The following is a 95718-nucleotide window of genomic DNA, read 5'->3' as shown; positions in this document are numbered from 1 at the left end:
CTTCGCGGCGGCGGTCGGCCCCATGCCGTCCTCCGTCGCCAGGAGGAAGAGCTCGACCTTCTCCCTGCTGTACATGCGAACCTCCAGTCCGGACCGCCCCGCGGTCCAACTTTCTGTCCGCACCCCCAGACGGCCAAACAGGAACTATTCCACCGCAACTTCCCCTTTTTGGCGCAAACTAACCTGACCCCTTTGCATCAATAATGGCAGCGCCGCAGGTTGAGCATAAGTCAGCGAGCGACGTCCAGGACGTACAAGTTGGCATAAAAAAGGCAAGGCATAGACCTTTTGGTCATGCCTTGCCTTTTGAATGACAAATTGTCGTCCTGGGCGGCGCGCAGCGTCGACTGGTTGCGCGGTTCGTAGAACCGCGCAACATGAGAGCGCCCCCTCCCGCGCACGGAACGGGAGGGGGCTAAAGGTAGGAGTCTACCGGTGGGTTTACCCCACCGGACAGACGATGACCAGGTGATCCTTTACAGGATCGTCAAGGTTTCCGTGGGGTACCCGTTGGGTACTTAGAGCAGCACGCAGGCGACGGTCAGGATGACGGCGCAGACGACGGAGAGTGCGACGATGAGCTTAAGGGCAAACTTGAGCCAGGTCGTCCACTCGATCTTGGCCAGGGCGAGACCGCCCATGATGGCGCCGGAGGTCGGGGTGAACAGGTTCACGACACCGATGGCGGCGGAGAAGATCATGACCATGACCTCGGGCGAGAAGCCGAGCTTAACAGCCAGCGGTCCCATGATGGGCATGGAGACGGTGGCCATACCGGAGGTCGAAGGAATCAGGAAGGACAGGCCGAAGTAGACCAGGAAGCTCATGGGAGCGAAGATCACGCCGGACAGGCCAGCCAGGGCATTGGCGGCAGCGTCGAGGACGAAGACGTCGAGGCCGGTGCTAGCCATGAGGACGGAGATGCCACGGGCGAGGGCGATGACGAGAACAACGGACATCATGTCGGCAGCGCCGGTGATGAAGGTGTTGACGATCTGCTTCTCGGACAGGCCACCGATGATACCAATCAGGATAGCCATGAGGAAGAACCAGGTGGAAGCCTCGTCGAAGTACCACTGGCCAATGGGCAGGCCGGTGATCAGGGCAGACCAGCCCTGGACGACGGCATTACCGTCGGCGTCGTAGACAGCGCCAGCGTCAAAGAAGTTGGCGACGCCCTCGTTGAGGTCGGCCAGCGGGATGAAGCCGACGATCATGACGACGAAGGTGAAGGCGAAGGCGATCAGAACACCCTTCTGACGACCGGTGAGCTTGACCTCCTTGTGGACCTCGGAAGCAGCCTTGCCATGTGCCTCTTCGGCGTCCTTGAGCTCCTGCATCGAGAGGATGGTGGAACCCTTGTCAGCCTTGACCTTCTTGGCATAGTTCATCACGAAGACGATGGACATGACGGTGGTAACAAGCCACAGGACGGCACCGAGGCCGATGATGATGGATTGGTTCACGGCAATGTCAACGCCGGTCAGGGCGTCGACGGCAGCGCCGACGGCGAACGGGTTAACCGTGGAGCCGAGGCAGCCGCAGCCAGCGCCGAGCAGGACGGTAGCGGCGCCGACCATCGGGTCGAAGCCGGCAGCCATCATGGTAGCGGCGAGCAGGGCGTAGAAGGGAACGGTCTCCTCGCACATACCATAGGTGGTACCACCGAGGGAGAAGATGAGCATCAGCACGGGAATGAGCATGATCTCGTTGCCCTTAAGCTTCTGCACCAGGACGGCGATACCGTTGTCCAGAGCGCCGGTCTCGGTCATCATACCGAGGAAGCCGCCCAGGATCATAACGAAGAGGCAGACGGGCAGAGCGTCAGCGAAGCCCTTAATCGGGGCGGTGCAGAAATCGCTCAGACGGGCGGCAGTAACCGCGCCGCCGGACGTGCCGGAGACGATAACGGTAACAACTGCAACAATTGCCAGCAGAGCTAGAAGAATGGTGAACGATGAAGGCATACCGCGCTTTTTCTTAGCGGTCTCAGTCATGGTTCTCATCCCCCCTTCATAAATCATTTAACTTTCTCGCGCGAAGCGGATTTTCCGTGCCGTGCCCACCGCCCGACGCAAGATATTTACCAGACAAAACCGCTCGGGGTGAGCAGCAATACACCCCGAGCGAGATGCTAGATGCTCTTACTTGAGCGTGGCGTACATGACAGCCTTGATGGTGTGCATGCGGTTCTCGGCCTCGTCGAAGACCTTGGAAGCGGGGCTCTCGAAGACCTCGTCGGTGACCTCCTGCTCGGTGATGCCGAACTGCTCGCACTTCTCGGCGCCAATCGTAGTGTTGGTGTCGTGGAAGCTGGGCAGGCAGTGCAGGAAGATGGCACCCGGGTTGGCCATAGCCATGACCTCGGAAGTAACACGATACGGGGTGAGCTGAGCGATGCGCTCGGCCCAGACCTCGTCGGGCTCGCCCATGGAGACCCACACGTCGGTGTAGATAACGTCGGCACCGGTGACGCCGTCCTTGACGTCGGTGGTCAGCTTGATGGTGCAGCCGTTGGCCTCGGCGATGGGCTTGCAGGCCTCGATGACGTCGTCGGCGGGCATGCACTCCTCGGGGCCGCAGGCCACGAAATTCATGCCGAGCTTGGAGCAGACGACCATGAGGGAGCGAGCAACGTTGTTCTTGCAGTCGCCCATGAAAACGAGAGTCTTGCCCTTGATGTCGTAGTTGAAGTTCTCCTGGACGGTCAGGATGTCGGCGAGCATCTGGGTGGGATGCCACTCAGTGGTCAGGCCGTTCCACACGGGCACGCCGGACTTAGCAGCGAGCTCCTCGACATCGTCCTGGGCAAAGCCACGGAACTCGATGCCGTCATACATGCGGCCGAGAACGCGGGCGGTGTCCTCGATGGACTCCTTCTTGCCCATCTGCGACGAACCCGGATCGAGGTAGGTGACGCCCATGCCCAGATCCATGCCGCCGACCTCAAAGGCGCAGCGGGTACGAGTGGAGGTCTTCTGGAAGAGCAGAACGATGTTCTTGCCCTCGAGATAGCGGTGCGGAACGCCAGCGCGCTTCATGTCCTTGAAGTTCTTGGAGAGCTTGAGCAGGTACTCGATCTCCTCGGTGGTGAGGTCGAGAAGCTTGAGGAAGCTACGGCCGGAGAGGTTAACACCCATGGTTCGATTCCTTTCGAAGAAATGAATTACGTAAGTATTAGTGTTGCCCGTTTAACGGGCGAAGCCGGTGCGGTTGTAGGGGGACCGCACCGGAAACGGAAAGACTTAGAGGTCCTCGCGCCAGAAGGGCATGCTCATGCAGCGCGGGCCGCCGCGGCCGCGGGAGAGCTCGGCGGAGGGCACGACGAGAAGGTCCAGGCCCTCCTTGTACAGCACGTCGTTGGTGACGGTGTTGCGGGCGTAGACGCAGATCTTGCCGGGCTCGACGCACAGGGTGTTGGAGCCGTCGTTCCACTGCTCGCGGGAGGCCGCGATCGGGTCGCCGCCGCCGCAGGGGATCAGCTTGACCTGGTCGACGCCGGTGGCGTCCTCCAGGACGTGCTCGAGGGTGTCCTCGATCAGGCGGATGTTCACGTCGCCCGGGTTCTTGCCGGCGGTCAGCTCGTAGACGCGCAGGGTGCCCATGATGGCGGGGTGGATCGTGAACTTATCGACGTCGATCTGGGTGAAGACCGTGTCGAGGTGCATGAAGGCGCGCGAGACCGGGATGTCGAAGGCCAGGATGCGCTCGACCTTGGAGTCGGAGTTCCAGAAGATGTTCTGGGCCATGACGTCGATCGCGGCGGCCTGGGTGCGCTGGGAGATGCCGACGGCGAGGGTCTTCTCGTTGATGTTCAGCACGTCGCCGCCCTCGGTGTGGAACTGGCAGTCGCGGCGGAAGTACAGCGAGACGTCCTTGTAGTCGGGGTGGTACTTGAAGATGTACTTGCCGTACAGGGTCTCGCGGTTGCGGGTGACCGAGTACATGCGGTTGAGGTTGACGCCCTCGCCGACGACCGCGAACGGGTCGCGGGTGAAGTAGAGGTTGGGCATCGGGTCGATGATCAGGTCGGACTCGGACTCGGAGTTGACCAGGGAGTCGAGGGTCGTGGACGCCGTGAGGGGCATGTCTATCTCGGACTTGGTCATGCCGGCCATGGTCTTCTTGACGAACTCGAGGTTGTCCTCGATGGAGTCCAGCTTCTCGCGGACGATCTGCGGCATGTGCTGGCCGCGGATGCCGGCCTCGGCGATGTACTGGTCGGTGAACTCGGCGCGGGCGCCGGGGACCTGGTCGAACACCTCGGCGACGAGGTTCTCGAGATAGAGGACCTCCACGCCCTGGTCCCTCAGGATCTGGGCGAAGGTGTCGTGCTCCTGCTGCGCGACCTCCAGGAACGGGACGTCGTCGAACAGGAGTCGCTCGAGCTCGTCGGGCGGCAGGTTGAGGAGCTCGTCGCCGGGACGGTGCAGGCAGACCTTCCTGAGCTTGCCGATCTCGGAAGGCACGTGCAGACCTTTCGTCATGGCCTCCTACCTTTCTTTCGGGCCTTTCGGCCGAATCTCTCAGCGCCCTTCCGTAACGGGCACTGCTTGCTGACAGCTCTAGTTATATCCAAATTCCACCCGCAATTCCACCTCGCCCCCGAACGGTCAACAAAGTGCGATGAACGGTATATCGCATGTGATTCCCCCATGATGTACTTCGGCGTTCTAAAGTAACTTTTCTAAGGTAAACGCTCTTTTTTCTTAAAAACCATTTGCGATTGCGTCTCTAAACTTTTGATTCAGAATTGCATAGCTAAATCGGTTTTATGTATATAAATGATGTTTGTTTACGTTTCCGCCTGCATTCAATGATATTCAGCTATCCATCATTCTTATTCACACTTACGTACCAGTTGAGTGAGGATATAGACCGCTTGCAGACGAGCAGGGCGTCAGTCCTATGACTCGTCAGCGTAAGAAGTAGGTAAAGATACCGTTCACGCGATACGTTCGTGCCAGCGGTCGACTAAATTGAGACAATAGTGAATAAGAGTTAGGCTACCGTCCCCTACGGGGACTGAACGGACAGATGCATATGCCGAGCAAAATCGAAAAGAAGCAAGCCGCTGCAAAGCTGCGCAAGCCGCCGCGCGACTTCTCGTACACGCAAAACCGAGAGCTTAGCTGGCTGCGCTTTAACAACCGCGTGCTCGACGAAGCCTTCGATGAGACCGTTCCGCTGTTCGAGCGTCTAAAGTTCGTGTCGATTTTCGAGTCTAACCTCGACGAGTTTCTCATGGTGCGCGTGGGCGGCCTGTCCGATCTGGCAGAGCTCAAAAAACAGCCTGTCGACAACAAGAGCAATATGACCGCCTCCGAACAGGTCGATGCTGTCATGGCCGAAATGCCCGGGCTCCTTACTCGTTGGGAATCCATCTTTAAGAGCATCGAAGGCAAGCTCGACACCTTGGGCGTTCACCGCGCCCGCATCGATTCGCTTACGCCCGAGGAGCGCACCTTCGTAACCCGCTACTTCCAGGCCTACGTGTCGCCGGTCATCTCGCCGCTGGTCATCGATCCGCGCCACCCCTTCCCCAACCTGCGCAACGGCGCGCTCTATCTGGCCTGTGGTCTGGACGGCGCCACCGACGAGGAGAGCCTGCTGGGCCTTATCGAGATTCCCGCCTCGATGAACCGCGTGGTCGAGATTCCCTCGCCCACCGGCACCTACTCCTACATCTTGCTCGAGGACGTCATTCTCGCCTGCCTGGACAGCTGCTTTGGCTCCTATAAGCCGCTGGATCGTGCGCTGATCCGCGTCACCCGCAACGCCGACATCGATCCGGACGGCGAGGGCGTCGAAGAGGAAGAGGACTACCGCCAGCACATGAAGCGCATCCTCAAGAAGCGCCTGCGCCTGCAGCCGGTAGTGCTCGCCGTCTCGGGGTCGCTCGAGAAGGCGACGCTCAAGACTATCCGCAAGGCGCTCGAGCTCTCGCGTCGCTCGGTCTTTACCTGCGATATCCCGCTCGACCTGGGCTACGTCTTTGGCATTGAGGGCAAGATTCCCGAGCACCTGCGCAACGAGCTGCTCTTTACGCCGTTTAAGCCGCAGCCCAACCCCAACATCGACATGACCCGCTCCATCCGCGAACAGGTGCTGCAGGGCGACAAGCTGCTCTTTTATCCCTACGAGGCCATGAACCCCTTCCTGGATCTGGTGCACGAGGCCGCCTACGACCCCGAGTGCATCTCGCTGCGCATCACGCTCTACCGCGTGGCCAAGCAGAGCCGCCTGTGCGAATCGCTGATCGATGCTGCCGAGAACGGCAAAGAGGTCACGGTGCTCATGGAACTTCGTGCCCGCTTTGACGAGCAGAACAACATCGAGTGGGCCGAGCGTCTGGAAGAGGCGGGCTGCACCGTCATCTATGGTTCCGAGGGCTTTAAATGCCACTCAAAGATCTGCCAGCTCACCTATCGCGAGGGCATGGCGCTCACCCGTCTCACGCTTTTGGGCACCGGCAACTTTAACGAGAAGACGGCCAAACTCTACAGCGACTTTATGCTCATGACCGCCCATCCCGGCATCGGTGAAGACGCCAACCTGTTCTTCCGCAATCTGTCGCTGGGCAACCTGCGCGGCGACTACCGCTTCCTGGGTGTGGCGCCCGTAGGCCTCAAGCCGCTCATCATGCGCGGCCTGGATCGCGAGATCCAGCGCGCCCTTGCCGGCGAGCCCGCCCGCGTGTTCTTTAAGCTCAACTCGCTGACCGACCGCGAGGTCATCGACAAAATCGCCGAGGCATCGTGCGCAGGAGTCCGCGTGGACATGATCATCCGCGGTATCTCGTGCCTCAAGCCCGGTGTTCCGGGCAAGACCGAGAACGTGCATGTCCGTTCTATCGTCGGACGCTTTTTGGAGCATGCGCGCGTTTACGCCTTTGGCGTGGACTCGGACATGATCTATCTGAGCTCGGCCGACATGATGACGCGCAACACCGAGCACCGCGTGGAGATCGCCTTCCCCGTGCTCGACCCCACCTGCCGCGCCCTAGTACACGAGTACATGGGCATGCAGCTGCGCGACAACGTGAAGGCCCGCAGCCTCACGAGCGACGGCACCTGGGTCCCCGTAGAGCGTGCAGAGGGTGAGAAACCCTTCAACTCGCAGGAAGCTCTACTGGAGCGTGCCTATCGCAACGCCGAGGCCGCGCCCGAGCCCGTCATTGAGGCGGAACCTGCCCCCGAGGCCGAGCCGCAGCCAGTAGCACCCAAGGTCCAAGAGGTCCAGGCGACCGTCATTGAGCCCGAGCCTGCACCTGCACCTCGGCCCGAGACGCAGGTCACCAAGCCCGCACCCGAGACGAGCGCCCGTCGCGATAAGCCCGCTGGCAAGACCAAGGCCATCGAGCGCCATCGCCCCGGTCGCGTGCGCATGGGCCTGGGCCTGATCGGCCTGGGTCTTAAGACGCTCATTACCGGCAAGACGAAATAGTCGTTTGTAGAAGCAGTTTGTAGAAGCGCCCCGCATTTGAGGAAAGCCTCAGATGCGGGGCGCTTTTCCCTGCTACCATGGTGCGGACAACAACGCGAATGACAGGCAGGGATATGAAGCTCACCATAGAATCGATGACGTATGGCGCCGACGGGCTGGCGCATGCCGACAACGGCAAGGCCGTATTTGTGCAGGGCGCCGTGGCGGGCGACACCGTCGAGGCCGAGATCGTGCAGGACGGTAAGTCGTTCATGCGCGCCCGCACCACCGAGGTTCTAGAGCCAAGCCCCGATCGCATTCAGCCTCCTTGCCCCTTCGTTGGCATTTGCGGCGGCTGCTCGTGGGGCAACCTCTCGCGCACGGCACAGCTTGCCGCCAAGGAACAAAACCTGCGCTCCACGCTCGAGCGCATCGGCAAGTTCGCTCCTGAGCAGGTCGATGAGTTGGTGCAGCCCATCTGCCACACCAAGGACGACTGGGGCTACCGCAATAAAATCGAGCTCGAACCGACCGTCGTCAACGGTCGCATGCGCCTTGGCATGCACGGTGTCGACCCCAGTAAAATCGTGACCGTCGATACGTGCCCGCTGTTCGATAAGCGCTTCCCGAAGGCGCTCAAATCGGTCGTCGGCGCACTCAACTATCTAAGCGGCAGCCATGACTTGGGGCTCGAACGCGTGGGCATTCGCGCATCGCGCCGCACCAAGGCACTCGAGGTCGCGCTCTGGACGCCCACAGGCTCTTTTCCGCGCTCGCAGGTCTCCCGCGTGCTGGCGGACGCCGCTCACCCCACGAGCATCGTGCGCGTGATGAGCAAGGGCGAAAAGAAGGCCCGCCGTGTCTCCAAGGTCGAAATGCTCGCCGGAGAGGGCTCATGGACCGAGAATATCGCCGAGGGTCAGATGCGCTTGTCTGCCCCGTCTTTTTTCCAGGTCAACACCAAGGGTGCCGAGATTTTGATCGATCTTGTCATGGAAGCGCTCGACCCGCAGGAAGACGAGCTTGCCGTGGACCTGTACTGCGGTGCCGGCACCTTTACCCTGCCGCTCGCCCGCCGCTGCGACTTTGTTGCCGCCGTCGAGGCCTACGGTCCGGCCGTGCGCGACCTGCGCCGTAACCTCGAGATCAACAAACTCGACAACGTCGACGTCATCGGTGGCGATGCCGTGCGCGAGTTCCCCGACCAGGATGCCGACGTCTTGGTGGTCGACCCGCCGCGCGCAGGCCTCGCCCCCGAGGCGATCGACCTTATCGCCAGCACGAGTGCTCGCGATGTCGCCTACGTGAGCTGCGACCCGGCCACCCTGGCGCGCGATCTCAAACGCTTTGTCGAAGAAGACACCTTCTCCCCCGTAAAGATCACGCCAGTCGACCTATTCCCGCAAACCTTCCACTGCGAGACCGTCGTCCACCTTAGGCGCAACTAGCCACTTAATCATTGCTCAGAAAAATCATTAGGAAATCGAGCGTGGCAAGCGGAGGTCTTCGGGGTATAAGACGGCTAATTGTATGCCGCCTTACGAAAGGAACTCTCATGCCCAGCGTTGCCGTTCTCGCCGCCGATGGCTTTGAAACGATTGAATGCCTGACCATGGTCGACGTCATGCGTCGCGGCGGCGTGCGCGCCACGCTCGTCTCGATCATGCCCACGCGTGAGGTCGTAAGCTCGCTGCAGATTCCCGTGACCTGCGATGCGCTCTTTGACGAGATCGACTTTGACGAGTACGACTGCGTCGTGCTGCCCGGCGGCCTGCCCGGTGCCACCAACCTGCGCGCCGACCAGCGCGTCTGCGACGTAGTCTGCGATTTCGCCGCGACCAAGCACGTTGCCGCCATCTGCGCCGCCCCGTTTATCCTGGGCGAGCTTGGTCTACTCGAGGGACGCCGCGCCACGTGCTTCCCCGGCTTTGAGAAGAGCTTCCCCGAGGGCACCTATACCGGCGAGAAAGTCACGCAAGACGGCAATATCATCACTGCCAGTGGCATGGCACAGTCACTCCCCTTTGCTTTGGAGCTGTTGCGCACGCTCGCCGGCGAAAAGGCCGTCGAGAAGGTCGCCGAGGGCATCCAACTATGATCTTGGCTTCGCAATCGCCGCGCCGCATAGAGCTGATGCGCGAGGCGGGCTATAACATTCGCGTAATTCCCGCAGACATCGATGAAACGCCTTTTGATGGCGAAGCTCCGCTTACGCTCGTCGAGCGCTTGGCGCGTGCTAAAGCTGCTGCCGTCGCCGCCGAGCATGCCGAGCCCAATGAGCTGACCGTCGCGGCCGATACCATCGTCACCTTCGATGGCAAGATTTTGGGTAAGCCGGCAAACGGGGACGAGGCGCGCGCCATGCTCCACGAGCTTTCGGGCCGCACGCACCAGGTGGCAACTGGCGTCTGCATCGTTAAAGCCGGCGACGCTGCAGCTCCGCATGCCGCCGAGAGTCTGTCGTTTGTCGATGTGACCGACGTGACGTTCTATGAGCTTACCGAAGAGCAGATCGAGCACTATGTCGCCTCCGGCGAACCCATGGACAAGGCCGGGGCCTACGGCATCCAGGGCACAGGCGGCCGCATGCTCGTGCACGATATTTCCGGTGACTTCTACAACGTGGTGGGCTTGCCCATCGCCCGCGTCGCACGCGCGATTCAAAAACTCTCGTAATCGCATCTGGCGCCGGGTATCCCCCAGCGCCTACAATTTTGCCGTACCGTACGGATCCCGACCGGGCATAAGGCCCGGCGGAAAACCGATAGGAGAAAATATGGACACACCGCTCGAAGCCATCGATGTTTGCAATGTCGATGGCTTTTGCTTTGGCAACTATACGGACGAGGAGGCTGGCACCGGCTGCACCGTAATCGTGGCGCCCGAGGGTGCCACCGGCGGTGTTGACGTACGCGGCGGCGCTCCCGCTTCGCGCGAGACCGACCTGCTGCGTCCCGAAAACACTGTCGATAAGGTCCACGCTGTCTGCCTTTCGGGCGGATCGGCCTTTGGCCTCGAAGCCGCAAGCGGCGTGGCCCGCGAACTCGAGAGCCGCGGCATCGGCCTTCCCGTCGGCCCCACACAGGTGCCCATCGTGTGCTCGAGCTGCATCTTCGACCTTGCCTTTGGCGACCCCACCGTGCGTCCCGACATTGAGGCCGGTATCGCTGCCGTGCGCGAGGCGCTCGACCACACCCCTGCCACGCTCGAGCAGGGCAACGTGGGCGCCGGCACCGGCGCCACTGTAGGCAAGCTCATGGGACCTGCTACCTGCATGAAGGCCGGCCTTGGAGCTGCCGCCGTGGCACTCGGCCCCGTCAAGGTGGGCGCCGTGGTCTCCGTCAACGCCTGCGGCAACGTCGTCGACCCGGCCACTGGCGAGTGGGTGGCCGGCATGCGCGCCGCAGCCGATAGCGACCAGATCGTCGACATGGAGCTCGCCGCCCTTGCCGCCGCCGGCTCCATGCAGATGCCGCTCGACCGCACCAACACCACCATCAGCTGCATCGTCACCAACGTGGAGCTCACTAAGGCCCAGGCCACCAAGGTCTCTCAGATGGCCGCGGACGCCTACGCGCACGCCATCCGCCCCACACACACCACCAACGACGGCGACACCATCTACACCCTCGCCAGCGCCAAACTGGGCGCCCAGGCAAGCGCCGCCGTTCCCCTAGACCAGCTGGGCATGCTCGCCATAAGAGCCCTGGAAACCGCCATCGTAAACGGAGCCAAAACCGCCAAAACCTCCCACGGAATCCCAGGTGCTGCGAAGTAATCTCACTCGACCGTCGGTCGGAGGCGGGCGGGCATTACGTTTGCTGCTCTACAGTCCTATGCAAGACGAAGGCCACATTAAGTGGCCTTCTTTGCATGCGGAACTCGCGACAAACGTAATGCCCGCCCGCCTCCGACCGACTACCAACTAATATTTTTTCAGCCCAGGCCCCTGTGTACCGCGCGTCGAAGATCTTCAAATTCAAATAACCTGACAATCGATTCTTATAGCAGAGGCCCCTTGGCCTTTAGTTTGATACAAGTTCCGCACGAGCCGGAAAGCACTTAATGTGCTTTCCGTGCGAGCAGGACTGTTCGCAGTAGCAAACTAAAGGCCAAGGGGCCCAGTCAACCTATCAGCAGCGATTACTCGGCAGCTAGTTGAATTTGAAGATCTTTGAGGCAAGACGGTATAGGCCGAGTGTGGTTTTGTCTCCGGCACGACCGCGCAGGTTGGTGAAGAAGCCGACCACACCGTAGCGTGCACGACGATACATACGCTCGTCATAGGCTTTCAGATCACTCCACAACGTCTTCAGGCGCTCGTCGGCACAATCCTCGTCGGAAAGCTTAGTAAGCACCGAGCAAATTGCCATCATCATGGTGAAATAGCCCATCATGTACGAGCGCAGACGCGATGACTCGACATCGCCGTACAGATGGAACGACTCCATCATGATGCGCGTCACGCGGAACTGCTGGTCCAGACGCTTGACCATCGTGGCCTCGTTGACGCTTTGACCCTCACGGCCGATAAAGTAGCGATAGAGGTCGATATCGGCGTAGTACATGGTCTTACAACGCGGCAGCGGCACGTAGGCGTAGATGTTGTCTACATAGAACGTGTGCGGCGGCATAGGCAGATTGGACGCGCGCAGCACATCCGTGCGATAGCACAGGCTGTGCATAAGCAGATTCTGGTCCAGACGGAAATGACCAATCTGGTCCCAGGTAAAGATCTTTTTTCGCGGCAGGGCAAACTTGTAGCCAATAGCGGTGTGCGTACCCTCGTAAACCTTCTCGTACACATAGTTCGAGATAAAGAGGTCGACGCGCTGGTCGCGCTCCTCAAAACCGCGCAGGATCGAAAGCATAGTCGACAGGGCTGCGCCATCGAGCCAGTCGTCCGAGTCGACGACCTTGTAGTAGGTACCCTGCGCCTCGCGCAAGCCCGAGAGGACGGCAATGCCGTGGCCGCCGTTCTCCTGATGCACCGCGCGGATGATGCCGGGATAACGTGTCTCCCACTCGTCGGCCTTGGCTGCCGTCTCGTCCTTGGAACCGTCATCGACGATGATGATCTCGATATCGGTGGCGTAATTGCTCCCCTCCAGAATGGAGGTGATGCAATGGTCCATGTCCTTGGCGGCGTTATACGAGGGAATACCGAATGATATGACTTTATGCATGGCAGGCGATAATCTCATCCGAAAGATCGAGGGCAGAGTTGGTCACGGCATCCATATCGTAGTAACGATACTCGGCCAGACGACCCACCGGGTGGAAGTTCGTCAGGTTCTGGACGCGCTCAAGATAGCGCTCATAGAGCTCGCGGTTCTCGGGCTCCAGAATGGCGTAATAGGGCGTCTCGCCCGAGCCGGGCGTATAGGCCTTGGAATACTCCTTCATGATGGTGGTCTTGCCGGGCAGGACCTGACCAGTCATGTTCTTGAACTCGGTGATGCGCGTGTAATCCTCGCTCGTGGTGTAGTTGACGGTGCCCACGGGCTGGAACTGGTCCATATCGAGCGTCTCGAACTTCATGTCGAGCGTACGGTACGGCAGAGCGCCCAGGTCGAGGTTGAACAGCTCGTCAAGCGGACCGGTGTAGACGATCTCGCCGCCATAGACCTTACCGTCGATCTTGACGGTGGTCTCGTCGATCTCGAAGAGGTCGCGGGCGTCCACGTCGCAGAACACATCAATCAGATCGTGGTCGAGCATGCGCTCGAACAGCGCGGTATAGCCGTCCTGCGGCATGCCCTGGAAGGGAGCCTGCGGGAAGTAGCGGTCATCGTCGCCCACAAAGACGGGAACGCGGCCGGTGATCGAGGGATCGATCTGGTCGGGCGTCTGACCCCACTGCTTCATGGTGTAATGCAAAAAGACGTTCTCGTAGACGTAATCGGCGACCTCGGCAAGATCCGGGTCGTTCTTCTTGCGCAGCTCCATGATGGGCACCTTGACGTCCTTGCCAAAGGTCTCCACGAGCTTCTGATACAGCTCCTCGCCGCGCTCGTCACCAAAGGCGAGCTTGAGGCTCGCGTGGTTAAAGGGCACAGGCATAAGGGTGCCGTTGATGTTGGCGAGCACCTTGTGCTGGTAGTCCGTCCACTTGGTAAAGCGCGACAGGAAATTGTGGACGCGCTCATTAAAGGTATGGTAGATGTGCGGACCATACTCGTGGACCAGGATTCCGGCCTCATCAGCGCAGTCGTAGGCGTTACCCGCAATGTGGCTACGGCGTTCCAGAACGGCAACGCGATAGCCGATAGTCTCGGCGAGACGACGGGCGCAAACGGCACCGGCATATCCAGCACCGACGACAATCATGTCGTATACGCCGGCGTTAAAGCCTTCAGGCAGGCCTGAGGTAATCTGCATCGATACTCCTTGTCAAAAGCCACGGGCTCGTTAGCTGGGCTTTTCTCGAACATTCTTCGAGACATATTTATCAGAGCGATTATAGCGCTAATGCGTCCTATAATGAGCTTGCCACACAAGGAAAGCTCAAGCACCGCGGCGTACATAATTGAAAGGTAAACCCGCTAGCAGCGGGTTTATTCGTGAACAGCCGGGCGCCTGGAGCTTAGCGAAACGCTTGTAAGGAGTAACATGAGCGATTTCCTAAACCGTATGAAGTCTGCCGCCAAGGCCGACCTTAAGACAATCGTCCTGCCCGAGGGCGAGGATCCGCGCACCATCGTCGCGGCCACCAAGATCATCGAGGAGGGCCTGGCAAAGATCGTCATCCTGGGCAACCCCGACGAGATCAACGTTCCCGGCGCTACCGTCATCGACCCGCGTAATGCCGAGAAGCACGAGGAGTACGCGCAGAAGTTTGCCGAGCTCCGCGCCAAGAAGGGCGTTACCATCGAGCAGGCTCGCGCCCAGGTGATGGATGCCACCTACTTTGGCACCATGATGGTCAAGATGGGCGACGCCGACGGCCTGGTCTCCGGCGCCTGCCACTCCACCGCCGACACCCTGCGCCCTGCGCTTCAGATCCTCAAGACCGCCCCGGGCACCAAGCTGGTCTCGGCCTTCTTCGTGATGTGCACCGACACCCCGCAGTTCGGCACCGACGGCACGCTGATCTTCGCCGACTGCGGCCTCAACATCAACCCGTCCTCCGACGAGCTCTCTGAGATCGCCATCGCCTCCGCTCACTCCTGGTCCACCTTCATGGGCAACGTTGAGCCGCACGTGGCCATGCTCTCCTACTCCACCATGGGCTCCGCCGGCGGCGAGGTCGCCAAGAAGGTCCAAGAGGCCGTGAAGTTCTGCAAGGAGAAGGCTCCCGAGCTCGCCATCGATGGCGACCTGCAGCTCGACGCCGCCATCGTTCCCACCGTCGCCCAGCTCAAGGCTCCTGGTTCCTCCGTTGCCGGTAAGGCCAACGTGCTCGTGTTCCCCGACCTCGAGGCCGGCAACATCGGCTACAAGCTGGTCCAGCGCTTCGCCGGCGCCGACGCCTACGGCCCCATCCTGCAGGGCATCGCCAAGCCGGTTAACGACCTTTCGCGCGGCTGCTCTGCCGACGACATCGTGGGTGTCGTGGCCATCACCGCCGTCCAGGCCCAGATGGCTGAGTAGCGGACATATCCCCTCGGGACCCTACAGGGTAAAGCTCTGAAAACGTCCTCGGACATGCATGAAACCCCCGCTGCGCACTTCGTGCGGCGGGGGTTTCATGCGTCCTGCGGAATATTTTCAGAGCTTTACCCTGTAGGGTCCCTGCCGCCACGTAGCAATCAGAGAATCCGGGGTGGACGGCGGCTTGGCTACGAGCTGGGTCTGAAAATCTGAACGGATGGGTGTCGTTGCTGAAAGTGCAGACGTTGCTGGTGGCGATCACTTTGGGACTCGGATTTCCACTTGCTAGCAAAAAGGCCTCCGGAGCTGTTGCTCTGGAGGCCTTTTTTCAATTACAAACGAATGCGTTAGTTGTTCTTGGTCAGGCGCTCGACGTCGTGGGCGATCATGTATTCCTCGTCGGTGGGGATGACCATGACCGTGACGGAAGAGCCGGCGGCGCTGATGACCTGCGGGCCGTTACCAACGGCCTCGCGGTTCTTGTTGTTGTCGATGCGTACGCCCAGCCACTCAAAGCAGTCGCAGAAGGCCTTGCGGATCGACCAGTCGTTCTCGCCGATGCCGGCGGTAAAGGTGATGGTGTCCACGCCCGCCATGGAAGCGATCATGGAGCCAGCCTGCTGCATGGCCTTGTAGGCGAACATATCGAAGGCAAGCAGGCAGCGCTCGTCGCCCTCAGAGGCGCGCGTGCGGATGTCGCGGGCGTCGTTGGAGATACCCGAAATGGCAAGCAGGCCGGACTGCTTGTTCATCATGTCATCGACTTCCTGATAGCTGTAGCCGCCCTCGCGCTGGAGGTAGCACACGGTGGCCGGATCAATGGAACCGCAACGAGTGCCCATCATCAGGCCGTCGAGCGGCGTGAGGCCCATCGTGGTGTCGCGGCACACGCCGTCCTCGATAGCAGCGAGCGAAGCACCGTTACCCAAGTGGCACGAAAGCAGACGGTGGCAGCGCGAACCCAGGATCTCCTTGGCCATCATCCACTCATAGCGGTGGCTCGTGCCGTGGGCGCCGTACTTGCGCACGTGGTACTTGTCGCACACGTCCTTGGGCAGCGCGTAGGTATAGGCGACCTCGGGCATGGTCATATGGAACGAGGTATCGAAGACCGCCACGTTGGGCAGCTCCGGATACTTCTCACGGCAGTACTCAATCGCCGCGGCCTCGCCGTAGTTGTGCAGCGGGGCAAGTGGTGCCACCTCAAGAATCTTGGCCATAACCTCGTCGTCGACAACTGCGGAATCATCGAAGTGCCAGCCGCCCTGAACGATACGATGACCAATGCCATCAATCGTAAAGTCGGTCTTCTCGAGCTCCTCGAGCACACGAGCGATAGCAGAGCGATGATCGGGGAAAGGGACCTCCTCGGTCTGCTTGGCGCCACCGTTCTCGGAGTGGCCAAAGATGCCCATGTCCGAACCGATACGTTCGCAGTTGCCCTTGGCGAAAACCTCGCGGGTAACGGTATCCAAAAGCTGATATTTAAGGCTTGAGCTGCCGGCATTGACAACAAGTACGTTCATGAGACTCCTTTGCAGTGCAATACGGTCGACGCAGACCCCTTAAGGCGGCCGCATTTTAATAAGAAGTTATCACAACTTGATAAATAGCTATCAAGCATATCGCCCAACGAGCACAAAAGAGGGGCCGAACGGCGCTCGGTCGTCCAGCCCCTCCCCTCTTGCAATTACTTGCCGTTGACGATGCGCTCGACGTCGGAAGCGATCATGAACTCCTCGTCCGTGGGAATGACGAAGATCTTGACCTTGGAATCCTTGGCAGACAGGCACCAAGCGCCGTCGCCACGCAGGGCGTTACGGGCATGGTCCATCTTGACGCCCATAAAGGCCAGACGGTCGGCAACGCCGGCGCGAACGGCCGGAGCGTGCTCACCGATGCCGGCGGTGAAGACCAGCGTGTCCATGCCGCACATGGAAGTGGCCATCTCGGCAGCCTTGGCGGCAATCTTGTAGACGAACATATCGAAGGCGAGCTGAGCCTCAGGGTCACCAGCAGCGGCGAGCTCCTCGACATTGCGGCAGTCGTTGGTCTTGCCGCCGGTCACAGCCAAAAGGCCGGACTTCTTGTTCATCATCTCGTCGACCTCGTCGAAGGTGTAGCCGCCCTCGCGCTGCAGGTAGCACACGGTAGCCGGGTCGATGGAGCCGCAGCGGGTGCCCATCATGACGCCGTCGAGCGGGGTGAGGCCCATGGTGGTGTCCATGCACTTGCCGTCCTCGATGGCGCACAGGGAGGCACCGGAGCCGATGTGGCACACGACGACCTTGCGGGCCTCGCCGTTGGTCATCTCGGCGACCTTCTTGGAGATGTAGCGGTAGCTGGTGCCGTGGGCGCCGTACTTACGGATGTGCAGCTTGTCGCAAACATCCTTGGGAAGGGCGTAAGTCTTGGCGACCTCGGGCATGTTGAAGTGGAAAGCGGTGTCGTAGACCGTAACGTTGGGCAGGTCGGGATACTGCTCCAGGCAGTACTCGATAACGTTGGCCTCGGGGTTGTTGTGCAGCGGCGCTAGCGGGGCGACCTCGCGAATCTTGGCGAGAACGTCCTCGTCGACGAGGGAGGAATCGCCAAAGTACCAACCGCCCTGAACGATGCGGTGACCGATGCCCTCGATCTTGACGCCGTTGGCCTCGAGGTCCTTCAGGACAGCCTCGATGGCGACCTTGTGGTCGGGGAACTCGATGTTCTCGGTCACCTTCTTGGAGCCGTTGGCAGCATGGGTGAAGGTACCGCCGGTAAAGCAGACGCGCTCGCAGGAGCCCTTTGCGGACACCTTGTGGGACTTGGTATCGATGACCTGATACTTAAGGGTCGAAGATCCTGCGTTGACGACCAGAACGTTCATGTGTCTCCCTACTAACAGGCGGTGTGGCGCCGCCAGGTTACATACGCTTCAATAATAAACCCAAACGCCCTCGCGCTCGGGTTTATTGCGTTGATATATAAGTTATCGGTGCCTAAATACTCATGGCCTTTGACTTGTAAGACGAAATAGCGCGGGGATATACACCAGGGAAGAAATCCCGAGCGCAACAAGCAATACGACTCGAATGCCCGCAACGCTACTCAGCACAGAGTTGAGCAGATAGAAAAGAACGGCACCCACCGCCACCATCTGGCTTTGAACCGAAATCAGTGAACAGCGCATCGATGAGTCGGCAGCATTTTGGAAAACTGAGTATTTGATTGGGGCAAACAACGAGTACGCAACTGTCTGCAGCACATAGAACACGGGCAGCAAATTAGCCGGAGTAAGGGGGATCAAAAACAAAGCTGTCAATACTAAGCGAATGATGCCGCAAATACGCGCAAAACGGCCCTTGTCGACATGAGCAATCACACTGGGCACAATAAGCCCCATGGAGGCCGAGGCAAGGAGCTGGACCGCAATGGTCACACCCGAAGCGACGGAATTCATTCCGCGGCCCGCAAGCAGCAGTGAGAAAAAGTCTTCCAGGGCGACAAAAGCAAATGCCTGAGAACAGTCCATGATGAACGCTGAACGAAGAATGCCATTACACGCAATAGCGGCACCGATCATCTTCGGGCTAATTCCACGCTCAGGTGCCCCCGCAGTGCCCCCTCTTCGCATCTCAGGAATGCAGACAACGACAACCAACGTCAACACCATTGCGATGATATCTGCCGAAAGACCAATGAGATATGCACCGACAGACGAAATGAAACCGCCCACGCAAGCGGAGATGGCATAAGAGGCATAGAAAACAAATCGCTCAACGACATTAAGTCTTACGAGCTGGTCCTGAGAGACGCTGTCAATGTAAATCGCTTCTATGGATCCGCTCAGACATGCAACGGCAAAACCTTTGAGAGCGAACGCACCGATTAAAAGCAGAGGGGAACGGACGAGAAGCAGGGCGGCGTAGTATCCAAGCATCCCCACGACGCCAACGAGACCGCTTGCCTTTCGTCCAAACCTATCAGCAATATAGCCAGTGGGAACTTCGAGGATGAACTTGCTCACTTGATATGCAATCATCATGCTAGAAATCGCCACTATCGAGAATCCGACGAATTCAAGGTAAACCGTCAGAAAATACAAAATAGTGCTGAAGTTCGACAGAAAAACGAACGTCATATAAAGCAAAACCGTACGGTTTTTCATGCTCCGCCCTCCAAGAGTCAGCAATCTAAATCGAAATCTTGGAAAAGCATGAGGGCAAAGCTGTCAGCTATGTGTTGCAGGGCGTCAACATTCACTTGACGACACGAGGCCAAATGGCCTCACGAAGCGAGATGACGCAATAGGTGAAGAAATACCGTCTGGTGTCGATCGGTCCAGGCATTTTGTCGATAGCAAAAGTAGATGGGCAAGGCTACGTCATGTGAGGCTTCAATGGAGCACTCGCTCACTTCCGATCCATCCGATGCGAGAGAAGAGCCAGAAAAACTCAATATCAATCCCCCGGCTTGAAGAAACTCAGCCTGCGCCCTGTTTCCGTATTCGACATCGCGAAAGCGGAAATTAACCAGCTGAGCTTCGGGACATTGATTGATTGCATTGAGACAGGGTGACAAATTAATGGGAACAGCGAGCCTGCCGCCCAGTAACTCACGAACGGTCATAGCACCCACAGATTGATGACCAGCTGGGCATGAAAGAACCCTGAGCTCCTTTTCACCCATATATTTTGAAGAAAGGACGCTGTCCCGTGGTTCCTCAAACGAGATAGCCGCGTCCGAAATGCCAAGTATAAGTGATTCAAAGCATGTAGCCGTTGGCTGATGCCACACATCGAGGTGAATCTGAGGGTGCGAGCTTTCAAACGAGTCATACCAGTTTTCGGCAAAAAGGCGCCCCCGCCCATGAAGGCAGGGGGCGTAAAGACGAAAGTGGCCGTCGGGCGAGACGCCGTCGTCCCTCGATTGAGCGTACTTTTTGAGATCGTCGACTTGTGCCAGGATCACGCGTGCACGACGCGCAAATTCTCTGCCCGCCGGAGACAAAACAGCCTCCCCCGCCGATCGGTTGAGCAAAACGATCTGATACTCAGATTCCAACTTTTTGATTGCCGACGAAACGGCCTGCGGACTCACATGAACGGCGCGAGCTGCTTTGCGCACGCCGCCATAGTTCGCTACCGCTTGAAGGTATTCGAGTTGAGAAAGCTGCATAGATTACTCCAAAGGCAGCCAAGTCGACGGCCTACGCGCCCTCAGATGAGGTTCTCACCCAAGTTCTTGCCGCCGAGGACGTGCATATGGAAATGCATGACGGTCTGACCGGCGTTGACGCCCTTGTTGGAGATGACGCGGAAACCGTCCTCCAAGCCCTTGGCCTTAGCGACCTCCTGGATGGCGTGAGCCATGGCGCCCATGGTCTCGGCAGGCACATTATCGGCGATATCGCTGTAGTGCTTCTTGGGAATCACGAGAGTGTGGACCGGCGCCTGGGGGTTGAGGTCGTCGAAGGCGATGACTTGATCGTCCTCGTAAACGACGGTCGAGGGGATCTCGTGGTTGGCAATTTTGCAGAAGATGCAATCACACATGGTTGGTTCCTTTCTCGCAGACCAAGGTAATTATATTTGGTCGGGGTGGTTAGAACGAGAGGTTGTCGTCCGTGTTGGCGGCCTCGCCGTCGGCGAGCACGTCGTTGCCGTCGACGTCCTTAAGGAGCACCGAGACCTTCTGCTCGGCATCGGACAAGCGAGTACGCAGGCTCTTGAGGAGCTCTACGCCGCGGGTATAGCTCTCGAGCGACTCCTCGAGCTCCATATCGCCCGACTCCAGGCTGCGGATGATGAGCTCCAACTCCTGCGAAGCCTGCTTGTACGTAAGCTGCTCGACCGGGGTTTTCTCTGCCATATCTGTTTCCTTTCCTAAAGGTTTATCGCTATGAAACGCAGCCTACTCGACCGTATCGACCGTTGCTGCCACGTTGCCGTCTGCCATGCGTACGCGAATGGCGTCGCCCGGCTTAAAGGTCTTGGCGCTCATAGCCACGCCGTCAACGCTGTACGCGATGGAATAGCCGCGGGCAAGCACCTTGAGCGGCGACAGGGCATCGAGCGAGGCTGCCGTACGGCCCAGGTCGGACGCTGGCTTGTTGAGCATCGTGCGCCCCTGATGCTCCAGGCGAGAGCTCGCGAGCGTGAGCGCATGGCGCTTGCCATCGAGCCCCGAGGTGCTTGCAACCAGACGCTCGGGCAAGCGCTCAAAGTTGGAGCGAAATGTCCCGACCGAGCGTACTATGGCGCCCGACAGGCGATCGGCGGTCAGCGCAAGCTCCGATTCGCGACGCTCGACCATAAATGTGGGGTCGTTGAGGCACGGGCGGCACGCAGCCGCATCGAGCGCATCGCCCAGGCGAGCCGTATAGGTATCCCAGGCACGGCGACCGCGCTGATCGAGCATCTCCAGGTCGACCTGGGCCGACCCAATCATCGATGCCATCGCGGCACCCAGACGCTGATGGCGCGCCTCGAGCACATCGGCCAACTCCGTCATAGCCGGCGCCACCGATTCTGCCGCCGCCGTGGGCGTGGAGGCGCGGCGGTCGCTCACCATGTCGCAAATCGAGGTATCGGGCTCATGGCCGATACCGGTCACCACGGGCACGGGACAGGCAGCCACTGCACGGGCAAGCTCCTCGTCGTTGAAGGTCATGAGGTCCTCGAAGGAGCCGCCGCCGCGCACCAGCAAGATGCAGTCGGGCGCCGGCGTGATGGCGGCGGCACGGCGCAGGCCCTCGATAAGCTCGGCCGGCGCACCCTCGCCTTGAACCTTGGCGCCCACGCAGACAAGCTCGACGAGCGGATTGCGCCGACGCAATGTACGCTTGACGTCGTCGATTACCGCACCGGAAAGCGAGGTGACGACCGCCACGCGGGAGCAGAACACCGGGATGCGGCGCTTGCGCGCTTCGTCCATCAGGCCCTCGCGGCGTAGCTTTTCGGCCAGTTGCGCCACTTGTTGACGCAGCAGACCCTCCCCCGCCAGCGAAAACGAGCGAGCGACAAAGCTCATGCGGCCTGTGGCCTTATAGAGGTTGAAGCTGCCCTTAAAGCTCACCTGCATGCCGTCACGCAGATCGAAGGTACGCTTGAGATAGGCGCCCTTCCAGATGATGCAGTCGACGGCGGCCGAGTCGTCTTTAATCTGGAAGTAGCAGTGGCCGCTTCGGGCATTGGGACCACGAAAACCCGTGACCTCACCCAAAACGCTCAGCTGCGGAATGGCGTCGAGCGCGCCGGCGGCGATCTCCACCGCTTGGCTCACGCTGAGCTCCTTGCGCTCCTGATCGTCCGAACCGTCGAACTCGGCGGAAACGGTATTGCCGGTCAGATTCCAGCCTGCCACGCAGCCTCCTTTCGTCATCGTGCACAAGGGCTTCGGCCCTGCGCAAATTCAAGTCCAACACATAGTACAGCGCCGCGGGGACACGAATCCCCGCGGCGCCCAGCGACCCAATTTGTTATCGGTTGGAGTTTCTGTTGTAGCGAGCCATAAGATAGAGCAGCTGAATAATCGAGGTGAGCGCCGCAGCCACATAGGTAAGCGCGGCGGCCGTCAGCACCTTCTTGGCACCGTTGACCTGCTTGGAGCTCATACCCGACTGCTCAATATACGCCACGGCGCGCCGACTAGCATCAATCTCGACCGGCAGCGTAACCAGTTGGAACAGCACGCTAAACGAGAAGAAGATCAGCGCGAGGGCCGTGAGCCCGGCAATGTTCATAAATAGGCCCAAGAGCAACACGATGGTCCAGGTGTTCTGGGTAAAGTTGACGACCGGCACGAGGGCGGTGCGAACCTTCATCATGGCATAACCGCTTTGACGCTGGGCGGCATGGCCCGCCTCGTGGCAGGCAACGGCAACGCTTGCGACCGACCCGCCCGAACGGTTGGCATCCGAGAGATACAGGTTGTTGTCCTGCGGGTTGTAATGATCGGTGAGCTCACCAGCGACGCCCTTGATACCCACGGCGTTGCAGCCGTTGGCGTCGAGCATGCGGCGAGCGACCGTGGCGCCCGTGTCGCCGTCCGAGCGAACCTTGGACCAGGTTTTGTACGTCGAGTTGATATAGTTCTGTGCGGCAAGACCGATCACCGTGCAGACAAGAACAACCAGCAGGTACAGCGGGTCGATGCCAAAGCCGTATCCATAGTAATAAGGCATGCGAATTCCTCCGAATCGAGTTACACGTTGGAGGCATTTTACCCACTCGCCCAGCCAACGAGACACCATCGATGTTTTGGCATTGCAGCTCTAAAACGTTTGCAGCGCTTGGCAAACCGCGTAACTACAAAAGCTCGATTTTGCCGTCCTTCACAGTGAGTCCCATGTTGCCCGAGAGCAGATCGTCCAGGCGCGAGCCCACAAGCTCAAAGCGCCAGCCTTCGCGCAAGGGGCTCTGCTCGGGATGCTCAATATAGTCGGCCAGGTCATCGCGCGAGGCAATGACCGAGGTCGCCACTCCCGAGCGTTCGGCAACCAGGCGGATAAGCGCGTACATGAGATCCGTCACGCTCTCCAGCTCCGGAGAGATCTGGCGATGCCCGCGCACCATGAGCGGCAGGCGATCGTGCGGGCAGCTTGCGCCGCGCTTGATGGCCATGAGCGCACCGTCCACGTCGCGCTCCCCCAACTGATCGGTACCGCGAATGCTACGGAACTCCTCAACGCGCACGGGATTGCGCTTGACGAGCGCAAGCAGCGTGTCGTCGGACATGACCCACTTGCGCGGGATGTTACGGCGCTCGGCGCGGTCCTCGCGCCAGGCGGCGAGCTCGCGCGCGATGCCCAGCTGGTGGCGGCTGCACGAGTTGATGCGCTTGACCTTGCGGAATGCCTCGTGACGGTCGGCGCGATAGTGCGACTCGTCAGCCAGCGGGCGTAGCTCGTCGAGCACCCAGTCCACACGGCCCAGCTCGCGCAGGCGACTCATCATCTCGGTATAGGCGACGATCAGGTACTTGACGTCATCAATCGCGTACTCAATCTGCTTATCGGTCAGCGGGCGACGCGACCAGTCGGTCAGCGACTCGGTCTTGGGCAGCGAGACGCCGCAAAACGTCTGAACAAGCGCGCCATACGAAATCTGCTGGCGCTCGCCCAAAAAGGCAGCGGCGACCTGCGTATCGAAAATCGGTCGTGGCAGCACGCCCACGGTATGGAGCATAACCTCCATATCCTGCGAGCAGGCGTGGAAGACCTTAGTCACGCTCTCGTCTGCCATAAGCTCGGCCAGCGGCGATAGGTCGTCGATCACCAGGGGATCGACCGCGACGCTCTCGGCAGGGGTGGCAATCTGAACCAAGCACAGGCGCGGATGGAACGTGCGCTCGCGCAAAAACTCGGTATCGACGGCAATCGCGTCGAACTCACGGGCGCGCTGGCAAAAGTCGAGTAGAGCCTGATGTGTGGAAATGTACATATCAACCCATCGAATAAGGTTAGGCCCGAAAAACACGGGTAGGATATCGGCATTGCCTTACAACTATACTCGGTTAGTCACAGAACGGGAACGTAAGTATGCGCTGCCTTATCATCCACAACCCGGCATCGGGCCCCAGCTCAGATGAAATCTTCGCATTCACGCACGCCCTTGCACAGGGCGGCGACGAGGTCGTGATGCGCTTTATCGGCGATGGCATGGAACCCGAGGACGCCGTGGCAGACGTGCGCGAGTTTGATCGCGTGGTCGTTTCGGGCGGTGATGGCACTGTCTCCAACGTGCTCGACCAGATGCGCGGATGCGGTGTCCCCACGCTCGTCTTCCCCTCCGGTACGGCCTGCCTGTTCTTCAACAACATCGGCAATGCCCCCGAGGCGGCGGCGCTTGCCAAGGCTTGCCGCGCCGGTCGCACGGTCAAAGTAGACATGGGCGAGCTCTTTTGGCTCGACGAAGACGGCAACGAGAAGCGCCACGGCTTTATCATCATCGCCGGCTCGGGCTTCGACGCCGAGATCATGATGAAGGCCGCCCCCACCAAAAACGACATCGGCGAGATCGCCTACTTCCTCTCTGCGCTCGCCACGCCCAACCCTACGGTAGCGCACTTTACGATTGAGCATGACGGCATTGTCGAGGAGCTCGATGGCATCTGCTGCATGGCCGGCAACACCTCGGTCATTCAAAACGACATCAACCTGTTCCCCGATTGCCGCATGAACGACGGCATGGTCGACATCGCGGTCATCGAGCCCGTAAAAACCGTCCAGCTGCTCCCGACCGTGATCACCGCCGCGCTCGACCCCGCCGGCAAGTTGCTCGGCCGTCCGCAGTTCAAGATCATCCAGACCAAGGAAGCCAAGATCACCTGCACGCCGTCGCTGGGCATGCAGTTCGATGGCGAGATCATCTCCAGCAACTCGGGCGTCTTTGGTGCCCGCGCGCTTCCGCAATGCCTCGACCTCATCGTCGACGAATTCTCACCGCTCGGAAAATAGGAGGACCCCATGAACGACAATCCCCTGATCGGCTTTATTGTCATCGTCTTGGCCATGCTCGTCGGTTACGCCATCAACGTGATTCACCGCCGAAAGAAGTAAATCTACATTGGTATGATATTCATCCAATTATCGTCTCCCCTGCCGTTTATGCATTTGCCAAACAGCAGGGGATTTTCATTTCGGGCATTCCCAGCTACTTTATTCGACTACAGTAATTACAGGGCGTCTTTATTAAAGTAAAGCTATAAACTGAGTACAATTAACCGCTCATCGCATATTTCATTACGCTTATCGAGTAAGTTTCTTTCATAGATGAATATTGTTTCCAGTTCGTTACGCTAATGGGGTGTCTTTATTGGCTGAAGCCCTCTGGCAACGGAGGGCTTTCGCACGCTGGGAGGGAAAATGAGGAAAACTCACCCCGTCAACGCGCTCAAAAAGCTTGGCATAGGCCTCGCCTTTGGAGCTGCAACCATCATGTCCATGCCGACATCTGCGCTCGCCTGCACGCAGATGTACATGGGCAAGAACCTTACGGCCGACGGTAACACGTACTATGGCCGCACCGAGGACATTGGCACTCGTTACCTCAAACACTATGGCATCGAGCCCTCTTATGGCCCTGGTCATACCTACAGCTCGAACGAGTCCGGATTCTCCTACACCTCGACCAAGACTACGTATCGTTACAGCTACGTGCGCGACCATCCTGCTGAGTGGGACGGACGCTGGGATGCCTACTCCGAGGCCGGCATCAATGAGAAGGGCGTCTCCTGCTCCGCAACACTGAGCACCTCCTACAACGACGATGCCAAGGCAGCGGATCCCACGACCGAGCATGCCCACAAAGCAAATCCCGAGGTCAAAAATACCGGCATCGGCGAGTACAGCTACGCGGGCGTCATCTTGGGCGAGAGCGCAACGGCCCGCGAGGGCGTCGAGCTTATCGGCAGTCTAATTGACGAGCAGGGCGTCTGCTCCAACGACCAGATTGTCATCGCCGACAACACCGAAACTTGGCTGTTCGCCGCGCTTTCCGGCCACCAGTGGATCGCTATGAAGCTGACCGACGACGTCGCTTCGGTCAACCCCAACATTAGTAACCTCAATTTCCAGGTCAATCTTGACGATCCTGAGAACTGCCTCCACTCTGAGGGGATCAAGACTATGCCCGAAGAGAAGGGCTTCGCCAAGTACTTTGAAGACGGACAGTTCGATGTTGCCCAGACCTACGGTGTATCTATCAACAATACGGGCATGGGCTCTTGGGCGCGTTATATCCAGGGCCGTGACTACTTTATGGCTCCGCTGACCGAGGGCACCGACTACGAGATCGTCAAGGACAAGGACAAGAATGACGTCACGCTCGGTGCCATGGTTCATGAGATGCAGCCGCTGTTCTTCCAGCCCAGCAAGTCCGACTGGAACACGTTTGAGCTGATTCGCGCCTTCGGCAACCGCGGTGAAAAAGTCCCCGGCCTTAATGCCAATACTGACGGTGTCAGCAGCATCGGTTCCGACCGCAACGCCGAGGCCAACCTCTTCCAGATTCGAAAGGGCTATGACCCCGAGGTTGCAACCATCCAGTGGGAGATGCTCTCCTGCGCCGAGTTCTCCGTCGCTATCCCGCTATACTCCGCTCTGATGACCGAAGTCAGCCCCTACTTCAGCGACCAGACCGTTGATTATGGTCACTGCAGCGAGACGGACATCGTGAACAACGAGGAGCCCGAGAACTCCATTAACTACGTCCTGATGGACATCAACTCGCTTTGCTTCGCGAACCGCGCACAATTCGCCACCAGCGTCCGCACCTACCTCGATGCGCTCCAGAACGAGCTCATCGAGCAGAACAAGGAAGTCGACACCGCCATGCTGGCCGAGACGACCACCGAGGGCCGCACTGCCCTGGCCAACAAGGCCGGCAAGGCTGCTACCGAGAACACCTACAAGAAGTGCAAGGCACTGCTCCAGGAGATGCGCGCCTATCAGAAGGCCGAAAACTTCGACCAGCCCTTCACCCCAAGCGACCTGAACACCGAGACCAACGGCCTCAAGGTGTCCATCACCTACGCCAAGGATGCTCTTGCCACCGATCCGGTCACCCCGGATCAGCCCGGCACTCCCGAGCAGCCTGGTACTCCTGAGCAGCCCGGTACCCCCGAGCAGCCCGCTAAGCCCGAGCAGCCCGCTAAGCCCGAGCAGCCAGCCGCCAAGCCTGAGAAGCCTAGCAAGTCCGACACCACGACCACGGTAACCACTAACAAGACGAACACCAAGGGCGGCCTGCCCACCACTGGCGATCGTTTTGATGGCCGCATGGTGGCCGCATTCGCCATCGCTGGCGTTGCCGTCATCTCCGCGGGCGGTTACTTCCTCTACCGTCGCAATAAGGAGTAACGTCTTAGCTGGGCGGGCAAGGCAGCAATGGCAGCCTCGCCCGCCCAGCCCGCTCTTTTGACCGGCGGGAAACCCGCCTGAAATCTTTTCAAAAAAGATTTCCCCGCACGCACTTCGCTGTGCTATAGTGCAGCGCAACAGCAACTAGGTGCGACCGTGCCACGGTATCACGAAAGGAGCCACCAACATGAAGAACACGATGAAGTCTCTCAACAACTGGTGGTGGCGTGATGCGAATACGATCGGTCGACAGTGAGTCCCTCACGCCTGTTTTTGCGCTCTAGGTGATTGGAAGGCCTCCGGTTTCGACCGGGGGCCTTTTTCTATCTCGAGCCCGATCGCATTCGCATCACGCGCCTCCGCTTTTCCCCTGCGCTTCCCTTCAGAAAGGATTTTCACCATGTCTCAGAACACCACCGCCACCCAGCCCCGCACCGTCCAGACCGCCGACCGCGGCAAACTCGACGTCCGCGCTCTCGTCCTGCTCGCCATCCTGCTCGCCGCCGGCTTCATCCTCAACTTCACCGTCGGCAAGGCCATCTCAGGCATCTCGGGCGGCATGATCAGCCCCGAGTTCATCATCTCGGCCTTCTGCCTCACCATCCTGGTCGTTCGCCCCAACATCGGCCAGGCGCTCGTCATTGGCCTCATCTCGGCAGCCGTGATCCAGATCACCACCACTTCGCCGTTCGTCGATTTTGCCGCCGAGGGCATCGCCGCCATGCTCATGGCCGGCATCGTCAACGCCGCCGGCAAGGACGGTCAGGTCAAGCCCGCCATCGCCATTGCCGCAACCTTCCTGACCACCTTTGTCTCCGGCGTCATCTTCATGGTCATCAAGATGGCCATGCTCGGCGTGGTCGGCGAGCTCGCCGCCGCCATGCTGCCCGTCGTCGCCATGACCGCCGTCTTCAACGCCATTCTGGTCGGCGCCCTCTACCTGCCCATCCAGAAGGCCCTTAGGCTCAACTAACCCGCTCGGCTTTACGAGCCACCCCATCTTGGCGTTCATTCGTCGCTCGCGTACCCAAGTACGCTTCGCTCCTCTTTCGCGCCAACCTGGGGCCCCTCGTAAAGCCGTCTCCGTGCTTCACCACCAAAGACCGTCCCAAACAACGAGCTTTTTTGGGACGGTCTTAAACAACTGGTCATGTAAGAACGTCCCCAATGACTATGAAAGGTATCCATGGAAACGATCATCAACGTCGACGATGTCTCGTTCTCCTATGGCACGCAGACCGAGCAGGCGCTCAGCCACATCTCGCTCAGCGTGAACAAGGGAGATTTCATCGGCATCATCGGGCCCTCGGGCGCCGGCAAGTCCACGCTTGCCGCCTGCCTGTCAGGTGCCGTGCCCCACCACTACACCGGCACGTTCTTTGGGTCCGTCATGGTTGACGGCCACGACACCTGCGAAGTCTCGCTCACCGACGTGTCGCAAATCGTCGGCAGCGTGCTGCAGGATATCGACACGCAGATGGTCGCCTCGATCGTCGAGGACGAGATGCTCTTTGGCCTCGAGAACTTTGGCGTTCCCCACGACCAGATCGAGCAGCGTGTGAGCGAAACGCTCGAGACCGTCGGCATCAGCGACCTGCGCGACCGCGAGATCGCCACCCTCTCGGGCGGACAGAAGCAAAAGGTAGCCATCGCCGCCATCCTCGCCATGCGTCCGCGCGTCTTGGTTCTCGACGAGCCCACCGCGGCACTCGACCCCGCCAGCTCCACATTGGTCTTCGAGACGCTGCGTGAGGCAAACCGCGCACTTGAAATCACCATCGTCGTCGTTGAGCAAAAGGTCGCCCTGCTCTCGGAGTACTGCAACCGCGTGCTCGTGCTCAACCATGGCGAAATCGCGCTGCAGGGCGAGCCACACGAGGTCTTCGCACGCACCGACGAGCTTCGCACCATCGGCGTCGATTGTCCGCGCGTCACGCGCATCTTCAACAGCCTCGAGACCGATGGCTTGGTAAGCGGCACGCCCTGTCTGGATGTCGACGAGGCAGAACGCCTAATCACGGAAATCGTCGACCCCGACCGTGCGACAAGCGACACCCGGGCGCCCGCAGGCTCCCCGCACGCGCCATCGCTGCGCCCGCATGCGAAAGACGCCGAGCCGGTGCTCACCTTTGACCATGTCGAATTTTCCTACCCCCATGGAGGCGCCGCCGTACACGACCTTAGCCTGACGCTCTATCCTGGCGAGCTCGTGGGCATCGTCGGCCAAAACGGTGCCGGCAAGACCACGCTCACCAAGCTGCTCACGGGCCTGCTCAAGCCCGCCTCGGGCAGCGTGCGCGTCACGGGACTGGATACCGCAGCCGTTCCCACGAGCCGCATTGCCCGCGAGGTCGCGACCCTCTTCCAAAACCCCGACCGTCAGATCTGCAAGGACACCGTGCTCGACGAGGTCGCCTTTGGCTTGGAACTGGGCGGCATGGACCGCGCCGAGGCCCTGCGTCGCGCCCAGCTGGTCATCGATCGCTTTGGCTTGCCGGCCGACGAGGCGCCCTTCTCGCTTTCGCGCGGCCAGCGACAAATGGTGGCGCTTGCCTCCGTCGTAGTGGTTGAGCCCAAGATCGTCGTGCTCGACGAGCCCACGAGCGGCCTTGACTACCGCGAGTGCATGACCGTCATGGAAACCGTGCGCACCATGGCCGAGCGCGGCTGCGCCGTTATCATGGTCTGCCACGACATGGAAGTTGTCTCCGACTTTGCCGAGCGCATCGTGGTAATGGCCGACGGCCGCATCCTCGACCGCGGCCGCACGCACGAGCTATTCTCGAACATCGATCTCATGCAGCGTGCCTACGTTGAGCCGCCCCAGGTCATCGAACTCTCGCGCCGTCTGGCATCTTCCGTCTCGCCCGCTTTTGCGCAGGTGAGCGAGGTCACCGATGTCGTTCGAATTACCAAGGAGATGGTCCACCGTGGTTAACGTCATCGACTACATGCCGGGCGATACGCTGCTGCATCGCCTGAACCCCGTCATCAAACTGGGCCTCGCCGCCGCCATCATCGTCGGCATCTTTTTGTCCGACACCTACGTGGCGCTGCTGGGCTTTTTGGCACTCACCCTTGCGCTGGGTGCCTACGCCGGCGTCGTCGACCGTCTGTTCTCGCTGCTCAAGTTGCTGATTCCGCTCGCGCTTATCATGCTGGTGCTCCAGCTGGCCTTTATGCGCGATGGCAACGTGGTGTGGGGTTTCATCACCGACACGGGCCTCATCACAGGATCGAAGGCCTGCCTGCGCCTGCTGGGTGTGGCGTTACCACTCATCCTCATGCTCATGGTGACCAAACTCAACGACCTTGCCAACGCCTGCGTCGAGGTGCTGCACGTGCCGTATCGCTATGCCTTCACCTTTACCACGGCGCTGCGCTTTGTGCCGGTGTTTGGTCAGGAGATGAACGCCATCATGGAGGCGCAGACCGCACGCGGCGTCGAGTATGACACCAAGAACCCCATCAAGAAGCTTAAGCTCATGCTGCCACTGTGTGTGCCACTGCTCATCTCGAGCGTGGGCAAGACCGATGCCACAGCCTTGGCGGCAGAACAGCGCGGCTTCTATCTGCGTACGCGCGCCAGCTCGTACAAGCGCTACCCCATCAAGGGCCTGGACATCGCCGTGCTCATCGTCAGCATCGCCCTCATCGCCATCGGCTTCCTGTTATAGTTCACCACCGACAGCAACAGCCCAACGCAAAAGGCCTCGGCTCGCACCAAACGAGCCGAGGCCTTTACTGTTTCACCAGATAAAACCTACCAAAATTAACCTGTCCCTTTTTGACAGGTCGGAAGCTAGAGGCGGTAGGGGGCGCCGCTGCGGATGATGGATTCGCGCACTAGGACATCCATGGCGTCGAGGGTGATCTCGGGCATCTCTCGGTACTTTTGCAGCACCGAGAGCTCGGTGCAGGCCAGAATGACGCGGTCGCAGCCGCTACGGGCGAACTCCCACATCACGCGGTCGAACTTATCCATATCGGGCTCACGTCCGGCCTTCACATCATCGTAGATAAGCGACATCACATCGTTCTGACGTTTCTCGCTGGGATAGACGACCTCAACACCCGCAGCCTTACATTCGCGGCCGTAGACACCCGCGCCCACGGTTCCGTCGGTGCCCATAATGCCAATCTTGTGCACCGGCTCGGCCGGCATACTCAGGTTGGGGTCGAACTCGCACTCCCCCATCACCGCACCGGCCAGAGCATAGCGCACCGACTCACGCGGCATGTGGATAATCGGCACCTTCGTAAACGACTGGATCTGGTCGTAGAAGTAGTGCGACGTGTTGCAGGGAATGGCAATGTGCGCACAGCCCAGCGACTCGAGTGCCTGGGCACACTCTTTCATGGTCGCCAGCAGCTTGGCATGCTCGCCGGTCTTAATGGCCAACGTGCGGTCGGGCATGGTCGACTTGGAGAGCACCACCATGTCGATATGTTCCTGATCGCAGGCAGCAGCCGTATGACGCACCACCTGGTCGTAGTAATACGACGTGGCCTCGGCGCCCATGCCGCCGATAACTCCCAGCTTTTCCATCGCCGCCTCCTTGGTGACGCTTGCGCAATTGCGCGTATCATACCCGCGCCCGCCCGATGCAAACCGGACGGGCGCCGCGCTCATCTACTTGTAATACGTCTTGAACAGCTTAAAGTGGCGCAGCTTGGTGTGCCACATGCGCAGCCAGCGGTTAAAGACAAAGTCGCCCTTCATAAACGAAGGGTCGGCGCCCTTGCCTTCCTTGTCCAGGCGATGCACCTTAGCGCGCAGCTCGGGATCCTTGACGTACTTGTCGACGACGCCCATGGGGACGACCATCCACAGGGCCTCGTCCTGAGCCGTCACAAACTCCGGCTCAAACGGACGGTTGAACACATACTCGTCCACCACATACTTGGCAACGTTAAAGCCGCTGTTGGTAACGTAGTAGTTGCTGCGACCCTGGCGCGTGTTGAAATCGAAGAACTTAAACGAGCCGTCGCGCTCGTCGTACTTAACGTCAAAGTTGGAATAGCCCACAAAGTGAAGGTCCTCGAGCAGCTTGCGCACGCCGCCCATGAGTTCGTCGTTAGGCTCGGTAATGATACAGGCATGGTTGCCGACACCGTGGGGCTGATGCTCCTCGAGCAGCACATGGCCCAGGCACATCATGCGGACCTTACCGTTGCGGTCGGAATAGCTGGTGAGCACGCGCATGTACTCGTCGTTGCCGGGCACGCGATCCTGCAAGATCAGATCGTCGGTGTAGCCGCTGGCATACGAATCGCGAATGACCTGTTCCAGCTCGGCGCGGTCGGCAATCTCATAGGCCTTCTTCTGGCCCTCGAACTCATGCTGCCACCACATGATGCCGTCAGAAGGCTTCAGAATCATCGGGTAAGGAAAATCGATCTGGTCGAGCACTTCGGCAGGCGCCTCACCCTGAGCATTGAGCATCGCCTTGGTAAAGGTAAACGTGTGTGGATAGGGCACGCCATGCTTCTCGCACAGCTCGTAGAAGATCTCCTTCTTCTGGCACTGCTCGAGCATGCTGTAGGGCGCGTAGGGAGCGACGATGTTATCCGCCAGCTCATGAGCATCCTTGGCTTGAGCCACGAGAGCGACATAGTTGTCGCCGCAGCCCACAAGGACAATAGTCTTGTCGGCATGCGCTTGGGCAATGCCGTTGACGGTTTTGAGCATCACGGGCATGGTGTCGATATCCACGTTGGGCGTGTAGTCGATAATCTGGCTGCGGTACGCGGGACCCGTCTGATACTTGCCAAAGACCAGACTCTTGACCTGGTACTCCTCGTAGAAGGCGCGCGCCACCGAATAGGCGTTGATGTCGCCACCAAGCAGCACGGGAATGAACTCGCGCTCTGTAAATTGCAATGCCATGGAAACTTCCTATCATGAACTGCCCACACAACGGGCGGTCTTTGCGCAACTGATTTATTCTAGCGTGCCAAGCCGCCGGCGCCCAAAGCTCCACCGTATCTATGGCAATCGACGTAATCGTCCAGCACGAAGGCCAGCACGAAGACGGCGCTCACCGTTGTATGACAACGGGCAATGAACCTACCATTGTTGTAGGATTCAGTGTATTGACATCCTCGAGCGAAAGGCGCGCACGTGCCCCAAGACCATCCGACCGATAATCCCATCCTCAATGCCGCGAGGCGCGAGCTGGCGAAACGTGCGAAAGCGACCGCTCCCCTGTGCACGGCAAACGACGCCTACAACGGACCCGCCCACATCGTCTCGATCAACACGTCGGTACACAAGGGCACTCGCAAGTCGCCCGTCGCCGATGGACGCGACACCGTTATAGAGCAATTTGGCCTCGCCACCGATGCTCACGCCGAACATTGGCACCGTCAGGTTTCCTTTTTAGCCGCGGAGTCCATCCAGACGGCGCAGGCACGCGGGCTCGACGTACACGAGGGTGACTTTGGGGAGAACTTCACAACCCGGGGCATCAACCTGCTCTCGCTCCCTTTGGGCACACAGCTCAAGCTTGGAAGCGACGTGCTCGTCGAAATCAGCCAAATCGGCAAGGTCTGCCACACCCGTTGCGCCATCTACTATCTCGCCGGCGACTGCATCTTTCCCCACGAGGGCGTTTTCGGCGTGGTACTAAAGGGCGGAGAGGTCAACGCTGGTGACGAAATCCAGGTAGTCAAGCTCGGCGACGGCACCTGTTCGTTCACCCCCGCCGAGGCCCTCGAAGAGATTGAGCAGGCTCGCCAGAAGGGCACGCTGTAGTTATAAAACCCCACGTTGAGATGGCTTTTACAGCCCAAAACTCCTCTCAAACAGAGCTCTGTAACGTTAAAGTTGAACTCTATGGTTTCTCAACAATTCATCATAACTGCAGGTCAAAGCCAAAGCCTCAAGTTCAACTTGACCCTTTGGAACCTTTAAGGTTCAAGTTGAGGTCGAAAGCAGTAGTAGAATACCGTTCGAACCATAACCTACGATTGATTGCAGAGGGACTGGATGCAGCATTCGAATCATCGCACCGCAGCGTTCATTGCGTCGAAGCCGGCTCGTATCATCACGAGCGCCGTGCTCGCCGTTGCGCTGACGGCCACGCCGATGCTCTCCCCCGTTGCGGCGTATGCCGCCTCGCAGGCAACGCAGGACCAGCTTTCCGCAGCCCAGCAGAAGATCGAAGCCGCCACGAGCGCCTACAACGACGCCCGCACCAAACTCGATGACCTGCAAAAGCAGATTGACTCCAATGAGGCAAGCATCGAGGAAATCGAGGCCAAGCTTCCCGAGCAGCAGGCCAAGGCAAGCTCCGCCATGCGCGATCTGTACAAGTATCAGAAGGGCACCAATCCCATCGTGAGCTTCCTGGTCAACGCACAGAGCCTGGGTGAGTTCATCACGACCTGCAAATACACCAACCAGATCACGAGCTCGAGCGTCGACGAGATCGAACAGCTCAATAACATGCAAACCGAACTCGAGCAGAACAAGGCTGAGCTCCAGCAGGCCAAGTCTCAGCTTGAGGCAGAGCAGAAAAACGCCGAGGATGCGCTGGCACAGGCCCAGCAGCTCCGCAGCGAGGCACAGGCAAAAGCCGAGCAGGAAAATGCCGCCGAGCTTGCCAAGCTTGAGGCCGATAAGGCCGCTGCCGCCGAGAAGCTCTCGGGCGAGGGCGTAAGCGGCAGCAATTCCAGCAGCCAGGCCACCAACACCAACACCACCATCGACACCACGGTGAACAGCTCCAATACTGGTAGCTCCGATTACGATTCGTTCATTAATGAGTGGACAGGCCGCATCGACAATTATCTCGCCGGCTCCCCCATGGCAGGCCAGGGCTATAACTTTGCCGTCGCCGCTTGGAATACCGGTGTCGACCCCCGTTGGTCCCCCGCCATCGCCTGCATCGAGAGCACCAAGGGTGCTTATTGCGCCAATTCTTACAACGCCTGGGGCTGGAGTGCACGTGGCGGCGGTTGGCGCAGCTTTGGCAGCTGGAGCGAGGGCATCTCCGCTCACGTTGCCTATCTGGGCGCCAACTACGGCTCCACCCTTACCCCGGCAGCGGCCAAAAAGTACTGCCCGCCCACGTGGCAGGACTGGTACAACAAAGTCGCCGCTCAGATGAACCGCATCTAAGTGCAACTGCAAAGGGCCCCAATGGGGTCCTTTTCTTTTAGGTAGCGGAGGTATCGACGACGCCGGTCGCATTGGCAACCGCGACTATGACAATCATGCATAGGAGCAGCACACCCAATGCCTTGAGCCAGAGTTTCGCGAGTTTCTTGCCGCGATAGCTGTCGAGCAGTGCGAATCGCCGACGAAGACGGCGCTTATCGAGCAGTGCGAAATGCATAAGCACCATAAGGCCATCGACAAAGAAAAAATACTCGATTATGAGAAGCCACGTCGGGTAGCCTTGATTTGCTCCCGTGGGGTGAAAGACGGCAAAGTGACTTCCGGCAAAGAACACAAGCAGCGAGAAGCAGACGAGCGTATTCCAAATACGCCCCAGAGACTCCGGAACGCGAGAGAGCAGACCGCATGCAGCGGAGGCGGCAGGCCTAGGAAGCCCTGTGGGGTTCTGGAGCCCTTGGGGCGTCAACACCGTCTCCGAGGCCGGAGTACGGACAGGCGCAGGCGCAGGAGGCCGCACGGGGCGACTCAGATCGTATGCCGCGCGCGTCGCCCGTCCCAACGCTTCCGCACTCGCAAAACGCTTGGCCGGGTCGAGCGCCATCGACATGCAGACGGCATCGGCAAGTGGAGTGGGAATGCCGCGCGCCTCGCATTGCTCGCGCATGTCGAGCCCTGGCTTAGGGTCGACTCCCGTCAAGCAGAAGAACAACAGGGCGCCAAGTGCGTAGACGTCGCTTCGCACGCTCGTCTGCCCAAACCCATACTGCTCGGGCGGCGCATAGGGTCGCGTGCCAAACTTGACGGTGTCGGCATCGGCGCCATCGTGCCATACGCGCGCGATCCCCAGGTCGATAATCACCAGCGATGAAAACGTCAGGCCGTCATCAGGCGTATAGTTGGCACCTGTCACGATGATATTCGACGGCTTGAGGTCACGATGGATCACCGGCGCCGACGTCTCCCCCGCCATTGCAAAACCGGCATGGAGCTCGCCCACGGCGTCGCAAAGGACAGGATACAATTCACGCGCATAATCGGGGGTGGCTCCCAGACGGTCCACCAGCGCCCCGAGCGTCTCCCCTTCGATGTATTCCATAACCACGTTGAGCTCGTCGCCCACACGACGACAATCGACGATTCTGGGCAGGTGCTCAAAACGCCTGCCTGCCCGCTGAACGGCAAACAGACGCTCGTATGCCCCGCCGATTTGAGCCGAAGCATCGATGCGTTTACGGACAAAGGGGCCGAGCGAGCCACCGCCGGTTCCTTCAAAGTACACGAGCTCGGTTGTTTCAACGGTCGAGCGCTTAAGTACACGCTCCACGCGATAGCTGTCGTCGCAATCGAGCGACGCCAGGTGCTCGGCAAGCGCTGCGGTCAGCTCGTCATCGGAATATGTTGGGGTCTGAGTATCCATAGCCTCCATCATAGCGCAGGGCGCAGACACCCCATGGCATCCGCGCCCCGTTCGTTTGCATCGTTGTTCGGCAGCTCCGCCGGCTCAGATATCAGCCGCTAACTCACCGTCTCCTCGCCAAAGCGATACAGCTCCTCGTTGACCTTTTGGAGGCTGCACCCACGATCGATGCAAAAGATGATAATCGCATCGCGGCGGTCCTTGCAGTTAAGGACGCTTACCCCGGCAGCCGTCAGCGCACGGTTAGTCTCTTTGAGCGTCAGCGCCATCGCAAAGGCAATCTGCAGCACCTTATTGCGGCTCGGATGCCGCGCACCGGTAAAAATCTGATAGCCAAAGGTCTCATTGAGATCGGCCATACGAACTACGCGCGAGCGCTCCAAGCCCTTTTCCTGCAGTAGCTGCTTCAGGTAGTTCGAAAGCGACGGGGCGGCAAAGTCGTGTTCTTTGATATAGCCATCGATGTTTGGCGCGTCGAGAAGCTCATTGAGTAACTCGTCAGTCAGCTTTTTATCGGGCATACGACTTCACCTCCCCCAGTGCATACAACATGCTAGAAACCGCTTACGTCCGAACGCTCCCAACTGGCGACCTGATCGGGAGACACCGTGCCCAGCGCCTCGAACTTCCAGGAGCCGCCCGCCTTCAGATGATTGGTGTTTGCAAGAGCCGTTCCAACCTGGTTGCCATCAGCATCATACAGAACATACTCAATCTGAATGTAGCTCTTTTCCTTGTCCGTGTTATTGGTCAGCGTCCCCGTGATCTTATAGGCAAACTGATTGGAAGTGTCTTCAGCCTCGTCAGCAATGGTATACGGTTCTTGCGGTTCTTTTTGCTCCTCAGCCTGCTGTGTCGTCTCGGCAGGTTTTGCCGAATCGCTCGCAGGCGAATCGGTTGAGTTGCCGCCCATAGAGCCCACGGCACCGACAATAACCAGCACCACGATGACGCCTAGGACAATCTTACCGATCGGCTTCTTTCCCTCTTTTGCCATTATTCATCCTTCCTACGATCCGGCTACCGTGCCGGCACACAGCACATCGTAGGAAGGATTAAACTTGAATTCATTAGCTGAGAGCTAAGGTTGCGGTAAACGGCCAATGCAGTTATCCAAACGCCGAGCAAACGCACTTTGCGCAACCGTCTGCTGGCAGTGCATCAACCCACCGTGACGGATTCCCCGGTAAAGGCACTGACCATCAACAGGACAAAGAACACCAGGTAGCTGACACTCAGCGGGTACGCAATGACCAGGAATACAACCCAGCCGACATTGGTTTTACCGCCGGCACGGCGTCGCTCGCGATTGCGGCAGAGCCAAATCGTCACGCCGATGGCAGTGATAAACAGTACGAGTGCCGCCGCAGCCAGCCCAGCAAGCGCAAACATCACGCCAATGCTCACAGCAATAACCGGAAGCAACAACAAGCCACATCCACACCCACCGGGACTATAAACGGCAGTCTGTCGGCGTCGTTCCATCGTCACTCCAAGCCAAGCAATCGTTTGTAGACATCGAGGCCTTTGAGTAGGATTTCCTCGTCGAAGAGCATGCTATCGGTATGCAGAGCGCTCATCGCATAGGCTGGGCAGTCATCAGCGTCGATCGGGTTTTCTTGTCCTTCTGGCACGCCCGTGCCCAGCAAGAAGAACACGCCCGGCAGATGGCGTTGATAGAACGCGAAATCCTCGGCGATCAGCAGCGGCTCGTCCACAAGTTGCAGCTCGGACAAGGCAAGCGCAATGCAGGCAAACAGCTCGGGGTCGTTATCGACTGGCGGATAGCCCTCGGCAAAGTCGAGATCGTACGTACAGCCTGTTGCGGCACAGGCATCGTCCAGCACGCGGCGCACGCCTTCGCGCGCCCGGTCGAACATGTCGTCCGTAAACACACGCAGGCTGCCGGCAACATGGGCCTCCCCCGCCACCGCATTGCAGACGGTACCGGCCTGCAGCAGACCAAACTTGCCGATACAGGGCTCGTCGGTGCCCAGCTCGTCCATCAGTTCGCGCTCGGCAACCAAGAACTTGGCAGCCGCCAGCGCCGCATCGTGCGACTCCTCGACCGGAACGCCATAGGTCTTAGCGATATGGATGCTCGTCCCGTGAATATGAATGTGTGTCTCACTCGAACGCGCCAGCAGCGGGCCGGAACAGCTCGCCAACGTGCCGGCGGGCAGATCGGGCCACACATGGAAGCCAAAAATGCGGTCGACCCCGTAGCATTCGAACACACCGCTCTCACATACCGTCTTAGCACCACCGGTCGTTTCCTCGGCCGGCTGGAACACAAAGAGAACGTTGCGCCTAATGACGCCCGGCTGCTCGCGAATCGTACGGTCGACATACGTCGCGGCGGCAAGTGCCATGGCCATGTGTCCATCATGTCCGCAAGCGTGCATCTTGCCGGGATGGGTCGAGGCAAAGGCCGCTCCCGTCGCCTCCGCGATGGGCAGCGCATCCATATCGGCGCGAATCGCTGTGGCATGCGCGGCACCAACGCCGGCGTCGAAGAAAGCGCAGACGCAGCTGGGGCACGGATGGGTCACCTCGCAAGCGAGCGGCGCCAACACGCCCTCGATATAGGCAATAGTCTGCGGAAGATCGAAATCGAGCTCCGGAATGCGATGGAGATCGCGGCGATAGCGACGGAGTTCTTGGAGCTCGGTCATAGAGAATCCCTTCGTGAGGCACATCTGTTGCAACTTATTGTGATACAGGATTGTGGCACACATGTTTCCAGCATATTGCTGCATTTTTTAAACGTTATATACGAATACTCTTGTTTGGTAAAGTGCAACGTGATAGGGTCTTTACCACTTGATAGAGGCGCGGGCACGAAGAGCCACGGGCGAGTCGGCAGACTTTGACCCCGTGGGGAGGCGAAACCCGCCGAACTGGGTTTTTCGGGCACGAACAACCTGGTGGGCCTGTGGGAAACACCCACAGGACTGTCTGCAGCAATGCGGGAGCGCTATCCGGACATTGGGTCCACGCTATGCGGATTCGATGCGCAGATGGCGCCGTCTGGATAGCGAGGTTTACGGGACATGGCATTGACCCCCAACGAGGCATATGCGGCCAAGCAGCCGTTTGTGGACAAGGAGACACTCGAGCATATCGTCGAGCAGTTCCCCACGCCGTTTCATCTATACGACGAGGCGGGCATCCGCCGCAACATGCAAGAAGTACGCGACGCCTTTGCATGGAACCCGGGCTTTAAGGAATACTTTGCCGTCAAGGCCAATCCCAACCCGGCGCTCATCTCCATTCTCAACGAATACGGCTGCGGCTGCGATTGCTCGAGCTATACCGAGCTCATGATCGCCCGCTCACTGGGTATCACGGGACACGACATCATGTTCTCGTCCAACGACACACCGGCTGCCGACTTTGAGCTCGCCGACAAGCTGGGTGCCATCGTCAATTTTGACGACATCAGCCACATCGAGTTCTTTGAGCGCGTTGCGGGGCCCATCCCCAAGACGGTCAGCTGCCGCTTTAATCCAGGCGGTCTGTTCCAGCTCTCCAACGGCATCATGGACAACCCGGGCGACTCCAAATATGGCATGACCACCGAGCAGCTCTTTGAGGCCTTCCGCATGCTCAAGGCCAAGGGCGCCGAGAATTTTGGCATCCATGCCTTCCTTGCCAGTAACACCGTCACTAACGACTACTATCCCAAGCTCGCACGCATCCTCTTTAAACTTGCCGTGCGCCTGGAGCGCGAGACCGGCGCACATGTCGCCTTTATCAATCTGTCCGGCGGTGTGGGTATCCCCTACCTGCCCGAGCAGCAGGCTAACGACATTCACGCCATCGGTGAGGGCGTACACGCAGCCTACGACGAGATTCTGGTCCCCGCCGGCATGGACGATGTGGCGATCTGCACCGAGATGGGTCGCTTTATGATGGGCCCCTACGGATGCCTGGTCACCAAGGCCATCCACGAGAAGCAGATCTACAAGGACTATATCGGCGTGGACGCCAGTGCCGTCGATCTGATTCGTCCTGCCATGTATGGCGCTTACCACCACATTACGGTGATGGGCCAGCCGGGTGGCGACGACAAGACCACAGCGCCCGTCACGGACACCTACGACATCACGGGCAATCTGTGCGAGAACAACGACAAGTTCGCCATCGATCGCGAGCTGCCGCATATCGACATGGGCGACCTGCTTGTGATCCACGATACCGGCGCGCATGGCTACTCCATGGGCTACAACTACAATGGACGCCTGCGCTCCGCTGAGGTCCTGTTGCGCCCCGATGGCTCGGCCGACCTCATCCGCCGCGCCGAGCGCCCGGGCGATTACTTTGCCACGCTCGACGTGCTGCCGAGCGGCCGAGAGCTGCTGGCCAAGTCGCGCGCCGAAAGTGCCCGCCGTCGCGCCCAAGACGAGCGCCTGGCAGTCGCCGCCCAATGGAACAAACGCATCCAGATCGCGGACGCGAAGGAGAAGAACATGGACATCCGCAATCTCGAGGGCTCAATCGTCGCCCTCGTCACGCCGTTTAAAAAGGATGGCAGTGTCGACTTTGACGCACTCGAGCGCCTTATCGATTTCCACCTGCAAAACGGCACCGACGCCATCCTCACCCTGGGCACCACCGGCGAGAGCGCCACGATGACCGACGACGAGGACAACTCCGTCGTCGCCGCCGTGGTCAAGCATGTTGCAGGACGCGTCCCCGTCATTGCCGGCTCGGGCTCCAACTCCACGCAGACCATGCTCACCAAGTCGCTTACTTACCAGGGCCTGGGCGCCGACGGTCTGCTGCTCATCACCCCCTACTACAACAAGTCCAATGAAGAGGGTATCTATCAGCACTTTAAGACCGTCGCCGATGCCGTGGACATCCCCTGCATCCTGTACAACATCCCCGGCCGCTGCGGCTGCGGTATCAGCGAGCGCAACGTAGAGCGCCTGGCCGCGCACCCCAACATCATGGGTATTAAGGAGGCCTCGGGCAACGTCGCCTACGCGGCCAAGATCGCCCACCTGCTGTCAGACGACTTCCGCATGTACTCGGGCGAGGACGCGCTTACCGTACCGCTCATGAGCCTGGGTGCTTCGGGCACCATCAGCGTGTGGGCCGATGTGCAGCCGCAGCTCGTACATGACATGTGCCGCGCTTATCTGGACGGCGACGTAGCGCGCGCCCGCGATATACAGATTGCCGGCCAGCCGCTCATCAATGCCCTCTTTAGTGAGGTCAACCCCATCCCCGTCAAAGAGGCGCTCGCCCAGATGGGTATGATCGAGGCAAACTACCGCATGCCGCTGTGCCCCATGGCAGACGACACGCGCTCTGCACTTACCGATGCTCTGAAGGGGGCTGGTCTGCTTGATTAAGACCGTCATTATGGGAACGGGCCGCATGGGCTCGCTCATCCGCACCACCGCCGAGGGCGTTGTCGACGCCGCCGGTCAACCCGTTTTTGATATCGTGGCCCAGATTGGCTTCGATTTGAGCAAGCTCGAGAACGCACCGGCTGCCGATGTGATTATCGACTTCTCGAACGTCGTGACCTTCGATGCCGTCGTCGCCTATGTCGAGCGCACGGGCGCGGCATTGGTCTCAGGCACCACAGGCTACACCCCCGAGCAGATGGACCGTCTGCGTGAGCTGGGCCAGAACACCCGCGTTATGCATTCGGGCAATTACTCCATCGGCATCGCAGCCCTGCGTCATCTAGTGGCCCAGGCCACGCGCGAGTTGCCCGGCTTTGACTGCGAAATCGTCGAGACGCACCATAACCAAAAGGTCGACGCCCCCAGCGGTACCGCCAAGCTGCTGCTCGACGCCGTAGTCGAGGCCGAGCCCGAGACAGGCTACCACCCCGTCTACGGACGCGAGGGCATGTGCGGCGCACGCGATCCCAAGGAGATCGGCATGCACTCGCTGCGCGGTGGCACTGTCGCCGGCGTCCACGAAGTGAGTTTCTTTGGCCAGGACGAGGAGGTCACGCTCACCCACCGCGCCACGAGCCGTCAGATCTTCGTCAACGGCGCCCTGGCCGCCGCCCAGAAGCTCGTCACCCGCGAACCCGGCTTCTATACGTTCGACCAGGTCATGTTTGCCTAACCAGGTATCAACCGAATCCGCCCAAAGGAGAGATAGCAAATGAGTAACGCAGCCGAGATGGATGCACAGGAGATTATCAACTACATCGCCACCGCGCCCAAAAAGACGCCCGTCAAGTTGTACGTGCGCGAGAAGCCGGGCATGAAGGTTGCTTGGGGCGACGCACATGTCTACGGCGGTCGTCGCGGCAAGACCGTCTTTGGCGACTGGGATGAGCTTAAGGCCATCCTGGACGCCAACGCCGATTCCATCGATTACTACGACGTGGAGAACGATTGCCGCAACTCCGCCGTGCCCATGCTCGACCTTAAGGGCATCAACGCCCGCATCGAGCCGGGCGCGATCATCCGTGACCGCGTCGAGATCGGCGATCGCGCCGTCATCATGATGGGCGCCATCATCAACATCGGCTCCGTCATTGGCGAAGGCTCCATGATTGATATGGGCGCCGTGCTGGGCGGCCGCGCCACCGTGGGCAAGAACTGCCACATCGGCGCCGGCACCGTGCTGGCAGGCGTTGTGGAGCCCGCCAGCGCCACGCCCGTCATCATCGAGGACGATGTCATGATCGGCGCCAACGCCGTGGTCCTGGAGGGCGTGCACGTAGGCAAGGGCGCTGTCGTTGCCGCCGGCGCCGTGTGCGTCGAGGACGTCCCCGCCGGCGCCGTCGTGGCCGGTGTCCCCGCCCGCGTCATCAAGATGCGCGACGAGAAGACCAACAGCAAGACCGGCCTGGAAGAGGGCTTACGTCAACTTTAATAGTTACGCGGTTTTGACAAACCGCGTTTTCGCTGACGTATGCCCAACCTGCGGGGCAATTCATCCCCAAACAAGAAGGCCGAAGCCCCAAAGAGCTTCGGCCTTTGCTTTCTCGCTGTAGACGTAACGCAACTTATCGATTCTCGATGCTGCCGATATTCTTGAGTTCGATGGAGATGAGGCCGTTGGGCTCATTGACGAACTCAATGTACTCGGAATTCGAACCCATCTCGGCCGGGAAGCTGATCTCGATGCCCGTATCGGTACGAATCTTGTGATTGCGCACGGCCGCGCGCTCGACCTGCTTGCGCTCCACAGGAACGCGCTCAGGAACCTTCTCCTCGGTCAGTGCCGCGCGCACGCTCTCTTTGATGACCGGCTCGTCCTCAAAGACCTCATCGACGATATCCCAAGGCGGCAGCTCCTCGTCATCCTCGACCTTCTCGGCAACGGCAGCCTTAACCTTAGCGAGCGCTACGGCCGTATTGGCACCGTGTTCCTCGGCGACTTCCTCGACCACACGCGTCACGGTGTCGATGACCTCCTTACCCGATACGCCCGTGTCGCACTGCAGCAGGCCATCGGGGATAAGCATACGATCCTCGCCGGCAATCTTGCGCTTCTTGTCCACGTAGCCGATCTCCATGGTGCTCGCGCGCACGATGGCATAGCTTGGCACCTTTTGCGAGGGATTCGGCAGAATAGCGTAGTGGCGCGCGATGTCGTTGCGTACCTCCCCTTCCTCGCGGCCCACCTCGTGCATAAAAGCCTGCTTGGAGCCCAGCAGCATCACGGCAAACCAGCGGGCATCCTCATCGTCGTCAAAATCAGCCACGAGCACATCGGTAGACTCGGCTTTCTCGGCTTTGGTGAGCTCGGAGGAGATAAACTCCGCAATCTGCTGCGACAGGTCCACGAATTCGCGCTCGCCAAAGAAATAGCCCTTGAGCTCGCCGCCGAACGCAGAGTTCTCGGCAAACGTGGCGCGTTTATTGTCGGCCGAGGTGCGTGCGCGGCGCAGATGCGTGGTTACGAAATTGCGCACGGTACGACTTTCGATATCGAGCTCGCGCTGGCTCATGACGTTGACGGCAGAGTCAAAGTCCAGGATATGCAGAATCGCGTGATTGATTTTCATATACGGCATTCCGTTCTAGATCGATTTCGGCACGAACCAGTATAGCGGTCGATCCCGCCCCAGGCGCATCGAAGATTGGTGCATCGGGGACAGGTTGCTTTGCACCAATGGTTAGCGCAGGAGCTCGGACTGCCAAGCCTCGAGCTGTTCTGCCAAGCTCTTGCCGGCAGCGGGCATGTCGATCTGGGGACGTTTGGGCAGAAGCGCACACTTAAGAATCGCAACGATAGTCTGCGAGACAAAGCGTCGTGTATCCTTGTCAAAGCCTTGCGCAGCCTGGAGCATCACGGGCAGGCTCTCGCGCAGATTCCCAGCGATATCCGCAAACCGCTCAGCACCCGTAGCCTCAAGCACGGAGAACAACGCATCTACAAAACGCTCGCGCTCGCTAGGCGACACCGCAAGCAGCATCTCGCGAATGGAGCCATCAACGTATCGAGCACCGGCGGACAGGCGCTCACAGTACACGAAGTCGCGACCATCAACCACCCAGCTAAAGGGATTATGCTGAAGCAGGCTGAACTCGGTGCTCTCAACGATGGCATAGTCCTCCTGTGTCTCGAAAATCATGCCAAAGATCGACGACCGAGGTAGCGTCTTGTCGATTCGACCGGATAGGTCGGCGAAGGCGTTGCCGCTCAGAAACTCCTCGACGAAGCCCGGACCATCATGGGAATACGCCCGTTCGATTCGCTCACGGGCGACATCGGGGCACATCGCCGCACCGTACACCGCAAGGTTTCCACCCTTGGAATGACCTCCGCACAAAAGCGGCCCGTCAATCGCATCCGCCGCCTCGTCCACATAACGCGTCGCGGATTCCTGGGCCGGCACAGGACACCGGAACGCCATGTTAAAGTCCTCTTTCCAGCCCACAATCGTGCTGTCGGTCCCCCGGAAGGAAAGATAGCTAAACCCCGCCGGAAACCGGAACGCCATGGCTGCAAACTGCTCTGTCGCCACCACATCGCTCACGGCACGATAGCCGCAAACGTGCACGCCACGGTAGCGAGGGCTTGCTGCCACGGCCTCCAACAAGGCCCTGCTCCCCTCTGGGTCCCACAAGTCGTCAATCATGTCCCGGTAGCACTCGGCACGCAGCAGCTCGCGTACGTCTAGGCCCTGCCAGTCCGTCAGCTCCGCCATATCACCCGGCAAACGCAAATAGGACAGCCACGCAAAGACCAGGCTATCCACCGCGCAGAACGGCCGCTCCTCAAACGGATCAAACGCCGTCTGGGCATAGGTCAAAAAATTAGGCGAATCCGACATGGCCCTCCCATCAACTATGGTGCATTGGGGTCAGGTTACTTTGCACCAAAAAGGCGCCCGGACCGTGTGGGCCCGGACGCCTTCATTGTAGCTTTTCGCTCTAGCGAGCTTGATTTAGCAGGAGAAATCGACGCTGTCGATGATGTCCTTGAGGGCCTTGGCGGAGACGGTGAGCTCATGCTGCTCGTCATCGTTCAGCGGCACGGGGACGCGGCAGACAACGCCGTCGCGGCCAACGACGGTCGGCATGGAGATGGCAAGATCGGACAGGCCATACTCGCCCACCATGAGCGAGGAGACAGGCAGAACGGTCTGCTCATCGCGCATAACGGCGGTGCAGATGCGCTTGACGGCCATGGCGACGCCATAGTAGGTGGCGTGCTTCTTCTCGATGATGGTGTAGGCGGAGTTCTTGACGTCCTCGGCGATACGCTTCTCGGCAGCCTCATGCTCCAAGTGGCCGTGAAGCTCACAGAAGGTGTTCAGCGGAACGCCGGCAACCTGAGCGCTGGACCAAGCGACAAACTCGGAGTCGCCGTGCTCGCCCATGACATAGGCCTGGACATCGCGCGGGTCAACCTCAACGTGGGCACCAAGCATCTGCTGCAGGCGGCCGGTGTCGAGCACGGTACCGGAACCGATGACGTGGCCCTCGGGCAGGCCGGACATCTTGATGGCGGCGTAGGTCAGGACATCGACCGGGTTGGAGACGATTAGTAGAATGCCGTCGAAGCCGGACTTCTTAATCTCGGGGATAATGGACTTAAAGATGCTGACGTTCTTGTTGACCAGGTCCAGGCGGGTCTCACCGGGCTTCTGGGCAGCGCCAGCAGTGACGACGATCATGGCGGCGTCGGCGACATCGGAATAATCGCCGGCGTAGATCTTCATCGGCTCGGCAAACGTCATGCCGTGCGCGATATCCAGGGCCTCACCCTCGGCACGGTTCTTGTCCACGTCGATGAGGACCATCTCGGAGAACAGACCACTCTGCATCAGTGCGAACGCCGAAGACGAACCGACGAAACCGCAGCCGACAATAGCGACCTTCTTCTCGTTAACCATTAGAAACTCCCATCTCTCTCCACAAACAAGCCGCCCGGGAACGACCCGAGCGGCTTGTCGTAATCCCAATACATCCAATCGGGACTTTGATTATGCTCCTATTCGCAGCCAAAAATCGACCGTTTACCGAAATTGTTTGCAGTATTCGTAAAATAACTGCACGAAATCGGTTTCGAGCTATTGACGAGTCGAAATAGGTTTCTAATACAAGCCCGCCTCGCGAATGGCCTCGACAGCCAAAGCGATCTGATCGGGCGGCAGGACCAGTGCCATACGCACGTGCCCCTCGCCCGAAGGGCCAAAGCTCGCGCCCGGCGTCACCACAACGCCGGCCTTCTCCATAAGCTCCTCGCAAAACGCCATAGAATCGGTGCGACCACCGGGAAGCTTGGCCCACACAAACATAGAGCCATGCGCGTTGGGTCGCTCCCAGCCCAGGCCCTCAAGACCGTCGCACAGGGCATCGCGGCGCTCCTGGTACTTCAGACGCTGCGCCTCGACCTCATCGCGCGGGCCATTAAGGCACGCGATGGCGGCCTTCTGGATCGGGAAGAACATGCCAAAGTCAATCTGGCTGCGCAGCTTGGCGAAGGCCGAGACCACATCCTCGCGACCGACCAAAAAGCCGATACGCGCACCGGTGACGTTAAACGACTTGGAGAGCGAGAAGAACTCCACGCCCACCTCAAGCGCACCGGGATACTGCAAGAAGCTGCCGCCCGGCTCGCCGTCGAACACGATGTCGGAGTATGCGTTGTCGTGAACGATCAACAGATCATGTTCGCGGGCAAAGGCGATAATCTCCTCGTAGACCTCGGGCGTGCCCACCGAGCCGACCGGGTTCGCAGGCAGCGACACGATCATATACTTGGCACGATCGGCGACCTCGGGGTCGATGCCCGCCACATAGGGCAGGTAATTGTGCTCGGCGACCAGTGGATAGTACTCGAGCTTGGCGTCGGCGATCTTGGCGCCCGCCTCAAAGACCGGATAGCACGGATCGGGAACCAGAATGGTGTCACCCGGATCGAGCAGGGCCAGGCCCAAATGGCCCACGCCCTCCTGCGTGCCGTTGCACGACTGCACCATAGACGGCGTAATGCCCGAAACGCCAAAGCGGCGCTCGTAGTAATCGCACACGGCCTGCTTAAGCTCGGGCAGATCGCGCAGGGCATACTTCCACATCTCGGAATCTTGGGCCGCCTGCGTGAGCGCCTCGACCACGTGGTCGTACGGCTTAAAGTCGGGCGTGCCCACGCTCATGTTGTAAATGGTCTTGCCCTGAGCCTTCAGCGCGAGAAGCTTGTTGTTGAGCGAGGCGAAGACCTCCGCGCCAAAGCGGTCGAGACGCTGCGATGCCTGCATGGTGCCACCTTTCGATATAAAAAACGCGGCGCTCCGACAAGAGCGCCGCGCGATACGGGCCATCAGATTGCAAAAGTGTAACGCTTACAACCCCCGTATTGGTTCAATTTAGCCAACCTTAGTCAACTGGATTGAGCGCGTCGATCTGCGCAAGCCACAGACGCGAGCTAGCGTCACTCGGCATACGCCAATCGCCGCGCGGGCTGAGCGTCACCGAGCCCACCTTGGGACCATCGGGCAGGCAGCTGCGCTTAAACTGCTGGGCAAAGAAGCGACGGTAGAACGTACGTAGCCACGTGTGGACGGTCTTGGCGTCGTAGACGCCCTCGAAGCTCTTGAGCGCCATGCGGTAGATCTTGCCCGGCTCAAAGCCAAAACGCAGCAGGTAGTAGAGGAAGTAGTCGTGCAGCTCGTACGGGCCCACCAAATCCTCGGTCTTCTGCGCAATCTCGCCGTCGCCCGTGGGCGGCAGAAGCTCGGGGGACACCGGCGTATCGAGGATATCGAGCAAGACCTCGGCAATGCGCCCGCCAAAGACATCGGCGGCATAGCGTACCAGATGGCGCACAAGCGTCTTGGGCACGCTCGCGTTGACGGCGTACATGCTCATGTGGTCGCCGTTATAGGTAGCCCAGCCGAGCGCCAGCTCCGACAGGTCGCCCGTGCCAATGACAAAACCGCCAGCCTGGTTGGCCAGATCCATCAGAATCTGCGTACGCTCGCGCGCCTGGCTGTTCTCGTAGGTCACGTCCTGCACGGCCGGATCATGCTCAATGTCCTTGAAGTGCTGCTCCACAGCCGCGTGGATCGAAACCTCGCGGAAGCTCACACCCAGGTCGCGAGCGAGCGACTCGGCATTCGACTTGGTGCGATGCGTCGTGCCGAAGCCGGGCATGGACACGGCTGTGATACCAGTGCGCGGCAGCCCCAGCGCATCGAAGGCACGCACGGTCACAAGCAGCGCCAGCGTGGAATCGAGACCGCCCGAAAGGCCGATAACGGCCGCCTTGGTGCCCGTATGGGCAAGGCGGGTCTTGAGGCCCGCGGTCTGCAGGTCGAGGATGGTCTCGCAGCGCTCAGCCAGGTCACCATGGTCGGCAGGCACGAAGGGCGCGCGGGGGAAGACACGGTCTATGCCGAGCGCATCGCGCAGAACAGGCTCTTCGGCGAGCGAGCCCTCAAACGAGAACTCGACGGTCACGGCCTCCGGCGCATCGTCCGCGCGCGTCCATGTCGTCGAGCGACGGCGCTCAGCAACCAGACGGTCAAGGTCAACGTCGGCGATGGCCATATCGCAGGTAAGCAGTTTGGTCGCGGCGAGCTTGGAGCCGTTTTCGTAGACGAGGTTCTCGCCCGCAAAGACCATGTCGGTCGTGGACTCGCCCTCGCTCGCGTCCGCGTAGGCATAGGCGCAATACAGGCGCGCGCTCTGGTTGGAAATGAGGCTGCGGCGGTAATCCGCCTTACCGATAATCTCGTCCGAAGCCGACGGATTGAGGATCACCGTCGCACCGGCAAGCGCCATCTCGGTCGAAGGCGGCGCCGGCACCCACAGGTCCTCGCAAACCTCAACGCCCAGCACCATATCCTCGGCACCCTCATCACAGCAGCGGTAGACAAGCCCCGAACCCAGCGGAACCGGACCCTGACCGGCAAACTCAACCCACACAGGATCTGCGGGCGCCGGAGCAAACCAGCGGCGCTCATAAAACTCACCGTAATTGGGCAGATACTTCTTGGCCGTGAGGCCCAAAAGCTCGCCCGCGCAGCACACGGCGGCGCAGTTGTAGATATTCTCGGCAACTGCAACGGGAAGACCGATGGTAAAGACAATCGGCAGCCCGCGGGTTTCATCGAGAATATGTGCCAGTGCGGTCTCGCAGGCATGCAGTAAGGTGCGGTTATGGAACAGATCGGCCGCGGTATAGCCAGTCAGATTAAGCTCGGGCAGTACCAGCGCGCGAACGCCACGCCCGGCAGCATCGCGAACAGCCGCCAGCGCAACCTCGGCATTGCCCTCGACATCGGCCACGCGAATCTGCGGCGACGCCGCCGCCACACGCAAAAAGCCATCAGACTGAGAAAGGTGAAGATTCATAAGAATGCTCCCGTGCGTAAACGCTATTCAACACAATTAGCAAGCCCTATTGTAGTTCAACCGCCGGGTGGAACCGCATCCCACCAACTTGGTGAGCAATTGATGAGTTGATGGTATCTGTTAAATGTCACGTACGATTCACATCTGGTGGGTACCCTGATGGCTACACGAAACGAAGCAGATTTACACCGGGAGGACCCCGTATGACAACCAAGTACACCGACGCGCCGCGCACGCGCGTCATGACGCCGGCATCGCTCAACAACGGCGTGCACGAGAACCATTCCATTGGACAGACCATGGCCATCGCGCCCAAAAAGGGCCTGTTCGACGACATTTCCATTCCCCAGATCATCGCCGGCGCCGCAGCTGCCGCCACGAGCGTGGCGCTTGCTTCAAAGATCGGCATTGCCGGCTCGGTGATTGGTGCCGCTGTGAGCTCAGTCATCACTGTTGTGTCCTCGCAGGTCTATCGCCACTTTATCTCCGCCAGCGCCGAAGCAATCAAGGGCACGCACGCCGACGTCGACTACCCCGCCGGCGCCTATGAGCCCGTTGAGCCCAATGTCGAGGAGCACCTAGGTGGCGCCGCGACCACGCAGGAGATGCGCCAGGTTGCGGGACGCGCGACCACGGCGCGCGTCGCCCCCAACAGCCTGCGCGCCAAGGCGGCGGCAGAGCGCAGCCAGACACAAAAGAAGGTCATCGTCTTCTCGATCGCCATCGCCATCGTCGCGGTCATCGCCTGCGCCGGCGCCATCCTTATCACCACTGCCGGTGAGGGTCTGGGCGAGCGTCCCGAGCCAATCCTGTCGTCGCGCACGACCGAGAGCGATGCAAATGGCGACACCCAGTCGCAAGATCAGCAGGCACAGGCGGACGACACGCAAGACAGTTCCACCTCTGCCAATTCGTCCTCGAACACCCAAAACCAATCGCAGGGCACCGATTCCTCTACGGCCAACAGTGGCACGCCGTCCGGCACGACCGACTCAAGCCAAACGACTGACGGTTCACAGCCGAACACGGGAGGCCAGACGAGCGACACCACGTCGGGAACGGGCACGGCAGACAGTAACAACACCAACAGCTCGAGCGGAACCGCTTCCGGCACGGCATCTGACAACTCGAGCCAAGGCACGGCATCGGGCAACTAAGTACGTTTGCCTCTCATAGATAACCGACCTGTACAACGGGCGCGAATCGAAAGCGGTTCGCGCCCGTTTGCCTTGGGCGCCGCCATGGCGAACGCCATGCGATGGTAAGATGCTTTACATGTGTAAAGAGGAGATTTGCCATGAGCAAGACAATAGTTAGGCCCACGCTTTCGCTGGGCAACCACATCTATCTGTATCGCCTGCTGCGCGATGCGATTGGATGCGGCAAGCAAACGTTTATGACGCAGGTCGAGGAGGCACTCGCCGCTGGTGATATGGCCGCTTATGACCTGGGCTTTGAGTCCACGCGCGAGCTGCTCGAGGAACTCGACGACTGCATTAAGCTGACCGTCTTTAAGGGCGGTCGCCTGTATGCCACCGTCATCGCCAATGAGGCCTGGGATACCGCCCTTGCCAAGGGCGAAGACAAGCCCAAGGCTGCCAAGGGCGCCAAGCAGTCCTACAAAAAGAAGAAACGCGGTGAGAAGGACCTCAAGGCCGTGCGCCCCAAGCACGTTAAGCGTCCCGAGCCCGAAGCCATGGTTGAAGCCGCGCCGGAACCCGAGCCCGAGACAGAGATCGAAGTCGCTATTGAGGTAACGGCAGAAGCCGAAACCGAAATCGCCGCCACGACCGATTCCGAAGTCATATCCGAGCAGGAAGCAACTGTGGAGCTCAACGAAGCGCCCAAGTCGACAACCGAAGAAGCCGCTGACCAACCCGAGCCGTCTGCGTTCCAAAACAGCGATGTCTTTGGCGACGAGGCCGAGGACGATCAGTCCGACGAGCCCGCAGATCAAGACGCTACCGAGTCGGCGCCGGAGCCCGAGACGCCGCAGCCCGCCATCTCGCTCACGGTCGTCTATGACCCCGAGAATGCCAATGCCGGCATCACCACCATGGCATCCACGCCCATCGAGGCAAAGTCGAGCGTCGAGAATGAGAGCGCGACGCAGGTTGAGGTTGAAACTGAAGCTGCAGACGCGCCCGTCACCGTGAAGCCCGCAGATTCCACAATCAAGCCGAAGACGACGCTGGAGTTCGCACCCGTCATCGAATCCGTGCCCGCCTCTGCTTGCGACCAAATTCCCGCACCGGCACCGGCTTCGGTACTCGCAGAGGCCCCAACCCCCGCACCCGTAGCGCCCGCCATCCCCGAGGACTTCCCCGTCGATTTCGCAACCGAGGTCTTCTGCCCCGGCCCGCTTCTGCACCAGTTGTCGACCTATCTCCCCTACGGCGCCGACACGCTCGGCATCATCGGCGAGTACTACTGGATCGCCCGCGAGCTCGGTACCATCGAGGCCGCGCGAAACCGTGCAAGCTTCCCCCTGCACTATACGCAGGCCGGCGAGCGCCACGAAGTCACCGTGCGCATTCGCCGCAACACCACCGGTGGCCTCGGATCCACCTGGGCCATCGATAAAGTCGAAGAACCCGAGCAGTAACGACAAACGGCTCAAATCCAAATCAGGATTTGAGCCGTTTTTATTTGTTGATGTTGCGTAACCAACAGCGAGCGGGCCGCAAGTGCCCCAGGTTGCCGTGAAAGAGGAGCGACGCGTACTTCGGTACGCGAGCGACGGCTTGAACGGCAAGATGGGGTGCTTGCGACCCGCGCAGCGTCGAGCAGTTACGCGGTTTGGAAAACCGCGTAACGATCTAGTCGCGCGTCAGCTTACGGTAGATACGATGCGGCTGGGCCGCGTCCTCGCCCAGGCGCTCGATGCGGTTGGCCTGATAGGCCTCGAAGTTGCCCTCGAACCAATACCAGTTGCCCGGGTTCTCGTCGGTGCCTTCCCACGCCAGAATGTGCGTGGCGACGCGGTCCAGGAACATACGGTCATGGCTAATGACCACCGAGCAGCCCGGGAACTCGAGCAGCGCCGCTTCGAGCGAGGACAGCGTCTCGACGTCGAGGTCGTTCGTAGGCTCGTCGAGGAGCAGCAGGTTGCCGCCCTGCTTGAGCGTGAGCGCCAGGTTCAGACGGTTGCGCTCGCCACCGGAAAGTACGCCAGCGCGCTTCTGCTGGTCCTGGCCCTTAAAGCCAAAGCTCGCCACATAAGCGCGGCTCGGAACCTCGGTCTCGCCGACCATCATGTGGTCCAGGCCGTCCGAGACGACCTCCCATAGGTTCTTATCGGGGTCGATGCCGGAGCGGTTCTGGTCGACATAGGAGATCTTGACGGTCTCGCCCACCTCAAGCTCGCCCGAAGTCAGCGGCTCCAGACCCACAATCGTCTTGAACAGCGTGGTCTTACCGACACCGTTGGGGCCGATGACGCCCACGATGCCGTTGCGCGGCAGGGTGAACGAAAGGTCATCGATGAGCACGCGGCCATCGAACTCCTTGTGCAGATGATGGGCCTCGAGCACCTTGTTGCCCAAACGCGGGCCCACAGGGATGCGGATGTCGGTCCAGTCGAGCTTCTGGCTTGCGCGGGCCTCGGCCTCCATCTCCTCGTAGCGAGCCAGACGGGCCTTGTTCTTGGCCTGACGGGCCTTGGGCGAGCTGCGCACCCACTCGAGCTCGGCCTCCATGCGCTTGGCGAGCTTGGCGTCGCGGTTGCCCTGTGCCTCGATACGGGCGGCCTTGGTCTCCAGATACGTGGAGTAGTTGCCCTTGTAGGGATAAAGGTGACCGCGGTCGACCTCGCAGATCCACTCGGCAACGTTATCCAGGAAGTAGCGATCGTGTGTGACGGCAAGCACCGCGCCCTGGTAGTTGTGCAGGAAGTGCTCGAGCCACAGGATCGACTCGGCGTCCAGGTGGTTCGTGGGCTCGTCGAGCAGCAGCAGGTCGGGAGCCTCGAGCAGCAGCTTGCACAGGGCCACGCGGCGGCGCTCGCCGCCGGAAAGCACGTTGACCGGCATGTCGGAATCGGGCAGCTGCAGGGCGTCCATGGCCTGGCCGAGCTTGGAATCGATATCCCAGCCGTCGGCGGCGTCGATCTCGTCCTGGAGCTTTCCCATCTCAGCCATGAGGGCGTCCATGTCGCAGTCCGGGTCGCACATCTCCTCGCCGATCTTATTGAAGCGATCGACCTTGGCGATCATATCGCCAAACGCCATGCGCACGTTCTCGATAACGGTCTTGTCGTCGTCGAGCGGCGGCTCCTGCTGCAGGATGCCCACGGTGTAGCCGGGGGTGAGCCTGGCATCGCCGTTGGAGACCTCCTCGATGCCGGCCATAATCTTGAGCAGGGTCGACTTGCCCATGCCGTTGGGGCCCACGACGCCGATCTTGGCACCGGGGTAGAAGCTCAGGGTCACGTCGTCAAGGATTACCTTGTCGCCATGGGCCTTACGAGCCTGATACATCTGGTAGATAAACTCCGCCATTTGCCTGTTTTATCCTTTCTACCTGCTGTTTCCCTATTCTTGTTTCGCCTAAGTGGAAACGAAATGGAAAAACCAGCTCTGAAACGTAACGAAAAAGGGGCATGGTTGCCCATATCCCCTAATACTACCTGGGAAAAGTTCCCCCGGAACATACTATGAACTGCGTACGCTAGTTTTCCGCAACCTTAGCGAGCGGCTCGCTGCGATTTGCGCCACAGCAGATACGAGTAGACGTAGACGGCTCCAACCGAACCAAACGCCAGAACCGCAATCACCGCGGCGACGACTTCACTCGAAAGCACGCTGCCTGCCACGCCCATCACAATCAGGCCAAAGCCCAGCACCATAAAGCAGGCACCGCCAAAGCGCTGCGTACGGCGCCAGTTCTCGGGATTGGCAAGCGCCCAAGGCGTCTTGATACCGAGCGTATAGTTCTGCTTCACACGCGGCAAGTAGTTGCCTACGCCGATGAACAGCAAACCGACAACACCGGAAATCAGCACGTTGACCGAACCGACCGCCGGCACCACGCCCCAGACCGTAAGCTCTCCCAGCCAGCTTATGGCGCACATGAACAATGTGAAGGCGATTACGAAGCCCTGATAGAACTTGCCCGAGGTTCGATATGCCTCACCTTTGGGATCGATGCGCGGCACCACGCAGAACATTGCGAGAAGCACCAGAGGCAGCACGCCGAGCGCGGAGGCCATCCAGCTGGGACCCCAACCGTCGACGGCGCCGTTCGCGCCCCAGTGCGTGGGAATCTGCCCAGGCAAGCTCGGCATCACCATGAGATGCGCTGCGACATTGGCGACGCACAGAGCGACCAGCGCAATCCACACGCGCGACGATACCCCCGTGGGGTGAATGCCCTTGTTTTCGTTATTCATCCTTATCACCTTCCGTGTTTGTAAAGCCCATAAACCAACCGATCAAGTCCTGCATGACGGTAGTGTTTAAGCTGTATACGATGTTTTGACCATGACGTTCGTCGGTTACCAACCCGGCGTTTTTGAGCGTCGCCAAGTGATGGCTCAGCGACGGCTTACTGATATCGAAATGCTCGGCAAGCTCCCCCGCCGTGCAATTGCCCTCGCGCAGCAACTCCAAAATGCGCCGTCGCGTTGGATCGGCAAGCGCCTTAAAACCCTCTCCCGGCATAAGACCCCCTTTCATCATCTCTCATGACGCGCACACTATACTCGATATTTAGATGTTTGTCTAATTATCTAATACAGGAACATCTATAGAACATTCGTTCGTATTTAGCTACAATGGAAGTTGAAGCAGATGGGCCAGCTCCCTCTACCCGAGAAGGAGATGGACTATGAGTATTGACGATGTCCTGACGTTGTTATTGCTTGTAATCGCGGCTGTGGAGCTCGGCATCCACATTGGAGGTCGAATGAAATAGCCGCCCCCGCGTAATGCGAAGACGGCCACTTCTCACGCTACAAACGTGTTTGGGAGTTGGCCAACCCGCGGCAACGGGTGCCATCTGCTTCATCTTATGCGAATCACTGCCTCATTTCAACAAGCCCCTAGGGCTCAAATGGAATCGCGATAATACCTATAATGACGATAGCTAAAACACGATTCGCTTCCCCATCGGAGGATGTCTATGACCGAAACCACAGCCGCAACCCCCAACGAGACACGCGACACCAAGCTCGAGATCATCATGGGCCGCGAGGCACTCGACAAACTCGCCGCCGCCACGGTGCTGGTGCTCGGCTGCGGAGGTGTGGGCTCCAATTGCTGCGAGGCACTTGTCCGCGGCGGCATTGGTCATTTCGTCATTCTGGATAAGGACATCATCGCGCCCAGCAATATCAATCGCCAGGCCATCGCCTTTCAAAGCACCATCGGCAAGCGCAAGGTCGATGTTATGGAAGCCATGATCCACGACATCAATCCAGCCGCTACCGTCATCAAGCGCACCGAATACCTGTTGAGCGACAATATCGACGAATTTTTCGCGCGCGTTTTGGAGCAGACGGACGGCAAGCTCGACTACGTCGTCGACGCCATCGACACCATCTCGGCCAAGCTCACCATTGCCAAATATGCTCAGGACCACGACATTCGTTTGGTTAGCTCCATGGGCGGGGCCAACAAGCTCCATCCCGAGTGCCTCCGCTTTGCCGACATTTTCGATACGGTACGTGACCCCATGAGCCGCATCATGCGCAAAGAATGCAAGAAGCGCGGAATCAAGAGTCTTCATGTACTGTTTAGCTGCGAGGAATCGGTTAAGACACAGCCCCGCGACCCTTCCAATATCCACGAGCGCACCGAGCTCGGAACCGCCAGCTTTATGCCGCCCATCATGGGCCAGATGATTGCCGGCGAGGTTATCCGCCAGATCAGTGGCCGCGGCACCGAGCGCGTGCGCGCCGATGGCCAGCGCTTGGACTAGCGGAGCGCGCCGAGATGGAGCCCCGGTTATTTGATGCACACTGCCATCTTGATTTAATGGCTCACCCGGACGCCGTTGCCGATGAGGCAACGGCGCTGGGCTTGGGTCTATTTGATTGCGGCGTCGATCCACGCGACTTTTCGGCCGCAAACGAGCGCGCTCGTCGCCACCCGGGCATCATCGCCGGCGTTGGGCTTCACCCCTGGTGGCTCGCCGATGGCCACTGCGGTTTTGCCGAAGTCAATCTGCTTTGCGAAGTTGCTGCCCAAGAACGCTACATCGGCGAAGTCGGACTCGACTTTTCCGCGCGCTTTGCTGGAAGTGAGCCGCTACAAATACAGGCACTTAACCGGCTCTGCGATGCGCTCGTGCAGCATCCTCTTACCGGGCGCGTGATATCAATTCACGCCGTTCGTTCGGCAGGAGCCGTACTGGACGTCCTCGAATCGCATGGACTACTCATCCCAAACCCCGACTCCCCCGCTATCATCTTCCACTGGTTTAGCGGCACTTCGGACGAACTCACCCGCGCGCGTAATGCGGGCTGCTATTTTTCCGTCAACGAACGCATGCTCGCGACCAAGCGCTGTCGCGAATACGCACGACAGATTCCACTCGACCGCCTACTGCTCGAGACCGATGCGCCGGCCGAGCCAAACACAGAAACAAGCACGCAGTCGCTCATCAGGTCGCTCACAAGGACCTCAGAACGCATCACCTCGCTCAAAAACTGCGACGCAAAGCGCATCGAGTCGATAGTTTTAACAAATGCGCGCTCTGTTTTTGACCTTCGCTAACCCCTGGTGTGCAAAAAATGCCAAATATGAGTACTGCTACCGGAATGGATACATTTCTTTTAACTTTCCAACCGCCAGAATAATCCTCGATTGTCCGCTAATTAAAGCTTTTACAGTCATTCATCCTGCGTTTTCACAAATCTTAAACCCCTCCAGACGCTCAAATCACGTCTGAAGGGGTTGATTTTGCTGCGACTAAATTAGTCACAGTACTCATATTTGGCATTTTTTGCACACCGGGTCCCGAGGAGGCGCCTGCACCTCCCCGGGACCGCTCGGCTATTCGACGATTGGTGCTCCGTGGCCCCAAGAACCTTCCATGCCGCACACGGTCGAGGCAAACCCGGCAGCAAAGTCGAGCGCGCGCTCGATGGCCTCGGCGCCATCTTCACCACGCTTGGCGGAATCGAGATAGCACATCAAAAACGAGGTAAGGAACGAGTCGCCCGCCCCCATGGTGTCCTTCATGTCCGTTACCGGTTTAGCCAGCTGGCGGTAATAACGATCGCCGTCGTAAGCAATGCAGCCCTCGGCGCCCGCCGTAGCCGACACAAAACGCGGACCCAGGCCCTTCACCCATGCCAGACGCTCGCGAACCTCATCCTCACTCGCAGCATCCGCCGCACTAAAGAAAGCGAAATCGACGTAGGGCGCAATCTGCTCGTAGTACTCGTCGGTAGAGTCGTCCGAAAAGTCAAAAGAGACCGTGACGCCCGCAGCCTTCAACTTGGGCAGCTCGCGCTCGGTAAAGCAATAGTTGCCCGAATGAACCACATCGAACTGCTTCATGTACGAAAGGTCAAAGCGATCGAGGACATAGCGCGCATCGCCACGGATACCGCCCTCGTTGGAGCCAAGGAAGACACGGTCACCGTCAACGACGGTCACGCGAGCCGCTCCGTTCTCGCCAATCATCTGCTCGCACTTGTCAAGCTCGATACCCTCATCCTCGAGGCTTGCAATGACATGCTCGGCAGCGGCATCATTGCCAAAAATGCCCATGTATGCGGAGCGTGCGGCACCGCATTTCTTGGCATAAACGGCGAAGTTCACCGCATTGCCGCCGGGATACATGGTGTGGATATGCTCGTAGCGATCGACGACGTTGTCGCCAAATCCGAGCGCGTTAACGTTAAATGCCATGGCCTTTGCTCCTTCTAGTACTCGACAACACCCATATAGCGACGGAAATCGGGATCGTGATCAAACACCTTGCCGCGTGCAGCACGCAGCTCGCAGTTCATGGCGTAGAACAGCACCGGGTCCAGATAGGCACGGACGCTCGCCGGCACGGCTTCCATACCGTACTCCTTGGCATCGAGCACCATCAGCGTATCGGTATGCGTCTTAAGGAACGCCAGGGCGCGCTCGTCCATAGCACGGCACTCGCTGGAGCCCATCTGCAGGAAGTAAAAAACGCCATCCTGAGTAGCCTCGAAGGGGCCATGGAAGTACTCGGCAGAGTGGATGTAGCTGCAGTGCTGCCACTGCATCTCCATAAGAGAGCAGATAGCGAAACCGTAGGTCTGGCTAAAGTTGGGACCGCTGCCCAGAATATAGAAGAACTCGTGCTCCTGGCAAAGCTTGGCAAAACGATCGCCCAGCTCGGCATTTACCTTCTCACGTGCCGGGGGAAGAATCTTATCCATCTCGGCGATACCGGCATACATATCGGCAAGATCGGCGTAGCCCTCCTGCTGATCGAGCAGCTCGGCCGCAAGCGACAGCGAAATGCCAGCGGGGACCTCGGCCTGCGGCACACCCTCGCCCCATGGGTAGACCCACGTGGTCCACTTGCCGGAGTCGATCTTGGATCCAGCGTTGTCGGTCTGGGCGATCACCGTAGCGCCGGCGGCAAGGGCAATCTCGCAGCCCTCGACGACCTCCGGGGTATTGCCACTGTGGCTGCAAGCGATGACCAGGGACTTCTCGCCCAGACGACGCGGACGCATAATGTCGAATTCACGCGCGGTATAGATATACGAAGTGAAGGTGGTTGCCTCGCGCTGCAGAAGCTCATGAGCCGGGATCAAATCGATCATGGAGCCACCGCAAGCAATCCAGTAGACGCTGTCGAACTTGCCCTTCTCGGCAATTGCCTCTTTGATCAGATCGCGTGCGTTCATATCCAGTTCCTTTCTTGTTTGGGCCGCAATCAATGACGTTGGTTGCGTGGCCGATAGTTGTTTTAGTCAATCAGATATTTCTCGAATGCGGCCATGTTCTTGGCATCAGCCGCCGCCGGGTCATCGTAGTAACGGCCGTCCGTAATTTCCTGGCCCAGCATGCCGTCGAAACCATGGACGTTGAGTGTGGCAACGAAGGCGTCCATATCGTGCTTGCCATCGCCCCACACCAGATGGCCATACGGGTCACCGTCGATAAAGTGCATCTCGTGAATTGCCCCATCACCAAAGGTGGCAAACCAGTCCTCGAGCGTCTCGCCAGCAACGCCCATCGCGGTTGTATCAACCATGGGCTGTAAATACGGGCTCGCGACCTCGTCAATCATGCGCTTCGCATCGGAAACCGTCGTCACAAGGTTGCTCTCCTCGGGACGCAGGCTTTCCATCGTAAGCACCAGACCGTGCTCGCCGGCATACTCCGCCAGAATGGACAAGTGCTCGCGGCTGCGCTTCCAGGCTTCCTCGCGGTCCTCGTCCCAGTCGCCCCAGCCCGAGTTGACGGACATACGGTCGCACCCAAGTACCTCGGCAAGCTCAATGCCGTGCTTAAAGTACGCCAGGCTGCGCTGTTCATGCAGCGGCTTGCGTGCGCAGTACTGCCAAGGATAGACAACATTCTCGGGGCACAGAGTACGATACCTAAGCCCACGGTCTGCAGCCTTTTTCGCCAGGACCTCAGCCTCAAAGTAGCCCGTATGGTCGAGCGTCACATGCGGCTCTGCGCACCACAGCTCAATGGACTCAAAGCCCAAACGCTGCTGCACATCAAGGAAGTAATCGAGCGACCACATGATGTAGTGGATATTCATGCCCGCAATCTGTTCGCGGCGCAGCGTCGGCTTGGATTCAGACATCTTATGCCTCCTTATTTCGATCGAACACGATTTGTCCGTCCGACATCGTCATATCAACCGCAAGATCGCGTGCGTCGCGATAATCGAGGTCAAACACATCCCGATCGAGCACGCAGATATCGGCAAGCTTGCCGACCTCGAGCGTACCCAGCTCATCTTCGCGCATCAGATCGTACGCGCCCCCGGCAGTCCAAGCGCGCAAGAGCTCGACAAGCGTCAGCGTGTTGACCTCATTCACGGGCAGTCCGTCGGCGAAGAATCCGCCGCACGCGCTGTAGATTGACTCGCCCAGGCTCGGAATCAACAGCGGCAAATCCGTTCCACAGCACACCGTGCATCCGGAATCTTCCATGCCGCGGCGATTCCAGCTGTGCAAAAGTCGCGTCTCGCCAATTTGTCGACGCATCATCGACAGGCAATCCTCGCGCCGGTCCAGCGTCAGAATCTGCGGATAGACCTCGCAAATTCCACCTAACTTGCCAAACTCGACAAGATCGGTCGGGTCAGAGTTCTCGAGATCGGTAATCGCATGGCGGCGAAGCATCCGTCCATGCTCGTCTCGAGGCAGCGAGGCATAGAGCGCCACGGTGCGACGAACGGCGCCATCACCCTGGCAATGCAAGGAATATCGGAAGCCGTCAGCATCAATTGCACGCAGCTCGCTTTCAATCAGATCCCACTCTGGCTCCTCGACGACCGTCTTGCCGGCAGCGCCCGCATCGGCCGTATCCTCATAGGGGTCAATCATCTCGGCAAGCCCCGCCCATACGCCGCGATCGGTCATACGGTTGAAGCCAGAAAAACGAACGAACGGTCCCCGGAAGCGCTCTCGTGCCTCGCGAGCATATGCCAGATTTGCACCAGCGCCCACCGGCTGCGACATCATAGAGACGCGAACCGTCAGCTCGCCAGATTCCTCACGGCGAGCCATTTCGTCGGCAAAGCCGTAGTAGTCATCAAACGCCATCTCCTTGATGGCGGTAACGCCGCGCTCGTTAAGCATGCTCATGTAGTCCGAATACCCCGCGCGCACCTCGGGCAACGCGAGGAAATCGCTCATCATGCGCCAGATCTTCTCGGCATAGCACGCCTGCGGTGTAAAACCGTATCGCGCACTGGCGGCAGCATTGAGAACGCAGGTCTCCGCGCCCGGTGTAAAGCAGACGACAGGGATATCACCAAAAAACTCGTCAAACACAGCTGCCGTATTTGCGTTCTCGGCATCCGATGCCAACGTTTCGGATAGGTTGTGGCCAAAAGCCGCCGCGCAATCCGGATGATCTTCTTTCCATGCACGCAAGAGCGACACGGCCTCTTTGGCATCATCGATGCCGGACAGATCAGACCCCAACGTCCGCAGCGCCCAGCCTGTATAGAAGGTATGTACATCGATCAGACCAGGCATGACGGTGCGGTCGCCCAGATCAACTACCTCGTCCGCCTGGGTCAAATACGAAGCCACCTCACACTTGGTGCCAACCGCCTCAATTCGATTGCCACGGACCGCTACGAAACCTTCAAACGGCAGGTCCCCCGTACCGGTAAAGACGCTCTTAGACGTCAGGACCGTTAAACGATCAGACATCACAACCACCTACACCGGAAGCATGCCAGAGATTGCCGTTACGATCAGGCCAAAGACGACCATAAAAATGAAGAACTTCCAAATGGTCTTCCACCATTGACCAAACGAGATCTTTGCCACGGCAAGACCGGCAACCGTCATGCCCGCCACGGGACTGATGGTGTTGATGGTCTGATTAGCAAACTGGAGCGCGGTAACGGCGGCTTCGGGATTGAGGCCCATAAGCTCGGTCAGCGGACCCATGACGGGCATGGTGAGCGCCGCAAGTCCAGAGCTCGAGGGAACCAGCAAAGAGAGCAGGCCAAGGACGATATACATAAACGTGGTGTAGACGGCGGCAGGTGCACCGGCCAGTGCAGTAGCGAGCGCCTGGAGGATGGTGTCGATGATCATGCCACCCTCTGCAATGACCAAGATGCCGCGAGCGATGCCGATGACGATGGCGGCGTACGCAAAGTCGGCAATGCCTTTAACGAACTCCTCGGCGATCGTCTGCTGGTCAAGGCCGCCCAGGATACCGGCAAGCAAGCCCATACCAAGGAACACGGCGGAAATCTCATTCATGTACCAGCCCTGGGTAACAAGACCCCAGACGATAATGCCCATACCGCAGGCAAAATCGATAAGCACGAGCTTCTGACGGGTAGTGAACTCTTCCTCGATGGAGGCATCGGTCACGGAAAACTCAACACGCTTGAGCTTGTCGTCCTCGTACGTAATGGACGACTCGGGGTTTTTCTTGACACGCATGGCATAGCGCATGGCCCACGCGATACCGACGGCAGTGAAGATGACCCAAGAAACGGCGCGCAGCCACAGCTGAGGATTGCCCTCGATACCAATGATGCCTTGGGCGATCAAAACATTAAACGGGTCGATGGTCGAAGCACAATATCCCAGGTTAGGACCAAGGAAGCAGATGATAAACGCCGTCATCGAGTCATACCCGATACCCATCATGATGGGAATGAAGATGGCATAGAACGGCAGGGCTTCCTCAGACATACCAAACGTAGTGCCGCAAATGGACAGCAACGTCATCGTGATGGGAATGATGAGGATGTCCTTGTTCTTGAGCTTTTTAATCACACGGCTCATGCCGGCATTCAAAGCGTTGGTCTTGGTGATGACTGCGAACGATCCGCCAATCAATAAGACGAACGCAACGACGTCGGCAGCCTCCTGGATGCCCTTAGTAGGCGCTTGCAGGACCGCAAAGATATCCTGGCCCAGATTGATGGTCTCGCCGGTCTCGGAATCGGTGTAGTTCTTATCGACCTGTTCATAGGTTCCAGCAACGGCGACTTCACGCTCGCCCGCCGCTGTCGAAATCGTCTTGCGCTGATACTGACCAGAGGGAACGATCCAAGTCAGGACCGCAAAGACAACGATCAGCAAGAACATGATCGTATAGACATGCGGTAATTTGAACTTAAAACGTCTGTTTGTCTTCTTCGCCTTCGTATCTGACATAGATACCTCCAAAGAACTCGAGACTGCATCACATCTCGCTTCAACGCCTGCGCAAGGCAAACGTTCTATGACGTTCCATAGATTACCAGCAGCTTTTCCCATCATCAAGATAATTTCAAACTGATTGCCGCGACGCGGTTGAACGGTTGCGTTCGCGCCGTGAACGGTATGGAAACGCCCGGTGAGATAATCCACCGGGCGTTTCCATTCGCAATGTCCTAGATGTCAAAAACGTAGCGAGACCCAATGATCCGCTGACGACCGATGATAAACGGCCGCCGCTGCTCATCGAAAAAGAAGGCTTCCATATAAAACAAGGGTTCGCCAACGGGAACTGCCAACAGTCGAGCGACCTCGGGCGACGCGCACGCGATCTCGAGCGTGCACGGGTCGGTAAACGCGGGCGTGCGGCCCGTCCGGTTGCGCACGAACTCAAAAATGGATTGGTTAGATAGAGGTGCCGTTGATAGATAGGCGTTGTCCTCGTAAACGTATATGTTGTTCTCGAGCATGACAGGGACGCCATCGGCAGTACGCACACGCTCAACGCAAATCAAATCAGTTCCAACGGGAACACCAAAGAACTGCGCTTCGGTAGAATCTGCCGGCAGTATCTTTCTCGAAATGACGCACGCCCCCGGCTCCATTCCGTTAACGCGGCATGCGTCCGAAAAACTCTGGACGTCATCCTTCTGGCGAATCTTGCGCTTGAGCTTGGGGGCATTGACAAACGTGCCTTTCCCCTGCCGCTTCGTTAGATAGCCCTGCTGGACGAGCTCCTCAATAGCGCGTCGCACGGTAACGCGGCCAACTTTATAGTTCTCAGCCAATTCGAATTCGTTGGGTATCCGCGCGCCCGCCTTGTAGGCACCGGAATTGATTTCGTTTTTAATGATATCGATAACCTGTTGGTACAGCGGTATCGCTGCTTTACCGTCAGTTAGTCCTTCAGTCGGTGGCATATACCCTCTCCCAGCCCAATTAAGTCAAAAGCGGGCTTAAGGGCATTCAACAAGCCCTTAAGCCCGCATTAGCATAAAGTATGCTTGCTGTCGCACCAAAATGTCGGGTATTTACTCATCTGACCCGAAAAACGCGCAACTACCGCGCTCCTAAGAAAGCGTGAGCAGCTCCGGCAGCTGGTCGATAATCTTGTCCGCGGCATCCTGGCTAAAGCCAAAGCGCTCCTCGCGCTTGGCAATAACTGTCAGGCCGGCTCGCTTGCCGGCAGTGATGCCAGGCACCGAATCCTCAACGCAGCAGCAGCGATTCGCGGGCAGCCCCAGCAGGTCCAGCGCATGCAGGTAGATGTCGGGCTCGGGCTTGCTCTCCTTAAACTGCTCGCCGCTCACCACATACTCAAAGGCATCCGACAGCCCGCACGCATTGAGCACTTCCTCGATGCTATCCATGGGAGACGAGCTGGCAAGCGCCACGCGAACGCCACGGCGCGGCAGCTCTCGAATCGTATCCACGGCGCCTGGGTTAATCAAAGCCTGATAGTCGCGCGGACGCTTATGCGCCCACTCGTCCCAACGGATCAACGCTTCCTCGCCAGTTAAATGCCCCTTCCCGGCGCGCTCAAACCAATCGACCAGCATACGCAGGAAGAACTGATGCGAGGTACCAACCTGCCCGTTCAACTCCTCTTGAGTCAGGTTAAGTCCAAGCTCCTTGGCAAACGCGGCAGTCTCGCCCAGGTAGTAATACTCGGTATCGACAATGACGCCGTCCATGTCAAAGATAACGGCGTCGAACGGAAATGCGGACACGGCACCCTCCCTAACAAAAGGGCGCCCGCAAGCGGACGCCCGAGCCATGCACTATCGGCGATTCTAGCCCAGCAGCTTATTCAGCGCCACCGCAATACCGTCTTCGTTGTTATTGGCGGTCACCATCTGGGCCACAGCCTTAACCTCATCGACGGCGTTGCCCATGGCAACACCGGTGCCGGCCCACTCAATCATAGACTTGTCGTTCTGGCCGTCGCCAAACGATACGACCTCGCTGGCATCGATGCCGAGCTTGGGCAGGGCACCCTCGAGCGCGCGGGCCTTGTCAATACCGGGCGCCGTGTACTCAAAGTACCAGTCGGCCGTAAACATACCCGAAAGCGTCTGGGTAAAGGGCGCGTACATCTCCTCGTAATGCGCTTGCAGATAGGCCGGGTCGCCCGCCGTCAGCAGCTTGTCCACGGGATAAGCATCAGCGACCTCATGCAGGCTCTCCACCTCGCGAATCTTAAGATCGCACGCGTCGCGCTCATACTTGACGATGTTTTTCTGCGAGCCATCCGGCAGCGTAATCATGCAATGGTACGAGTCCTCGACGTGCAAATCGCGACCGAGCGAAATCATAGGGATCACGTCAAAATTACGCAGGTGATCAATCAGGCGATGCAATTCGTCGGCAGGCATAGCCTGATCGAACAGCACCTCGTCGGTCTGGGCATCGACGACGTGTGCGCCGTTAAAGGCCACCAGCAGACCGTCATGGTTTTGAAGGTCGAGCTCCTGCGCCAAGGCGTGCAGCCCCCATGCGGGACGGCCCGACGCCAAGATGAGCTTAATGCCCGACTCCTGCGCAGCGAGCAGCTTCTCGCGCGTACGCGGGCTAATCACTTTCTGGTCGTTGGTGAGCGTACCGTCAATATCCATCGCGATGGCTTTGATTGCCATATATGCCTCCCTGTCATTGAATAACCTTGTCTGAGTCATCATACAGAACAGCCACCGCGACTCCGTTTGCAACGGGAAAAATGTCATATTGTCCCGAACATGAACGGCGTGTGGTCGTGAAGCTTTATCGCTCAGGTCAAATACGTCTGCTAGCGACGCTCATCCGTCGGTGCGCCCTCGACGATCGCGATGCCCGCCGATGCACCTAACGCGCTGGCGCCGGCCTCGATGAATGCGCAAGCCTCTTCGTAATTATGGATACCGCCCGCCGCCTTGATTGCCACGGCATCGCCGAGCACCTCGTGCATCAGCCGCACGTCCTCGAGCTTAGCACCGCCAAAGCTTCTGCCGGTCGATGTCTTAAGGAATCCCGGCTTGGCCTCCAGCGCGATCTCGCATACACGGCGCTTGGCGGCGTCGTCGCCGTCCAGCTTGCACATCTCGACGATTACCTTGTCAGTGATGCCATGCGCGCGACAAAAATCAGCAATGGTAGTCATCTCGCGCTCGATGGCATCAAAATCGCGGTTCTCGATCGACCCCTGATTCAAAACGTAGTCAATCTCGGTAAAGCCACACGCAGCGTATTCCTCAAACCTCGCAAGCTTCTCCTCAAGCGTCATAGTGCCCTGGGGAAAGTCGATGGCGCCGGCAAGGATGATGTCAGAGCCCTCGAGCATGGCGCGGCCCGTCTCGTACTCCTGAAGGTTCGCAAATACGCAGCGAAAGTTGTACTTTAACGCCTTCTCGACATACTGCTCAAACGTGTCCTCGGGGGCATCGATATAGTCGATGTATTTATTGATGGGTTTGGCAAGCGTCATGCTGGGCCTCCTTGTTCAGGACTGACAACCGATTCGTGGTTTCACGCGAAAAACCACGTTCAATGTACGCCCGACATGCAAGGACAGCGTCCGCATTCCGACAAGTGGTATGAAATTAGCTGTAAACGTATATTTACAGACAGCGAATGGCACCGCACGCGGATGCCGACAGCAAGACATCCCCCCCCTCAATACGCCCTCATGCCCATTTAAATAGCAAGGGACCCGTATCTGTTGGGATACGGGCCCCTTTCGGCCATGACCTATCTCAGCAACAAAGACTACTTGCGGTGAGCGCGGTAGAACTCGATCGCACCATCTTATCCGAGCCGGGGCACGTTCGCATAGCGTGGCGCGTGACGGTTGCAAAACCACCCCATTTGAAACAAACGCAAAAAAGTACTTGCAAAGACGCGTTCCGACATATAAGTTGATAAAAGACCGCCGTTGCGGTTTTAAGTAGATCGAGCATATGAAATTTCAGTTTTTAGCGTGTAAGAGAAAGAAGATCGGCAAAGTACAACCCCAAACGCAATGACAACTTAATGAGGTAACTGCCACATGTGAGGCACCCAGGGCATTGCTGTCTCGATTTTGAGCACGATGCCTTCCGCCTTGCATGGGCCGTTCCATCCCGCCCCTGCAGCAACTGCCTCACGGGCTCATTGAAAACCGCATAGCACCCCAACGTCAGCACATCACCCACGGCAAGCACATCACTCACGACAACCAACACATCAACAAACAGCACGAACATCAACCGATTGGAGAAGCTATGACAAACCACCACGCTGAAGACGGCGATAAGAAAAGCATTCTGGATGCCCGCATTGAGCGAGCATATGCAAACGAATATGACGCCGCCTTTGCCGCCGCGACCATCAAGAACTACGCGTCGCTACCGCTCGCGACGATCTTGGCCGACCACCCTCAACTGCTGAAGCGCTGCACAAAGATCATGGGCGACCCCGACATTCGCAAGCTGACAGACCCCTATGCCCCAAAACGCGACAACGATTCGTACGTTCTTACCGTAGGCTGCCTAGCCCATATGCTTACGGCGCTCGACACGAAACTCAAGCTCGAATGGGAACCCGACGAGCGTCATGAACTCGAAAGCAAGCGGAACACCCTGCGCACCGCACTGTTCCTTCCGTTGGACGGCCTCAAGCGCTGCAACGTCGAGCTCAATACACAGGCGCGGCAAAAGCCCGGGACCACAGGGCAGAAAACTCCAAGACCCCATGCGGCCATCGTCGACCGCAACCGATATAACCGTATGACCGCGCATTTTTCTGCCGAGGGAGCAGCCATAAGGACGCTGATCGACCTGCTGTGCCTCCTGAGCATCAACGAGCTATTTGAGGGCTATCTCGCCCTTGTTCCCGCGACGGCACCCAAGTCGGTAGCAAAGATCATCGAGACCTGCAGACGCCAGTTTGAGCGCCATCGCAATGGCAGCGAGATGAACGCCAGCATCGCGCAGTACTACGCGGCTCATTACAAAAATGACGGATGTGCCCCTGTCGAGCATCAGCTGCGGCTCGCCTACACCACGCCCGCCGCAACGCTCTATCGCTTTGGAGCCCTTGGCGCTTGCGAGCCGCACGAACAGGCAGCCTGCCCCACAACCGAGCTCGATCTCAGGCTCGGACGAACCCTGTAGCCCGCCAGCCCCTCCGCGGGCAACAATCCTATTCCACAACACAACCAACAGAAAGGAGTCCTCATGGACACCAATCATTCCCCCATCATCAGCCCCCTCACCATGCGTGAATCCGCCCGAGGCATCACGCTCACCAGCATTTACGATGAGATGCTCGCCCGTCGCGAGCTCTCCGTCATGGGAAACATCGAAACCCCGATGGCCCACGACCTATGCCAGCAAATCCGCCTGCTCGATGCCACCGACCCCAGCCGCCCCATCACCATATTTGTCGCCAGCGCCGGCGGAAGCGTGCGATCGGGCCTTGCGATCTATGACGCCATGCGCCTCGCATCGTGCCCCATCCGCACCGTCTGCCTGGAATTCGCCGCGTCCATGGGCGCCGTGATCTTTATGGGCGGCGACGATCGCCGTATGGCGCCCCATGCAGAGCTCATGATTCACGACCCGCTGATCCCCCAGGGGGCAGGCGGCTCGGCACTTGCGCTGCAGGAAACCAGCCGGCGTCTCATGCAGACCCGCAAGACCCTCACGCAAATCCTCTCGGACCGCAGCGGCCTCACGCCCAAGCGCATCCAGTCCCTCACCGCAAAAGACACCTACCTTTCGGCCGAGCGCGCCGTCGAGCTCGGCTTTGCCCACGAAATCCTCTCGACCACCAAGAAGGTCGCCCATGTCTAACCTCGCCAGCCGCCTCGCCGCATCTAAGTCCGCATCGTCCACCATCCTCGCCAAGGATCGAACGCTTTCCTGCGACACCCGCCAAACGGGACTCAACAACAACGCGCTTGTGATCGGCCCCTCGGGAGCCGGCAAGACCCGAAACGTCCTCAAGCCCAACCTGCTGCAAATGAACGCAAGCTACATCGTGCTCGGCACCAAAGGCACGCTCTGTCGCGAAGTGGGACCCGTGCTGGCAGCCCACGGTTACCGCGTGCAATGTCTCAACTTCGCCGACCTCAACACCGTCCCGGCCCTTGCGCCCGGCATCGAGCGCTGCGGCTACAACCCCCTGAGGCACATTCGCCGCAAGGCGGACGGCAGGCCCAACCAGCAGGACATCCTCTCGGTGGCAAAGGCCATCTGCCCCATCGAGGACAACAACCAGCCTTTTTGGGATCATGCGGCGGCAAACCTGCTGTCGTGTCTTATCGCCTACGTCACCGAACAGCTGCCCGCCGACGAGCAGACGATCAGCTCGGTCATCAAGCTGATCGAGCACCTGCAGGACGGTGCCACGGGTCGATTGTTTGACGACCTGATCACGACCGACCCCCAAAGCTATGCCCTCTCGCTATGGCGGCGCTACGCCATTACGCAAAATGCCGAGCGCATGCACGCGAGCATCGTCGGCATCCTTGCCGAAAAGGTCATGTGTCTGGGATTCGACGGTGCGGCACAGCTCTATCGTGAGTGCCATCAGGTGGACTTCGCTTCCATGGGACACACCCCCTGCGCCCTGTTTGTAACCGTGAGCGATATTGACCGCAATCTCGATCCGCTGACCGGCCTCTTTATTTCGCAGGCGTTTATGGGCCTCATTCGTGAGGCCGATAGGCAGCCCGACGGCAGCCTGCCCGTGCCCGTGCGCTTTATGCTCGATGACTTCGCAAATCTGCAGATCCCCCAGATCGACAACGTGCTCTCGATTATCCGAAGCCGCAACATCTGGGCAACGCTGCTGCTGCAGTCGACCAACCAGCTCGATGCGCTCTATGGCGAGGCACGCGCACGCTCCATCATGGGCAACTGCGACACGCATCTGGTGCTGGCGTTCCAGGATCCCGAGAGTGCCCGGGTGTTTTCCGACCGCGCCGACGCGCTGCCCAGCACGCTCATGGCGACGCCGATCGATCGCTCGTGGCTCTTTGTGCGCGGTCGCACTCCCGAACAGGTCGAGCGCTTTAGGCTCGAAGACCATCCACTCTACGGGGAGCTGCCCGAGGCGCAGCGAGGCCATGCGGAGGCCGAGATCTAGGCGCAGGGTTCTCGCGGCGCGCGGCGCCCCGGCGATGTTCCACAAAGGCCGTGCGCCCCGGGACCACGGCAAAGCAAAGGGGCCCGCATCCCAACGGATACGGGCCCCTTTCAGCCATAAGCCAACTCGGCCGTAAAAACTACTTGCGATGCGCGCGATAGAACTCGATAAGCGCTTGAGTCGAAGCGTCCTGCTCGGCCTTGGCGGCGTCGTCGTGGAAGGCAGGGGTAATCTGCTTGGCAAGCTGCTTGCCCAGCTCGACGCCCCACTGGTCGTAGGAGTCGATGCCCCAGACCGTGCCCTCGACAAATACGATGTGCTCGTACAGGGCGATGAGCTCGCCGAGCGCAAACGGGGTCAGCGTGTCGCCGAAGATCGAGGTCGTCGGACGGTTGCCCTCAAAGCAGCGGGCCGGGACGATCTGCTCGGGCGTACCCTCGGCGCGCACCTCATCGGCCGTCTTACCAAAGGCAAGCGCCTTGGTCTGGGCCAGGAAGTTGCCCAGGAACAGCTCGTGCACGTCCTGACCGCTGTCGGTCGCAGGGTTGGCGGTATTGGCGAAAGCGATAAAGTCGGCCGGGACCACCACGGTGCCCTGGTGCAGCAGCTGGTAGAAGGCGTGCTGACCGTTGGTGCCGGGCTCGCCCCAGAAGATCTCACCGGTATCGGAGGTCACAGCGCTGCCGTCCCAGCGGACATGCTTGCCGTTGGACTCCATGGTGAGCTGCTGCAGGTAGGCCGGGAAACGGTGCAGATACTGGCAGTACGGAAGCACGGCGTGGCTCTTGGAACCGAAGAAGTTGACGTACCAGACGTTGAGCAGGCCCATCAGCGCGACGGCATTGTTCTCGAGCGGCGTGTTGCAGAAGTACTCGTCGATGGCGTGGAAGCCCTCGAGGAACTGCTGGAAGCGCTCGGGACCGAGCACGACGATCAGCGACAGGCCCACGGCAGAGTCGACGGAGTAGCGGCCGCCGACCCAATTCCAGAAACCAAAAGCGTTAGCGGGGTCGATGCCGAAGGCCTCGACCTTCTCGAGTGCGGTGGAAACAGCGACGAAGTGCTTGGCCACGGCCTCGGCGTTCTGCTCATCGGAGCCGTCGATGGCGCCCTGAGCCTTGAGCTGCTCGAGCATCCAGGTCTTGGCCTCGCGAGCGTTAGTGAGGGTCTCGAGCGTGGTGAAAGTCTTGGAGACGATAATCACGAGCGTGGTCTCGGGATCCAGGCCCTTGAGCTTCTCGGCCTGGTCGTTGGGGTCGATGTTGGAGATGTAGCGGCAGTCGATACCGGCGTCGGCGTAGGGACGCAGAGCCTCGTAGGCCATGACCGGGCCCAGATCGGAGCCGCCGATGCCGATGGACACCAGGTGCTCGATCTTCTTGCCGGTAACGCCCTTCCACTCACCGGAGCGCACGCGCTCGGCGAAGGCATACATGCGATCGAGGACCTCGTGCACGTCGGCGACGACGTCCTGGCCGTCGACGATGAGCTGGCCTTTCTCGCTTGCCGGACGGCGCAGCGCGGTGTGCAGGACGGCGCGGTCCTCGGTGGTGTTGATGTGCTCGCCGGAGAACATGGCGTCGCGGCGCTCCTCGAGTTTCACCTCGCGGGCAAGATCGCACAGCAGCTTGACGGTCTCGTCGGTCACCAGGTTCTTGGATAGGTCGAAGTGCAGGTCACCGGCGTCAAAGCTCAGCTTGTTCACGCGCTCGGCATCGGCGGCGAACCAGGCCTTGAGGTCGATACCATCGGCCTCAAGCTTCTCCTGATGAGCCTCGAGTGCCTTCCAAGCGGCAGTCGACGTAGCATCGATAGGTGCGGCAACAGTTGCCATAGAGTCCTCCTCAGCATACGGGCGCACGCCTCCATGCGCCCGGACATTCAGATGCCACTATTCTAGCGCAGGTCAAGACTACAATCAGCGAGCGTTGCCAATCGGCCCCCAAACGGCAACCGATTAAAAAGGGACAGGCTTATTTTTGCAGGTCAAACGCTTTACCAACCAAAAATAACCCGTCCTTTTATGGCAAATATTAGGCCGCGGCGCAGACGCTACCGAGCAACTCACGCAAAGGAGACCCGATGCCCTCCAGCAGTTCGGGCGCGATAATGGCAAAAACGGGAACCTCGCCGGCTCCCGTGACGGCAGGCACCTTGCCCTCCGAGACAATACATCCATAAGGGACAAAACCGTCTTCGCCGGCATCGAGCGCCGCCATGCGACGCGCGAGTTCGCGCGCAAAGCCGGCAGTATCGGCATCGCCGATCGCCAGGACAAAGTCCACGCCTTCGTCGGTCGCCAGGGCCACGGCTTCGTCGATCAGCTTGTCTCCCCCGTCACCCTCAACCGAGCCGCAGCGAAAAAGCACGCGCTCGAGCAGAGCTCGATCAAGCGAGCTGAGTGCCGCCGAGACGAGCTCATCACGCGTATGTTTGTCACCGCCTAGCACCACCAGCGCCTTGGTGCCGCCGTAGTGAGCGACCAGTCGTCCACACCAGCGAGCCACGTCTCCATCCGCAACAAGGCGTGTCGGCATACCAAACCCATAATTGACCATCGTTTCCACAACCCTTCCGTGCATGTAGGTGGCACCAATCGCTAGGCTCATGCTACGAAGCGAGGTTTTCCGAGCTGTTTCACACTCTTTAGGGCTGCGTTAAATACCCGATGCAACCGCACGACCATACCTACCAAAACAAACCAGTCCCTTTTTGACAGGTTTTGACGATGTCCGGACGAGCGGGTATTATCGAACAGATATTCGATAAGAACATGTGTTTGATGAAAGGACACGGATGGCGCACGAGCAGCACACCTATATCTGCATCGACCTCAAGACGTTTTATGCCAGCGTCGAGTGCGTCGACCGTGGGCTCGATCCGCTCACCACCAACCTGGTCGTTGCCGACGAATCGCGCGGGCGCACGACCATCTGCCTCGCCATCACACAGGCTATGAAGGACTTAGGGATTCACAACCGCTGCCGCCTATTTGAGATTCCCGATGGCATCGACTACATCACGGCCGTACCGCGCATGCAGCATTACATGGAGGTGTCGGCGAAAATCTACGGTATCTATCTGGAATACGTCAGCCCCCAGGACGTGCACGTCTACTCCATCGATGAGTGCTTTATCGACGTGACGCCCTATCTGGACCTCTATCACACAGATGCGGAAGGGCTCGCCTGCACGCTGCGCGACGAGGTCTTGGCGCGCACCGGCATCACGGCGACGGTCGGCATCGGCCCCAACCTATTCCAGGCCAAGGTGGCGCTCGACGTCACCGCCAAGCACGTACCCAGTCGCATCGGCAAACTCGACGACGAGACCTTTCGCAAGGAGATCTGGCCCCATCGCCCCATCACCGACATCTGGGGCATCGGCCCCGGCGTGGCGGCCCGTCTCGAGAAATACGGCGTCTACGATCTGATGGGCGTCGCGGCACTCGACGAAAACCTGCTTTACGACGAGCTCGGCGTCAACGCCGAATATCTCATCGACCACGCCTTCGGGCGCGAGCCAACGACCATCGCCGATATCCAAGCCTATCGCCCGCAGGCAACCTCAACCACCACAGGACAGGTGCTCTCGAAGGGCTATGCCTACGAGCAAGCCTACACCGTCTTACGCGAGATGGTCGACAACGCCGTGTTGGACTTAGTCGATAAGCACGTGGTCTGCGACAGCATCTCGCTCTTTGTGGGTTATGCGAGCGAGCGTGCCGACATACGCCGCCTCGACGCCAGCGGCACAGCGCAATATGTGGACGGATGTGGGCACCTGCGCTCGAGCACGTTGAGCATCGAACCCACCGCAACCGCCGGCCCCGGGCTCGCGCCCCGTGCTCCCAAGCCCGTCCAGCGCGATGACGAAAGGCGTCGCCTGGTGCGCGAAGCGCAGGCAATCGATGGCATCTTTGTGGGAGAGCATGGCGGCAAACCGCGCGGTGGCTATGCCGCACTCTTTGCGCACTCCAACGCCTCGCGAAAGCTACCCGAGCGCACCAATTCGTTTAAGAAGATCATGGGCTATTTCGATGATCTCTGGGCGCAAACCGTCGACCCTAAACGACCGGTCAAGCGCATCAACCTGGGCTTTGGCAATCTTGTGCCCGAGGAATTTGCCACTATCGATCTGTTTAGCGATGTCGAGGCCGATGAGCGCGAGCGCGACCTGGCACGCGCCGTCCTGGCCGTGAAAGGCAAGTACGGCAAGAACGCGCTCGTCAAGGGATTAAGCTTTACCGCCGGCGCCACCGCGCGCGAACGCAACGACCAAGTTGGAGGACACCGTGCCTAAACCCAAACAACAGCCCGTGCGCCCGCCGACCGCCTTCGAGCGCCTGGCGGACCCCGAGGGCAGACGCCGCGCCGCCGACCCCAACCTCACAGCCAACGGTGCCGTGCGCGCCAACCGCGCCGCACAGTTTATGCCCTTTGCCGCCCTCACGGGATACTACGAACTCGTGCGCAAGCAGGAAATCACCGTCGAGCCAAAACGTGAGCTCACGGAAGAAAAAGCCCTCGTACTTTCTAAAAAGCTCGAGGGTCTCAAACGTGGCGACTTGGTTCGTGTCACCTATTACGATACGTACGGCCATCGCTCCCGCACCGGCATCCTCGACGAGGCGCTCCCCGCCTTCAAGCTCCTCAAGCTCAAAGACATCGCCATCGACTTCGACGACATCCAAGACATCGAACTGCGCGGACGAGCCTAGCCAAGGAAGCGCATCCAGGGCGGCGCTTACAGCGTCATGACGTAGTAGCCCGCGTCTTTCACGGCCGTCTCGAGAACACCACGATCAACCGGCTGTTTAGAGCGCACACGTGCCGTGTGATCCGCATACGTCACCGTTGCCCTCACGCCGTCCAGCGCATTGAGGGCATTGGCCACGTTCTGAGCGCAGCCGTCACAGCTCATGCCGCCGATGAGCAGCTCATCGCTATAGGGATAGTGCGATGCATCGGTATCCACCACAACAACCTTTTTGGCCTTCTTGCCGCTCGCACCATCGCTGCAGCAACTCTTCCCGTGTGTCGAAGCGGCAATGCGACGCAGTCCAAAAAACATGCCGACGGCAATGACGGCCAGCACGATGAGATTCGCAGGGTTGAGCAAGTCGCTCATGCGTTCCCCTTTCAAGTAGCACTATCTAGATACCCCCATGGGGTGTCCCCATCTTAACCCAAAATCATGTCCGTTCGGTCAATTAGTTTCCCTCTTCAAACTTTTTTGTTGACCAAGGCTTACTTTCGTGTATAAGTTTTCCTAGGCTAACAGTTAGATCCGTAAGGAGCGCCGTGACTCGAACCATAGACATCCCAACGTTTCAGGCGGCAGTCGTGCGCAACTGCTCTCCCACGCTCGCGGGCATCAAGCCGGCATCGCTCTTTACCTATCCAGGCACCTACGCCCACGGGGACGGCTCGGTCGCAACCGAAACCATCGCAGAGCGCCGAGCACGCCTGCTCAACGTTATCGCCCAGTGCAATCGCGAGCTTGACCCGTTCGGTATCCACCTGAGTGTTTTGGTCTGGCGGCCCTGCGGAGCGCTCGTGTATATGTACCGAGCCAAAAGCCTCACCACCTATTTCGCAGACCCTCGCGCCCAAACGGCGCTCGCCTCGGAAGGCTACGACACGAGAGACCTTTCGACATGCCTTGTGCATTTGGCATCACGCATCACGCTCGCGAGCAATAACGTCGCGGAATGCGCCTGTAGCCAGACTCGATGCGCACTACCCCAGCAAGCTAGCTGCAGCAACGACTGCACCTGCGAGTTTCCGCACGAAATAGGCTACTTCCTCGGATATCCCTACGACGATGTGCGCGAGTTTATCGTCCAGCGCGGCGAGAACTACAAGGTCTTTGGAGCTTGGAAGGTCTACACGAATGTCGAGCAAGCGCTTGCGATGTTTGACGCCTACCGCGCTTGCACTCAATACCTCACCTTTGTCTATCAGCAGGGCAGCAGCTTGGCGCAACTTGCCCAGGCAACCCGATAGAACATAGAAGCCGCGGCAACCTGCCGCACAACTGAAAGGACTCAACATGAGCAAGATCGCCGTCGTCTATTGGAGCGGCACGGGCAATACCGAGGCCATGGCAAATCTCGTCGCCGAAGGCGCCACGTCCGCGGGTGCCGAGGCAGAGGTCATCTCCTGCGCCGACTTCTCCGCAGACAAGGCCGAAGGCTATGACGCCATCGCCTTCGGCTGCCCCGCCATGGGCTCCGAGGAACTCGAGTACGATGAGTTCCAGCCGATGTGGGACGAGGTCAAGGAGACTCTCGGCGACAAGAGGGTCGTCCTCTTTGGCTCCTATTCGTGGGCCGAGGGCGAGTGGATGGACAACTGGAAGGCCGACGCCGACGAGGCCGGCGTCAACGTCGTGGACTCCACCATCTGCTACGACGCGCCCGACGACGAGGGCGAGACCGCTTGCAAGGCCCTCGGAGCCGAGCTCGCGTAACGAACCCAGGGCCTCCAAGAGAGCCTGCATCAAAGCGCATCCCCATCCCTACAAAAGAGCGGGGCTGGATTCAAGTCCAGCCCCGCTCTTTTGTAACGGCAGTTACATCAACCGGCTACGAGATATTGCCCAAGAACGCCTTGGTGCGCTCGCTCTTAGGATGGTCGAAGACCTCGCTCGGCGTACCCTCTTCCACAATGACGCCTCCGTCCATAAAGACGACGCGGTCGGCGACATCGCGGGCAAAGCCCATCTCGTGCGTCACGACGATCATGGTCATACCGTCGTGCGCCAGGTCACGCATGACGCCCAGGACGTCGCGCACGAGCTCAGGGTCGAGCGCCGAGGTGGCCTCGTCAAAGAGCATGACGTGCGGGTTCATCGACAGGGCGCGGGCGATGGCAACGCGCTGCTGCTGGCCGCCCGAAAGCTGACTCGGCATAAAATCGATGCGCTCGGCAAGACCGACCTTGGTCAGCTCCTCGACGGCGATCTTTTCGGCCTCTTCCTTGCTGCGCTTGAGCACCTTTTGTTGCGCAAGCATGACGTTCTTTTTGACCGACAGGTGCGGGAACAAATTGAACTGCTGGAACACCATACCCAGATGCGTACGCACCTTGTTGAGGTCGACACCCTTGGCGCACACATCCACGCCCTCAACGATAATCGAGCCACTCGTGGGATGCTCCAGACGATTGATGCAGCGAAGCATCGTCGACTTGCCCGAGCCCGAGGGGCCCAAGACCACAACGACCTCACCCTTGTGAACATCCAGATCGATATCGCGCAGGACCACGTTGTCGCCAAAGGCCTTCTGGAGGTTCTTGATACTGACGACGACCTCGTTCGAGTTATTGGTTTCGCTCATGATAGGACCTCCTTACAGACCGGCGATGTGATCGGCAGGCGTCGCGACAACCTGTCCGGCGCTCTTGGCGGGACGCTTCTTCTTGGTCTCGGCCGTGCGCAAAAGCCTCGCCTCAAGACCGCTCACCAAGCGAGCGAGCGGCAGGGTGATGACCAGATAGAACAGGGCGGCAACCACATACGGCGTGATGGAGCCCGTCGTGGCCACGATGGTACGGGCGTTCATGACGATCTCGACCACACCCACGGCCGCAAGCAGCGACGTATCCTTGTAAAGCAAGATAAACTCGCTGGTCAGCGTAGGCAAAACATTGCGGAACGTCTGCGGAATCATAACGTAGAGCAGTGTCTGGAAGGCATTCATGCCCAGAGAGCGAGCAGCCTCGTTTTGACCCTTGGGGATCGATTGAATACCGGCACGGAAGATCTCACACAGATAGGCAGACGAATTCATGGCCATGACGATGACGCCGAGCACATAGTCATCAACCTTGACGCCGGCCAACGGCAGACCGAAGAACGCGATATAGATCTGCAGGAACGCCGGCGTACCGCGAATGATATTCACGTAGATACCGGCAAGGCAGCGCAGGATGCGCGACTTGGAAATGCGCATGAGCGATAGGGCGAAACCGAAGGGAATTGCCAGCGGAAACGCCACAAGCACGATCGAGAGCGACATGAGGAAGCCCTTGAAGACGATCGGCAGGCTCTGGACCAAAATGACCGGGTTCAAGAACAGGCGCAGGAACATATTGGAGTTCCAGGCCTCGACCCACGGCTGCTCCTTAAGATCGGCCAGGAAGTTATCGAAGGCCGTCACGCCCTTGATCTCCACCGACGGAATCTTGGAGATCTTCTTGGTCGACCCGTCAGCGAGCGTATAGGTGCCGCTAAAGACCTCATCGCCGCCCTCGACGGGAAACGTCACACCATAAACCTCGACACGGAAAAAGCCGCCGGCAGACGCCGTCTCGCCAAAGTCGATCTTGAGCGTCTGACCATCAGCCGTGCACGTGGGTTTCATGGGCGTACGATCCATGAGGTCCTCGCCCGAGAGCATCGTCAATCGCGTGTCATCGGTACCAAATGTCGTGCCGTCGACAAACGTCAAAGAAAGACCGCTCAGCTCCTCGTCGGCATCGGCCTGAACTTCCCAGGTAATGCGCGTCTCGGTGCCGCCGACCACATCGCTGCCCGAACCGGTGTTGGGTCGGGCGGTAATCTTTGCGGTCTCAAGCGCCTGGGCGGTCGTGGGCGCATATGCCCCCGCGCACACCAGCGCGAGCGCCACGGCCATGACGCAGACTAGCTTTTGGAGCAAGGCGGGCAGTGGAAAACGCTGCTCCGCGGCCCCTTTGTTCAGTCGAGACAAGGTGGCTCCTATCGTAGAAGTTGCCGGCAAAACGAGACGGAAACGCTCTCCGTCAAGAGAAGCGCAAAGGCCCTCTCCGCAAAACGGAAAGGGCCCGCGCGCAATCAAGTAGTTATTTTACTTGATGTTGTACTTAGCCATGAGGGCGTCGACGGTACCGTCGTCGGTCAGGTCCTTGATGGCCTGGTTGATGTCATCCTTGAGCTTGGTGTTGCCCTGGTTGATGGCAATGGCGTACTCCTCGCCGGTGCTAATCTGCTTGATGGTCTGGCAGGTGTTGAACTGCTCGGCGGTCAGCTGGCTGGCAACGGAGCGGTTGGTGACTACAGCGTCGCCCTTATCGGACTGCAGAGCGCTAAAGCACTCGGTAGCGTCCTTGTAGGGGACAATCTTGGCCTTGGGGAAGTTCTCCTGGGCAAAGGCCTCGGCGGTCGAGCCAGACTGGACGATGATGGTAGCGTCAGCGTTGTTGAGCTTCTCGCTGTAGTTGTCGGCCGTGATGTCGGTGTTATCGACCTTGGTCACAATAGCCTGATCGTCCATGTAGTAGGAATCAGAGAAAGTGACTTCCTTCTCACGCTCGGGCGTGTCGGTGATAGCCGCAATGGAAACGTCATACTTGGCGCCCGAAGCGACACCCGGAACCAGCGTGTCAAAGTCATTGTTGACATACTCGACATCCAGGCCCAGCTTGTCGCCGATGGCCTTGATGAGCTCAAGGTCAAAGCCCTGATAATCGCCGTTGTCATCCTTGTACTCAAACGGAGCGTACTCGGCAGAGGTGCCGACGGTCAGCGTACCATCCTTGACGAGCGCGTACTCCTTGGAGCCGTCGACCTTCTCGACCTTAGCGTCGTCAGAGCTGCTGGAACCGGCATCAGAACCAGAGGTGGCGTTGGACGAGCCGCAGCCCGTCAGTGCGAGGGCGAGCGCCATGGCACCCGTGGCGGCAAATGCGCCAAGCTTCTTGAGCTTCATAATCAGTCTCCTTCCGGTGACCTCGTTTGATTCAGAGGCCTGCAAAAACTGTTGGCTATTATGCACCTGGAATTACGAATCTGCAATGAGAAAACTGATTGAAACAAACCCATAACGTGAATGGAATACTCTACTTTGTGACAGTCATTACTGCTGCAATGACCTTAATAATCTAATTTCAGCTGCATAACCTGCAAGTTCGTTCGGAGTCTCCAAAATAAACGGCAGCGAACACAAACGGCCATTCGATACAATATTCTGCATAACCTGCATACCGCCACCAAATTCCTCGCTGCCAAGGTATCCCTTGCCGATGCACTCGTGACGATCTTTATGGGCGCCACAAGGGTTCTTCGAATCGTTGATGTGTACGGCATGCAAGCGATCGATACCCACCACGCGGTCAAACTCGTCGAGTACGCCGTCCAGATCATGGATGATGTCGTAGCCGGCATCGCTCACATGGCAGGTGTCCAAACAAACGCCCAGCTTATCGGACAGCTCTGGGCACTTGGCGGCAACGCCCTCGATAATGCACGCCAGTTCTTCAAAGCTACGGCCCACCTCGGTGCCCTTGCCTGCCATGGTCTCAAGCAATACCGTCGTCTGCTGTCCCTCAAACATCACCTGGCACAGCGTGTCGACAATCATCTGAATGCCGACGTCTGCCCCCTGTCCCACATGCGCACCGGGATGAAAATTGTAGTAGTTGCCGGGCAGCGCTTCCATGCGCTGCAGATCCTCGGCCATGGCCTCCAGGGCAAACTCGCGCGCCCGCTCCTTAGCGGAGCAGGGGTTATAGGTATACGGGGCATGAGCCACGAGCGGGCCAAAGTCGTTTTGCTCCATAAGCTCGCGCAGGGCCGCCACGTCATCCATGTCAAGGTCTTTTGCCTTGCCACCGCGCGGGTTGCGCGTAAAGAACGCAAAGGTATTGGCGCCAATGGACAACGCCGTCTCCCCCATCGCCCGATAGCCCTTCGTCGTCGAAAGATGGCACCCGATCGTCAGCATCTCCAACTCCCCCTCATCAGTTGCGGTGAAATACGGTCTATTGGTGCCTTATTTTGGCGCAAACAGACCGTATTCCACCGCAAGTTATAAAAGGGGCATCAGAGATGTGGGCCGCCAGGCACCACGGGCGCCGGCGTCATGATCCCCTACGCGTCAGCGCCAAGTCCTAGAGGGCTAGACGGATTGCATCGATGATGTGCGCACAGCGCTGCGTGGCGGCAAGGGGCATGACGGGACTCTCGAGTTTCCCCGCCCAGATGAGCTGGGTCGCATGCTGGATTTCGCCGTAGAAATCATCGATCTCAAACGGGGCATTTATTTCTAGCGTTCGACCGTCGGAATACTTCACATGGGCGAGCTCGGGGCGATGGAGACGCTCGATTTCCAACGAGCCCCGCTCACAGGCAATCGTTAAGCGGCTTTCATATGTTGCTTTGCCGTCGCACGCCATATGAATGGGTATACCGCCGACGCTCATATGGATCTCGTCGGCCCAATCGACGCGGCCGCCCGATACGTCACGCCAGCGAACTTCACGGGACGAAACCTCGCACGCGCCCGCGAGCAAATCCTCAAACCAACCGACCGCATAACAGCCCATGTCATATAGACAGCCGCCCTGCAACGGATCAAGCAGATAGCCCGAAGGAGGCTCGCCGTAATCGAGCTTTTGCACGCTTTCAATCGAGACAATACGGCCAAGCTCACCCGACGCAAGCAAGTCCTTCACGCGAGTGCGCATCGGGCAAAACCGATTCTTCATCGCCTCCATAAACAGCACGCCGCGCTCACGAGAGGTGGAGGCAATCGAGAGAGCCTCTTCCTCACTCAAAACGGCCGGCTTTTCGCACAGCACGGCCTTTCCGGCGCGCAGCGCGCGACAGGCCCAACGCGTATGCATGCCATGCGGAAGAGCCAAGTAGATTGCGTCGACATCGGGGTCGGCAATCAGCGCGTCATAAGCCGCATTGCCGTTATCGTCGACCGAGACATGGCCATGCGCAGCATCGATCGAAAACACTCGGCAAAATTCCTCGACATGTGCAGGAGTGCGGCCGGCCGCAGCCACCAGCCGTGCCCCGTCGACCTTCTTGAGCGACGATGCAAATCGATGAGAAATGTGCCCGGCGCCCAAAATGCCCCAACGAACCTCACGCGAATCATTACGTAAACCTCGGTCACCCACGATAGTCTCCCATTAGTTGCGGCGAAATAGTTCCTGCTGTTGCCCTATTCTGCCGTAAACAGGAACTATTCCATCACAAGATATAAAAGGATCATGAGGAGCGCGTTGTGCGGAAGGCTTTAAGCACAGCCGTTACGGGGCCAGGCTGGAAACGTCGGCGCACGTCATCGAGACGCTCGGGAATATCGATGTGCTGCGGGCAGTGACGTGCGCATTTACCGCACTTGACGCAATTGCTCACCAGCTTGGGCTCGCTCGTGCGCACCGCGCTCGCCGTAAAGTATTGAGACAGCCCCGTAAACCAGCTGTGCGCGTAGCTCGCGTTGTAAGCGGCAAAGCAGCCGGGAATGTTAATACCCTTGGGACATGGCATGCAGTAGCCGCATCCCGTGCAGGGCACACGGTTCGATTTCTCAAACTCCATCAACACGCGCGCAATCGTGTCGAGCTGGTTGGCCGTCATCGAATTCGGCAACGCGAGGTCTGCCAGTGACGAATTCTCGTCCACTTGCGCGGTATCGGTCATACCAGAAAGCAACATGGTCACCTGGGGATGATTCCACACCCACGAGAGCCCCCAAGCGGCAGGCGTATGCAAATGCCGATCGCATGCACCATCGAGAACAGCGCGCGCCCGCGGAGGCAATTTGCCTGCCAAGCGTCCGCCCAAAAGCGGCTCCATCACAAACACCGCGAGACCTCGCTCGGCGGCGGCCATGAGCCCCGCCGTTCCCGCCTGATATCGCTCTCCAGCGTAGTTGTACTGGATCTGGCAAAAGTCCCACACATACGCATCGAGCATCGTGAGGAAGTCCGCCGCACTGCCGTGGTACGAAAAACCGATCTGGCGAATGCGCCCCGAAGCCTTTTGGCGCGCAATCCAGTCCTCGATGCCCAACGCCACCACACGTTCCCACTGGGCGGGCGAGGTAATGTTGTGCATGAGGTAATAGTCGATATGGTCGGTCCGCAGGCGGCGCAATTGCTCATCGAAGAACCGGTCGAAATCCTCCGCACACTTGCACGAAGCATGCGGCAACTTGGTCGCCAGCAACACCCGGTCACGCAGCCCCAATCGTTCAAGCGAAGCGCCCATGCGCGCCTCGTTGCCGGGATAGAGATAGGCCGTGTCCAGGTAGTTAATCCCCTGCTCCACCGCACGGGAGATGATAGCGTCGGCGGTCTTCGCATCGGGGTGTCCCGGCGCACCGGGAAACCTCATGCAGCCCAGACCCAGAGCGGATATTCGGTTACCACTTTTGGGGTCAACACGGTATTGCACGGCCCCTCCCTTCGCCATCAGCGCCCCGGCAAGGCGAAACACAATGGTCACGCAGCCGAAACATCGTGGAATCGCAATCGAGAACGTATCGTAACGCAGCAGAAATCGAGCCGTCACGGCACCGCTTTAACATCAGCAAAAAGCCCGATGAAAGGAGCCGGGCATGACCACGCGCATGTCTTTGCGGTCTGCCCTGCAGCGTAGCGTCCAGGCAAACGTTTCTTTTTTATAACAGCCGCCCCGCGCACCCACCAATCACCCTGGCAGCATACAATCCATCAGGCGCCCCTTACGCGGGCGCCTTTTACATGGGGAGATGATTCACATGCAGATCAACAAGGTCGCTTTTATCGGCAAGGGCGGCGTCGGCCTGCTCTACGGCAGCATGATTGCCAGGGCCCTCGGCAATGACGCCGTCGAATACGTTATGGATGACACCCGTTTTGAGCGTCACGCGGGCGATGCGCTCACTGTCAACGGCAAGCCCTGCGATCTCACGTCCGTCCGCGCCAGCGAGGCGACGCCCGCCGATCTGGTCATCCTGACAGTCAAGACCACCGGTCTCGACCAAGCACTCAAGACTATGGAGCGCGTCGTGGGACCCAACACGCTCATCGCCTCGCTATGCAACGGCATTACGAGCGAGCAAAAGATTGCCGAACGCTTTGGCTGGGAGCATACCGTTCTTGGTATCTGCCAGGGCATGGACGCCGTGTTCCTCAACGGCGCGCTCACCTTTACCAATGCGGGCGAGATCCGCTTTGGCGCGGCGGCCGGCACGGACCCCGCGACCGTCGCCGCTATCGACGAGCTCTATACGCGCTGCGGCATCGCCCATACCGTCGAGAGCGACATTGCGCACCGCATGTGGGCCAAACCCATGCTCAACGACGGCATCAACCAGACCTGCATGGCCTACGGCGGGACCTACGGAAGCGCCACGGAGCCGGGCTCCGAGCAGCGCCGCTGTTTTGTCTCCGCCATGCGCGAGACGCTTGCGGTTGCCAACGCCGAGGACGTTGAGCTGACCGAGGCAGATCTGACGCAAATGGTGCACCTCATCGAGGGAATCGACCCCGCCGGTATGCCCTCGATGGCTCAAGACCGCATCGCAAGGCGCAAAACCGAGGTTGATGAGTTCGCGGGCACCATCTGCCGCCTCGCAGCCAAACACGATATCCAGGCACCGCAAAACGAGTGGCTCTATCGGCGCATCCGCGATATCGAGAAAAGCTGGTAGCGCCGACGCGCCGCATTCAACAGCCTTAACAGCAAAACCGCCGCAAGGGAACCTTTCCCCTGCGGCGGCCTTCATCTTCGTCTATGACCGGCGGCCGATCTCACAACAGTTAGCGTTGCGACCCCGGCACCTCGTCCTCATCGTCGCGGCAAAGAACCACGCCTGCGCTTCCCAGCAGCGTGGCCGCGATCAGCGCGCCGACCACAATAGAGGCAGCCCCACAAGACCCCTGCACACCTGCGACGAGCGCGGCCGTAGGACCAAGGCAACCAAGCGTCAATGCAATGGCGGCAACGGCGATATCTCGAGCGTTCACAAGACCACTTCCTCCACGAGAAAGACCTTATTTCTCATGAACTAGTGTGCCCCGCATCCATACGCCCAGCGTACCGCCACGGTAAGGGCTCTGTTAACTCGAACGCACATAAAGAACGGGCGGCTTTACGTTGCCTAAAAGCTCAGTAAAGACGCCCGCCCATCATGTGCCTATTTTGCTTATGGCAGATTACCAACCGGTGTAGTAGTCGGTGGTTCCGGCAGCGCAGCCGGAGTCATAGACCTTGCAATCACCCTTGGAGCCCGTAAAGGTCGAGCCCTGGGCCATATCGCCCGCGGCAACAACGTAATAGCCGTCGGAATCGCGCCAGAAGCCCTCAGAATCCTGAGTCCATTCGCCCGTGCGATAGTGATGAAGCACATTGCTGCTGTAATAGGTCTCGCGGCGCCCGTTGTAGTTATTGACACCCGCAGAGCGCGTCAGGCCCGATCCGTTCGCGTAGGACGCGGCAGACGCGTAAGGCGGAGTATAACCGGCGTTGTAGTACGAAGCCTGGGCGGCCTCGGCAGCCTCCGCCTCGGCGGCAGCCTCGAGCGCTTCGCACTTGGCATCCTCAAGCGCAGCGCGCAGCTCATCGAGCTCGGTCGACTTGGCGTCGACCTCCCCCATCGTCAACAGGCTACCCGCACCGTCGATGCAACCCTGCAGCACAGCGCGCTCGTCATCGGTGGCATAGTCGCCATACATATTCATGATGATCTGAGCGCGCATCTCCAGGGAATCGCGCTTGGCCTCCATCGAGGCGTTCCACTCCTGCATGGAACCATAACCATCGCCACGATAGTCAACGGGCTGCACCAGCGTCGTCTCGGACGGAGTAGATCCAACCGTATCGGACAGTGTTGCGGCGTGGGCATCAGTTGCACCGGCGCCCGCCAAAAGTGCCACGGTCAGAGCGGCGGAAAGGGCGGTGGTTTTCGGTTTTCGTGAATCAATCCTCATGTAGCTGGAAACCTCCGTAGTGCGTTTTTGCTGCGTTTGAGCTGCGTGTGATTCGATCGCGCTGCATAGTACCCCGAGCAAATCGCGACCTGCGGTTTTACTTAAAAGGCGCACGTCAATTGCGTAAAACTCACATCCTCTCAACAGGAGTTTTCCACAACTCGAATGCATAAAGCGTGTCAAAAACCCTGTTTTTGCACCCTCTCTATGCAAATAAGGCGCCTGTGCAACCATTGTTCGCACAGGCGCCTTGAGCGGGCATTTTATGCAGTTATACCTATCGAGTCGCAAGGGGTCCTTGCACAAGTCGCCTTACTCGTCCAGCGCGGCGAAGGCCTGCTTCAGATCCCAAATGATATCCTCGGCGTTCTCGGTACCGATGGAAAGACGGATCGTGGAGGGCGTGATGTTCTGCTCGGCGAGCTCCTCGGCAGAGAGCTGGGAGTGCGTGGTGGTAGCCGGGTGCACGACGAGCGACTTGACGTCGGCCACGTTGGCGAGCAGCGAGAACACCTGCAGATGATCGATGAACTTCCAAGCTGCCTCCTGGCCACCCTTAATCTCAAAGGTAAAGATCGAGGCACCGCCACGGGGGAAGTACTTCTGATAGAGCTCGTGATCGGGGTGCTCAGGCAGGCTCGGGTGGTTCACCTTGGCGACGTGGCTGTCACCAGCCAGGAACTCAACGACCTTCTTGGTGTTCTCGACATGACGGTCAACGCGCAGCGACAGAGTCTCGGTGCCCTGGAGCAGGACCCAGGCGTTGAACGGACTGATGCAAGCGCCCTCGTCACGCAGCAGGATAGCGCGGACATAGGTTGCAAAGGCGGCGGGACCGGCAGCCTCGGCAAACGAGACACCGTGGTAGGAGGGGTTGGGCTCAGCAATCTGGGCGTACTTTCCGCTCGCCTTCCAATCGAAGTTACCGCCGTCGACGATCACACCGCCCAGCGAGGTGCCGTGGCCGCCGATGAACTTGGTTGCGGAGTGGACGACGATATTGGCACCATGCTCCAGCGGACGGAGCAGATACGGGGTGCCGAAGGTGTTGTCGACGACAACCGGCAGACCGTGCTTCTTGGCGATCTCGGAGATGGCGTCGATGTTGGGGATGTCGGAGTTGGGGTTGCCGAGCGTCTCGAGATAGATGACCGTGGTGTTGTCCTTGATGGCACCCTCGACCTCTTCAAGGTTATGGGCATCGACAAACGTGGTCTCGACGCCAAACTGGGAGAGCGTATGCTCCAGCAGGTTGTAGGAGCCACCGTAGATGGTCTTCTGAGCCACCACGTGGTCACCGGCCTGGGCAAGAGCCTGCAGGGTATAGGTGATGGCAGCAGCACCGGAGGCGACGGCAAGACCTGCCACGCCACCCTCGAGGGCGGCGATACGGTCCTCGAAGACGCCCTGGGTGGAGTTGGTCAGACGGCCGTAGATGTTACCGGCGTCGGCAAGACCAAAGCGGTCGGCGGCGTGCTGGGAGTTGCGGAACACATAGCTCGTGGTCTGGTAGATAGGCACGGCGCGGGAGTCGGATGCAGGATCGGCGCTCTCCTGGCCAACGTGCAGCTGCAGGGTATCGAAACCAAAGGTGTGCTCGGGGTTGTTGATAAACTGGCTCATGATGATCTCCTTGATCGAACAAAAGTAATAAGAGTAAGAGAAGTGAGTCGCTGTCTCCTGATCACGCCGACGGGCGCAAACAGGAGCCCGGCATTCGTCTTGGTAAGCAATTCATATGCGGGCCTCCTTTCGCATCCCGGTTCCGTAGTTGGCTTAATTACCTACCGTCTTTGTGTGTTTTGAATAGTACGAGCATTGTTTTCCTCGGTCAATCACTTTAAAGCGCTAACCTGTTATCGGTTTTATAGATAACACTCGAAAGGACGGGCGCCGATGACCCTCCAACAGCTTCGCTTTTTGATCGCCGTGGCAGAGTCCGGTTCGATCAACGCCGCAGCCCAGCGCCTCTATACGGCACAGTCCAATATCTCCAATGCCGTCAAAAGCCTGGAGCAGGAACTTCATATCGAAATCTTTACGCGCTCCAGCCGCGGTGTTGCACTCACCAACGACGGCACCGAGCTTTTGGGTTATGCACGCCAGGTCGTAGAGCAGGCCGACATGCTCGAGGCCCGCTACGAGGACGGCGGTACCCCGCAAGCCCGCCTCGCCATTTCCGCCCAACACTACGCCTTTTCGGTCGAGGCCTTTGTCAACGTAGTCGAGCGCTGCCGCGACAGCAAGTTCGAGTTCATCATGCGCGAGACCACCACAGCGCAGATTATCGACGACGTGCGCGCGTTTCGCAGCGATATCGGCATCCTCTATCTGGATGACTTTAATACCCGTGTCTTGCAGAAGGCCTTTACCGATGCCCGAGCGAGCTTTCATCCCCTCTTTGATGCAAAAGTCCACGTGTTCGTCAGCGAACGCCACCCGCTCGCACGCCGTTCGCAGCTGTCCCTTGCCGACCTCACGCCCTATACGCGCTACAGCTTTGAGCAAGGCACCTCGAACTCCTTCTATTACGCCGAGGAACCGTTTAGCTATATTCCCTGCAACCGCAATATCCGCGTATCCGACCGCGGGACGCTCACCAACCTGCTTATCACCTCGAACGGCTATGCGCTGTCGACCGGCGTACTCTCCAGCGAAATGCAGTGGGGCATGGCCTCGATCCCCCTGGCAGACGCCCCGACGATGCATGTGGGCTACATCATGCATGACGACCGCAAGCCCTCTCCCCTCTTGCAGCAATACCTCGACGAGCTCAACCGCATCATCCATGCCAACCAACTGTCGGAAGACGGGGTAGAAATCGTAGATTGCTAGCCCCCGGCGGGCATGGCGCTACAATGGTCACTCACGCGAAACGTACCCAACGAAAGGAACCATGTGAAGGTCATCATCTATACCGACGGCTCGGCCCGATCAAATCCGGGACGCGGCGGCTACGGCGCCGTGCTCAAATACACCAACCCCGCCGGCAAGACCTTCACCTCTGAGCTTTCGCGCGGCTACGCCAAGACCACCAACAACCGCATGGAGCTCATGGCCGTTATCGTGGCACTCGAGGCGCTCAACCGCCCCTGCGACGTCGAAGTCCATTCCGATTCGCAGTACGTCGTTAACGCCTTCAACAAGCACTGGATTGACGGATGGAAAAAACGCGGCTGGAAGACCGCCAACAAGCAGCCCGTCAAGAACCGCGATCTGTGGGAGCGCCTACTCACCGCAAAGAGCAAGCACAAGGTTGAGTTCATCTGGGTTAAGGGTCACGCCGGCCATGAGCTCAACGAGCGCTGCGACGAGCTCGCCACCACGGCGGCCGACGGCAGCAACCTCGATATCGACACCGGCTTTAACGAGAGCGACCTGTAACGGCGTTTTCGTACGCTATTTCCTGCCCCTTCGCGCTACACTCATCCTGTAAACCGAACGGCACGAGGGGGATACATGCTGCGTATAGCGACCATCGGCACATCCATGATTACCGACGACTTTATCCAGGTCGTCAACGCCAACGACCAAGCCGCGTTTGTGGGCACGCTCTCGCGCGATGCCAATCGCGGTGCTGCCTTTACCGCCGAGCGCGGTGGCGAGCGAAACTTTACTTCACTCGATGAGCTCGCGGCAGCCGCCGACGTCGACGCCGTCTATATCGGCAGCCCCAACGCACTTCACTACGAGCAGGCCCTTGCCTGCATCGCCGGTGGCAAGCACGTCATCGTCGAGAAGCCCTTCTGCGCCACCGAGGCGCAAGCGCTGGAAGTCTTCCGCGCTGCCGAGGCAGCAGGTGTCGTGGCCCTCGAGGCCATGCGTCCCCTCCACGATCCCGCCTTCCACGCCATCGAGGACGCCCTGGGTGAGATCGCCCCCATCCGCCGCGCCTCATTGCGCTTTGGAAAATATTCCTCGCGCTACAACGAGATTCTCGCGGGACGCGCCACCAATATCTTCGACTGCAATATGGCCTCGGGTTCCCTCATGGATATTGGCGTCTACACCGTCGAGCCCATGGTCGAGATTTTCGGCATGCCCTCCGGCCTTACGAGCATGACCACCCTGCTCGATCCCACCACGCGACAGCTCACGCACGGCCCCATCGACGGCTGCGGTTCCATCCTCGCCAGCTACGGCGGTGGCCGTATCTCCGTCGAGCTCGCGCACTCCAAAATTACGAATGACCTGCTGCCCTCGCAGATCGAAGGCGAGCGTGGCACTATCCAGATTGACCATCTGTCAACGCCCCGCAACGTCCGCATCGACTATCGCGGCGACGTCGTACGCGGCTCGGCGACCGAGGCGCCGCGCGAACAGGGCGACAACGGCCGCGTGCTCGACCTGCCCAAATCGAGCAACACTATGGAATACGAACTCACAGACTTCATCACCGCCATCGGCGGCATCGATAACGTCAAGGAAGAGATTTGGGAGACCCCGGCGGGACGCCACGAGCTTGGCCACTACCGCGATGTCACACTCGTCTCACTACGCATCATGGATGCCGTGCGCCAGCAGGCCGGCATTACCTTCCCGGCCGACGCAGGCAAGCAGGCATAGCGATGGGCCTCTTCGATACGTTCTTCTCCAGCGTCACCGGCGGCAGTCGAGAGCCTCAAAAACCATCAAACGTCGAGCTCGAGCTGCGCCGCAGGCTTACTGTGCTCGCAAGCGACGAGGCCACTCAAGACACTCCCCTGCGCTATTTCCTGCGCTGGGAGGGGCAAGTCCAAGGCGTTGGTTTTCGCTTTACCAACACCAACCTCGCGCAGGCACGCGCACTCACCGGCTGGGTGCGTAACATGGAAGACGGCTCAGTCGAGATGGAGATACAGGGAGCTCCGGCAAATATCCTATCTCATCTCGAGGCGCTTCATGCCTCCTACGAGCGCATGGGAACGCGTTTTCGCCTCATAGACGCTCAGGCCCGAGCCCCACTTGCCAATGAAGACGGTTTCAGTCCTCATTATTAGTATTGTGTGCTAAATACGGTATCATTTACCTACGACCGTTGATAGAAAAGAGGCGAGGCGCATGGCGGTGCAAAGAAGGAATACCAGGCAGCGAAAGCTGGTTCTTGACGCCGTGCGCCAAAGCTATAACCATCCCACCGCCGACGAAATCTACAACGCCGTGCGCGCGCAGGATGACAAAATCAGCCGCGGTACGGTCTACCGCAATCTCAATCTCTTGGCCGACGCCGGCGAGATCCTCTCCATCAAGACGCCGGGCGGCAGCCGCTTCGATCGCACGATCGAGCCGCATGCGCATATCATCTGCACCTCGTGCAGCCGCGTCATCGACGTACCGCTCCCCTTCGATGCCCAGCTCGACGCCAAAGCGTCCGAGCAAATCGGCTGGCACGTCACGTCGCACTACACCATCTTCGAGGGTCTCTGCCCCGACTGCCGGTAGATGTTCGGGACATGCCTTAAAATCCACCTTTCCGCGCTTTGCAGCAAACAGTACATTTCTAGGCATGTCCCGAAAACCTACTCGGCGAGCAGGCGGTGCAGTTCTTCTTCGACCGTGTGCACGTAACGGACGCGATCGTTGATACCGCGCATGGTGGGGTTGCAGCTCTCCATCAGATAGGGATGGCCCACGACGTTGAGCATGTCGCGATCGTTCTCATTGTCGCCAAATGCCATCATCTCATCGGGCGAAATCCCCAGGACACGACCGTAATCGACAAGCGCGGAGCCCTTGCCCGAACCGAAACCGATAAGGTCCGTCCATGCGGTTCCTGACGTCATCACATCGACACGGTCGCCAAAGAGGCGCTCGAAATACTCCCGGGCCGCCGGATAATCCACCTCGGGCGTCTGGAAGCCAATCTTAATGACATCCTCGTCGATGTCCTCGGGACGGTCGACCACCGCCACATCGCAGTGGACCACATAGCGCAAATGGTCGACGAACGCATCGTTGCCGCTCATGGTGTAGATGTGCCCCTCACACGAAAGGGTCATGTCGGTATGGGGATACGCAACCACGGTATTCGCGATAACCATAGCAAGGCTACGCTCCATGGAACGCTTGACGACGGCACGCCCCTCGCTCATCACCAGGGTTCCGTTTTCGCATACATAGGCGAGCTCATCGGCCACCGGGGCAAACAGGTAGCGCAAGCTCGCATATTGACGGCCACTCGCCGGCATAAACACGATACCACGACGATGCAGCTCATCGATAAGCTCAAAGGCCTCGGAACGCAGCTCGCGCTCCCCCGGATGCAGCAACGTGCCGTCCAAATCGCATGCAATCAGTTTGATTCCCTCAAGACCCATATGCTTCCCCCAAAGCCTCATATCAACAGCAAGACGGACCTTGATCGGTCGCCCCTCAAAGCCCGTCTTGCGCATACGCGCGCTTAGCCGCGCGCCTTTTTTACGATGGTAAAGTCGGGAGCCATGCTCACGACGACCTCCGCCGCACTCGACGCAAAGCGCCGGTCCGCATCGAGTTCACGGGTAACCAGCGAGAGCCGAACACCCTCGACACCCCGGAGCATGCGGCCCAAAACAGGCTGCACCGGCGTATACATGCGCACAGTATGCTCGTCCGAGTCGCCCCGGAAGAGCGGCGCATGCATGTTGCCGATCTCCCAGCACGAATGCGCGAGCGCAATCGGGTCCATGCGGTCAACTTCGACCAAATAAACCTCGGCGCTGCGCAAGCGCACGACAACCGCCACGGGCACCATGCCCGAACGGTCAATGGCGAGCACGTCGCCGTCGGCAAGACGACCGCCGTCGGCAGTATCCAGCCGAACATCGACCGTGCGCCCCAGCTCCGTCACGCCCACAAACGCGTATACATCAGCCTGGTCCCAATCGAGCAGCAGATCGTCAACTTCAAAGACGCCGCCCAACTTCCGGCGAAGCAGGAGTTCATAGGACGGATCGTTGAGATTTCCCAAGCATGTCGTCGAAACCAAGCGTTCAGGCATACTCTAACCCTCGACCTCGACGAGCTCGATATCAAAGTTGAGGTCCTTACCGGCCAGCTCGTGGTTGGCGTCGAGCGTCACGGCCTCGGGCGTTACATCGATGACCACGGCGGGGACGGGCATACCGCTCGGCGTGGACAAGAAGAGCTTCATGCCCTTCTCAATCTGCTCGATGTTGGGAACCTGTTCGGCCGGGAAGGTCAGAACCATCTCGGGATTGTGCTCGCCGTAGGCATCGGCAGCAGGAATGTGCACGGTCTTCTTCTCACCCACCTGCATGTCGACAACAGCGGCGTCGAAGCCCTTGATCATCTGGCCGGCGCCGCAGGTGAACTCCAGCGGCTCACCGCGATCGTAGGAGCTATCGAACTGCGTGCCGTCGTCGAGCGTGCCGCGATAATGAGTCTTGACCTTCTTGCCCTGGTTGGACATGGAAACCTCCGTGATAAGGGCGGCGCACAACACGGGCCGCCATGAACATATGGCGCTAACTATACCCTAGTCATACAATTTGAAGACAGTTTGCAAAGAAACGCTGCAACCGGAGGAACCATGGCATATCCCGTATTTGACCTACACTGCGACACCGCCGACCGAATCGGCTGGGCCACGCTCGATCTCGACCTGCGCTTTACCGCCGGCACCGACGGTTATTTCCCCGGCGACGAAACGCATCCGCAAGATTTCGACCTCATCGAGAGTAACGCCTGTGCCATCTCGCTCGCAAAGATCGGCAACACGCCGTGGGCACAGTGCTTCGCCACGTTTGTCCCCGACGAGATTCCCACCGCCCACGCCGCGCGCTTCCAGGCGCAGATCATGGCGCATATGAGCGGCCAGGCAATGCTCAACCACGACCGTATGGTCAACGTGCGCAGCGCCGCAGACATTCGCCCCGCGCTCAAGGAC

87 protein-coding genes and 1 riboswitch (1 of these 88 cut by a window edge) are annotated in these 95718 nt (G+C 59.2%); of the genes, 34 read left to right on the top strand and 53 right to left on the bottom strand.

Going from position 1 to position 95718, the window contains the following annotated elements:
• Positions 1-518: 518 nt before the first annotated feature.
• The 3 genes from AAAX32_RS06670 to arcA all read right to left on the bottom strand — a co-directional run bounded on the left by AAAX32_RS06670 (position 519) and on the right by arcA (position 4487).
• Positions 519-1997, bottom strand: coding sequence for a YfcC family protein (locus tag AAAX32_RS06670; RefSeq protein WP_349076831.1), 1479 nt, complete (start codon positions 1995-1997; stop codon positions 519-521).
• Between the two features lie 147 nt (positions 1998-2144).
• Positions 2145-3140: an ornithine carbamoyltransferase gene (gene argF / locus AAAX32_RS06665; protein ID WP_006234279.1), complete on the bottom strand. Its 996-nt coding sequence runs from the start codon at positions 3138-3140 to the stop codon at positions 2145-2147.
• Between the two features lie 105 nt (positions 3141-3245).
• Positions 3246-4487 (bottom strand): arginine deiminase, encoded by a 1242-nt coding sequence (gene arcA, locus AAAX32_RS06660; RefSeq protein ID WP_117848985.1) that lies wholly within the window; start codon positions 4485-4487, stop codon positions 3246-3248.
• Between the two features lie 556 nt (positions 4488-5043).
• On the opposite strand from arcA, the gene ppk1 reads away from it, so the two are divergent.
• The 5 genes from ppk1 to AAAX32_RS06635 all read left to right on the top strand — a co-directional run bounded on the left by ppk1 (position 5044) and on the right by AAAX32_RS06635 (position 11203).
• Entirely contained in the window at positions 5044-7446 is a 2403-nt protein-coding gene (gene ppk1, locus AAAX32_RS06655; RefSeq protein WP_229066897.1) for a polyphosphate kinase 1, read from the top strand.
• A gap of 98 nt (positions 7447-7544) precedes the next feature.
• On the top strand, positions 7545-8873 hold the full coding sequence (gene rlmD / locus AAAX32_RS06650) for a 23S rRNA (uracil(1939)-C(5))-methyltransferase RlmD (RefSeq protein WP_217107753.1): 1329 nt from the start codon (positions 7545-7547) through the stop codon (positions 8871-8873).
• Positions 8874-8980: 107 nt separating this feature from the next.
• Positions 8981-9523 carry a DJ-1 family glyoxalase III gene (locus AAAX32_RS06645; RefSeq protein WP_217107752.1) on the top strand — a complete coding sequence of 181 codons (543 nt, stop codon included), beginning with the start codon at positions 8981-8983 and terminating at the stop codon, positions 9521-9523.
• On the top strand, positions 9520-10101 hold the full coding sequence (locus AAAX32_RS06640; RefSeq protein WP_217107751.1) for a Maf family protein: 582 nt from the start codon (positions 9520-9522) through the stop codon (positions 10099-10101). Before AAAX32_RS06645 ends, AAAX32_RS06640 begins: the two co-directional genes overlap by 4 nt.
• A 100-nt stretch (positions 10102-10201) precedes the next feature.
• A complete protein-coding gene (locus tag AAAX32_RS06635; RefSeq protein WP_217107750.1) occupies positions 10202-11203 on the top strand; it encodes a P1 family peptidase in 1002 nt (333 codons plus the stop codon).
• A gap of 376 nt (positions 11204-11579) precedes the next feature.
• Here AAAX32_RS06635 and AAAX32_RS06630 read toward each other — a convergent pair whose 3' ends face one another.
• Positions 11580-12611 carry a glycosyltransferase family 2 protein gene (locus AAAX32_RS06630; RefSeq protein WP_217107749.1) on the bottom strand — a complete coding sequence of 344 codons (1032 nt, stop codon included), beginning with the start codon at positions 12609-12611 and terminating at the stop codon, positions 11580-11582.
• On the bottom strand, positions 12604-13806 hold the full coding sequence (gene glf / locus AAAX32_RS06625) for a UDP-galactopyranose mutase (protein WP_217107748.1): 1203 nt from the start codon (positions 13804-13806) through the stop codon (positions 12604-12606). The genes AAAX32_RS06630 and glf overlap by 8 nt, the downstream gene beginning before the upstream one ends.
• Before the next feature lie 231 nt (positions 13807-14037).
• Here glf and pta point away from each other — a divergent pair, with 231 nt between their 5' ends.
• Positions 14038-15018, top strand: a complete 981-nt coding sequence (gene pta / locus AAAX32_RS06620) for a phosphate acetyltransferase (protein WP_006234296.1) — start codon at positions 14038-14040, stop codon at positions 15016-15018.
• Positions 15019-15365: 347 nt separating this feature from the next.
• On the opposite strand, the gene AAAX32_RS06615 is transcribed toward pta, so the two are convergent.
• The 9 genes from AAAX32_RS06615 to rnd form a co-directional block, all read right to left on the bottom strand.
• The gene (locus AAAX32_RS06615) at positions 15366-16544 is read right to left on the bottom strand and encodes an acetate kinase (protein ID WP_152067771.1); all 1179 of its coding nucleotides are present in this window, start codon (positions 16542-16544) and stop codon (positions 15366-15368) included.
• A gap of 164 nt (positions 16545-16708) precedes the next feature.
• Positions 16709-17887 (bottom strand): acetate kinase, encoded by a 1179-nt coding sequence (locus AAAX32_RS06610; protein ID WP_117770119.1) that lies wholly within the window; start codon positions 17885-17887, stop codon positions 16709-16711.
• Positions 17888-18007: 120 nt separating this feature from the next.
• On the bottom strand, positions 18008-19168 hold the full coding sequence (locus AAAX32_RS06605) for an MFS transporter (protein ID WP_117770120.1): 1161 nt from the start codon (positions 19166-19168) through the stop codon (positions 18008-18010).
• A gap of 119 nt (positions 19169-19287) precedes the next feature.
• On the bottom strand, positions 19288-20178 hold the full coding sequence (locus AAAX32_RS06600) for a LysR family transcriptional regulator (RefSeq protein ID WP_117759020.1): 891 nt from the start codon (positions 20176-20178) through the stop codon (positions 19288-19290).
• A 41-nt stretch (positions 20179-20219) separates the two neighbouring features.
• Positions 20220-20555: a histidine triad nucleotide-binding protein gene (locus AAAX32_RS06595; RefSeq protein WP_035137921.1), complete on the bottom strand. Its 336-nt coding sequence runs from the start codon at positions 20553-20555 to the stop codon at positions 20220-20222.
• A 49-nt stretch (positions 20556-20604) separates the two neighbouring features.
• Positions 20605-20871, bottom strand: coding sequence for an exodeoxyribonuclease VII small subunit (gene xseB / locus AAAX32_RS06590; protein ID WP_006234311.1), 267 nt, complete (start codon positions 20869-20871; stop codon positions 20605-20607).
• Positions 20872-20913: 42 nt separating this feature from the next.
• Positions 20914-22350: an exodeoxyribonuclease VII large subunit gene (gene xseA / locus AAAX32_RS06585; RefSeq protein WP_117770174.1), complete on the bottom strand. Its 1437-nt coding sequence runs from the start codon at positions 22348-22350 to the stop codon at positions 20914-20916.
• A gap of 130 nt (positions 22351-22480) precedes the next feature.
• Positions 22481-23185 carry a zinc metallopeptidase gene (locus AAAX32_RS06580; RefSeq protein WP_117759022.1) on the bottom strand — a complete coding sequence of 235 codons (705 nt, stop codon included), beginning with the start codon at positions 23183-23185 and terminating at the stop codon, positions 22481-22483.
• 124 nt (positions 23186-23309) lie between these two features.
• Entirely contained in the window at positions 23310-24443 is a 1134-nt protein-coding gene (rnd, locus tag AAAX32_RS06575) for a ribonuclease D (RefSeq protein ID WP_006234315.1), read from the bottom strand.
• 98 nt (positions 24444-24541) lie between these two features.
• On the opposite strand from rnd, the gene AAAX32_RS06570 reads away from it, so the two are divergent.
• From AAAX32_RS06570 to AAAX32_RS06550, 5 genes are all read left to right on the top strand, one after another.
• Positions 24542-25459 carry a diacylglycerol kinase family protein gene (locus tag AAAX32_RS06570; RefSeq protein ID WP_117759024.1) on the top strand — a complete coding sequence of 306 codons (918 nt, stop codon included), beginning with the start codon at positions 24542-24544 and terminating at the stop codon, positions 25457-25459.
• A gap of 408 nt (positions 25460-25867) precedes the next feature.
• Positions 25868-27862 carry a C69 family dipeptidase gene (locus tag AAAX32_RS06565; RefSeq protein ID WP_117759026.1) on the top strand — a complete coding sequence of 665 codons (1995 nt, stop codon included), beginning with the start codon at positions 25868-25870 and terminating at the stop codon, positions 27860-27862.
• A gap of 400 nt (positions 27863-28262) precedes the next feature.
• The gene (locus AAAX32_RS06560) at positions 28263-28835 is read left to right on the top strand and encodes a hypothetical protein (RefSeq protein WP_349100324.1); all 573 of its coding nucleotides are present in this window, start codon (positions 28263-28265) and stop codon (positions 28833-28835) included.
• A gap of 213 nt (positions 28836-29048) precedes the next feature.
• Entirely contained in the window at positions 29049-30800 is a 1752-nt protein-coding gene (locus AAAX32_RS06555) for an energy-coupling factor transporter ATPase (protein ID WP_349100323.1), read from the top strand.
• Positions 30793-31539: an energy-coupling factor transporter transmembrane component T gene (locus tag AAAX32_RS06550; RefSeq protein ID WP_349100322.1), complete on the top strand. Its 747-nt coding sequence runs from the start codon at positions 30793-30795 to the stop codon at positions 31537-31539. Before AAAX32_RS06555 ends, AAAX32_RS06550 begins: the two co-directional genes overlap by 8 nt.
• Before the next feature lie 125 nt (positions 31540-31664).
• Here AAAX32_RS06550 and AAAX32_RS06545 read toward each other — a convergent pair whose 3' ends face one another.
• Together AAAX32_RS06545 and AAAX32_RS06540 are read right to left on the bottom strand one after the other, a co-directional pair.
• On the bottom strand, positions 31665-32411 hold the full coding sequence (locus AAAX32_RS06545) for an aspartate/glutamate racemase family protein (RefSeq protein ID WP_040358337.1): 747 nt from the start codon (positions 32409-32411) through the stop codon (positions 31665-31667).
• An 84-nt stretch (positions 32412-32495) separates the two neighbouring features.
• On the bottom strand, positions 32496-33752 hold the full coding sequence (locus tag AAAX32_RS06540) for an ATP-grasp enzyme (protein ID WP_035137907.1): 1257 nt from the start codon (positions 33750-33752) through the stop codon (positions 32496-32498).
• Positions 33753-33986: 234 nt separating this feature from the next.
• Here AAAX32_RS06540 and AAAX32_RS06535 point away from each other — a divergent pair, with 234 nt between their 5' ends.
• Entirely contained in the window at positions 33987-34619 is a 633-nt protein-coding gene (locus AAAX32_RS06535; protein ID WP_349100321.1) for an MOSC domain-containing protein, read from the top strand.
• Between the two features lie 234 nt (positions 34620-34853).
• Positions 34854-35987, top strand: a complete 1134-nt coding sequence (locus AAAX32_RS06530) for a glucosaminidase domain-containing protein (protein WP_055287231.1) — start codon at positions 34854-34856, stop codon at positions 35985-35987.
• Positions 35988-36024: 37 nt separating this feature from the next.
• On the opposite strand, the gene AAAX32_RS06525 is transcribed toward AAAX32_RS06530, so the two are convergent.
• The 5 genes from AAAX32_RS06525 to AAAX32_RS06505 all read right to left on the bottom strand — a co-directional run bounded on the left by AAAX32_RS06525 (position 36025) and on the right by AAAX32_RS06505 (position 40079).
• A complete protein-coding gene (locus AAAX32_RS06525) occupies positions 36025-37404 on the bottom strand; it encodes a protein kinase (RefSeq protein WP_349100320.1) in 1380 nt (459 codons plus the stop codon).
• 98 nt (positions 37405-37502) lie between these two features.
• On the bottom strand, positions 37503-37925 hold the full coding sequence (locus tag AAAX32_RS06520; RefSeq protein WP_022094127.1) for a hypothetical protein: 423 nt from the start codon (positions 37923-37925) through the stop codon (positions 37503-37505).
• A 32-nt stretch (positions 37926-37957) separates the two neighbouring features.
• On the bottom strand, positions 37958-38401 hold the full coding sequence (locus tag AAAX32_RS06515) for an FxLYD domain-containing protein (RefSeq protein ID WP_347478277.1): 444 nt from the start codon (positions 38399-38401) through the stop codon (positions 37958-37960).
• Positions 38402-38565: 164 nt separating this feature from the next.
• A complete protein-coding gene (locus AAAX32_RS06510; protein WP_195361209.1) occupies positions 38566-38835 on the bottom strand; it encodes a hypothetical protein in 270 nt (89 codons plus the stop codon).
• Between the two features lie 56 nt (positions 38836-38891).
• Positions 38892-40079, bottom strand: coding sequence for an N-acetyldiaminopimelate deacetylase (locus tag AAAX32_RS06505; RefSeq protein WP_249934359.1), 1188 nt, complete (start codon positions 40077-40079; stop codon positions 38892-38894).
• Positions 40080-40223: 144 nt separating this feature from the next.
• A riboswitch (Lysine riboswitch) is annotated at positions 40224-40392 on the top strand.
• A 65-nt stretch (positions 40393-40457) separates the two neighbouring features.
• On the opposite strand from AAAX32_RS06505, the gene dapA reads away from it, so the two are divergent.
• From dapA to dapD, 3 genes are read left to right on the top strand one after another with little or no spacing between them, the layout of a single operon-like run.
• Complete coding sequence (dapA, locus tag AAAX32_RS06500; RefSeq protein WP_349100319.1) at positions 40458-42767, top strand: 4-hydroxy-tetrahydrodipicolinate synthase; 2310 nt, start codon at positions 40458-40460, stop codon at positions 42765-42767.
• The gene (gene dapB, locus AAAX32_RS06495) at positions 42760-43500 is read left to right on the top strand and encodes a 4-hydroxy-tetrahydrodipicolinate reductase (RefSeq protein ID WP_196025600.1); all 741 of its coding nucleotides are present in this window, start codon (positions 42760-42762) and stop codon (positions 43498-43500) included. Before dapA ends, dapB begins: the two co-directional genes overlap by 8 nt.
• A 39-nt stretch (positions 43501-43539) precedes the next feature.
• Positions 43540-44259: a 2,3,4,5-tetrahydropyridine-2,6-dicarboxylate N-acetyltransferase gene (dapD, locus tag AAAX32_RS06490; RefSeq protein WP_230317452.1), complete on the top strand. Its 720-nt coding sequence runs from the start codon at positions 43540-43542 to the stop codon at positions 44257-44259.
• A gap of 133 nt (positions 44260-44392) precedes the next feature.
• Here dapD and AAAX32_RS06485 read toward each other — a convergent pair whose 3' ends face one another.
• From AAAX32_RS06485 to AAAX32_RS06465, 5 genes are all read right to left on the bottom strand, one after another.
• Positions 44393-45397: a nucleoid-associated protein gene (locus AAAX32_RS06485; protein ID WP_022094136.1), complete on the bottom strand. Its 1005-nt coding sequence runs from the start codon at positions 45395-45397 to the stop codon at positions 44393-44395.
• Between the two features lie 111 nt (positions 45398-45508).
• Positions 45509-46669 carry an Mbeg1-like protein gene (locus AAAX32_RS06480; RefSeq protein WP_117840191.1) on the bottom strand — a complete coding sequence of 387 codons (1161 nt, stop codon included), beginning with the start codon at positions 46667-46669 and terminating at the stop codon, positions 45509-45511.
• Between the two features lie 114 nt (positions 46670-46783).
• Positions 46784-47734 carry an L-lactate dehydrogenase gene (locus tag AAAX32_RS06475; RefSeq protein WP_022094138.1) on the bottom strand — a complete coding sequence of 317 codons (951 nt, stop codon included), beginning with the start codon at positions 47732-47734 and terminating at the stop codon, positions 46784-46786.
• A 201-nt stretch (positions 47735-47935) separates the two neighbouring features.
• The gene (locus tag AAAX32_RS06470; protein ID WP_349100317.1) at positions 47936-49099 is read right to left on the bottom strand and encodes an aminotransferase class I/II-fold pyridoxal phosphate-dependent enzyme; all 1164 of its coding nucleotides are present in this window, start codon (positions 49097-49099) and stop codon (positions 47936-47938) included.
• 118 nt (positions 49100-49217) lie between these two features.
• The gene (locus AAAX32_RS06465; RefSeq protein WP_349100315.1) at positions 49218-51197 is read right to left on the bottom strand and encodes an NAD(+) synthase; all 1980 of its coding nucleotides are present in this window, start codon (positions 51195-51197) and stop codon (positions 49218-49220) included.
• Between the two features lie 203 nt (positions 51198-51400).
• Between AAAX32_RS06465 and AAAX32_RS06460 the strand changes: the two genes are divergently transcribed.
• Positions 51401-52354 (top strand): hypothetical protein, encoded by a 954-nt coding sequence (locus tag AAAX32_RS06460; RefSeq protein ID WP_349100314.1) that lies wholly within the window; start codon positions 51401-51403, stop codon positions 52352-52354.
• A gap of 140 nt (positions 52355-52494) precedes the next feature.
• Positions 52495-53802: a hypothetical protein gene (locus AAAX32_RS06455; protein WP_161155399.1), complete on the top strand. Its 1308-nt coding sequence runs from the start codon at positions 52495-52497 to the stop codon at positions 53800-53802.
• 214 nt (positions 53803-54016) lie between these two features.
• On the opposite strand, the gene ettA is transcribed toward AAAX32_RS06455, so the two are convergent.
• The 3 genes from ettA to AAAX32_RS06440 all read right to left on the bottom strand — a co-directional run bounded on the left by ettA (position 54017) and on the right by AAAX32_RS06440 (position 56857).
• Entirely contained in the window at positions 54017-55696 is a 1680-nt protein-coding gene (ettA, locus tag AAAX32_RS06450; protein ID WP_349100313.1) for an energy-dependent translational throttle protein EttA, read from the bottom strand.
• A 185-nt stretch (positions 55697-55881) separates the two neighbouring features.
• Entirely contained in the window at positions 55882-56586 is a 705-nt protein-coding gene (locus AAAX32_RS06445; protein WP_161155401.1) for an SdpI family protein, read from the bottom strand.
• Positions 56579-56857 carry an autorepressor SdpR family transcription factor gene (locus AAAX32_RS06440; protein ID WP_022094448.1) on the bottom strand — a complete coding sequence of 93 codons (279 nt, stop codon included), beginning with the start codon at positions 56855-56857 and terminating at the stop codon, positions 56579-56581. The genes AAAX32_RS06445 and AAAX32_RS06440 overlap by 8 nt, the downstream gene beginning before the upstream one ends.
• 460 nt (positions 56858-57317) lie before the next feature.
• Between AAAX32_RS06440 and AAAX32_RS06435 the strand changes: the two genes are divergently transcribed.
• Positions 57318-58115, top strand: a complete 798-nt coding sequence (locus tag AAAX32_RS06435; protein WP_055309765.1) for a tRNA threonylcarbamoyladenosine dehydratase — start codon at positions 57318-57320, stop codon at positions 58113-58115.
• Positions 58116-58129: 14 nt separating this feature from the next.
• A complete protein-coding gene (locus AAAX32_RS06430) occupies positions 58130-58912 on the top strand; it encodes a TatD family hydrolase (protein WP_161155403.1) in 783 nt (260 codons plus the stop codon).
• 279 nt (positions 58913-59191) lie between these two features.
• Here AAAX32_RS06430 and AAAX32_RS06425 read toward each other — a convergent pair whose 3' ends face one another.
• The 9 genes from AAAX32_RS06425 to deoC all read right to left on the bottom strand — a co-directional run bounded on the left by AAAX32_RS06425 (position 59192) and on the right by deoC (position 68512).
• Positions 59192-60055: a PfkB family carbohydrate kinase gene (locus AAAX32_RS06425; protein WP_161155405.1), complete on the bottom strand. Its 864-nt coding sequence runs from the start codon at positions 60053-60055 to the stop codon at positions 59192-59194.
• A gap of 14 nt (positions 60056-60069) precedes the next feature.
• Positions 60070-61038: an SIS domain-containing protein gene (locus AAAX32_RS06420; RefSeq protein WP_118066053.1), complete on the bottom strand. Its 969-nt coding sequence runs from the start codon at positions 61036-61038 to the stop codon at positions 60070-60072.
• A gap of 62 nt (positions 61039-61100) precedes the next feature.
• Positions 61101-61952, bottom strand: coding sequence for a sugar phosphate isomerase/epimerase family protein (locus AAAX32_RS06415; RefSeq protein ID WP_148332759.1), 852 nt, complete (start codon positions 61950-61952; stop codon positions 61101-61103).
• 1 nt (position 61953) lies between these two features.
• Positions 61954-63537: an amidohydrolase family protein gene (locus AAAX32_RS06410; RefSeq protein WP_161155406.1), complete on the bottom strand. Its 1584-nt coding sequence runs from the start codon at positions 63535-63537 to the stop codon at positions 61954-61956.
• Positions 63538-63546: 9 nt separating this feature from the next.
• Complete coding sequence (locus AAAX32_RS06405) at positions 63547-65010, bottom strand: TRAP transporter large permease subunit (RefSeq protein WP_161155408.1); 1464 nt, start codon at positions 65008-65010, stop codon at positions 63547-63549.
• Positions 65011-65228: 218 nt separating this feature from the next.
• Positions 65229-65972 carry a GntR family transcriptional regulator gene (locus AAAX32_RS06400; protein WP_161192125.1) on the bottom strand — a complete coding sequence of 248 codons (744 nt, stop codon included), beginning with the start codon at positions 65970-65972 and terminating at the stop codon, positions 65229-65231.
• Between the two features lie 150 nt (positions 65973-66122).
• Positions 66123-66782 (bottom strand): HAD family phosphatase, encoded by a 660-nt coding sequence (locus AAAX32_RS06395; RefSeq protein WP_040358370.1) that lies wholly within the window; start codon positions 66780-66782, stop codon positions 66123-66125.
• A 63-nt stretch (positions 66783-66845) separates the two neighbouring features.
• Positions 66846-67688 carry a Cof-type HAD-IIB family hydrolase gene (locus tag AAAX32_RS06390; protein ID WP_192934619.1) on the bottom strand — a complete coding sequence of 281 codons (843 nt, stop codon included), beginning with the start codon at positions 67686-67688 and terminating at the stop codon, positions 66846-66848.
• Positions 67689-67837: 149 nt separating this feature from the next.
• A complete protein-coding gene (gene deoC / locus AAAX32_RS06385; protein WP_022094433.1) occupies positions 67838-68512 on the bottom strand; it encodes a deoxyribose-phosphate aldolase in 675 nt (224 codons plus the stop codon).
• A 775-nt stretch (positions 68513-69287) separates the two neighbouring features.
• Here deoC and AAAX32_RS06380 point away from each other — a divergent pair.
• The 3 genes from AAAX32_RS06380 (at position 69288) to AAAX32_RS06370 (ending at position 72156) form a co-directional block, all read left to right on the top strand.
• Positions 69288-70178, top strand: a complete 891-nt coding sequence (locus AAAX32_RS06380) for a hypothetical protein (RefSeq protein WP_148332753.1) — start codon at positions 69288-69290, stop codon at positions 70176-70178.
• 63 nt (positions 70179-70241) lie between these two features.
• Positions 70242-70859 carry an ATP-dependent Clp protease proteolytic subunit gene (locus AAAX32_RS06375; RefSeq protein WP_148332752.1) on the top strand — a complete coding sequence of 206 codons (618 nt, stop codon included), beginning with the start codon at positions 70242-70244 and terminating at the stop codon, positions 70857-70859.
• Entirely contained in the window at positions 70852-72156 is a 1305-nt protein-coding gene (locus AAAX32_RS06370; protein WP_349100312.1) for a type IV secretory system conjugative DNA transfer family protein, read from the top strand. Before AAAX32_RS06375 ends, AAAX32_RS06370 begins: the two co-directional genes overlap by 8 nt.
• Before the next feature lie 139 nt (positions 72157-72295).
• Here AAAX32_RS06370 and pgi read toward each other — a convergent pair whose 3' ends face one another.
• Positions 72296-73990 carry a glucose-6-phosphate isomerase gene (pgi, locus tag AAAX32_RS06365; protein WP_148332750.1) on the bottom strand — a complete coding sequence of 565 codons (1695 nt, stop codon included), beginning with the start codon at positions 73988-73990 and terminating at the stop codon, positions 72296-72298.
• Between the two features lie 199 nt (positions 73991-74189).
• Complete coding sequence (locus AAAX32_RS06360; protein ID WP_349100311.1) at positions 74190-74693, bottom strand: iron-containing alcohol dehydrogenase; 504 nt, start codon at positions 74691-74693, stop codon at positions 74190-74192.
• Between the two features lie 259 nt (positions 74694-74952).
• On the opposite strand from AAAX32_RS06360, the gene AAAX32_RS06355 reads away from it, so the two are divergent.
• Positions 74953-76458, top strand: coding sequence for a DNA repair protein (locus AAAX32_RS06355; protein WP_148332748.1), 1506 nt, complete (start codon positions 74953-74955; stop codon positions 76456-76458).
• Entirely contained in the window at positions 76451-76876 is a 426-nt protein-coding gene (locus AAAX32_RS06350; protein ID WP_349100310.1) for a hypothetical protein, read from the top strand. The genes AAAX32_RS06355 and AAAX32_RS06350 overlap by 8 nt, the downstream gene beginning before the upstream one ends.
• A 26-nt stretch (positions 76877-76902) precedes the next feature.
• On the opposite strand, the gene AAAX32_RS06345 is transcribed toward AAAX32_RS06350, so the two are convergent.
• Positions 76903-77286, bottom strand: coding sequence for a heavy metal-associated domain-containing protein (locus tag AAAX32_RS06345; protein ID WP_349100309.1), 384 nt, complete (start codon positions 77284-77286; stop codon positions 76903-76905).
• A 173-nt stretch (positions 77287-77459) separates the two neighbouring features.
• On the opposite strand from AAAX32_RS06345, the gene AAAX32_RS06340 reads away from it, so the two are divergent.
• Together AAAX32_RS06340 and AAAX32_RS06335 are read left to right on the top strand one after the other, a co-directional pair.
• The gene (locus AAAX32_RS06340; RefSeq protein WP_217107725.1) at positions 77460-78164 is read left to right on the top strand and encodes a DUF3793 family protein; all 705 of its coding nucleotides are present in this window, start codon (positions 77460-77462) and stop codon (positions 78162-78164) included.
• A 46-nt stretch (positions 78165-78210) separates the two neighbouring features.
• Complete coding sequence (locus AAAX32_RS06335) at positions 78211-78630, top strand: flavodoxin (RefSeq protein WP_148332746.1); 420 nt, start codon at positions 78211-78213, stop codon at positions 78628-78630.
• Positions 78631-78745: 115 nt separating this feature from the next.
• On the opposite strand, the gene AAAX32_RS06330 is transcribed toward AAAX32_RS06335, so the two are convergent.
• From AAAX32_RS06330 to AAAX32_RS06305, 6 genes are all read right to left on the bottom strand, one after another.
• Positions 78746-79498 (bottom strand): amino acid ABC transporter ATP-binding protein, encoded by a 753-nt coding sequence (locus AAAX32_RS06330; protein WP_117770154.1) that lies wholly within the window; start codon positions 79496-79498, stop codon positions 78746-78748.
• A 12-nt stretch (positions 79499-79510) separates the two neighbouring features.
• Positions 79511-80872: an ABC transporter permease subunit gene (locus AAAX32_RS06325; protein ID WP_349100308.1), complete on the bottom strand. Its 1362-nt coding sequence runs from the start codon at positions 80870-80872 to the stop codon at positions 79511-79513.
• Between the two features lie 117 nt (positions 80873-80989).
• Positions 80990-81850, bottom strand: coding sequence for an ABC transporter substrate-binding protein (locus AAAX32_RS06320; protein WP_099431468.1), 861 nt, complete (start codon positions 81848-81850; stop codon positions 80990-80992).
• Positions 81851-81997: 147 nt separating this feature from the next.
• Complete coding sequence (locus AAAX32_RS06315) at positions 81998-82864, bottom strand: deoxyribonuclease IV (protein ID WP_117848784.1); 867 nt, start codon at positions 82862-82864, stop codon at positions 81998-82000.
• Positions 82865-83030: 166 nt separating this feature from the next.
• Complete coding sequence (locus tag AAAX32_RS06310; protein WP_349100307.1) at positions 83031-84050, bottom strand: Gfo/Idh/MocA family oxidoreductase; 1020 nt, start codon at positions 84048-84050, stop codon at positions 83031-83033.
• 91 nt (positions 84051-84141) lie between these two features.
• Positions 84142-85332, bottom strand: coding sequence for an aldo/keto reductase (locus AAAX32_RS06305; RefSeq protein WP_349100306.1), 1191 nt, complete (start codon positions 85330-85332; stop codon positions 84142-84144).
• Positions 85333-85657: 325 nt separating this feature from the next.
• Between AAAX32_RS06305 and AAAX32_RS06300 the strand changes: the two genes are divergently transcribed.
• Positions 85658-86572 (top strand): 2-dehydropantoate 2-reductase, encoded by a 915-nt coding sequence (locus AAAX32_RS06300; protein WP_349100305.1) that lies wholly within the window; start codon positions 85658-85660, stop codon positions 86570-86572.
• A gap of 109 nt (positions 86573-86681) precedes the next feature.
• Here the strand turns inward: AAAX32_RS06300 and AAAX32_RS06295 are convergent, their stop codons facing one another.
• The 3 genes from AAAX32_RS06295 to AAAX32_RS06285 form a co-directional block, all read right to left on the bottom strand.
• A complete protein-coding gene (locus AAAX32_RS06295) occupies positions 86682-86888 on the bottom strand; it encodes a hypothetical protein (protein WP_161115759.1) in 207 nt (68 codons plus the stop codon).
• 189 nt (positions 86889-87077) lie between these two features.
• Positions 87078-87851, bottom strand: coding sequence for a hypothetical protein (locus AAAX32_RS06290; RefSeq protein ID WP_349100304.1), 774 nt, complete (start codon positions 87849-87851; stop codon positions 87078-87080).
• A 312-nt stretch (positions 87852-88163) separates the two neighbouring features.
• Complete coding sequence (locus AAAX32_RS06285) at positions 88164-89474, bottom strand: O-acetylhomoserine aminocarboxypropyltransferase/cysteine synthase family protein (protein ID WP_161115757.1); 1311 nt, start codon at positions 89472-89474, stop codon at positions 88164-88166.
• A gap of 273 nt (positions 89475-89747) precedes the next feature.
• Here AAAX32_RS06285 and AAAX32_RS06280 point away from each other — a divergent pair, with 273 nt between their 5' ends.
• From AAAX32_RS06280 to AAAX32_RS06260, 5 genes are all read left to right on the top strand, one after another.
• Positions 89748-90686, top strand: a complete 939-nt coding sequence (locus tag AAAX32_RS06280; RefSeq protein ID WP_161115756.1) for a LysR family transcriptional regulator — start codon at positions 89748-89750, stop codon at positions 90684-90686.
• A gap of 12 nt (positions 90687-90698) precedes the next feature.
• Positions 90699-91235, top strand: coding sequence for a ribonuclease HI (rnhA, locus tag AAAX32_RS06275; protein ID WP_161115755.1), 537 nt, complete (start codon positions 90699-90701; stop codon positions 91233-91235).
• 75 nt (positions 91236-91310) lie between these two features.
• Positions 91311-92417, top strand: coding sequence for a Gfo/Idh/MocA family oxidoreductase (locus AAAX32_RS06270; RefSeq protein WP_196032630.1), 1107 nt, complete (start codon positions 91311-91313; stop codon positions 92415-92417).
• A gap of 2 nt (positions 92418-92419) precedes the next feature.
• Complete coding sequence (locus AAAX32_RS06265) at positions 92420-92830, top strand: acylphosphatase (protein ID WP_161115753.1); 411 nt, start codon at positions 92420-92422, stop codon at positions 92828-92830.
• A 61-nt stretch (positions 92831-92891) separates the two neighbouring features.
• Positions 92892-93272: a transcriptional repressor gene (locus tag AAAX32_RS06260; RefSeq protein WP_192919574.1), complete on the top strand. Its 381-nt coding sequence runs from the start codon at positions 92892-92894 to the stop codon at positions 93270-93272.
• Between the two features lie 77 nt (positions 93273-93349).
• Here AAAX32_RS06260 and AAAX32_RS06255 read toward each other — a convergent pair whose 3' ends face one another.
• The 3 genes from AAAX32_RS06255 to AAAX32_RS06245 form a co-directional block, all read right to left on the bottom strand.
• Positions 93350-94147 carry an HAD family hydrolase gene (locus AAAX32_RS06255; protein WP_161115752.1) on the bottom strand — a complete coding sequence of 266 codons (798 nt, stop codon included), beginning with the start codon at positions 94145-94147 and terminating at the stop codon, positions 93350-93352.
• Between the two features lie 83 nt (positions 94148-94230).
• Entirely contained in the window at positions 94231-94809 is a 579-nt protein-coding gene (locus tag AAAX32_RS06250; RefSeq protein ID WP_052044235.1) for a hypothetical protein, read from the bottom strand.
• 3 nt (positions 94810-94812) lie between these two features.
• Positions 94813-95241 (bottom strand): peptidylprolyl isomerase, encoded by a 429-nt coding sequence (locus AAAX32_RS06245; protein ID WP_035138874.1) that lies wholly within the window; start codon positions 95239-95241, stop codon positions 94813-94815.
• 120 nt (positions 95242-95361) lie between these two features.
• On the opposite strand from AAAX32_RS06245, the gene AAAX32_RS06240 reads away from it, so the two are divergent.
• Positions 95362-95718 carry the start of a membrane dipeptidase gene (locus AAAX32_RS06240; protein ID WP_349100303.1) on the top strand. 657 nt of this gene lie beyond the right edge of the window, so only the first 357 of its 1014 coding nucleotides appear in the window; the start codon lies at positions 95362-95364; its stop codon lies off the right edge, out of view.

The organism is Collinsella sp. CLA-ER-H3 (assembly GCF_040092425.1).
Taxonomy (GTDB): Bacteria; Actinomycetota; Coriobacteriia; order Coriobacteriales; family Coriobacteriaceae; genus Collinsella.
This window is presented reverse-complemented; position numbering and strand designations above follow the sequence as displayed.

Bases quoted from the DNA above. Each gene is read 5' to 3' on its own strand.
- AAAX32_RS06670 (WP_349076831.1), bottom strand. From the start codon at position 1,997: ATGACTGAGACCGCTAAGAAAAAGCGCGGTATGCCTTCATCGTTCACC.
- argF (WP_006234279.1), bottom strand. From the start codon at position 3,140: ATGGGTGTTAACCTCTCCGGCCGTAGCTTCCTCAAGCTTCTCGACCTC.
- arcA (WP_117848985.1), bottom strand. From the start codon at position 4,487: ATGACGAAAGGTCTGCACGTGCCTTCCGAGATCGGCAAGCTCAGGAAG.
- ppk1 (WP_229066897.1), top strand. From the start codon at position 5,044: ATGCCGAGCAAAATCGAAAAGAAGCAAGCCGCTGCAAAGCTGCGCAAG.
- rlmD (WP_217107753.1), top strand. From the start codon at position 7,545: ATGACAGGCAGGGATATGAAGCTCACCATAGAATCGATGACGTATGGC.
- AAAX32_RS06645 (WP_217107752.1), top strand. From the start codon at position 8,981: ATGCCCAGCGTTGCCGTTCTCGCCGCCGATGGCTTTGAAACGATTGAA.
- AAAX32_RS06640 (WP_217107751.1), top strand. From the start codon at position 9,520: ATGATCTTGGCTTCGCAATCGCCGCGCCGCATAGAGCTGATGCGCGAG.
- AAAX32_RS06635 (WP_217107750.1), top strand. From the start codon at position 10,202: ATGGACACACCGCTCGAAGCCATCGATGTTTGCAATGTCGATGGCTTT.
- AAAX32_RS06630 (WP_217107749.1), bottom strand. From the start codon at position 12,611: ATGCATAAAGTCATATCATTCGGTATTCCCTCGTATAACGCCGCCAAG.
- glf (WP_217107748.1), bottom strand. From the start codon at position 13,806: ATGCAGATTACCTCAGGCCTGCCTGAAGGCTTTAACGCCGGCGTATAC.
- pta (WP_006234296.1), top strand. From the start codon at position 14,038: ATGAGCGATTTCCTAAACCGTATGAAGTCTGCCGCCAAGGCCGACCTT.
- AAAX32_RS06615 (WP_152067771.1), bottom strand. From the start codon at position 16,544: ATGAACGTACTTGTTGTCAATGCCGGCAGCTCAAGCCTTAAATATCAG.
- AAAX32_RS06610 (WP_117770119.1), bottom strand. From the start codon at position 17,887: ATGAACGTTCTGGTCGTCAACGCAGGATCTTCGACCCTTAAGTATCAG.
- AAAX32_RS06605 (WP_117770120.1), bottom strand. From the start codon at position 19,168: ATGAAAAACCGTACGGTTTTGCTTTATATGACGTTCGTTTTTCTGTCG.
- AAAX32_RS06600 (WP_117759020.1), bottom strand. From the start codon at position 20,178: ATGCAGCTTTCTCAACTCGAATACCTTCAAGCGGTAGCGAACTATGGC.
- AAAX32_RS06595 (WP_035137921.1), bottom strand. From the start codon at position 20,555: ATGTGTGATTGCATCTTCTGCAAAATTGCCAACCACGAGATCCCCTCG.
- xseB (WP_006234311.1), bottom strand. From the start codon at position 20,871: ATGGCAGAGAAAACCCCGGTCGAGCAGCTTACGTACAAGCAGGCTTCG.
- AAAX32_RS06580 (WP_117759022.1), bottom strand. From the start codon at position 23,185: ATGCCTTATTACTATGGATACGGCTTTGGCATCGACCCGCTGTACCTG.
- rnd (WP_006234315.1), bottom strand. From the start codon at position 24,443: ATGTACATTTCCACACATCAGGCTCTACTCGACTTTTGCCAGCGCGCC.
- AAAX32_RS06570 (WP_117759024.1), top strand. From the start codon at position 24,542: ATGCGCTGCCTTATCATCCACAACCCGGCATCGGGCCCCAGCTCAGAT.
- AAAX32_RS06565 (WP_117759026.1), top strand. From the start codon at position 25,868: ATGAGGAAAACTCACCCCGTCAACGCGCTCAAAAAGCTTGGCATAGGC.
- AAAX32_RS06560 (WP_349100324.1), top strand. From the start codon at position 28,263: ATGTCTCAGAACACCACCGCCACCCAGCCCCGCACCGTCCAGACCGCC.
- AAAX32_RS06555 (WP_349100323.1), top strand. From the start codon at position 29,049: ATGGAAACGATCATCAACGTCGACGATGTCTCGTTCTCCTATGGCACG.
- AAAX32_RS06545 (WP_040358337.1), bottom strand. From the start codon at position 32,411: ATGGAAAAGCTGGGAGTTATCGGCGGCATGGGCGCCGAGGCCACGTCG.
- AAAX32_RS06540 (WP_035137907.1), bottom strand. From the start codon at position 33,752: ATGGCATTGCAATTTACAGAGCGCGAGTTCATTCCCGTGCTGCTTGGT.
- AAAX32_RS06530 (WP_055287231.1), top strand. From the start codon at position 34,854: ATGCAGCATTCGAATCATCGCACCGCAGCGTTCATTGCGTCGAAGCCG.
- AAAX32_RS06525 (WP_349100320.1), bottom strand. From the start codon at position 37,404: ATGGATACTCAGACCCCAACATATTCCGATGACGAGCTGACCGCAGCG.
- AAAX32_RS06520 (WP_022094127.1), bottom strand. From the start codon at position 37,925: ATGCCCGATAAAAAGCTGACTGACGAGTTACTCAATGAGCTTCTCGAC.
- AAAX32_RS06515 (WP_347478277.1), bottom strand. From the start codon at position 38,401: ATGGCAAAAGAGGGAAAGAAGCCGATCGGTAAGATTGTCCTAGGCGTC.
- AAAX32_RS06505 (WP_249934359.1), bottom strand. From the start codon at position 40,079: ATGACCGAGCTCCAAGAACTCCGTCGCTATCGCCGCGATCTCCATCGC.
- dapA (WP_349100319.1), top strand. From the start codon at position 40,458: ATGGCATTGACCCCCAACGAGGCATATGCGGCCAAGCAGCCGTTTGTG.
- dapD (WP_230317452.1), top strand. From the start codon at position 43,540: ATGAGTAACGCAGCCGAGATGGATGCACAGGAGATTATCAACTACATC.
- AAAX32_RS06485 (WP_022094136.1), bottom strand. From the start codon at position 45,397: ATGAAAATCAATCACGCGATTCTGCATATCCTGGACTTTGACTCTGCC.
- AAAX32_RS06480 (WP_117840191.1), bottom strand. From the start codon at position 46,669: ATGTCGGATTCGCCTAATTTTTTGACCTATGCCCAGACGGCGTTTGAT.
- AAAX32_RS06475 (WP_022094138.1), bottom strand. From the start codon at position 47,734: ATGGTTAACGAGAAGAAGGTCGCTATTGTCGGCTGCGGTTTCGTCGGT.
- AAAX32_RS06470 (WP_349100317.1), bottom strand. From the start codon at position 49,099: ATGCAGGCATCGCAGCGTCTCGACCGCTTTGGCGCGGAGGTCTTCGCC.
- AAAX32_RS06465 (WP_349100315.1), bottom strand. From the start codon at position 51,197: ATGAATCTTCACCTTTCTCAGTCTGATGGCTTTTTGCGTGTGGCGGCG.
- AAAX32_RS06460 (WP_349100314.1), top strand. From the start codon at position 51,401: ATGACAACCAAGTACACCGACGCGCCGCGCACGCGCGTCATGACGCCG.
- AAAX32_RS06455 (WP_161155399.1), top strand. From the start codon at position 52,495: ATGAGCAAGACAATAGTTAGGCCCACGCTTTCGCTGGGCAACCACATC.
- ettA (WP_349100313.1), bottom strand. From the start codon at position 55,696: ATGGCGGAGTTTATCTACCAGATGTATCAGGCTCGTAAGGCCCATGGC.
- AAAX32_RS06445 (WP_161155401.1), bottom strand. From the start codon at position 56,586: ATGAATAACGAAAACAAGGGCATTCACCCCACGGGGGTATCGTCGCGC.
- AAAX32_RS06440 (WP_022094448.1), bottom strand. From the start codon at position 56,857: ATGCCGGGAGAGGGTTTTAAGGCGCTTGCCGATCCAACGCGACGGCGC.
- AAAX32_RS06435 (WP_055309765.1), top strand. From the start codon at position 57,318: ATGACCGAAACCACAGCCGCAACCCCCAACGAGACACGCGACACCAAG.
- AAAX32_RS06430 (WP_161155403.1), top strand. From the start codon at position 58,130: ATGGAGCCCCGGTTATTTGATGCACACTGCCATCTTGATTTAATGGCT.
- AAAX32_RS06425 (WP_161155405.1), bottom strand. From the start codon at position 60,055: ATGGCATTTAACGTTAACGCGCTCGGATTTGGCGACAACGTCGTCGAT.
- AAAX32_RS06420 (WP_118066053.1), bottom strand. From the start codon at position 61,038: ATGAACGCACGCGATCTGATCAAAGAGGCAATTGCCGAGAAGGGCAAG.
- AAAX32_RS06415 (WP_148332759.1), bottom strand. From the start codon at position 61,952: ATGTCTGAATCCAAGCCGACGCTGCGCCGCGAACAGATTGCGGGCATG.
- AAAX32_RS06410 (WP_161155406.1), bottom strand. From the start codon at position 63,537: ATGTCTGATCGTTTAACGGTCCTGACGTCTAAGAGCGTCTTTACCGGT.
- AAAX32_RS06405 (WP_161155408.1), bottom strand. From the start codon at position 65,010: ATGTCAGATACGAAGGCGAAGAAGACAAACAGACGTTTTAAGTTCAAA.
- AAAX32_RS06400 (WP_161192125.1), bottom strand. From the start codon at position 65,972: ATGCCACCGACTGAAGGACTAACTGACGGTAAAGCAGCGATACCGCTG.
- AAAX32_RS06390 (WP_192934619.1), bottom strand. From the start codon at position 67,688: ATGGCAATCAAAGCCATCGCGATGGATATTGACGGTACGCTCACCAAC.
- deoC (WP_022094433.1), bottom strand. From the start codon at position 68,512: ATGACGCTTGCCAAACCCATCAATAAATACATCGACTATATCGATGCC.
- AAAX32_RS06380 (WP_148332753.1), top strand. From the start codon at position 69,288: ATGACAAACCACCACGCTGAAGACGGCGATAAGAAAAGCATTCTGGAT.
- AAAX32_RS06375 (WP_148332752.1), top strand. From the start codon at position 70,242: ATGGACACCAATCATTCCCCCATCATCAGCCCCCTCACCATGCGTGAA.
- AAAX32_RS06370 (WP_349100312.1), top strand. From the start codon at position 70,852: ATGTCTAACCTCGCCAGCCGCCTCGCCGCATCTAAGTCCGCATCGTCC.
- pgi (WP_148332750.1), bottom strand. From the start codon at position 73,990: ATGGCAACTGTTGCCGCACCTATCGATGCTACGTCGACTGCCGCTTGG.
- AAAX32_RS06360 (WP_349100311.1), bottom strand. From the start codon at position 74,693: ATGCCGACACGCCTTGTTGCGGATGGAGACGTGGCTCGCTGGTGTGGA.
- AAAX32_RS06355 (WP_148332748.1), top strand. From the start codon at position 74,953: ATGGCGCACGAGCAGCACACCTATATCTGCATCGACCTCAAGACGTTT.
- AAAX32_RS06345 (WP_349100309.1), bottom strand. From the start codon at position 77,286: ATGAGCGACTTGCTCAACCCTGCGAATCTCATCGTGCTGGCCGTCATT.
- AAAX32_RS06335 (WP_148332746.1), top strand. From the start codon at position 78,211: ATGAGCAAGATCGCCGTCGTCTATTGGAGCGGCACGGGCAATACCGAG.
- AAAX32_RS06330 (WP_117770154.1), bottom strand. From the start codon at position 79,498: ATGAGCGAAACCAATAACTCGAACGAGGTCGTCGTCAGTATCAAGAAC.
- AAAX32_RS06320 (WP_099431468.1), bottom strand. From the start codon at position 81,850: ATGAAGCTCAAGAAGCTTGGCGCATTTGCCGCCACGGGTGCCATGGCG.
- AAAX32_RS06315 (WP_117848784.1), bottom strand. From the start codon at position 82,864: ATGCTGACGATCGGGTGCCATCTTTCGACGACGAAGGGCTATCGGGCG.
- AAAX32_RS06300 (WP_349100305.1), top strand. From the start codon at position 85,658: ATGCAGATCAACAAGGTCGCTTTTATCGGCAAGGGCGGCGTCGGCCTG.
- AAAX32_RS06290 (WP_349100304.1), bottom strand. From the start codon at position 87,851: ATGAGGATTGATTCACGAAAACCGAAAACCACCGCCCTTTCCGCCGCT.
- AAAX32_RS06285 (WP_161115757.1), bottom strand. From the start codon at position 89,474: ATGAGCCAGTTTATCAACAACCCCGAGCACACCTTTGGTTTCGATACC.
- AAAX32_RS06280 (WP_161115756.1), top strand. From the start codon at position 89,748: ATGACCCTCCAACAGCTTCGCTTTTTGATCGCCGTGGCAGAGTCCGGT.
- rnhA (WP_161115755.1), top strand. From the start codon at position 90,699: ATGGCGCTACAATGGTCACTCACGCGAAACGTACCCAACGAAAGGAAC.
- AAAX32_RS06270 (WP_196032630.1), top strand. From the start codon at position 91,311: ATGCTGCGTATAGCGACCATCGGCACATCCATGATTACCGACGACTTT.
- AAAX32_RS06265 (WP_161115753.1), top strand. From the start codon at position 92,420: ATGGGCCTCTTCGATACGTTCTTCTCCAGCGTCACCGGCGGCAGTCGA.
- AAAX32_RS06260 (WP_192919574.1), top strand. From the start codon at position 92,892: ATGGCGGTGCAAAGAAGGAATACCAGGCAGCGAAAGCTGGTTCTTGAC.
- AAAX32_RS06255 (WP_161115752.1), bottom strand. From the start codon at position 94,147: ATGGGTCTTGAGGGAATCAAACTGATTGCATGCGATTTGGACGGCACG.
- AAAX32_RS06250 (WP_052044235.1), bottom strand. From the start codon at position 94,809: ATGCCTGAACGCTTGGTTTCGACGACATGCTTGGGAAATCTCAACGAT.
- AAAX32_RS06245 (WP_035138874.1), bottom strand. From the start codon at position 95,241: ATGTCCAACCAGGGCAAGAAGGTCAAGACTCATTATCGCGGCACGCTC.